General features: G+C 62.8%; 132 protein-coding genes and 1 tRNA gene (1 of these 133 only partly in view). 59 read left to right on the top strand and 74 right to left on the bottom strand.

What is annotated here, in order from left to right; genetic code table 11:
* Together D6B98_RS16180 and D6B98_RS16175 are read left to right on the top strand one after the other, a co-directional pair.
* Positions 1-429: the 3' portion of a tetratricopeptide repeat protein gene (locus tag D6B98_RS16180; RefSeq protein WP_126257973.1), read on the top strand. Its footprint begins 114 nt before the window's first position; 429 of the gene's 543 nt are visible here — the last part of the coding sequence; its start codon lies beyond the left edge, outside the window; its stop codon occupies positions 427-429.
* 211 nt (positions 430-640) lie between these two features.
* Positions 641-2,026 (top strand): serine hydrolase domain-containing protein, encoded by a 1,386-nt coding sequence (locus D6B98_RS16175; protein WP_126257972.1) that lies wholly within the window; start codon positions 641-643, stop codon positions 2,024-2,026.
* Here D6B98_RS16175 and D6B98_RS16170 read toward each other — a convergent pair.
* On the bottom strand, positions 2,016-3,581 hold the full coding sequence (locus tag D6B98_RS16170) for a S10 family peptidase (protein WP_126257971.1): 1,566 nt from the start codon (positions 3,579-3,581) through the stop codon (positions 2,016-2,018). The two genes, D6B98_RS16175 and D6B98_RS16170, sit on opposite strands and share 11 nt — an antisense overlap.
* A 241-nt stretch (positions 3,582-3,822) precedes the next feature.
* Here D6B98_RS16170 and D6B98_RS16165 point away from each other — a divergent pair, with 241 nt between their 5' ends.
* The 3 genes from D6B98_RS16165 to D6B98_RS16155 all read left to right on the top strand — a co-directional run bounded on the left by D6B98_RS16165 (position 3,823) and on the right by D6B98_RS16155 (position 5,854).
* A complete protein-coding gene (locus D6B98_RS16165; RefSeq protein WP_126257970.1) occupies positions 3,823-4,602 on the top strand; it encodes an NAD kinase in 780 nt (259 codons plus the stop codon).
* Positions 4,603-4,702: 100 nt separating this feature from the next.
* On the top strand, positions 4,703-5,248 hold the full coding sequence (locus tag D6B98_RS16160) for a response regulator (RefSeq protein ID WP_011088265.1): 546 nt from the start codon (positions 4,703-4,705) through the stop codon (positions 5,246-5,248).
* 27 nt (positions 5,249-5,275) lie between these two features.
* Entirely contained in the window at positions 5,276-5,854 is a 579-nt protein-coding gene (locus D6B98_RS16155) for an Hpt domain-containing protein (RefSeq protein WP_126257969.1), read from the top strand.
* 184 nt (positions 5,855-6,038) lie between these two features.
* Here the strand turns inward: D6B98_RS16155 and D6B98_RS16150 are convergent, their stop codons facing one another.
* From D6B98_RS16150 to folE, 4 genes are all read right to left on the bottom strand, one after another.
* A complete protein-coding gene (locus D6B98_RS16150) occupies positions 6,039-7,214 on the bottom strand; it encodes a DUF2336 domain-containing protein (protein WP_126257968.1) in 1,176 nt (391 codons plus the stop codon).
* A 288-nt stretch (positions 7,215-7,502) separates the two neighbouring features.
* A complete protein-coding gene (locus D6B98_RS16145) occupies positions 7,503-8,564 on the bottom strand; it encodes a lytic transglycosylase domain-containing protein (protein WP_164718657.1) in 1,062 nt (353 codons plus the stop codon).
* A gap of 182 nt (positions 8,565-8,746) precedes the next feature.
* The gene (gene hisI, locus D6B98_RS16140; protein WP_126257966.1) at positions 8,747-9,169 is read right to left on the bottom strand and encodes a phosphoribosyl-AMP cyclohydrolase; all 423 of its coding nucleotides are present in this window, start codon (positions 9,167-9,169) and stop codon (positions 8,747-8,749) included.
* A gap of 80 nt (positions 9,170-9,249) precedes the next feature.
* On the bottom strand, positions 9,250-9,939 hold the full coding sequence (gene folE / locus D6B98_RS16135; protein ID WP_028137199.1) for a GTP cyclohydrolase I FolE: 690 nt from the start codon (positions 9,937-9,939) through the stop codon (positions 9,250-9,252).
* Positions 9,940-10,192: 253 nt separating this feature from the next.
* Here folE and D6B98_RS16130 point away from each other — a divergent pair, with 253 nt between their 5' ends.
* Entirely contained in the window at positions 10,193-10,648 is a 456-nt protein-coding gene (locus D6B98_RS16130) for an iron-sulfur cluster assembly scaffold protein (protein ID WP_126257965.1), read from the top strand.
* A gap of 137 nt (positions 10,649-10,785) precedes the next feature.
* On the opposite strand, the gene D6B98_RS16125 is transcribed toward D6B98_RS16130, so the two are convergent.
* Positions 10,786-11,676, bottom strand: a complete 891-nt coding sequence (locus tag D6B98_RS16125; RefSeq protein ID WP_164718656.1) for a COG3904 family protein — start codon at positions 11,674-11,676, stop codon at positions 10,786-10,788.
* 246 nt (positions 11,677-11,922) lie between these two features.
* Between D6B98_RS16125 and yidD the strand changes: the two genes are divergently transcribed.
* Together yidD and D6B98_RS16115 are read left to right on the top strand one after the other, a co-directional pair.
* Positions 11,923-12,261, top strand: coding sequence for a membrane protein insertion efficiency factor YidD (gene yidD, locus D6B98_RS16120; RefSeq protein WP_126257964.1), 339 nt, complete (start codon positions 11,923-11,925; stop codon positions 12,259-12,261).
* Positions 12,262-12,345: 84 nt separating this feature from the next.
* Entirely contained in the window at positions 12,346-12,567 is a 222-nt protein-coding gene (locus D6B98_RS16115) for a hypothetical protein (protein WP_126257963.1), read from the top strand.
* Here the strand turns inward: D6B98_RS16115 and D6B98_RS16110 are convergent, their stop codons facing one another.
* Both D6B98_RS16110 and D6B98_RS16105 read right to left on the bottom strand, forming a co-directional pair.
* Positions 12,568-13,782 (bottom strand): hypothetical protein, encoded by a 1,215-nt coding sequence (locus tag D6B98_RS16110; RefSeq protein WP_126257962.1) that lies wholly within the window; start codon positions 13,780-13,782, stop codon positions 12,568-12,570.
* Positions 13,783-13,784: 2 nt separating this feature from the next.
* Positions 13,785-15,152, bottom strand: a complete 1,368-nt coding sequence (locus tag D6B98_RS16105) for an APC family permease (protein WP_126257961.1) — start codon at positions 15,150-15,152, stop codon at positions 13,785-13,787.
* A gap of 355 nt (positions 15,153-15,507) precedes the next feature.
* On the opposite strand from D6B98_RS16105, the gene D6B98_RS16100 reads away from it, so the two are divergent.
* Positions 15,508-16,776: an alpha/beta hydrolase gene (locus D6B98_RS16100; protein WP_245481400.1), complete on the top strand. Its 1,269-nt coding sequence runs from the start codon at positions 15,508-15,510 to the stop codon at positions 16,774-16,776.
* A gap of 149 nt (positions 16,777-16,925) precedes the next feature.
* On the opposite strand, the gene D6B98_RS16095 is transcribed toward D6B98_RS16100, so the two are convergent.
* Both D6B98_RS16095 and D6B98_RS16090 read right to left on the bottom strand, forming a co-directional pair.
* Positions 16,926-17,291: a hypothetical protein gene (locus tag D6B98_RS16095; RefSeq protein WP_126257959.1), complete on the bottom strand. Its 366-nt coding sequence runs from the start codon at positions 17,289-17,291 to the stop codon at positions 16,926-16,928.
* 90 nt (positions 17,292-17,381) lie between these two features.
* On the bottom strand, positions 17,382-18,554 hold the full coding sequence (locus D6B98_RS16090) for an MFS transporter (protein ID WP_126257958.1): 1,173 nt from the start codon (positions 18,552-18,554) through the stop codon (positions 17,382-17,384).
* Positions 18,555-18,739: 185 nt separating this feature from the next.
* Between D6B98_RS16090 and thrS the strand changes: the two genes are divergently transcribed.
* The 3 genes from thrS (at position 18,740) to D6B98_RS16075 (ending at position 22,771) form a co-directional block, all read left to right on the top strand.
* The gene (gene thrS, locus D6B98_RS16085) at positions 18,740-20,782 is read left to right on the top strand and encodes a threonine--tRNA ligase (RefSeq protein ID WP_164718655.1); all 2,043 of its coding nucleotides are present in this window, start codon (positions 18,740-18,742) and stop codon (positions 20,780-20,782) included.
* A gap of 93 nt (positions 20,783-20,875) precedes the next feature.
* On the top strand, positions 20,876-21,439 hold the full coding sequence (locus tag D6B98_RS16080) for a nitroreductase family protein (RefSeq protein WP_164718654.1): 564 nt from the start codon (positions 20,876-20,878) through the stop codon (positions 21,437-21,439).
* Positions 21,440-21,502: 63 nt separating this feature from the next.
* On the top strand, positions 21,503-22,771 hold the full coding sequence (locus D6B98_RS16075) for a serine hydrolase domain-containing protein (RefSeq protein WP_126257955.1): 1,269 nt from the start codon (positions 21,503-21,505) through the stop codon (positions 22,769-22,771).
* On the opposite strand, the gene D6B98_RS16070 is transcribed toward D6B98_RS16075, so the two are convergent.
* The 3 genes from D6B98_RS16070 to D6B98_RS16050 all read right to left on the bottom strand — a co-directional run bounded on the left by D6B98_RS16070 (position 22,757) and on the right by D6B98_RS16050 (position 28,116).
* Positions 22,757-25,219 carry a putative bifunctional diguanylate cyclase/phosphodiesterase gene (locus D6B98_RS16070; protein ID WP_164718653.1) on the bottom strand — a complete coding sequence of 821 codons (2,463 nt, stop codon included), beginning with the start codon at positions 25,217-25,219 and terminating at the stop codon, positions 22,757-22,759. The two genes, D6B98_RS16075 and D6B98_RS16070, sit on opposite strands and share 15 nt — an antisense overlap.
* Before the next feature lie 1,237 nt (positions 25,220-26,456).
* Positions 26,457-26,651, bottom strand: a complete 195-nt coding sequence (locus tag D6B98_RS39930) for a hypothetical protein (protein WP_028137218.1) — start codon at positions 26,649-26,651, stop codon at positions 26,457-26,459.
* A gap of 391 nt (positions 26,652-27,042) precedes the next feature.
* On the bottom strand, positions 27,043-28,116 hold the full coding sequence (locus D6B98_RS16050; protein ID WP_126257953.1) for an RgsD C-terminal domain-containing protein: 1,074 nt from the start codon (positions 28,114-28,116) through the stop codon (positions 27,043-27,045).
* A 245-nt stretch (positions 28,117-28,361) separates the two neighbouring features.
* Here D6B98_RS16050 and D6B98_RS16045 point away from each other — a divergent pair, with 245 nt between their 5' ends.
* Complete coding sequence (locus D6B98_RS16045; protein ID WP_126257952.1) at positions 28,362-29,396, top strand: patatin-like phospholipase family protein; 1,035 nt, start codon at positions 28,362-28,364, stop codon at positions 29,394-29,396.
* On the opposite strand, the gene D6B98_RS16040 is transcribed toward D6B98_RS16045, so the two are convergent.
* A complete protein-coding gene (locus D6B98_RS16040; protein ID WP_126257951.1) occupies positions 29,397-29,825 on the bottom strand; it encodes a CBS domain-containing protein in 429 nt (142 codons plus the stop codon). It lies immediately after the preceding gene.
* 230 nt (positions 29,826-30,055) lie between these two features.
* Positions 30,056-30,862: a rhomboid family intramembrane serine protease gene (locus D6B98_RS16035; protein WP_205680490.1), complete on the bottom strand. Its 807-nt coding sequence runs from the start codon at positions 30,860-30,862 to the stop codon at positions 30,056-30,058.
* A 151-nt stretch (positions 30,863-31,013) separates the two neighbouring features.
* Here D6B98_RS16035 and D6B98_RS16030 point away from each other — a divergent pair, with 151 nt between their 5' ends.
* The 8 genes from D6B98_RS16030 (at position 31,014) to D6B98_RS16010 (ending at position 34,124) form a co-directional block, all read left to right on the top strand.
* Positions 31,014-31,601, top strand: coding sequence for a hypothetical protein (locus tag D6B98_RS16030; protein WP_126257950.1), 588 nt, complete (start codon positions 31,014-31,016; stop codon positions 31,599-31,601).
* An 86-nt stretch (positions 31,602-31,687) separates the two neighbouring features.
* Positions 31,688-31,924, top strand: a complete 237-nt coding sequence (locus tag D6B98_RS16025) for a hypothetical protein (protein WP_245481399.1) — start codon at positions 31,688-31,690, stop codon at positions 31,922-31,924.
* 211 nt (positions 31,925-32,135) lie between these two features.
* A complete protein-coding gene (locus D6B98_RS16020) occupies positions 32,136-32,408 on the top strand; it encodes an NUMOD4 domain-containing protein (RefSeq protein ID WP_126257949.1) in 273 nt (90 codons plus the stop codon).
* Positions 32,409-32,662: 254 nt separating this feature from the next.
* Complete coding sequence (locus D6B98_RS16015; protein WP_126257948.1) at positions 32,663-32,851, top strand: hypothetical protein; 189 nt, start codon at positions 32,663-32,665, stop codon at positions 32,849-32,851.
* Between the two features lie 200 nt (positions 32,852-33,051).
* Positions 33,052-33,192 carry a hypothetical protein gene (locus D6B98_RS39925; RefSeq protein WP_164718652.1) on the top strand — a complete coding sequence of 47 codons (141 nt, stop codon included), beginning with the start codon at positions 33,052-33,054 and terminating at the stop codon, positions 33,190-33,192.
* An 87-nt stretch (positions 33,193-33,279) separates the two neighbouring features.
* Positions 33,280-33,432 carry a hypothetical protein gene (locus tag D6B98_RS39920; RefSeq protein ID WP_164718651.1) on the top strand — a complete coding sequence of 51 codons (153 nt, stop codon included), beginning with the start codon at positions 33,280-33,282 and terminating at the stop codon, positions 33,430-33,432.
* 207 nt (positions 33,433-33,639) lie between these two features.
* On the top strand, positions 33,640-33,807 hold the full coding sequence (locus D6B98_RS39915) for a hypothetical protein (protein WP_164718650.1): 168 nt from the start codon (positions 33,640-33,642) through the stop codon (positions 33,805-33,807).
* A 41-nt stretch (positions 33,808-33,848) separates the two neighbouring features.
* On the top strand, positions 33,849-34,124 hold the full coding sequence (locus D6B98_RS16010) for a hypothetical protein (RefSeq protein ID WP_126257947.1): 276 nt from the start codon (positions 33,849-33,851) through the stop codon (positions 34,122-34,124).
* Between the two features lie 63 nt (positions 34,125-34,187).
* Here the strand turns inward: D6B98_RS16010 and D6B98_RS16005 are convergent, their stop codons facing one another.
* The 12 genes from D6B98_RS16005 to D6B98_RS15960 form a co-directional block, all read right to left on the bottom strand.
* Positions 34,188-35,840, bottom strand: a complete 1,653-nt coding sequence (locus D6B98_RS16005) for a hypothetical protein (protein ID WP_126257946.1) — start codon at positions 35,838-35,840, stop codon at positions 34,188-34,190.
* A 72-nt stretch (positions 35,841-35,912) separates the two neighbouring features.
* Positions 35,913-36,731, bottom strand: a complete 819-nt coding sequence (locus tag D6B98_RS16000; RefSeq protein WP_126257945.1) for a hypothetical protein — start codon at positions 36,729-36,731, stop codon at positions 35,913-35,915.
* Positions 36,728-37,153, bottom strand: a complete 426-nt coding sequence (locus D6B98_RS15995; RefSeq protein ID WP_126257944.1) for an HNH endonuclease — start codon at positions 37,151-37,153, stop codon at positions 36,728-36,730. The genes D6B98_RS16000 and D6B98_RS15995 overlap by 4 nt, the downstream gene beginning before the upstream one ends.
* A gap of 133 nt (positions 37,154-37,286) precedes the next feature.
* Entirely contained in the window at positions 37,287-37,568 is a 282-nt protein-coding gene (locus tag D6B98_RS15990; RefSeq protein ID WP_126257943.1) for a DUF6378 domain-containing protein, read from the bottom strand.
* A gap of 195 nt (positions 37,569-37,763) precedes the next feature.
* A complete protein-coding gene (locus D6B98_RS15985) occupies positions 37,764-38,180 on the bottom strand; it encodes a GNAT family N-acetyltransferase (protein ID WP_126257942.1) in 417 nt (138 codons plus the stop codon).
* A complete protein-coding gene (locus D6B98_RS15980) occupies positions 38,173-39,129 on the bottom strand; it encodes a metallophosphoesterase (RefSeq protein WP_164718649.1) in 957 nt (318 codons plus the stop codon). Before D6B98_RS15980 ends, D6B98_RS15985 begins: the two co-directional genes overlap by 8 nt.
* A complete protein-coding gene (locus D6B98_RS39910) occupies positions 39,129-39,500 on the bottom strand; it encodes a hypothetical protein (RefSeq protein WP_164718648.1) in 372 nt (123 codons plus the stop codon). Before D6B98_RS39910 ends, D6B98_RS15980 begins: the two co-directional genes overlap by 1 nt.
* A complete protein-coding gene (locus D6B98_RS15975) occupies positions 39,497-39,727 on the bottom strand; it encodes a hypothetical protein (protein ID WP_126257940.1) in 231 nt (76 codons plus the stop codon). Before D6B98_RS15975 ends, D6B98_RS39910 begins: the two co-directional genes overlap by 4 nt.
* A 122-nt stretch (positions 39,728-39,849) precedes the next feature.
* Positions 39,850-40,200 (bottom strand): hypothetical protein, encoded by a 351-nt coding sequence (locus D6B98_RS15970; protein WP_126257939.1) that lies wholly within the window; start codon positions 40,198-40,200, stop codon positions 39,850-39,852.
* Positions 40,200-40,397 (bottom strand): hypothetical protein, encoded by a 198-nt coding sequence (locus D6B98_RS15965; protein WP_126257938.1) that lies wholly within the window; start codon positions 40,395-40,397, stop codon positions 40,200-40,202. The genes D6B98_RS15970 and D6B98_RS15965 overlap by 1 nt, the downstream gene beginning before the upstream one ends.
* Complete coding sequence (locus tag D6B98_RS39905; RefSeq protein WP_164718647.1) at positions 40,394-40,537, bottom strand: hypothetical protein; 144 nt, start codon at positions 40,535-40,537, stop codon at positions 40,394-40,396. Before D6B98_RS39905 ends, D6B98_RS15965 begins: the two co-directional genes overlap by 4 nt.
* Positions 40,538-41,209, bottom strand: a complete 672-nt coding sequence (locus tag D6B98_RS15960) for a hypothetical protein (protein ID WP_126257937.1) — start codon at positions 41,207-41,209, stop codon at positions 40,538-40,540.
* A gap of 38 nt (positions 41,210-41,247) precedes the next feature.
* Between D6B98_RS15960 and D6B98_RS15955 the strand changes: the two genes are divergently transcribed.
* Complete coding sequence (locus D6B98_RS15955) at positions 41,248-41,910, top strand: FkbM family methyltransferase (protein WP_126257936.1); 663 nt, start codon at positions 41,248-41,250, stop codon at positions 41,908-41,910.
* On the opposite strand, the gene D6B98_RS15950 is transcribed toward D6B98_RS15955, so the two are convergent.
* From D6B98_RS15950 to D6B98_RS15795, 31 genes are all read right to left on the bottom strand, one after another.
* Entirely contained in the window at positions 41,903-42,901 is a 999-nt protein-coding gene (locus tag D6B98_RS15950) for a tail fiber protein (RefSeq protein WP_126257935.1), read from the bottom strand. The genes D6B98_RS15955 and D6B98_RS15950 overlap by 8 nt on opposite strands.
* Positions 42,902-42,904: 3 nt before the next feature.
* Positions 42,905-43,609 (bottom strand): lysozyme, encoded by a 705-nt coding sequence (locus tag D6B98_RS15945; protein WP_245481398.1) that lies wholly within the window; start codon positions 43,607-43,609, stop codon positions 42,905-42,907.
* A gap of 109 nt (positions 43,610-43,718) precedes the next feature.
* Positions 43,719-45,275, bottom strand: coding sequence for a hypothetical protein (locus D6B98_RS15940; RefSeq protein WP_126257933.1), 1,557 nt, complete (start codon positions 45,273-45,275; stop codon positions 43,719-43,721).
* Entirely contained in the window at positions 45,275-46,564 is a 1,290-nt protein-coding gene (locus D6B98_RS15935) for a polyadenylate binding domain-containing protein (RefSeq protein WP_126257932.1), read from the bottom strand. Before D6B98_RS15935 ends, D6B98_RS15940 begins: the two co-directional genes overlap by 1 nt.
* A 7-nt stretch (positions 46,565-46,571) precedes the next feature.
* Positions 46,572-47,471, bottom strand: coding sequence for a tail fiber domain-containing protein (locus tag D6B98_RS15930; protein ID WP_205680489.1), 900 nt, complete (start codon positions 47,469-47,471; stop codon positions 46,572-46,574).
* Entirely contained in the window at positions 47,461-47,868 is a 408-nt protein-coding gene (locus D6B98_RS15925; protein WP_245481397.1) for a hypothetical protein, read from the bottom strand. The genes D6B98_RS15930 and D6B98_RS15925 overlap by 11 nt, the downstream gene beginning before the upstream one ends.
* Positions 47,865-48,743: a hypothetical protein gene (locus D6B98_RS15920; RefSeq protein ID WP_126257931.1), complete on the bottom strand. Its 879-nt coding sequence runs from the start codon at positions 48,741-48,743 to the stop codon at positions 47,865-47,867. Before D6B98_RS15920 ends, D6B98_RS15925 begins: the two co-directional genes overlap by 4 nt.
* Positions 48,743-50,446: a hypothetical protein gene (locus tag D6B98_RS15915; protein WP_245481396.1), complete on the bottom strand. Its 1,704-nt coding sequence runs from the start codon at positions 50,444-50,446 to the stop codon at positions 48,743-48,745. The genes D6B98_RS15920 and D6B98_RS15915 overlap by 1 nt, the downstream gene beginning before the upstream one ends.
* Positions 50,446-51,045 (bottom strand): phage adaptor protein, encoded by a 600-nt coding sequence (locus tag D6B98_RS15910; RefSeq protein WP_126257929.1) that lies wholly within the window; start codon positions 51,043-51,045, stop codon positions 50,446-50,448. Before D6B98_RS15910 ends, D6B98_RS15915 begins: the two co-directional genes overlap by 1 nt.
* Positions 51,045-51,362, bottom strand: coding sequence for a hypothetical protein (locus D6B98_RS15905; RefSeq protein ID WP_126257928.1), 318 nt, complete (start codon positions 51,360-51,362; stop codon positions 51,045-51,047). The genes D6B98_RS15910 and D6B98_RS15905 overlap by 1 nt, the downstream gene beginning before the upstream one ends.
* Positions 51,359-51,646 carry a hypothetical protein gene (locus tag D6B98_RS15900; protein WP_126257927.1) on the bottom strand — a complete coding sequence of 96 codons (288 nt, stop codon included), beginning with the start codon at positions 51,644-51,646 and terminating at the stop codon, positions 51,359-51,361. Before D6B98_RS15900 ends, D6B98_RS15905 begins: the two co-directional genes overlap by 4 nt.
* Before the next feature lie 5 nt (positions 51,647-51,651).
* The gene (locus tag D6B98_RS15895) at positions 51,652-52,017 is read right to left on the bottom strand and encodes a hypothetical protein (protein ID WP_126257926.1); all 366 of its coding nucleotides are present in this window, start codon (positions 52,015-52,017) and stop codon (positions 51,652-51,654) included.
* A complete protein-coding gene (locus tag D6B98_RS15890) occupies positions 52,001-52,690 on the bottom strand; it encodes a hypothetical protein (RefSeq protein WP_126257925.1) in 690 nt (229 codons plus the stop codon). Before D6B98_RS15890 ends, D6B98_RS15895 begins: the two co-directional genes overlap by 17 nt.
* 14 nt (positions 52,691-52,704) lie before the next feature.
* On the bottom strand, positions 52,705-53,268 hold the full coding sequence (locus tag D6B98_RS15885; RefSeq protein ID WP_126257924.1) for a hypothetical protein: 564 nt from the start codon (positions 53,266-53,268) through the stop codon (positions 52,705-52,707).
* 18 nt (positions 53,269-53,286) lie between these two features.
* A complete protein-coding gene (locus tag D6B98_RS15880) occupies positions 53,287-54,231 on the bottom strand; it encodes a DUF5309 domain-containing protein (RefSeq protein WP_126257923.1) in 945 nt (314 codons plus the stop codon).
* A gap of 12 nt (positions 54,232-54,243) precedes the next feature.
* Positions 54,244-55,281, bottom strand: coding sequence for a hypothetical protein (locus D6B98_RS15875; protein ID WP_126257922.1), 1,038 nt, complete (start codon positions 55,279-55,281; stop codon positions 54,244-54,246).
* A gap of 12 nt (positions 55,282-55,293) precedes the next feature.
* Positions 55,294-55,584, bottom strand: a complete 291-nt coding sequence (locus D6B98_RS15870; RefSeq protein ID WP_126257921.1) for a hypothetical protein — start codon at positions 55,582-55,584, stop codon at positions 55,294-55,296.
* Positions 55,581-57,287 (bottom strand): portal protein, encoded by a 1,707-nt coding sequence (locus D6B98_RS15865; protein WP_126257920.1) that lies wholly within the window; start codon positions 57,285-57,287, stop codon positions 55,581-55,583. The genes D6B98_RS15870 and D6B98_RS15865 overlap by 4 nt, the downstream gene beginning before the upstream one ends.
* Positions 57,287-57,841 carry a portal protein gene (locus D6B98_RS15860; RefSeq protein ID WP_245481395.1) on the bottom strand — a complete coding sequence of 185 codons (555 nt, stop codon included), beginning with the start codon at positions 57,839-57,841 and terminating at the stop codon, positions 57,287-57,289. The genes D6B98_RS15865 and D6B98_RS15860 overlap by 1 nt, the downstream gene beginning before the upstream one ends.
* Complete coding sequence (locus D6B98_RS15855; protein ID WP_126257919.1) at positions 57,834-59,147, bottom strand: PBSX family phage terminase large subunit; 1,314 nt, start codon at positions 59,145-59,147, stop codon at positions 57,834-57,836. Before D6B98_RS15855 ends, D6B98_RS15860 begins: the two co-directional genes overlap by 8 nt.
* 312 nt (positions 59,148-59,459) lie before the next feature.
* On the bottom strand, positions 59,460-59,660 hold the full coding sequence (locus tag D6B98_RS15845) for a hypothetical protein (RefSeq protein ID WP_126257917.1): 201 nt from the start codon (positions 59,658-59,660) through the stop codon (positions 59,460-59,462).
* A gap of 88 nt (positions 59,661-59,748) precedes the next feature.
* The gene (locus D6B98_RS15840) at positions 59,749-59,949 is read right to left on the bottom strand and encodes a hypothetical protein (protein ID WP_126257916.1); all 201 of its coding nucleotides are present in this window, start codon (positions 59,947-59,949) and stop codon (positions 59,749-59,751) included.
* 230 nt (positions 59,950-60,179) lie between these two features.
* Positions 60,180-60,260, bottom strand: a tRNA-Thr gene (locus D6B98_RS15835).
* Positions 60,261-60,507: 247 nt separating this feature from the next.
* On the bottom strand, positions 60,508-61,086 hold the full coding sequence (locus D6B98_RS15830; protein ID WP_126257915.1) for a hypothetical protein: 579 nt from the start codon (positions 61,084-61,086) through the stop codon (positions 60,508-60,510).
* A 4-nt stretch (positions 61,087-61,090) separates the two neighbouring features.
* Positions 61,091-62,596: a DnaB-like helicase C-terminal domain-containing protein gene (locus D6B98_RS15825; RefSeq protein ID WP_126257914.1), complete on the bottom strand. Its 1,506-nt coding sequence runs from the start codon at positions 62,594-62,596 to the stop codon at positions 61,091-61,093.
* A gap of 123 nt (positions 62,597-62,719) precedes the next feature.
* A complete protein-coding gene (locus D6B98_RS15820; RefSeq protein WP_126257913.1) occupies positions 62,720-63,415 on the bottom strand; it encodes a hypothetical protein in 696 nt (231 codons plus the stop codon).
* A complete protein-coding gene (locus tag D6B98_RS15815; protein ID WP_126257912.1) occupies positions 63,412-63,603 on the bottom strand; it encodes a hypothetical protein in 192 nt (63 codons plus the stop codon). Before D6B98_RS15815 ends, D6B98_RS15820 begins: the two co-directional genes overlap by 4 nt.
* Positions 63,600-63,995, bottom strand: coding sequence for a RusA family crossover junction endodeoxyribonuclease (locus D6B98_RS15810; RefSeq protein ID WP_164718646.1), 396 nt, complete (start codon positions 63,993-63,995; stop codon positions 63,600-63,602). Before D6B98_RS15810 ends, D6B98_RS15815 begins: the two co-directional genes overlap by 4 nt.
* Positions 63,992-64,201 (bottom strand): LexA family protein, encoded by a 210-nt coding sequence (locus D6B98_RS15805; RefSeq protein ID WP_126257910.1) that lies wholly within the window; start codon positions 64,199-64,201, stop codon positions 63,992-63,994. Before D6B98_RS15805 ends, D6B98_RS15810 begins: the two co-directional genes overlap by 4 nt.
* Positions 64,198-64,692, bottom strand: coding sequence for a helix-turn-helix domain-containing protein (locus D6B98_RS15800; protein WP_164718645.1), 495 nt, complete (start codon positions 64,690-64,692; stop codon positions 64,198-64,200). Before D6B98_RS15800 ends, D6B98_RS15805 begins: the two co-directional genes overlap by 4 nt.
* A gap of 54 nt (positions 64,693-64,746) precedes the next feature.
* Positions 64,747-65,136 carry a hypothetical protein gene (locus D6B98_RS15795; RefSeq protein ID WP_245481394.1) on the bottom strand — a complete coding sequence of 130 codons (390 nt, stop codon included), beginning with the start codon at positions 65,134-65,136 and terminating at the stop codon, positions 64,747-64,749.
* 35 nt (positions 65,137-65,171) lie between these two features.
* On the opposite strand from D6B98_RS15795, the gene D6B98_RS15790 reads away from it, so the two are divergent.
* Positions 65,172-65,621: a hypothetical protein gene (locus D6B98_RS15790; RefSeq protein ID WP_126257908.1), complete on the top strand. Its 450-nt coding sequence runs from the start codon at positions 65,172-65,174 to the stop codon at positions 65,619-65,621.
* 107 nt (positions 65,622-65,728) lie between these two features.
* Here the strand turns inward: D6B98_RS15790 and D6B98_RS41945 are convergent, their stop codons facing one another.
* Together D6B98_RS41945 and D6B98_RS15780 are read right to left on the bottom strand one after the other, a co-directional pair.
* On the bottom strand, positions 65,729-65,920 hold the full coding sequence (locus D6B98_RS41945; protein WP_126257907.1) for a ClpX C4-type zinc finger protein: 192 nt from the start codon (positions 65,918-65,920) through the stop codon (positions 65,729-65,731).
* Entirely contained in the window at positions 65,913-66,137 is a 225-nt protein-coding gene (locus D6B98_RS15780) for a hypothetical protein (protein WP_126257906.1), read from the bottom strand. The genes D6B98_RS41945 and D6B98_RS15780 overlap by 8 nt, the downstream gene beginning before the upstream one ends.
* Here D6B98_RS15780 and D6B98_RS15775 point away from each other — a divergent pair.
* The 20 genes from D6B98_RS15775 (at position 66,130) to D6B98_RS15685 (ending at position 78,288) form a co-directional block, all read left to right on the top strand.
* A complete protein-coding gene (locus tag D6B98_RS15775; RefSeq protein ID WP_126257905.1) occupies positions 66,130-66,573 on the top strand; it encodes a hypothetical protein in 444 nt (147 codons plus the stop codon). The two genes, D6B98_RS15780 and D6B98_RS15775, sit on opposite strands and share 8 nt — an antisense overlap.
* Before the next feature lie 411 nt (positions 66,574-66,984).
* Positions 66,985-67,344: a hypothetical protein gene (locus tag D6B98_RS15770; protein WP_126257904.1), complete on the top strand. Its 360-nt coding sequence runs from the start codon at positions 66,985-66,987 to the stop codon at positions 67,342-67,344.
* Positions 67,344-67,553, top strand: coding sequence for a hypothetical protein (locus tag D6B98_RS15765; protein WP_126257903.1), 210 nt, complete (start codon positions 67,344-67,346; stop codon positions 67,551-67,553). The genes D6B98_RS15770 and D6B98_RS15765 overlap by 1 nt, the downstream gene beginning before the upstream one ends.
* Complete coding sequence (locus D6B98_RS39900; protein ID WP_164718643.1) at positions 67,553-67,723, top strand: hypothetical protein; 171 nt, start codon at positions 67,553-67,555, stop codon at positions 67,721-67,723. Before D6B98_RS15765 ends, D6B98_RS39900 begins: the two co-directional genes overlap by 1 nt.
* Positions 67,724-67,805: 82 nt before the next feature.
* Positions 67,806-68,084, top strand: a complete 279-nt coding sequence (locus D6B98_RS15760; RefSeq protein WP_126257902.1) for a hypothetical protein — start codon at positions 67,806-67,808, stop codon at positions 68,082-68,084.
* Positions 68,077-68,733, top strand: coding sequence for a hypothetical protein (locus D6B98_RS40855; protein WP_245481393.1), 657 nt, complete (start codon positions 68,077-68,079; stop codon positions 68,731-68,733). Before D6B98_RS15760 ends, D6B98_RS40855 begins: the two co-directional genes overlap by 8 nt.
* Entirely contained in the window at positions 68,733-69,038 is a 306-nt protein-coding gene (locus tag D6B98_RS15750) for a hypothetical protein (RefSeq protein WP_126257901.1), read from the top strand. The genes D6B98_RS40855 and D6B98_RS15750 overlap by 1 nt, the downstream gene beginning before the upstream one ends.
* A 24-nt stretch (positions 69,039-69,062) precedes the next feature.
* Positions 69,063-69,455, top strand: a complete 393-nt coding sequence (locus tag D6B98_RS15745; RefSeq protein WP_126257900.1) for a recombination protein NinB — start codon at positions 69,063-69,065, stop codon at positions 69,453-69,455.
* Positions 69,452-69,802, top strand: a complete 351-nt coding sequence (locus tag D6B98_RS15740) for a DUF968 domain-containing protein (RefSeq protein ID WP_126257899.1) — start codon at positions 69,452-69,454, stop codon at positions 69,800-69,802. The genes D6B98_RS15745 and D6B98_RS15740 overlap by 4 nt, the downstream gene beginning before the upstream one ends.
* A gap of 228 nt (positions 69,803-70,030) precedes the next feature.
* Complete coding sequence (locus D6B98_RS15735) at positions 70,031-70,789, top strand: DNA-methyltransferase (RefSeq protein WP_164718642.1); 759 nt, start codon at positions 70,031-70,033, stop codon at positions 70,787-70,789.
* A 169-nt stretch (positions 70,790-70,958) separates the two neighbouring features.
* Positions 70,959-71,189, top strand: coding sequence for a hypothetical protein (locus tag D6B98_RS15730; protein ID WP_126257897.1), 231 nt, complete (start codon positions 70,959-70,961; stop codon positions 71,187-71,189).
* A gap of 25 nt (positions 71,190-71,214) precedes the next feature.
* Entirely contained in the window at positions 71,215-71,793 is a 579-nt protein-coding gene (locus D6B98_RS15725; protein WP_126257896.1) for a hypothetical protein, read from the top strand.
* Between the two features lie 39 nt (positions 71,794-71,832).
* The gene (locus tag D6B98_RS15720; RefSeq protein ID WP_126257895.1) at positions 71,833-72,081 is read left to right on the top strand and encodes a hypothetical protein; all 249 of its coding nucleotides are present in this window, start codon (positions 71,833-71,835) and stop codon (positions 72,079-72,081) included.
* Positions 72,078-72,227 (top strand): hypothetical protein, encoded by a 150-nt coding sequence (locus D6B98_RS39895; protein WP_164718641.1) that lies wholly within the window; start codon positions 72,078-72,080, stop codon positions 72,225-72,227. The genes D6B98_RS15720 and D6B98_RS39895 overlap by 4 nt, the downstream gene beginning before the upstream one ends.
* Positions 72,228-72,236: 9 nt before the next feature.
* A complete protein-coding gene (locus tag D6B98_RS15715) occupies positions 72,237-72,989 on the top strand; it encodes a hypothetical protein (RefSeq protein WP_126257894.1) in 753 nt (250 codons plus the stop codon).
* A gap of 198 nt (positions 72,990-73,187) precedes the next feature.
* Entirely contained in the window at positions 73,188-73,799 is a 612-nt protein-coding gene (locus tag D6B98_RS15710; RefSeq protein ID WP_126257893.1) for a hypothetical protein, read from the top strand.
* Positions 73,800-74,091: 292 nt separating this feature from the next.
* A complete protein-coding gene (locus D6B98_RS15705; protein WP_126257892.1) occupies positions 74,092-74,304 on the top strand; it encodes a hypothetical protein in 213 nt (70 codons plus the stop codon).
* Positions 74,305-74,969: 665 nt separating this feature from the next.
* Positions 74,970-76,106, top strand: a complete 1,137-nt coding sequence (locus tag D6B98_RS15695) for a tyrosine-type recombinase/integrase (protein WP_126257890.1) — start codon at positions 74,970-74,972, stop codon at positions 76,104-76,106.
* 364 nt (positions 76,107-76,470) lie between these two features.
* Positions 76,471-77,025: a PAS domain-containing protein gene (locus D6B98_RS15690; RefSeq protein WP_126257889.1), complete on the top strand. Its 555-nt coding sequence runs from the start codon at positions 76,471-76,473 to the stop codon at positions 77,023-77,025.
* 129 nt (positions 77,026-77,154) lie between these two features.
* The gene (locus D6B98_RS15685; RefSeq protein WP_126257888.1) at positions 77,155-78,288 is read left to right on the top strand and encodes a DJ-1/PfpI family protein; all 1,134 of its coding nucleotides are present in this window, start codon (positions 77,155-77,157) and stop codon (positions 78,286-78,288) included.
* A gap of 52 nt (positions 78,289-78,340) precedes the next feature.
* Here D6B98_RS15685 and D6B98_RS15680 read toward each other — a convergent pair whose 3' ends face one another.
* A complete protein-coding gene (locus tag D6B98_RS15680) occupies positions 78,341-78,727 on the bottom strand; it encodes a COG4315 family predicted lipoprotein (protein WP_205680488.1) in 387 nt (128 codons plus the stop codon).
* A 145-nt stretch (positions 78,728-78,872) separates the two neighbouring features.
* Here D6B98_RS15680 and D6B98_RS15675 point away from each other — a divergent pair, with 145 nt between their 5' ends.
* A complete protein-coding gene (locus D6B98_RS15675; RefSeq protein WP_126257887.1) occupies positions 78,873-79,376 on the top strand; it encodes a GNAT family N-acetyltransferase in 504 nt (167 codons plus the stop codon).
* A 129-nt stretch (positions 79,377-79,505) separates the two neighbouring features.
* Positions 79,506-79,799, top strand: coding sequence for a hypothetical protein (locus D6B98_RS15670; protein WP_126257886.1), 294 nt, complete (start codon positions 79,506-79,508; stop codon positions 79,797-79,799).
* 78 nt (positions 79,800-79,877) lie between these two features.
* On the opposite strand, the gene D6B98_RS15665 is transcribed toward D6B98_RS15670, so the two are convergent.
* Positions 79,878-81,827: a DEAD/DEAH box helicase gene (locus D6B98_RS15665; RefSeq protein WP_126257885.1), complete on the bottom strand. Its 1,950-nt coding sequence runs from the start codon at positions 81,825-81,827 to the stop codon at positions 79,878-79,880.
* 142 nt (positions 81,828-81,969) lie between these two features.
* Positions 81,970-82,122, bottom strand: a complete 153-nt coding sequence (locus tag D6B98_RS39890; protein ID WP_164718635.1) for a hypothetical protein — start codon at positions 82,120-82,122, stop codon at positions 81,970-81,972.
* Here D6B98_RS39890 and D6B98_RS15660 point away from each other — a divergent pair.
* Together D6B98_RS15660 and D6B98_RS15655 are read left to right on the top strand one after the other, a co-directional pair.
* The gene (locus tag D6B98_RS15660; RefSeq protein WP_126258290.1) at positions 82,106-82,846 is read left to right on the top strand and encodes a metallophosphoesterase family protein; all 741 of its coding nucleotides are present in this window, start codon (positions 82,106-82,108) and stop codon (positions 82,844-82,846) included. The two genes, D6B98_RS39890 and D6B98_RS15660, sit on opposite strands and share 17 nt — an antisense overlap.
* Positions 82,847-82,963: 117 nt before the next feature.
* Entirely contained in the window at positions 82,964-83,317 is a 354-nt protein-coding gene (locus D6B98_RS15655) for a cupin domain-containing protein (protein ID WP_126257884.1), read from the top strand.
* Positions 83,318-83,407: 90 nt separating this feature from the next.
* On the opposite strand, the gene D6B98_RS15650 is transcribed toward D6B98_RS15655, so the two are convergent.
* The 3 genes from D6B98_RS15650 to D6B98_RS15640 all read right to left on the bottom strand — a co-directional run bounded on the left by D6B98_RS15650 (position 83,408) and on the right by D6B98_RS15640 (position 86,050).
* Positions 83,408-83,830: a VOC family protein gene (locus D6B98_RS15650; protein ID WP_126257883.1), complete on the bottom strand. Its 423-nt coding sequence runs from the start codon at positions 83,828-83,830 to the stop codon at positions 83,408-83,410.
* A 109-nt stretch (positions 83,831-83,939) separates the two neighbouring features.
* Positions 83,940-85,091, bottom strand: a complete 1,152-nt coding sequence (locus D6B98_RS15645; protein WP_126257882.1) for a zinc-binding dehydrogenase — start codon at positions 85,089-85,091, stop codon at positions 83,940-83,942.
* A 173-nt stretch (positions 85,092-85,264) separates the two neighbouring features.
* A complete protein-coding gene (locus D6B98_RS15640) occupies positions 85,265-86,050 on the bottom strand; it encodes a class I SAM-dependent methyltransferase (protein WP_126257881.1) in 786 nt (261 codons plus the stop codon).
* A 417-nt stretch (positions 86,051-86,467) separates the two neighbouring features.
* Here D6B98_RS15640 and D6B98_RS15635 point away from each other — a divergent pair, with 417 nt between their 5' ends.
* The 3 genes from D6B98_RS15635 (at position 86,468) to D6B98_RS15625 (ending at position 89,357) form a co-directional block, all read left to right on the top strand.
* Positions 86,468-87,658 carry an MFS transporter gene (locus D6B98_RS15635; RefSeq protein ID WP_164718690.1) on the top strand — a complete coding sequence of 397 codons (1,191 nt, stop codon included), beginning with the start codon at positions 86,468-86,470 and terminating at the stop codon, positions 87,656-87,658.
* Positions 87,659-87,791: 133 nt separating this feature from the next.
* Positions 87,792-88,403, top strand: coding sequence for a PilZ domain-containing protein (locus D6B98_RS15630; protein WP_061882830.1), 612 nt, complete (start codon positions 87,792-87,794; stop codon positions 88,401-88,403).
* A 330-nt stretch (positions 88,404-88,733) separates the two neighbouring features.
* The gene (locus tag D6B98_RS15625) at positions 88,734-89,357 is read left to right on the top strand and encodes a transglutaminase-like cysteine peptidase (RefSeq protein ID WP_164718640.1); all 624 of its coding nucleotides are present in this window, start codon (positions 88,734-88,736) and stop codon (positions 89,355-89,357) included.
* Positions 89,358-89,477: 120 nt separating this feature from the next.
* Here D6B98_RS15625 and D6B98_RS15620 read toward each other — a convergent pair whose 3' ends face one another.
* The 3 genes from D6B98_RS15620 to D6B98_RS15610 form a co-directional block, all read right to left on the bottom strand.
* On the bottom strand, positions 89,478-92,540 hold the full coding sequence (locus D6B98_RS15620) for an efflux RND transporter permease subunit (RefSeq protein WP_126257879.1): 3,063 nt from the start codon (positions 92,538-92,540) through the stop codon (positions 89,478-89,480).
* A gap of 78 nt (positions 92,541-92,618) precedes the next feature.
* Positions 92,619-93,734 carry an efflux RND transporter periplasmic adaptor subunit gene (locus tag D6B98_RS15615; protein ID WP_245481392.1) on the bottom strand — a complete coding sequence of 372 codons (1,116 nt, stop codon included), beginning with the start codon at positions 93,732-93,734 and terminating at the stop codon, positions 92,619-92,621.
* Positions 93,731-95,251 (bottom strand): efflux transporter outer membrane subunit, encoded by a 1,521-nt coding sequence (locus D6B98_RS15610; RefSeq protein ID WP_164718639.1) that lies wholly within the window; start codon positions 95,249-95,251, stop codon positions 93,731-93,733. Before D6B98_RS15610 ends, D6B98_RS15615 begins: the two co-directional genes overlap by 4 nt.
* A gap of 167 nt (positions 95,252-95,418) precedes the next feature.
* Here D6B98_RS15610 and D6B98_RS15605 point away from each other — a divergent pair, with 167 nt between their 5' ends.
* The 3 genes from D6B98_RS15605 to D6B98_RS15595 all read left to right on the top strand — a co-directional run bounded on the left by D6B98_RS15605 (position 95,419) and on the right by D6B98_RS15595 (position 98,254).
* Positions 95,419-96,126, top strand: coding sequence for a TetR/AcrR family transcriptional regulator (locus D6B98_RS15605; protein ID WP_245481391.1), 708 nt, complete (start codon positions 95,419-95,421; stop codon positions 96,124-96,126).
* Positions 96,127-96,346: 220 nt separating this feature from the next.
* Entirely contained in the window at positions 96,347-97,162 is an 816-nt protein-coding gene (locus D6B98_RS15600; RefSeq protein WP_126257877.1) for a helix-turn-helix domain-containing protein, read from the top strand.
* A gap of 114 nt (positions 97,163-97,276) precedes the next feature.
* Positions 97,277-98,254 carry a Bug family tripartite tricarboxylate transporter substrate binding protein gene (locus tag D6B98_RS15595; protein WP_126257876.1) on the top strand — a complete coding sequence of 326 codons (978 nt, stop codon included), beginning with the start codon at positions 97,277-97,279 and terminating at the stop codon, positions 98,252-98,254.
* Between the two features lie 40 nt (positions 98,255-98,294).
* Here D6B98_RS15595 and D6B98_RS15590 read toward each other — a convergent pair whose 3' ends face one another.
* The gene (locus D6B98_RS15590) at positions 98,295-99,002 is read right to left on the bottom strand and encodes a GntR family transcriptional regulator (RefSeq protein ID WP_126257875.1); all 708 of its coding nucleotides are present in this window, start codon (positions 99,000-99,002) and stop codon (positions 98,295-98,297) included.
* A 267-nt stretch (positions 99,003-99,269) separates the two neighbouring features.
* Between D6B98_RS15590 and D6B98_RS15585 the strand changes: the two genes are divergently transcribed.
* The 6 genes from D6B98_RS15585 to D6B98_RS15560 all read left to right on the top strand — a co-directional run bounded on the left by D6B98_RS15585 (position 99,270) and on the right by D6B98_RS15560 (position 104,872).
* The gene (locus tag D6B98_RS15585) at positions 99,270-100,256 is read left to right on the top strand and encodes an ABC transporter ATP-binding protein (protein ID WP_126257874.1); all 987 of its coding nucleotides are present in this window, start codon (positions 99,270-99,272) and stop codon (positions 100,254-100,256) included.
* Positions 100,257-100,301: 45 nt separating this feature from the next.
* A complete protein-coding gene (locus D6B98_RS15580; RefSeq protein ID WP_126257873.1) occupies positions 100,302-101,591 on the top strand; it encodes an ABC transporter substrate-binding protein in 1,290 nt (429 codons plus the stop codon).
* 5 nt (positions 101,592-101,596) lie between these two features.
* The gene (locus tag D6B98_RS15575; protein ID WP_126257872.1) at positions 101,597-102,550 is read left to right on the top strand and encodes an ABC transporter permease; all 954 of its coding nucleotides are present in this window, start codon (positions 101,597-101,599) and stop codon (positions 102,548-102,550) included.
* A 2-nt stretch (positions 102,551-102,552) separates the two neighbouring features.
* Complete coding sequence (locus tag D6B98_RS15570; protein ID WP_126257871.1) at positions 102,553-103,431, top strand: ABC transporter permease; 879 nt, start codon at positions 102,553-102,555, stop codon at positions 103,429-103,431.
* A 36-nt stretch (positions 103,432-103,467) separates the two neighbouring features.
* Positions 103,468-104,199 carry an aspartate/glutamate racemase family protein gene (locus D6B98_RS15565; protein ID WP_126258286.1) on the top strand — a complete coding sequence of 244 codons (732 nt, stop codon included), beginning with the start codon at positions 103,468-103,470 and terminating at the stop codon, positions 104,197-104,199.
* A 178-nt stretch (positions 104,200-104,377) separates the two neighbouring features.
* Positions 104,378-104,872 carry a hypothetical protein gene (locus D6B98_RS15560; RefSeq protein WP_126257870.1) on the top strand — a complete coding sequence of 165 codons (495 nt, stop codon included), beginning with the start codon at positions 104,378-104,380 and terminating at the stop codon, positions 104,870-104,872.
* A gap of 186 nt (positions 104,873-105,058) precedes the next feature.
* Here D6B98_RS15560 and D6B98_RS15555 read toward each other — a convergent pair whose 3' ends face one another.
* The 4 genes from D6B98_RS15555 to D6B98_RS15540 form a co-directional block, all read right to left on the bottom strand.
* Positions 105,059-105,397, bottom strand: coding sequence for a hypothetical protein (locus tag D6B98_RS15555; protein ID WP_126257869.1), 339 nt, complete (start codon positions 105,395-105,397; stop codon positions 105,059-105,061).
* Between the two features lie 104 nt (positions 105,398-105,501).
* On the bottom strand, positions 105,502-105,819 hold the full coding sequence (locus D6B98_RS15550; RefSeq protein ID WP_126257868.1) for a hypothetical protein: 318 nt from the start codon (positions 105,817-105,819) through the stop codon (positions 105,502-105,504).
* Between the two features lie 140 nt (positions 105,820-105,959).
* Positions 105,960-107,651 (bottom strand): PAS-domain containing protein, encoded by a 1,692-nt coding sequence (locus D6B98_RS40545; RefSeq protein WP_126257867.1) that lies wholly within the window; start codon positions 107,649-107,651, stop codon positions 105,960-105,962.
* A 113-nt stretch (positions 107,652-107,764) separates the two neighbouring features.
* Positions 107,765-108,295 (bottom strand): gamma carbonic anhydrase family protein, encoded by a 531-nt coding sequence (locus D6B98_RS15540; RefSeq protein ID WP_126257866.1) that lies wholly within the window; start codon positions 108,293-108,295, stop codon positions 107,765-107,767.
* Positions 108,296-108,297 lie beyond the last annotated feature (2 nt).

Raw genomic sequence — 108,297 nt, 5'->3', positions numbered from 1 at the left:
AGCTCGGACTCATCGACCAAGAAGGGCAAGAAGAAGAGCTCTTCCGTCAACGATCCCAAGTTCCTCGCCGCCTATCGCACCGCCTACACCGCGATCTACGACAACCACGACTACACCGGCGCGATCGGCCAGCTGAAGTCACTGAAGCGCGATGACGTCGCCGACGTCGCCAATCTGATCGGCTATTCCTATCGCAAGCTCGGCGACTACCAGTCGTCGAAGGTCTATTACGAGCTGGCGCTGAAGGACGATCCGAACCACGTCCGCACCTGGCAGTATTACGGCCTCTGGCAGCTCGAGCAGGGCAACCGCGAACAGGCGCAATATCATCTGAACAAGATCGCTTCGCTCGCCGGCACCGACAGCTCCGAATATCGCTCGCTTGCCGCCGCACTCGACAAGCCGACCGGCGCGACGCTCGTGTACTGAAGACATCGCATCTTCATGAAGCGAACGGGCACAACCTTTACGGGTTGTGCCCGTTCCGCTTTCTCGGCTAAAGCATGATCCGGAAAAGTGCGCAGCGGTTTTCCGGAAAGATCATGCTCAAACAACAACCTAAAGCGCGATGACGATTTATCCTAATCGCATCGCGCTTTAGCCTCCAGCACCAACCTCCCCCTCGCAAATTGGTAGCGCAATGGACCCGTGGCTGCGATCCGCGATCGACTACATCGGCTCCTGGATCGAATTCCAGCTGACGACAATCCAGCAGCCCGGCGTCATCGTCGCCTTCGCCCATCGCGGCGAGATCGTCGCCGAGCATGCATTCGGCCTTTCCAATCTCGACACCGGCGAGAAGCTCACCCCGCGCCACCGCTTCCGCATCGCCTCCCATTCCAAGAGCTTCACCGCGGCCGGCATCATGAAGCTGCGCGAGCAGCGCAAGCTCCGGCTCGACGACACGATCGGCCAATATGTCGGCGGCCTGCATCCGCGCGTCGCCGAGACGACGATCGCGCAGGTGCTGTCGCACAGCGCGGGGTTGACGCGCGACGGTGTCGATTCCGGCCAGTTCATCGACCGCCGGCCCTATCTCGATGCGAAGGAGCTGCTCGCGGAATTGAAGCTGCCGACCGCGATCGAGCCCGGCAGCCGCTTCAAATATTCCAATCACGGCTTTGGCCTGCTCGGTCTCGTCATCGAAGCCGTGACGACCGAGCCTTACTCGGTCTGGATCAAGCGCGAGGTCATCAAGGCCGCGGGCCTGCGCGAGACCGAGCCGGACGCGCCGCTTCCCAAGGGCGCGCCGTTCGCGCGCGGCCACACGCGAAAGGTTCCGCTGGGCGAACGCTGCGTGATTCCCGGAGACAATCCGGCGCAGGCGATGGCTGCGGCCGCAGGCTTCGTTGCCACCGCCGGCGATACCGCCCGCTTCTTTGCGCAGCTCGCGCCCAATGCCAAAAAGAGCATGCTGTCAGCCGCAAGCCGCCGCGAGATGACGCGGCATCATTGGCGCATCCCGCAGAGCTTCGAGGGCTATTACGGCTTGGGCGTCAATGCCGGCAAGACCGACGGCTGGGACTGGTTCGGCCATGGCGGCGGCTTCCAGGGCTACATCTCGCGGACCTGCGCAATCCCGGCTTGCGAGCTTTCGATCAGCATCCTCAGTAATTCGATCGACGGTGCCGCGCCGTTCTGGATGGACGGCGCAATGCAGATCCTGCGAGTCTTCCAGACCCGCGGCGCGCCTGACCGCCGCCTGCGCGACTGGACCGGGCGCTGGTGGACGATCTGGGGCGCGAGCGACCTCGTTCCCGCCGGCAACCGCGTGCTGGTCGCCAATCCGCAGTTCAACAATCCGTTCATGGACGCCGCCGAGATCGAGGTCACCGGCCGCGACGTCGGCAAGCTGGCCTGGGCCGCCGGCTATTCCAGCCATGGCGAGCCGGTGCGCCGGATCCGCGACAAGCGCGGCAAGGTCAGCGACATCTGGATCGCCGGCGCGAATGTGAAGCCGGAGCGCGTCGTGGCGAAGGAAATCGCCCGCCGATATCCGCCGCGCAAACGGCGGCCTACTCCCTGATCAATCGCTCGACCTCGCTGCGCAACGCCTGCCGCGAGCCGCCCTGCGAATAGAACATGTGGCCGCCGGGATAGACCACGAACTTGACGCGCTGCGTCACGAAGGCGGGCAGTTGATCGAGCACCCGCTTGGTGCCGAAATAGGGCGTGGCAAGGTCGAACAGGCCGTGCGCGACCAGCACGTTCAGCTTCGCGTCGGTAGCGAGGATCTGGCGCAGCTCGGACACCGATTGCGGCGGGTTGATGCCGCGGCCGAAATCCCAGTGACCTTCCACAGTGCCGTTCAGAACCTCATAGGAGCCGTCGGGCTTCCAGTTGAGCTTGCGTGAGAGCACGTCGACCGCGGCGCTCGTCAGCGGCGCCTGGAGCGCATCGCCGGAGGGGTCGCCGAAGCGCGAGCTGCTCGAATCCGGATAGGGATCGAAGCCGCGCACGGAGCCGTCGTAGCGTCCCGTCACCTTGCCGTTCTTGCGGTCGAATTCGCGGCGAAACTCGCCGACGTCGAAGCGCCCGGCAAGGCGGCGGCTCACCGCCTGGTCGATGCCGGTGAGCTCGGCGACCTTGTCGGCCAGACGATTGGTGGCCTCCTTGTCCGCTTCGCCCTTGACGAGGTCGGCCAGGAATTCGCCGCGCGCGTAAGCCTCGACGTCGGCGAGGTCGGCGCGCTTGACCGGCCCTTTGGCTTCGCGCGCCACCGCCACATAGCTCGGCAGCGTCGCGACATATTGCAGGAGGCTGGTGCCAGTGAACTCGCGGAAATCCAGGAGCGGCGACACCAGGATCAAGCCCCGGACGCCGACGCCGTGCTGGAGCTGCAACTGGCGCACGACCTTGGGCCCGCGAATACCGCCATAGCTCTCGCCCGCGACGTATTTCGGCGAGGTCAGCCGGTCGTGCTTCTCGAGCCAGCGGCGGATCACGAGCGCGATCGCGTTGGCGTCGCCATCGACGGAATAGAACGACTTGCGTGCGTCCTCGCCGCTCGCAATGAAGCGACTGTAGCCGGTGCTGACGGGATCGATGAAGACGAGGTCGGTGAAGTCGAGCCAGGTCTCGGCGTTCGGCTTCACCTCGGGCGAGGCCGACGGCGACAGCGCATCGCCATCCAACGGCAGCCGCCATGGACCGGCCGCGCCGAACTGGAGCCACGCCGAGGATGCCCCGGGTCCGCCGTTGAACAGGAACGTGACCGGGCGCGTGGCGCGGTCGGCGCCGTCGAGCTGGTAGGAGGTATAGGCGATGTCGGCCAGCGGCTCGCCCTTGCCGTCGAACACGCGGATGGAGCCGGCGGTCGCGGCGAAGTTGAGGGTACGGCCGGGCAGCGCCAGGGTCTGCTTCGTGGTCGAATCCGGCGGGAGACGGTGCGGCTCGGCCGAGGACGAACTCTGCGGCCCGCTCTGCGCGCCGCTCCCGCGCCCGCCCTTCTGTCCGGTTGGCGCCGCCGTCTCGGCGCGCGGCTGCGGCGGATCCTCCGCGCGCGCAACACTTGCAAATGCGACCAGGGCCATGGCCAGTACGACCCCGGTTCGTCGCAGCGTCGGCAAGATCGTGGGCATGATCGTTCTCCCTGCCCGGCTGTCATAGCCGAGACGCAGCGAAGCTAGCGAGGAATTGCGACCGTTTGCGGGATCACCCGTCGATGGCGCATCCCTGCCGGGCTCAAATCAACCCGTTTTGTTCTCTGGATCGACAATGGCCCATTTGTCTCGAAAGGCGGTCATCCTCGACAATGGAGCCAAACCTCGTATAGACGAGCCCGGCGGAACTTCCTCCAGCAGCGGCCGTGCCCGACAAGCCATGACCAAGCCCCAGCGATACGACCGGATCGCCTTCGTCGCCAGCTCGAGCAACGAGGCGCAGGTCGCCTTTGACCAGCTCACCAGGGACTATGGCAATTGCGACCCCAAGGAGGCCGATATCGTGGTCGCGCTCGGGGGCGACGGGCTGATGCTGCAGACGCTGCACCAGAACATGCGCACGGGAAAGCCGATCTACGGCATGCATCGCGGCACCGTTGGCTTCCTGATGAACGAATACTCGACCCACGACCTGCGCGCGCGGCTCGAGGCCGCGCATGAATCCGAGATCAATCCGCTCCTGATGCGCGCGACCGACGTCAACGATTGCGTCCACCTGCACCACGCCATCAACGAGGTCGCCCTGTTCCGGCAGACCTACCAGGCCGCGCGCCTGCGGATCATGATCGACGAGCGCGAGCGCATGCCCGAGCTGATCGCCGACGGCATCATGGTGGCAACGCCGGCCGGCTCCACCGCCTATAATCTGTCCGCTCAGGGACCGATCCTGCCGATCAACGCGGCGCTGCTGGCGCTGACCCCGATCAGCGCCTTCCGCCCGCGGCGCTGGCGCGGCGCCCTGCTGCCCAACACGGCCTATGTCGTCATCGAGGTGCTGGAGGGCGACAAGCGACCGGTGGCAGCGGTCGCCGACCACGACGAAGTGCGCGACGTTCGCCGGGTCGAGGTCTTGTCCGACAAGACCATCTCGATGCGCATGCTGTTCGACCCCGGCCACAGCCTGGAAGAGCGCATCCTGCGCGAGCAGTTCGGCTACTAGCACCATCTCGCGGCCCGCCGCCGCAGCTTCGGTCGCAACCCTTCGTTAACCTCCGCCGCGATATGGTTAACGAAGGTTGACCGCTTTTGGCCCGGGCGTCATGTTCCGTATCGACTTCAACAAGCTGCGCTTCCTCGTCTGCGACGACAATCCGCACATGCGTCGCATCCTGCGGACGCTGCTGCATTCGTTCGGCGCGCGCGAAGTCTATGAAGCCGAGGACGGCGCCACGGCGCTCGAGATGTACAGCCATTACGTGCCCGACATCGTCATCACCGACTGGGCGATGCCGATCTTCGACGGGCTCGAACTCGCGCAAATGATCCGGCAGCCGGAATCCAAGGGCAACCCTTACGCGCCGATCATCATGCTGACCGGCCATTCCGAGAAGCGCCGCGTCACCGTCGCGCGCGATGCCGGCGTCACCGAATTCCTGGCCAAGCCGATCTCGGCCAAGGGGCTCTATCAGCGCATCCTCAACGTCGTCGCCAATCCCCGCCCCTTCATCAAGACCAAGACCTATTTCGGGCCGGACCGGCGCCGCAACACCAATTCCGCCTATATGGGTCCCGAGCGCCGCGTCGGCGAAAAGCACGAGGTGCTCCAGCAGCCCTCGCTGCTCGACAAGGCACGCTCCACCATCTAGCGCAACGTCTTCAGGCGAGGCAGCATCATGGCGAAGAACAGCGCAAAGGACATCGAGGTCAAGGCCTTCGCCACGCATCAGATCATCACGCAGCCGAACCCGCTGCGCAAGGTGCTGCGCCGCGTCGACGACAAGGACCTGGACGATCCGATCGGCCGCGCCGAACAGGCGCTCGCCGGCCTTTCCGGCGAGTTCAAGCACTGGATGACGACCGAGGTCAACCGTCTGTCGGCCGCCTATGTCGCCATCCGCAATGACGGCTTCACCAAGGAAAGGCGCGACGAGCTGTTTCACGCCGCTCACGACATCAAGGGCGACGCCGTGACGTTCGGCTATCCGGCCGCGGCCGGAATCGCCGAGAGCCTGTGCCGCGTCATCGAGCACGCGCCCGATCTGGAAAAGGTCCCGGCCGAACTGTTCACGCATCACATCAACGCCATCCTCGCCATCGTGCACGAGAATACCAGGCTCGACAGCATCAGCGTCTCCACCGAGCTCAACCGCCGCCTGCGCAAGATCGCCGACGACTATCTCGCGCACGTCAACCGTGACCGCCCCGAACATCTCGAGGTGATCCTGGCGCCGAGCATCGCGCCCGGGGAGTAAGGTCCAGCTCTCTCCTCGTCATTGCGAGCGGCACTTGCGACGAAGCAATGACGGAATGTGAGCCCGCTCCATCCACGCGGCAGTATCGTGGGCAAAGCGAAGCGTGCCCACCAATCGATTTTGAGCTGCGCGGATAGATGGTAGGCACGGCGCTTCGCGCCTTTGCCCACCCTACGGCATCTTGCTACGCCGCGATCAGGTCGTCGTAGAGCGGATCGATTGCATCGTCCGCGACCAGCTCGTCGCAGAACAGTCTTGCCTCTTCCCGTGCCGATTCCGTGGCGAAGCGGCGCAGCAGGACCATCAGCGGCTCGGTGGCGCCGCGGTCGGTCTCGCAATGGGTGAGCACGCGCTCGACCATGCGGCGGCGCAGCCGTGCCGCACCGTCGTCGCTGCCGACAAAGCCCTGCTCATGGCAGGCATCGAGCGCGACCTGGAACGCCGCAAACGTCGCCTCGGGCAGCCCGGCGCGCCGGAGCAGCGCATGCAGGCTGTTGCCGCCGCGATCGTGCAGCAGCGAAGTGACGCGCGCCAGCGGCAGATCGGCAAGCTCGGCCAGTGCCGCGTCGAACAGATCGAGATTGCTCGATAACAGCGCGCGCAGGATCAGGCCGGCGGTCAGCTGGCCCGTGACGCGCAGATGATGCACCAGGCCCTGCATGTCCTCGCCGCGCGAGCGCGCCGCGATGTTGATGGTGGAGCGGTCGCGCGCCTCGATCGTGATGCGATCGGCACGATCGGCGCTCAGCCAGTTCCGCGCCACGACGAATTGCGCCAGCGTCTCGGAGAGTTTTGCCACCAGCGCGGCGCGGGTTGCTGACGGCAGGTCATCCAGCACCAGCATCGCCTCGCGGATCGCCGCGAGATGGCCGTGGCGCTCGACGATGCGATTCCACGAGAACGGCGCAAGCTCGGCATGGGGATTTTCGATCAGCTCGAGCGCGGCCGCCGCGCAGCCGACTTCGGCGATGGCGGCGCAGACCGAGACCGGCAGCGCGATGCGGCGGGCGACCGCGCATTGCACCTCGTCATTGCCGGTCGCAACGATGTCGACGAGGTCGGCGTCGATCAGCAGCGGGGAATGTTCGAGCACCGGCAGCGCGACCGTCGGCTGGTCCGCCGACAGCGCCCGCACGATCGATGCCGGCGCGTCCGGGCTGCGCGCAAAGGCCTCGGCCATCGCCTGCCGCACCAAGGGCGAGGGATCGTCGAGCTGCATCAACAGCGCGCCTTCGGCGGCGACGCGGTCCTCTGTCGAAAGGTCTGAGATCAGCCAGGCCCGGGCCAACGCCCGTGTTGCCTCGGCCCGCTCGCCGGCGGACGCCGTCCTGATCCAATTAATGAACTGCCGAACAATCATCCTGCTTCCGGCTTACACAAACAAACGAAAAGAGTGACGGCTCGTCACCTGCAACACAAAATAAACCATGACGCTTAACAAAGCGTTCACCATAACTGACTGGTTTTATTGACGTTTTGTTAATGGAACAAAAGCGCTACCCACACGTGCACCCACAGCAACGCACGCCTTCAGCGAATGCGCTGCTGAGCCGGGGCCCAGAAATTTTCGAGAGGAATTCGCAGCACTGGGTCCCGGCTCAGCGCAGCAGCGTTTCACGCTGCAGCACGTCCGGGACACGAGACAGCGCTAGCTCGAGAACGTGCCGCTGCGATCGCTGAACAGATCGAGCGGTTGCGGCGGACGCACGTCAGGCGTAGCTGACGCGACGGACGTCAGCGAGGCGTTGTTGCCCCACAATTTCTGCACCGTGGTCGAGACCGGCTGAGTGGTGTCGCCGGGCTGGTAGATCGAACGGAAGGCCGGTGTGGTCGGCGCATTGTCCGCGACCGTCGTCGGCGATGTCGCACTGACGGGCGTCGCCGCGCGTGTATTCGGGAAAGTCTGGAGATAGCTGGCGTTGTCGATGACCGGCACGGTCGGCTGCACGCCATTCGCGCTCGCGACCTCCGCGGTCGACGGCGTGCCACCATACATAGCCATTGCGCTGCGGGTCACTTTCGAATTGGCCGCGCTGGCATAGCGCGCGTCCAGCACCGAATAGACCTCGGAGACGCTGCGGGCGCGGCCGTCCCTCGTGTAGAAGATCGAACGATTGGCGGACGCTGCGTTCGGAAACAGCCGCGCACCGACCGCCTGCGGATTGTCCTCGGCATTGGCGATCAGTTTCGCGGCGCCTCCGACGCCCATGAAATGCGCCATGTAGAGCTCGCTGTCGCTCGGCCTGCGCCCGAGCAGGCCGGTCAGCTTGAAGCTGTTCGACTGCGTCAGCGCCGCCGCCATGCTGGAAGCGGCTTGCGGATCGTCGCGCAACTTCATGATCGACCGCTTCATCACGGGATCATCGACGGCGTAGCTGCCCGACGACGTCCTGGAGATGGCATCGGAATAAGTGCCGTAGCCGAGCTGGGTGCCGGCCTCCTTCACGGTGCCGAGCCAGGTCTGGTCGATGAACTGGTAGAGCCCATGCGCGGACGAGGTGGTGGCCCCTGCCGCGGGATCGAAATCCGATTCCATCTTGGCGGTGGTCAGCATGTACTGAAAGCTGACGCCGCTGATGTTCGAGGCCTGTTTGATCGCACCGGCGACGCGCGCCCGCGCCGGATCGAGACCGGCCGTCTGCGTGGCGCTGGAATTGTCGACCGACATGATGAAGTGCCCGCCCCGCGCGGCGTTGAGCGGCGCCGGCAATTCGGACGCCTGTCGTCTCACCGTGGGACAGGTATGGTTAATGCGGGGTTAATCCTGGTGTCGCCGCCCCACTTCAAGTCATTCCGGGGCGCACCGCAGGTGCGAGCCCGGAATCCATTTTGCCGCGCGTGATGCCGTGCGATGGATTCCGGGTTCGCGCTTCGCGCGCCCCGGAATGACAGTTACTTCTTGTAGACCGCGTCCGGATCAAACAGCCGCGCCGCATCGGCGAAGACCAGCTTGGCTCCTCCGCCCTCACCCTCGACCTTGCGATAGAAGCACGACCGCCGCCCGGTGTGGCAGGCAGCCCCGATCTGCTCGACCCGGATCCAGACTGCGTCCTGGTCGCAATCGGTGCGCATCTCGACCACGCGCTGGGTCTGACCCGAAGTCTCACCTTTTCGCCACAAGGCATTGCGCGAGCGGCTGAAGTACCAGGCTTCGCCGGTCGCGATCGTCTTGCGCAGCGCCTCCTCGTTCATGTGCGCGACCATGAGCACGTCGCCGGTGGCGGCGTCGGTCGCGACGCACGTCACGAGCCCGGCCGCGTCGAACCGCGGCTGGAAGGACAGGCCTTCCTCGATCTCATGGGAGTGAGCGGACACAACGACCTCGCAAGAGCATGACCCGGAAAAGTGCGCAGCGGTTTTCCGACAAGGTCATGCCCAACATGACCATCGCGAGGTCAGCGCGTGCCTCGCACCAGGGACAGGAAGCGGGCCTGCTCCGCAGGATTGTCGCGGAACATGCCGGTGAAGCGGCTGGTGAAGGTGGAGGCGCCATGCTTGGCGACACCCCGCACCGACATGCAGGTATGCTCGGCCTCGATCAGCACGGCAACGCCGCGGGGCTTCAGGACCTCGTCGATCGCTGCCGCGATCTGCGCCGTCAGGTGCTCCTGGGTCTGGAGCCGGCGGGCGAAGATGTCGGTGAGGCGAGCGAGCTTGGACAGGCCGACGACGCGCTCCACCGGCGTATAGGCGATATGCGCCTTGCCGTAGAACGGCATCATGTGATGCTCGCACTGCGACGTGAACTCGATGTCGCGCACCAGCACGAAATCGTCATAGCCGGCGGTCTCGCCGAAGGTGCGGTCGAGCACCTCGGCCGGACATTGGTGATAGCCCTGATACAGCTCGTCGAAGGCCTCGACGACGCGGCGCGGCGTGTCGAGCAGGCCCTCGCGCTCGGTGTTTTCGCCGATATAGGCGAGCAGTGTCTTCACCGCCGCTTCCGCCTCGGCGCGCGCCGGGCGCGGCTGGTCGGCGCGGACGGCGGCCGCGAGGAATTCAGCGGGATCAAGCTCGGCCGGCCGGCTCTCGGGCTGCCGGTCAGAGGGCTTGCCCGGGCGGATGGATTTGATTGCAGCGTCCATATCGACTCCGTTCGACGGCCTCGCGGCCGGAGTGTCACCGGCAGACGGGGCGACCAAGCCGCCGGACGCCTGAACAGAACAGTTTCGGCGGAAAGGGTCCTGAGCTCAAAACGCTGACGGCATAGATCCGGATCGCCGCCCCGTACCGCTGGACTGTATTTCCACCAGTTCCGACCCTATATAGGACCCTGGACGACGCCCGCCAAGGCCGATCGGGCGCCGAAGTGGGCATGGACGCGCTGGACTCCATCACATGCTGAACGACATTTATAACAAGCGGATCATCGAGTTGGCCGGGAATATTCCGCGCCTCGGACGGCTGCCGGACCCCGATGCCTCCGCCACCGCCCACTCCAAGCTGTGCGGCTCGACCGTCAAGGTCGATCTCAAGATGACCGGGGACACCGTCACCGACTTCGCCCATGACGTGAAGGCGTGCGCGCTCGGACAAGCTTCTTCATCCATCATGGCAAGTCGGGTTGTCGGCTCGACTGCGAGCGAACTCCGTGAGTTACGCGAGACTGTTCGCAAGATGCTGAAGGAGAACGGTGCGCCTCCGGAAGGCAAATGGGAGGAGATCAAGTTCCTCGAGCCCGTCCGCGACTACAAGGCGCGCCATGCCTCGACGCTGCTAACCTTCGATGCCGTGGTTGACGCGATCGGCCAGATCGAGGCCAAAGCCAAGCAGCCGGCTGCGGCACAGGGCTGAGCCCAATATTGTATTGTCGTTCCGGGCGCGCCAGCGCGAACGCCGGTGCGCAATTGCGCACCTGAGAATCTCACGCTTCAATTTCTGGATTCCGGGTTCGTCGCTTTGCGACACCCCGGAATGACAACGGGTGGAGCTTACTTCGGCGTCGGTGCAGCCGGCGCGGCCACACCGCCCGTCGCCACGGCTTCCGCCGTCTTGGTCGACTTCGCAGGGTGCTCCGGTTCCACGCCGAACTTTGCCTGCGTCTTCGGGGTAAGCTCCGCCATCGCCGGTGCGGAAATGTCCACATGCGGCAGCACGTCGGTAACGAGATCGGTCGTCACGAGATTGGTGAGCTTGAGCTCGCCGGCGTCCAGCTCGTGCAGATCTTCCCAGGGCGGAACGCTGAGCGCGAGCGACAGCAGATCGCCGGCGCCGCCCATGTCGAAGGTGTATTTGGCAAGCCGGCCGATGTCCCGCTCCACGATCATCAGATCCTGCGCGCTGTAGCTCGCCGCCTTGGCATTATCGGCGCGGTCGCCCATCCAGATCTGGTGGACGCGGACATGGGCGGCTTCCGGCACGTAGCGCTTCTTGCCGGCCAGCAGCAGGAACACGCACATGGATTCGCAATAGGCCTCAGGCGCGACCGTCGGGCGGGCCGACTGCCCGCCGCGCAGGCTCATGCCGACCGTGGTCAGCAGGCCGAGATTGCGGAAACGTCGGCCAAGCGTGATTGCGTCATTGACGGAACCACCGCTGGAATCGAGCACCACGGTGGCGCCACCAAGCTGGCGTCCGCGAGAAAATTCTTCGAAATCCTTCGGTGTGTCGGCGGTGATGACGCCGACCGCGCTGACCCAGCCGCGGCAATTCGGCTCGCAGGCGACCCAGCTGAACTTCATCGGCAGCTTGCGCTCTTCGAGCGCGCTCCCCGCTCGGGCCGACGACCCGAGTGTCGCGACGGCGCCAGCCAGCACGATTCCGCACGCGGCGGTTCCCACCAGCAACCAACCGCGAAGATTAAGGGAGTTCAGAAGTCTCAATCTGGTTCCTTCCCCAAGCCCCTAAGGTCCCCAACAATCCTCGGTAGCGCCCGCTGAGTCCATCATACAGGCGTATGTTTCTCACATGGACGTCACAAAAATGGTATCCGTGGGAATACAGATCGTCCACAGGTACTTGCTGCACTGCTCCCAAAAAGCATGCAAAATATGGCGCATAAACAACAGCTTACAGTTCCCTGCGCGGGAACCGTGCAATACCTCGCTTAACATCGCAGCACAGCGCACATGAAGCATTCAGCCTGCGGGCATTGTTCCAGTTCGCTCGATGGGGCGCTTCGGCTCCCGCGCAGATTCGGCCGTGCGCTGATCTGGCTCTACCGGCACACGCTGTCGCCCCTGGTCGGTTACAATTGCCGGCATCTGCCGACTTGCTCCGTCTATGGCGACGAGGCGATCGAACGGTTCGGGCTGTGGGCCGGCGGCTGGATGACGCTGGCGCGGCTGCTGCGCTGCAATCCCTTCGGCACGTCAGGCATCGACAACGTGCCGCTTGCCGCACCGAAAGGCGCGCGCTGGTATCTGCCATGGCGCTATGGCCGATGGCGTGGTGTCAACGCATCCTGAGCCGTGCGATGCTCCTGAGCCTCAGTGGAACCTTGGACTTTGCTCCCGCGTTGTTTTGATGCTCCCCTTCGGGAGGAAACAACAATGCGCTGGAAAATCAGCCCTCACCTGCACACCAGGCTTGTTCACAGGCTTGGCCCCGCCCCCGGCTCCAGGCGGCACCACGACCCCCGCACCATGGACCTGCTCGCGATCGTCGCCTTGCTGGCGCTCGTGCTCGGCTCGGGCTGGTACCTGGCGTCGAGCCTGGCGACCCCACCAGGCACGACGGCGTTCATCGTACCGAGTCAGAGCGTGCACTGGTAATCAGCGGAACCAGTAGAAGCGCCCGTGCGACGGCGGGATCGACTCGGGCGGTCGCAGCCGTTTGGGACGCGGCGGCTTTGGCGTCGGATCGGTTGACGAGGTCGCCTCCCCGCTTGGCGGGGTTTCGCTGCCGGGCACCTTCACCGCCAGCAGCAAATTCGACTCGTGCATGCGCCAGCGGTAGCCGACGCCAAAGTCAATCGGCTGGGCGCGTGTGAACAACTCGGCGTAGCGCTCCTGGTAGCGGCCGGGGAATTCGTCGATCGGCCCGAGATAGCGGCCGAACGGGAAGAACCGCCACTGCCGTGCGCCGTAATTCGCAAGCGGAATGCCGGAATCGTCCTGGATGATGGTGGCGCTGTTGGCCAGCAGCCAGTTGCGGACGACGGTGAAATTTCCGGAGTGCATGAGATAGGACGCACTCTTGAGCAGGCTGTTGCCGGGCGCCAGCGTCTCGCAGAATTTCAGGAATCCGGTGTTGCGCGCACCGGCATTGGAAAGGTCGGTGGAAAAATAATACAGCGTGCGCGCCTCGCCGTCGCTGCCGGCGAAGGTGATGCGGACGCCGTGGGTGGCGTTCGGTCCCGGATTGTCGCCTGCGGCATGCATCCCCCCCTTGGCATCGAGCGCGACCATCTCGACGTTGCGGATGGTCTTGCCGGAGCGGGCGAGGAAGACGTAGAGGATCGGCAACGTGCCGTTGACCTGATTGGCGTGCAGGTCGACCTTCATCTGCTTGGTGATGAAGAACGAGAAGCTCAGGATCGAGCCGAGCGAACGTTCGATATTGTAGAGCGCGGCACCGATCGAGCCGCGCGGCAGCCGCGTCAAATCGGGCACGGCACCGACCGGCTCCAGCGCACCGAGCACGTAGGTGCTGGCCTTGGAATAGAAGGCGTTGGCGTAGATGAAATCCGGGCCGCTGAACATGTAGAACATGGTCGGCCGGGGCGCGGCGAGATTGACGTCGGCCCAATCGCGGATCTTCGAAAGCTGGCGCTGCTCGAGCTGGGCGAAGGCGCCGTCGAAGAACTTGGCATGGCGCTGCCAGCCCGGCTCCCTTGTGAGCGGCAGCAGCGGTGAATCCGCCGAGGGCTGCATGCCCGCAAGGAAGCGCGCGGTGTCATCGAAGGTGACTTCGGCGGCGCGGGCGGACGAGACGGCCGCGGCCAGCAGGGCAAGAGCGGCGGCCGCGATTCTGAGGGATCGAAACATATCTATTCGCGATTGTGTGAGTTGCCGACGGCGACCGGCCGCCTGCGGAAAACGGCATAAATCAACAGGCCCGACAGCATGACGAGCATCCCCGAGAGCGACTGCACCGGCCGCTCGGTCAAGAGGTAGTACATCATGAACGCAGTCACGAGCAGGAAAACCAGGGGCGTGAACGGGTATCCCCAGGCGCGATAGGGCCGGGGCAAATCGGGGTCGGTGATGCGCAGCTTGATGACGCCGGCGACCGTGAAAAACGAGCAGAACAACAGCGCGAACTGGATGAAGTCGAGCACCGCCTCGAAGCTGCGCGTGAACAGCAGCAGCGTCGCGACCGCGAGCTGGAACAGGATGGCATAGGCCGGCGCGCCGCGCCCCGATCGCTTCGAGAACACGCGCAGGGCCGGAATGTCCTCCCCCATCGTCATCATGACGCGTGGACCGATCCACATCATTGCAGAGATCGAGGAGATCAGGCCGACGCAGATCATCGCGGCGACGATCCGGCCGCCGAGACTGCCGAAGATCGCGCTGCCGGCAACGCTGGCGACATCGAGCTGGCCGGCAAGCGCACTCACCGGCGTGGTGTAGAGAAACACCGCGTTCAGCGCGACATACAGCACGAGCACGATCAGCGTGCCCGTCAGCAGCGCGCGCGGCAGGTTCCGCTGCGGCATGTTCATCTCGCCGATGATGTAGGTCGCGGCATTCCAGCCCGAGAACGAATACATCACGAAGACGAGCCCGATCGCGAACGGCGCGCTGACGATGTGGGCGAGATCGCCCGGCTGCGGCGTGAAGGCGATCGGCTGCGGCACGCCAATGACGAAGCCGGCGACCAGGAAGGCGACGATCAGCGCGACCTTGATGATGGTCGAGATCAGCTGGAAGGTCGAGGAGTGCCTGACGCCGGTCAGCTGCACGAGCGAGACCAGCCACACCACGGCGATGGCGAGCGGGATCGGCGGCAGACCGGGCACGACCGATTTGGCATATTCGCCGAACGCCATCGCGGCAAGCGCGACCGGCGCTGCGAAGCCCACCGTCGCCGACACCCAGCCGGCGAGAAAGCCGAAAGCCGGATGATAGGCGCGGCCGAGGAAATTGTACTCGCCGCTCGAGCGCGGAAACATCGCCCCAAGCTCGCTGTAGGCGAACACCCCGCAGAGCGCGACGATGCCGCCGACGGTCCACAGCAGCAGGATCGAGAAGCCGGACGGGATATCCTTGACCTGGAAGCCGAGGCTGGTGAAGACGCCGACCCCGATCATGTCGGCCACGACGATGGCCGTCGCGACCAGAACCGAGACCCCTGTCCCGCTTCCGGTCAGCCGGCCAGTCCAGGGTTCGGTTCCCGCATCTGATGCCGTCATCGGGGTCCTTAACCTGAGGCGTGGTGCCTCGCGGGGCGCATCGTGCAGTTTGCCCCAGTGAATTCAAGCAGGGTTAACAAGGGTTAAATGAGGCAACGGAAACGGGGTACTTGGGCACCACTATTCCCGTTGCCGAGAGAAAAAGCGGCATAAGCCCCGGGAAGTCCCGTCCCCCGTCCCCACAATCAGGACACGATTGCATGGTCCTTTTGAGCGTTCCGGATGTGGGGAAGTTTCTCCGGACGCTTAACGTCGCCTAAACGTCGGTCGGCTCAATTGCCTAGAGATTGCCGATTGGACGTGACTTTGGGGTCATGGGTGGATGGTCGGGGCCGTTCCGAAACCGAGAGCTGACATGCGTGCCGATCGGACACCTTCCGATGCGCGCGGCCGTGTGCTCCGGCGCGCCCTGATCTCAGCCTTGGTGCCGCTGTCGCTGACGCTGGTTCAATGCGGCAAGGCGCCAAGCCCGGCGGCGCTCGCGGCGAACTCGCAGGCGAACGTCCAGGTCGTTGCGAAGACAAACCAGAAAGTGGCGAGCGGCGACACGTTCGAGGATCGCTTTCCGGCCCCGCAGTTCAAGGAGCGCTTCCCGTCGGCGAGCGAGAGCCTTCTGCAGCGGCAGATGTCGGACTTCTCGCCCAAGCGCGCTGTGCAGCAGCAGCCGGAGCAGGCACCTTACAAGGTCGCCTCGCTCGAGCCGCAGGTCCCCTACAAGCGCCCCGCCCGCGAGGACCTGACGACCCTCGTCAGCATGAAGTCGTCGGCCTTTCCCTATTTCGGCAACAACCCCGCCTCCGACGCACCGTTCCTCAACATTGCCAAGGGCGACCGTCGCGGCCACCGCAGCTATTCCGGTCGCGTGTTCTGGCAGGACGAGACCTATAATGACAGCCGCGTATTGGTGCACGTGCCCGAGCATTTCGACGTGCGCAAGCCGGGCGTGATCGTGGTGTTCTTCCACGGCAACGGCGCAACGCTCGAACGCGACGTGCGCGATCGCCAGCTGGTGCCCAAGCAGATCACCGATTCCGGCGTCAACGCCGTGCTGCTCGCCCCGCAGATGGCGGTCAATGCCGCCGATTCCAGCGCCGGCAAGTTCTGGCAACCGGGCGGCTTCAAGCGCTTCATGGCGGAATCGGCCGAGCACCTCGCCCGCGTCACCGGCGATCCCAACAGCGCGCGCGCCTTCGCCTCGATGCCGATCGTGATCGTCGGCTATAGCGGCGGCTTCCTGCCGACGGCCTGGAGCCTGGAGGTCGGCGGCATCAGCGACCGCGTCCGCGGCGTCGTGCTGCTCGATGCCGTCTATGGCGAACTGGACAAGTTCGCGTCCTGGATCGAAAGCCACCGCTCCGGCTTCTTCGTCAGCGCCTACACCCGCCACACCGCGCGGCGCGACCGCGAGCTGATGAGCATGCTCCGCCAGAAGGGCATCAGCGTCGCCGAGGACATGGATCAGCCGCTCCGTCCAGGCAGCGTGGTGTTCGTCGAGACCGCCGACGGCATCACCCATCGCGACTATGTCACCCGCGCCTGGACGCAGGATCCGCTCAAGGACGTACTGGTGAAGATGGCGGCGACGCCGTCGCTGGCGCTGACGCGCGTGGCCTCGAGCCGCTAAAGCGCGACGCGATTGGGATGAATCGTCATCGCGCGTTAGGTTGCTGTTTAAGCATGATCTTTTCGGAAAACAGCTGCGCACTGTTCCGGATCATGCTTTAGCCGTGCGGCGCTCAGCCGGATCAGCAGCTGAGCATGTCCCGCACAGCATCAGTTCTTGGGCAGCTTCGGAATGCTCTCGGCAAAGCCGTTGAAGCAGGTCAGGCGCTCGTCCTCTTCCTTGAAGAACCGGCAATCGGCGTAGCCCTTCGCCTTCGCAGGCTTCGGCTTCGGGGCCGGCGGGATCACGGCGTCGTAGCAGTTGAGGCGGTCCTTGGTGCCGTCGTCGATCTCGAGACAGGCCTGGAGCCGCACGGCGATCGATTGCGGCTTGCCCTTCGGCGCCGCGGCCGCCTCCTTGGTTCCTTTGGGCTTGACCTGCACCAAGGGCTTGTCCCCGACCATCGGTGGCTTGTCGGCTTGCGCGAACGCGGAGGCTGAATAGAGCACCGCGGCAACCGCCAGAATCATCCTCATTTCAGTCAACTCTCTTTGGTCCCCATGACCGGCCTTCTAGCGCTCCGGCGCGCTGTTTGCCAAGCACCTTGCGCACGCCAGACGCGGGAGTCAGGCCAGGGCAGCGGCCTGACGGGGCCGGGTCAGGACCACCAGGATCAGCGCCAGCACGACGAAACCGACCGCGACGAAGCCGAGCGTGTGCAGGAGCTCGCGGGCGAACAACAATCCGCCGATGGCGGAGCCGACCGCCTGGCCGATATAGAGGACCGAGGTGTTGAGCGCGACGGTCGCCGATGCCAACGACGGCGCGGCGGCGACCAGCCGGACCTGCTGCATCGAATTGGTCGAGGCAAAGCCGAGGCCCCAGATCGCGACCCCGCATGTCATGAAAGCAAGCGTACCGGCGCCGAGCGCCCAGCCCGTGATCCCCGCCAGCAGCAGGCAGGTGAACAGCAGCGAGGTCCGATAGGGCCCCGAGGTGTCGACGATGCGGGTGGCGATGACGACGCCGAGGAAGCCGCAAACGCCATAAAGCGCGAACACCATGCCGATCGCATCGGGGCCGGCGCCCGTGAGCCTGTTGAGCAGCGGCCCCATGTAGGTGAACACGACGAACTGTCCCGACATTTGCAACATGGTGATCGCAAGCAGCAGCAGGATCGTCCTGCTCCGGCCGACGGCGGCCCATGTCTTCAAATCCACCGGCGCCCCCTGCAAGCCCGCCGGCAATCGCAGCAGCAACAGCACGAAGCTGAGACAACCGAGCACGCCGATCTCGCCATAGGCTGCCCGCCAGCCATAGCGGCTGGCGATGAAGGTGATCAGCGGAAGACCGACGGCGGCGGCCAGCGACCAGCCGAGGAAGATATACGCAATGGTGCTGCCCCGCCGCTCGGCCGGCACGATCAGCGCCGCCGTGCCGGCGGCCTGCGGCGTGTAGAGCGCACCGACCGCGAGCATGACGAGGCGGATGACGAGGAGGCTGGTGTAGTCAGGCGCAAAGGCCGAGGCGATATTGCCCAAGGCGAGCACGGCGAGCGTGGCGGTGAGGAGCGTCCGCCGTTCGATGCGACTGGTGAGCCAGGCCGTCAGCGGCGAGCCGATGCACAGCGTCACCGCGCCGAAGGTGATCAGCAGCCCGGCGGCATGAATGCTGACGTCGAGGCCCCTCGCCAACTCCGGCAGCATGCCCGCCGGGGCCAGCACCGAGCAGCCGGTGACGAGGTTGCCAAGCATCAGGGCGGTTGGCGCGAAACGGCCGGAGGCAGGGGATTTTTCCATGCAAATGCATGTAGAGCGTGCCCGCCACCCGTTAAAGGCCCAGCTCGAAATAGTTGGTGCAAGGTCCCGGCTTTTGCGCGCCACTTTCTTGGAATTGCCGGATTGCGCAGGCCGAATCGCCTGTTATATCGCTCGTTCCCGCTTACCTGCGCTCGTTCGCAGGAGTGAGCCTCAGGAGAAAAGCAATGACCGATCAGCCCAAATCCGAGTCCGGCTTCCAGTACAGCCTGTCCAATCTCAAGCCTGTGACCCCCGCCGCCAAAGTCACCCTCACCTTCCCCGACGGCGCCCGGCGCGAATACGACAAGAGCATCACCGGCCTCGACATCGCCAAGGGCATCTCGCCGTCGCTGGCCAAGCGCACGGTAGCGATGGCGCTCGACGGCGTGCTCACCGACCTCAACGATCCCATCGAGGACGACGCCAAGATCGAGCTCGTCAATCGTGACGATCCGCGCGCGCTCGAGTTGATCCGCCACGATTGCGCCCACGTGCTGGCCGAAGCCGTGCAGACGCTGTGGCCGGGCACGCAGGTCACCATCGGTCCCGTGATCGAGAACGGCTTCTACTACGACTTCTTCCGCAACGAGCCGTTCACGCCGGAAGACTTTGCCGCGATCGAGAAGAAGATGCGCGAGATCATCGCGCGCGACAAACCTTTCACCAAGGAAGTCTGGGACCGCGAGAAGACCAAGCAGGTGTTTCGCGACAAGGGCGAGGCGTTCAAGGTCGAGCTGGTCGACGCCATTCCCGGCACCGAGCCGATCAAGATCTACTATCAGGGCGACTGGTTCGACCTGTGCCGCGGCCCGCACATGACCTCGACCGGCAAGGTCGGCAACGCCTTCAAATTGATGAAGGTGGCCGGCGCCTATTGGCGCGGCGACAGCAACAACCCGATGCTGACCCGCATCTACGGCACCGCCTTCGCCAAGCAGGAGGACCTCGACGCTTACCTCAAGCAGATCGAGGAGGCCGAAAAGCGCGACCATCGCAAGCTCGGGCGCGAGCTCGACCTCTTCCATTTCCAGGAGGAAGGTCCGGGCGTCGTGTTCTGGCACCCCAAGGGCTGGACCATCTTCCAACAGCTGATCGCCTATATGCGCCGCCGCCTGACCGGCGATTACAGCGAGGTCAACGCGCCGCAGATCCTCGACAAGGTCTTGTGGGAGACCTCGGGCCATTGGGGCTGGTATCGCGAGAACATGTTCGCGGCGCAATCGGCCGGCGACGAGGCCGAGGACAAGCGCTGGTTTGCGCTGAAGCCGATGAACTGCCCGGGTCACGTGCAGATCTTCAAGCACGGCCTGAAGAGCTACCGCGACCTGCCCTTGCGCCTCGCCGAGTTCGGCGTGGTGCATCGCTATGAGCCGTCCGGCGCCATGCACGGGTTGATGCGCGTGCGCGGCTTCACCCAGGACGATGCGCACATCTTCTGCACCGAGGACCAGCTCGCCGAGGAGTGCCTGAAGATCAACGATCTGATCCTGTCGACCTATGCCGATTTCGGCTTCACCGGCGATCTCACCGTGAAGCTGTCGACCCGGCCGGAGAAACGCGTCGGCACGGACGAGATGTGGGATCACGCTGAACGCGTGATGGCGACGGTGCTGCGCGAGATCCAGTCGCAGAGCAACCACATCAAGACCGAGATCAACCCGGGCGAAGGCGCCTTCTACGGACCGAAGTTCGAATATGTGCTGCGCGACGCCATCGGCCGCGATTGGCAGTGCGGCACCACGCAGGTCGACTTCAACCTGCCGGAGCGGTTCGGCGCGTTCTACATCGACCATGACGGCGGCAAGAAGCCGCCGGTGATGGTGCACCGCGCGATCTGCGGCTCGATGGAGCGCTATATCGGCATCCTGATCGAGCACTATGCCGGCAATTTCCCGCTCTGGCTGGCTCCGGTGCAGGCGGTGGTCACCACCATCACCTCGGAAGGCGACGAGTACGCCAAGCAGGTGCTGGAGCAGGCACGGCGTGCCGGGCTGCGGGTCGAGATCGACCTGCGCAACGAAAAGATCAACTACAAGGTCCGCGAGCACTCGCTGGCCAAGATCCCGGCGCTGCTCGTGGTCGGCAAGAAAGAGGCCGAGACGCATTCGGTCTCGGTCCGCCGGCTCGGCAGCGACGGCCAGAAGGTGATGACGACCGCCGAGGCGATCGCCGCGCTGGTCGACGAGGCAACCCCGCCGGATGTCCGGCGGGCGCGTGGCGCCTTCTGATCCCTGAAATCGATCTAAACTCGCTTCCGGTTGCGGGCGTGCATGCTTATCTCGGCATGGCACGCCCGCAGACCCGTTGAAGAGGATATCGCAGTGCCCGACGCCATCGAACTCCTGAAGACCCGCCGCTCGGTCAAGCCGCGCGAGATGACCGGGCCCGGCCCCTCTCCGGCCGAGCTCGAGACGATCCTCACCATCGGAGCGCGCGTGCCCGACCACGGCAAGCTGGTCCCCTGGCGCTTCATCGTCTTCGAGGGCGAGGCCCGCCAGCGCGCCGGCGAGGTGATCGCAAAGGTCTTTGCGCGGAAGAATCCCGGCGCGTCGGCGGCCGACGTCGAGACCGAGCGCAAGCGCCTGATGGATGCGCCGCTGGTGATCGGCATCGTCAGCTTCACGAGGCCGCATCCGAAGGTGCCGGCGTTCGAGCAGGAATTGTCGGCGGGCGCCAGCGCCATGAACATCGTCACGGCCGCGACCGCGCTCGGCTACGGCGCCTGCTGGCTGACCAGCTGGTTCTCGTTCGATCGCGACGTGCTCGATGGCCTCGGCCTCAAGCCGGATGAGAAGCTCGCCGGCTTCATCCATATCGGCACGCCGACCAAGCCGAGCGAAGACCGTCCGCGACCGTTCCTTTCGGAAATCGTGACACGTTTTTAATCGATGGCGTGTTGACCCCTCCGGCGTCTTGCGGCTTTGATCCCGCCGAGGGAGGAAGGTCGAATGAGACGCCGTGAATTTCTGGTCGGGGCCGCGATGCTCGCCGGCACGGTGGCGCAAGGCCGCGCCGCCGACATCCCCGCCCCGTCGCCGGACGGGCTCGACCGCATCACGGCATTCTTCGACGACGAGGTGACGAGCGGCCGCCTGCCGGGCGCCGTGATCCTGGTGCAGCAGCACGGCAAGCCGGTCTATCTCAAGACCTTCGGCGTGCGCGACACCAGGACGGGCCTTGCCATGACGCCCGATACGATCTTCGCCATCCACTCCATGACCAAGCCGATCACATGCCTCGGCGCGATGATGCTGATCGACGAGGGCAAGCTTGCGCTGACCGACCCCGTGTCGAAATACGTCCCGCTGTTCGCCGGGACCAAGGTGGGCCGCGAGGTGACCCTGCCCGGCGGCATGGTCGAGCTGGACCTCGACCCACCGGACCGCCCCGTCAACATCGAGGATCTGCTGCGGCATACTTCGGGCATCAGTTACGATTACATCGGCAGCCAGTGGGTCGAGCACGCCTACAAGATGGCCAACATTTTCAAGGGTCACTTCAACAACAGGCAGTTCGCCGATCGCATCGCCGAACTGCCGCTGGCGCGTCAGCCTGGAACGCTGTGGCGCTACGGCCATTCCACCGACGTGCTCGGCAGCGTCATCGAGATCGTCTCGGGCCAGACGCTGTACGAGTTCCTGAAAGCACGCCTCTTCGATCCGCTTGGCATGAACAGCACCAAATTCGTGCTCGCGACGGAGGACGAGCTGAGGCGGATGGCCCGGCCGCTGCCGAACGACTTCATCCTGCTCGCCGGCGAGCGCGAGCGTCTCGACCATCCCGAATGGCAGTCCGGCGGCGGCGGCCTGCTCTCGACTATCACCGACTATCAGCGCTTCGCGCAGATGCTGCTCAACGGCGGCGAGTTCGATGGCAAGCGCTACCTGAGCCCTGCCGCCTTCGAGGCGATGACGACGGATCACATCGGACCCGGCTCCGGCGTCGGACGCGATTACTTCTATTTTCCGGGCGACGGCTTCGGCTATGGCTATGGCCTTGCGGTACGGACCGATCCCGGCAACGCAAAACCGCCGCCGCCAGGCTCGCTCGGCGAGCTGAAATGGGACTCAGGAAGCGGCACCTATTTCGGCGTCGATCCCAAGCTCGACATGGTCTACCTCATGATGCAGCAGACCCAGACCGAGCGCGGCCGCATCACGCCCGCGTTCAAGGCGCTGGTCTACGACTGCTATCCCGAGCGGCTACGCCGCCCGTGAGGCGCGCTGACCGAAATCGGCAAGCAGCTTTGCGATCTCGGCCGCAGGCCGCGCCGCGCTGAACAGAAAGCCCTGCACCTCGTTGCAGCCTTCCGCGCGCAGCCAGTCGAGCTGGTCCTCGGTCTCGACGCCCTCCGCAGTCGTGGTGATGTTGAGGCTGCGGCCGAGGCCCGAGATCGCGCGCACGATTGCGCCGCAATCGGGTCGCTGCGCCAGATCCTTCACGAACGAACGGTCGATCTTGATCTTGTCGAACGGGAAGCTGCGCAAATAGCTGAGGCTGGAATAGCCGGTGCCGAAATCGTCCATGGAGATGCCGACGCCGAGCTCGCGCAACTGATGCAGGATGGCGAGATTGGCATCGGTCTCGGCCAGGAAGATCGACTCGGTGATTTCAAGCTCCAGCCGTCGCGGCGACAGGCCGGACTGCGCCAGAGCCGAGATCACGACCTGCACCAGGTTGCGGCTGCGGAATTGCGCCGGCGACAGATTGACCGCGACCTTGATATCGCCAGGCCATTTGACGGCCTCGGCGCAGGCTTCGCGCAGCACCCACTCCCCCAACTGGGTGATGAGGCCGATGTCCTCGGCGACAGGAATGAACTCCGCCGGAGAGATCATGCCCTTGTCCGGATGACGCCAGCGCAAGAGCGACTCGAAGCCGGAGATGCGGTCGGATGCGATCGTCACCAGCGGCTGGTAGTGCAGCTCGAACTCGCCATTGGCGAACGCACGACGCAGATCGAGCTCCATGTCGCGGCGCCTCTGCGCCTGCAGGTCCATCTCACGCTCGAAGAAATGGTGCACGCCGCCGCCGTCGGACTTCGCCCGGTACAGCGCCATGTCGGCATTTCGCATCAGCTCCTCCGGCGTGGTGCCGTCGCCGGGCGACATCGCGATGCCGATGCTGGCGCCGATCACCATCTCCTGACCGTCGAGATCATAAGGCGCCCTCAGCATCTCTATCAGCAAGGTCGCGCAGGCGCTGGCCTCGTTCGGCGAGACATCGGCGCCGAGGATCACCGCGAATTCGTCGCCGCCGAGCCGAGCCGCCAGATTGGCGCCGCGGACCGCCTTGGTCAGGCGTCCGGCGACGTCCTTGAGCAGGCGATCGCCCACGGGATGGCCGAAGGAATCGTTGATGTTCTTGAACAGGTCGAGATCGATGTAGAGCACGCCGACGCGCTTGTCGCCGGCCTGATCCAGCGCCTGCTTCAGGCGCTCCCGGAAATATTCGCGGTTCGGCAGGTCGGTGAGCCCATCATGGTGGGCCATGTGCGCGATGCGCGCCTCGGCTTTGCGCCGTTCGGTGATGTCGACCACCGCGACCAGATAACCGTCGCGATCGTCGAAGGCGACGCGACGGCCGAAGGTGAGCACCTCGATCTCGCTGCCGTCGGCGCGCAGGTGCCGCCAGTTGCGCGAGGAATGGTAGGCTTCGCCGAGGCGTTCGAGCGCCTCGGCGTGGCTGTCCCACTCGTCCTCCGGCCAGATCTCGTGCAGCTTCATGCGCAGGAAGGTGGCGCGGCTGTAGCCGTAATGCTGCACCGCGGCGTCGTTGACGCCCAGGAATTGCTTGGTCTGCGCATCGAACACCCACATCGGCATCGGGTTGTTGTCGAACAGCAGGCGGAAGGAGGCGTCGCGCCGCTTCAGCGCGGTGACATCGGAGATCGTCAGCGAGACCACGTCGGCGAAGGCCGTGGCGCTGAGACGGAGGTGCCGGCCCTCGCTCTCGATCTCGAGCTGCTCGCCGCGGCCACCCGCGACGGCCTTGAGCAGAAAGTCCATGATCTCGGGCAGGGCCAGCAGCGTCGCTCCCTCGCCGATCCGCCGCCACAACAGGCTGCCGGTCGCGACTTTCAGCAGCGTGCTCGCGCTGTTGTTGTGATGCACGATCTGGAGATCGAACGGCTTGCCGCCGGCATTGCGCAAGGTGACCAGCGAGATCACCGCGTCGTCGGTCGAGGCGAAGATCGCGTCCAGCAGATTGTACTGCGCGCCGCGCTCGTTGACATAGGCACCGACCAGCGTGGCGCCCCAACGCGAGGCTGTCGGCAGCGCCAGCACGTCGTAGGTCCGCACCATGCCGTCGCGCACGCAATGCGCGCTGGCATGGTGCGGCCGTCCGTTGGCAAGCGCGCTCGTCGCTGCTTCCGACAGCGCAGTGGCGCAATCCGGCGACAATTCGGCGACGGGAATGTCCCAGCGCTCCTCGCCGAGCCATTTCTGCACGTAACGTCCGCTGCGGGACAGTTCGAGCACACCGTCGTTCTTCAAGAGCGCGATGTGATCGGCGAGCCGCCCAAGGCTGCCGAGCATGACGTCCTCGTAGCGCGGCAGCCGGTCGCCCGGCTTCAACGCCGCACGCCATTTGCGCTGAAGCACCGGGATGTCGTCGAACATTTCGGCGGCCGGTTTTCCCGACACTTTCTTGGCAGCATTCATGGCAGTCCCCAACGCACTTTCCCGACGCATCCAATGCAGGCGCACTTAACGACCTGTAAAAAGTGGGCAGGCAGGGGTTCCGTTCGACGATTATGACAGTTTTAAGTCAGGCATTGGTTAGTGCGTGTTAGCGACTATGACAGTGGTGCGAACGCGGTGCTCGCGTGTCCCGGACGCGCTGCGACGCGCAAGCGTTGCTGCGCAGAGCCGGGACCCAGGGGCCGCAGCACTCGCTGCTGCATGGGCCCCGGCTCGTAGCTCGCGCTGCGTCCGGGGCACGAGAGCGGAGTCCTCGCGCATACTGCGCCAACATCGCCAAAATCTCTCCACCGCGACAATAATCGATCCGTCATCCTGAGGTGCGAGGCATGCGATGCGGATGCATCGCATGCGGAGCCTCGAAGGATGTGCGGCCGAGCTGGTGCAGCGGGGCCGTCGCCCTTCGAGGCTTGCGCTGCGACGCTATCGCGCCGCAGCGCGCGCACCTCAGGGTGACGGTGATGCACAGGGTTTGCAACGTACTCGCCTTCATGCTGACACAGCATCGCATCCTCGCGGCGCACTTCGCCCGAGCTTTGCTTGTCGCCTCACCCTCATCAATTGAAAGAGGGCGCAGGGAAGACCGGGTGCCAGCCGGGCACCCACGGTCCACTGTGCGAAAGCGTGTGCTTAAGAAAAGCTGCACAGCGGCATACAGGTGGAGCCAAACATCCGGCCTTCCCTGCGCAGTGGTTTGACGGCTTATGTCGTGCTCTCCCCGGGGAGCGTTGCACTATTGCCCCCGTCGCCTTGCGGCTGATCGATGCGCGTGCCCGGTCGGGCCGCCACATCACCGCAAGACTTGACGCCAGACCCCGGGCGTCAGGACCACACGATTTTGCCGTACGCCGATCGCACCGGTCGTGTGCGCGAGACGTTTCGCTCACGGCTCTCCGCCCTGCGAAACCCTTCGCGCCGATGCCATCAGCGTCCACCGCCGCCCGACCCGCGTTCGTGACGATCGCGATACGCCCCTCTTTCCTGGGCCGGGTTGCGCGACACATACGCCATTTCCGAATTTCGGTAAAGTGGAATATTTTCGACGGCGCGCGTTGACCCACGGCTGGCGTGCTTTGCCCGTCGGGCAACGCAAGGCCTTGTAGGGTTGTAGCGCGGATGAGCGCAGCGGCATCCGGGATTCTCGGCGCGAGCTGTCCCGGGTATCGCTTCGCTCACCCGGGCTACGACTACGACCCCGCTAGTCCTCGCTGGACGCCGCCGAGCGGTTGCGCAAATAGGCCTGCGACAGCAGGAAGAACAACGCGCGCTCGCCATGATATTTCGCCGACGGCCGGGTGCGCTCGAAACCGTCGGCAAAGATCTTGCCGGACTGGTCGCACACGCGCCATCGCCAGCCGAACCGCTTGCGCCTGGTGAGGATCACTTCGAACATGCCGACGAGCTTGGTCCCCTGCTCCCCTGCCGGTCTCGCAGGCGCACTAACCTGCTCCGGCCTTCTCCGTTCGACGGAGGCCCGACATATAACGCAGCGGGATGGAAAGAGAACAAGATTGATGATCGGAAATCGGTATCTTCCACCGGCCGTGGTGAACGCGCGAGGCGTCAGGAATAAGCCAATGGTGCCGGTGTTAATAACTCCCGACGCAGCCCGGGGCGCTGACGGGTATTCAAAGCCCACTACTGGACTTGCTGCCGACGAGCCTCCGTGCATCCGCGCGCCGGGCGAGTGGTAATAGGAGATGGATCGATTGTGCACGGCATGAGAAGCGCTGTGCGAGGGGCATTGGTCCGGTGTCCCGCCGGGCGGCATCACCGCCCAAGCCCTACCGCGCGACGACCTCGACCTCGCCGTCGACGCCGTTCACGACGTTGAAGCCGCGCTCGTAGACCTTGCCTTCGTTCTTGGCGATGGCGCGGTATTCGCCCTCGGAGAGCACCACGCGCGGAAAGGCGCCGATCGATTCCTTGATGACGTCGCCGCCCGGGGTCAGCACCGACCAGGCGGTGTTGGCGAGCGCCTCGCCGCCCCTGTCGCTGACCAGCTTGAGCGTGATCACGGCGGCGCGGTGGGTGATGGTGACGTCGGTGAGCTTGCCGGCCTGGACGCGAATGTCCGAGCGCACCACCGAGTTGGCGTCGCCGTAATTGGAGATGATGTAATAGGTGCCTTCCGGGATCAGCACGACGTCGCCGGCGGCGACGTTCGGCACCAGCGAGGCGCGCTCGCCGGATTCGAACTGGCTGCCCTTGTAGATCGCGAACGAGATCTGGTTCTGCGGAATGCGGCTGGTGCCGACCCGGCCCTCGATGCGCAGGCCGCCGGCCGGCAGCACGAAGGATTCGCGGTCGGTCTCGGCCTTCAGGCTGACGGTCCGCACCGCGCTGACCAGGCCGAAGGCGACGTGCACGACGTAATTGCCCGGCGGCAGCACGATGTTGGGCGAGGCGTTGCGGTCCTCGCGGATCAGCTTGAAGGTGCCGTTCTCGTCGGGACGGTCGGCAAACACACGCCAGACCAGCCCGCTGGTGATCGCCGGCGTGTCCTTGCCGTATTTCGCGCTCAGCGACAGCACGCCTTGTCCGGGCGCGGCCGCATTGAGCGGCGCGGCCGGCGGCACGGTGGTGACCGCGGGCGGCGGCATGCTCGGCGTGACCGGCTGCATCAGGGTCGGCGGCAGGCTCAGGGGCCCGGCGCCTGGCCCGGAGGGTGGCGCAAGACTGACGGCGCCGCCGGGGTCGGGCACCGAAGCCGGCGGGACCGGCGGCGGACGATCAGAGAAAAGCTGCGCCTGCGCAGTGTTTTGGCCTGAGGTAACGAGGGCCGCGACGAGCATCAGCGCCGGCAGCAGCCCAAAGCTGCGCCGCCATCCGATGATGCCGTCACCCCCGCGTGTCATGCCTCCTGCTTTTCACCGAAAACGCGGCAAATTCAAGCCTCTGAAACCCCAGGAAATACGGTCCGGACGGTTCAGTGGAACCCGGTTGACGCCTGCGTGATTATCCCGGAGCAACGCTCCTCGCCATACTCCTGCCCCGTGCCCTCTCCAAAGCGGCATAAACCATGCTTCGCCCTGGTTCTGGCGGAGCGCGAGTGCAGTGCCTAGTCTGAGCTAGGGGCTGGCCCCGGCGTAGGAGAGTTTCGGTGCTGGACAGATTGAAAGGTCGGGGCGCGAACGGCTCGAATGGCGAGAAGGTCGGTCTCGGCAGTATCCGCAAGCCGGTCATTGGCCTTGCCCTGGGCGGCGGCGCGGCGCGCGGCTTTGCCCATCTCGGAATCCTGAGGACCCTGCTTGCCAACGGGATTGTGCCCGATGTCGTGGTCGGCACCTCCATCGGCGCCGTGGTCGGCGGCCTCCACGCGGCCGGCCGGCTCGATACATTCGAGGAATGGGGGCGCAGCCTGCAAGGGATGCGCAACATCCTCGGCTATCTCGACATCCGCCTCAACGGCTCCGGCCTGCTCGGCGGCGAGAAGCTGGCGACCCGGCTCGAGGAGGCGATCGGACAGGTCCTGATCGAGGACCTCCCGATCAAGTTCGCGAGCGTCGCGACCGAAGTCCGCACCGGCCACGAGATCTGGCTGACGCGCGGCCGCGTGGTCGATGCGATGCGCGCCTCCTACGCCCTGCCCGGCATCTTCGCGCCCGTCCTGATCGGCGACCGCTGGCTGGTCGACGGCGCGCTGGTCAATCCGGTGCCGGTCTCGGCCGCCCGCGCGCTCGGCGCCGAAATCGTCATCGCGGCAAACCTTTCCAGCGACATCTTCACCCATTCCACGACGATCTATTCGCACGGCGCACAGCCCACCCCGGTCGCGCCGGAGCCGGAGGAACGGACGGCCAAGCGGCGCTTCCCGCGGCTGTTCTCGCCGGAGAAGACGGTGAAGCGCGAGTTTTTCGGCGGCAACGGCCGGCCCGGCATCTCCTCGGTGATGGTCGACGCCTTCAACATCATGCAGGATCGCATCACCCGCGCCCGTCTCGCCGGCGATCCGCCGGACCTTCTGATCACGCCGCGGGTCGGCCAGTTCGGCTGGTTCGACTTCCACCGCTCCGAAGACCTGATCGCACATGGCACGCGCGCCGCCGAGCGCGCGCTGGAGTCGATCCAGGAGGCGATCCATGTGCTCGCGCCGGCGCCCGCGGGCACCGCGCCGAAAGCGGTCGATCAGGCCTGATCAGGCGGTCTTGATATAGTCGCGCAGGGCTTCCTGCTCGGACTCGTATTCCTGGACCCGGCGCTTGACGATGTCGCCGATCGAGATCAGGCCGACCACCTTGCCGTTGTCGATGACCGGCAGATGGCGGAACTTGCCCGATGTCATAATCTCCATGAGCTCGGAGACCGTGTCGGTCTCCTTGCAGGTGACGACCTTGCGGGTCATGACCTGAGCCACCGGCTCTTCCAATACGCCGGCGCCGCGCTCGCCGAGCACGCGGACGATGTCGCGCTCCGACAGGATGCCTTCGAGCCGGCTCTGGTCCATCACCAGCACCGCACCGATCTTCTTCTCTCCGAGCAGCCTGACCGCGGCAGCCAGCTTGGCGTCAGGCTCGACGCTTACGATCTGGTGCCCTTTGGTGTTGAGAATGGAACGTACCGTCATTGTCGCCTCCTGAATCCGAGCCGCCCGCCTCTCGGCGGTCCGGACCTGTTCTTCGAGTCTTCAACTAACAGTTTTGCTTGGCGCGGGTTTCACGCTCGCGCGCTTTGCGAGTCGCGACCAGGTTCTATTTTGAGCATGATCTTTTCCGGATCATGCTCGAGCGGCCTGTCGCTTCGAAGCATTCTTCGCGGGAATGATGGATGAATTCGGGCCGCGCCGCAAGCGCCGCTTCAAATACGGTCTGAAACGTCCTGTGATGACGCATCCGCAGCATCGTTTCGCACGCGCGGCACGGGATCGAACAGGGTGAACAGCAGCAGGCCGGCGAAAAAACCGCCGATATGCGCCTGCCAGGCGACGCTCGTGGTTTCGGCATCGATGCCGATCGCGCCGACGCCGAAGATGATGTTGACGCCGAACCACACCGCGAGGAAGCCGATCACGCGCCCGTCGCGCAACGCGCGCGACAGCGGCAGCGCCGAGACCCTTGCTGCGGTATCGGCGTCCGAACGGTTGAACGACAGGAAGCTGCCACGGACGAACGCGAAGCGGATCGCGGCTGCCATCGCGCCCGACACCGAGGCCGAGGCGCCGATCATCGGCGCCACCGCGTGCTCATGGGTGAGGAGATGGGCGAGCGCGCCGGCGGCCGCCGTCACCGCCAGAAACAGGAAGAACCTGACGGCGCCAAAGCGCCGCGCCAGCGCGCTGCCGAACGGCAGCAGCCACAGCACGTTGAAGCCGAGATGGGTCAGATTGGCGTGCAGCAGCGAATAGGTGACGAAGGTCCAGACCTTGGCCCCGGTGCCGCCGGGAATCTGCAGATTGAGCAGGGATGAATCGTAGCGTTTCGGGATGAAGCCGAAGACGTCGATGGTCCAGTTCTCGAGCTCCGGCGGCAGCAGCACCCGCAGATGGATCACCGCCAAAAGCAGGATATAGGCGGTCAGCGCCGCGGGCAGCGTCAGGATCGGCTCCCGCGGAGCCTCCTCGACGACGGCAGGCACGTCCGGTGACGAATCTTGCGGGGAATCCAAGGCAGCTTCGCTTTCAGGCGCGATCGGAGCGGTAGGCTTGGAGATAGTCGCCTTTACCGTCCCTGCGCAAGTGCACAAACGGAAAAGGCAGGGCCCTGGGAAATCTATCACACCAAGCCTAACCACTTGAAATTATTAAGGATGCTTTCCAATGGACGGCCTCGCCAACCCCATCAAACATCGTGGACAAAAAGAGATTTGGAAAACCAAATTCCCGTCCCTTAAGCGCGTGACATCGCGCGGCAAAAAATACGTGTACCTGCGCCGTACTGGCGCGGCGCTCGTTCGCGGATTCATGGGGACGGATGAGGAGCTAGAGGAACTGCTTGAAAGCCAAGATATCGCCAATTTGGCCGGCGCACCCGTCGTCCCTATTCGCGGCAGGCTGCATCTCTGGCGCATCGGGGCTGCGCGCGGCATCCATAAGACGACCAAGAACCGGGCCGCCACCAAGGGGCGGACTTACAGCCTCTCCGTCGAGACCATCGCTCAAATGCTCAAGGATGCCGGCGATCGATGCCAAGTAACGGGGCTTCAGTTCGACTACTACAACAACGCCAATCCAGACTGGCGCACGAACCCGCTCGGGCCGTCACTGGATAGGGTCAGCAATAAGGGCGGCTACGACGCCGAGAACGTTCGTCTCGTGTGCACCAGCGTCAATTACGCCATCAACGAATTCGGCCTTGATCACTTCGACAAGATTTGCCGAGCCTATGTGGAAAGGAACCCAAAATGACTGACGCCAAGGACCGCCGGCAGACGCTGGACTACCAGATCGAGAAGTCGCTGGCGCGCCTAGGCCGTGCGATGTGAGGAGCGAGCATGCCCCGCCGAAGAGACACCATCCCGCCCGGCCCGTGGATTGACCTAGACGGCGTCGTATTGCGGCTGCGCAAGTCCTGCAATGCAGCCGGGGGCCAGAAGGCTTGGGCGGCCAAGCACGAGATATCGGCCGCCTATGTGAACGACGTACTCAACAGCCGGCGGCTGCCAGGCGAGAAGATCACGCGAGCGCTGGGGCTGGAAGGCGCCCTCCTCTGGCGCACGCCGGCGCACTGACGAGGTCACTGAGGAAGCCATGAGCAGGAACCCTGACTACCCGCCAAATCCAACGTGGGACAATTGTGATCACGAATGGGCGGAAGAAGTTGACAGCATGTCCGAACGCGACATGCGCTGCACCAAGTGCAATTGCTGTGGCGAGCGCCAGCGTGACGGCTCTGTTTACTGGCCAACCACTTAACCACTCTGGCGGGGAGAGCATCGTAGCATGGAAACCGAATTTCGACCAGTGCCGGGATATGAGGGCCTTTACGAGCTATCCCGCGATGGTCGCTTGTTCGCCGTTGAACGTAAGATATTGCAAGTCGATACAGTCGGGCGCAAGTTTTTCAAGACGATCAAGCGGCACGAAAAGGCCGCTACAGTCAATGGCCGCGGCTATCGAGGTTTCAACCTCCACAAAAACAACAAGCAGACCTGCCGACTAATTTCCACACTCCTCCGCGAGACGTTCGGAGAAAACATCGGGAGCGTGACGTGAGCGATCCAACTGTGACAATTCCAGCTTCTGATTACAGGCGCTTGCTCGAACTGATCGGCTTTGATGACATGATCGTCATCTGCCAAGTTTGCGGAGCTTGGTTGGATCGTGACGATCCAGCGTGCGCGACTACGGACGATTTCGCGGGGTGTTGGAAAGTCGCATCAAATCGGCAGCGAGACCAAGAACTTTGCCGGTCCTACCGGGCAACGGTCTTGGAGGGGCTTCCACGGTGAGGCAAGGAGAATGAGGCAATGACATCAGAAGAGCGCGCTGAGATCAGAAGGCTTGTGGCGGACTACATGCGCAGCGAGGGTTGCACATGCTGCCGCGACGTCGAGGCCCACGAGAAGCACGCCGCAGAGCTGGCCAAAGTACTCAAGGTCCGGAAGTACGAGGACGGCAGCGGATACGACTTCGCCCACTACAGAACTGATCAGTAGGGACCACCGATGCCAGAATATTTCGTAGAGACAGAACATATCCGCGGTGAGCGGCGCGTCTATTGGGTGGCGAAAAAAGCCGAGACCGGACTTTATAGGGCCGCCCGGCCGATCCAGGTGACAGAAGTCACCACAAGCAAACGGAAAGCTGAGCGTGATTGCGATGCACTCAATAGCTCAGTGACGAATGGAGATCGAGCATGAGCCGCAACCGAATGTCCGAAAAGGAAAAGGTGTATTTCTTCTGCATCCTTTTCCCGGTCCTGTGGATCTTCCTGCCGGCGTTGATCGCATGCGATATCGCAGAGGCGATCAAGGCTTGGTGGCAGCGCCGCACCTGACCGAACAACTCTGGAGCTCCCATGAGCACGGACTGGTTTCTTCTTTCGCCAAGCCATCGCAAGAGCGCTATGGTTGGATCTGATGGCATGAGCGGCCCGAAGGTCTGGCCGACCGAGTACAACGGCCACAAGTTCTTGCGCTGGGCAATCGAGAACCGCGTCTTGGACGTCGTCCTTGTCAACGAGCACGATCCGCGGCTCGAGCTCGCCGAAGACGACCCTAGGCATCAGCGTTTCTGAGCAGGGAGTTCTGATGTGGCCTATTTACTTGTCGTGATGAGCTTCATGCAGGGGTACAATCGAGACGATTGGCGCACAGCCAACGTCATCCCAGTACCAAGTTTTGCGGCATGCGAGGCCGCTGGGAAGGCGATGGTGGAGATGGAGAAGCGCACGCTATATCGCTGCGTCGCGGTCCCGCAGTCGTAAGCGACACATGAGGATGCCATGAACAAGATTTTGGAAGGCGCCAAGGAAGCAGTTAAGGTCGCTGAATGCGACCACGACCTTGTGGTGCAGCCGCGAACCACGGCGAATCCGGTCCTAGAGCGGTTCTACTGCACCAAGTGCAAGGCGACGTTCTACGAGATGATACCGCTATGGCGCAGGCAGTAACCGCAGTCGTGGGCAATCACCGAGCAAGTGAGGGACACGTCATGTCGATGTGGCTGAGAGAACAGTACAATACGGCTTTAGCCGAATTAAACGAGCACCGGCGCACCGCCAAGCTCCGCGAACTGCTGCACCGTTTCGTAGTTGAGACGGGAAAGCAGAAGGAGTTCTTGGCTTGGCTGGCGAAGGACATGGGACTAGATAAGCCCGTGCCATTCTCAAACGCCCGCTATATGACTGCCGAAGAGATGGCCGAAATGGAGAAGTCCACCTTGGCACTCGACGAAGAAATCAAGACGGCGCTAAGGCATCCCCGGTGACCCTGAGGCACTACCGATCCGGTCCCCTGAAGGCAGTGCGCCGCTACCTTGAAGGGAGTGGACTCAGTTGTAATACGGTAGCTTGTAAGGCGCCCCATTGATCATCACCGACAGATAGCCAGCCGGAGCTGCGGGCGGAGCAGAGGCGGCTCCCGCCGCACCAACTGTCGTCCCTACAGCAGCGCTCGTCAGCTCAATATCGGCACAATCAAGCGTGTATTTCGGCGTCGAGAGGGTATACCCGGATTGTCCTGCATTTGGGGTTGAGGCGACCGTTTCGATGGTCGGCGAGCTTTGCCCGAAATTCCGAACGAACGTGCCGTTGACGGTCCAATATTGTGTTTCTGGCCAACTGTAGAAAACCGGAAGATAGTTTGGGTTCGATACGCGAGTTCCAAGCGTCGTATCCGCCACCGACCATTGTGAGAAGCGGGCGCTGCGCTGATAGCCGCCACTCTGGTTGAAATGCGCGCCGCTGAACCGCGTGCCGAAAGTGTAGCTCTGGCCGCCCGTCTTGGTCTGGATGCCCTGGAAACTGAGAAGGCAGTCTTGGAAGTGCACGCCAACGGCCTGATGGGTGGCGTCGCTGTTAAAGTAGATGTGGCCGAACGATCCGATGTAGCAGTTCCGAAACGAGGCATTCGAGATTAGGACCGGGAAAGACGCTACATCCGAGAACTGCGCTTGTGTCGGGTCTATGATGACGTGATTTGAGAACGCAGCCGGCGGATTGCCGTCAACGTTGGTCACGCTGTGATTTTGCAGGTTATACTCGAAATAGACGTTCTCGAATGTCGGGCTGTCCGCGCTGCGGATCAGGAGCGCTGCGATTTCGTTAAGCTTCCACGACCCGCCTGCGAACAACGGGCATTGTGAGAAGTTGATTTCGACCGCCCCCATAGACAGGGCGTTTCCGCCGCTCCAGCCGACGCCCTTCCCGCAGCTATAGACGTTCAGGTTATAGAAGCGGTTTTCGTTGGCGTGGCTGTTCTCGCGGGTATCCGTGGCTTGGTTTTTCCCGAGTGAGATGGCCTGCCGGCACTCGCCGATATTGACGTCAACGAAGGCATTGCGCTCGCTGCTCCACAGCGTCATCGGCCAGCCATTCAGATAAGAGAAATTGACCTTCTCCCATAGGCTGTAGAGCATGCCATAGGCGGCGATGCCGTGCCGCGTCGTGGTGAAGTCGGCGCCCTCGATCGACAGCCCGCGTATGTTGAGCGTGAAATATTTGCTGGTGGCGAACAGGTAGGAGTTGGCATCGCCGGCATGAACCAAGGTGGCGCCTGGCTCGCCAACGATGTTGATGCCCGCCAGAGCCGGAGAGTTGGCGCCGAGACTGCCGGGGGCCTCGTTGCGGCTAATCCAAGTCCCTGCGGTTCCGTCGCCCTTCTGGAAGCAATAGAGAGCCTTCGCCGCTGCATTGGCGAACGGATCTTGTTTCGCTTGCCCTCGCTCGAACGCGAGGCTGTATCGTCCGGCGGGAATCAGCAGCGTCGGAGGCGCCAGATGAGTGTTGTTGAGGGCGCGGCAGGATTCGAGCGCCAAGAGGAACGCAGGCGCATCGTTTATTACTCCATCCCCTATCGCGCCAAAATCCTTGACGTTTACAGCCGGGCGAATGCTGGAGACGGGGGCCTTACCGAAATTGCCTCCCGAATCCTCACCATAGATTTCCGTGAGTGTTCTGGACGGGTATGAATTTGCCTTGCCCATCTACTGCACTAAGATTTCGGAGCCGTTTTCATCCAGGATCGACGTACCGCCCTCGTCAAGTAAGGGCTCCATCTAACTGGCACCTATGGCCTGCATGTACGTCAAAACAGCGTTGTAAAAGGACGATTCGAGACCTGATAGGGAAGCGCCCCAGGCTGCGACGCTGATCTGACGTGTGCCGAATGACGTGGCATTCGCCGCGCAAACCCACTGCTCGACGCTCGGAACCGAAGTCGACACCACACCGCTTGCCGTCCCGACCTGAGCACCGTTCAGGAATAGGCGACGATCGGCAGAGCCTCGACGCTGGACACCATAAAAGCCGATCGAATTTGTATTTGCGGTCGAGATGGACGAGGCTGCGGCATTGTTCATGTCGCCCTGCAACTGGTCGCTTCCGTTCCTGCCAGTCAGGAAGGCTCGCGGCGCCGTCGCATTACCGAGATCGGCGCCGGCTGAGGCTAAGTTGGTTCGACTCCACGCCCACGCCGAGGCGCTATTCAGCGTAAAATTTACCCCGTTGGTGCTGGGCGTATATTGTGTCCGCAAATAGGACGAGGAACCGTTTCCTGTGTAGCCCTGATCGGCGGCAAACGTCGGGCTACTCACCTCGATCAGGTCGAACGTTCCTGGGTTCTTCCAATTGACGCGCCCGTTCTGACTGGCGGCTGCCGCCGTCACATAGAACAGGTCAAGCGCAGACCAGATTCCGGCAGATTTCAAGCCCCCCACCAAATTGTCGATCAGCGCCTTGCGAGCGTTGGTTGGAGCCGGGCTGAACGCAGCAGCAATGGCAGCGGCCTCTGGGTTTACGAAGCGGTAGCCCACTGACCCAAGGGAACCGAGGTGCCCCATCCCACGGCCCATTGCGCCGAGTTTTCCGAAACTCATTGATTTTTCTCTCTTAAGATGCGGCCATTCCTATGGCCCGATCGAATGCGCGAGATGTGAGATTGATCAACACCGTACTGTTTGGCCAAAGCATGCTGTGGAATGCCCTTGGCCGATCTGATAGCCAAGACATCTTCATCTGATAGCTTGCGCGATTGTCGCCCCTTGCTGACCTTATCGGCCATATTGTCAGCGTTCGTGCCAATAAACAGGTGGCCAGGGTTTACGCACCGCCTGTTGTCGCACTCATGCAAAACATGCATCCCCAATGGGATGCTTCCGTTCGAAAGCTGATAAGAAAGGCGGTGCACGCGATGCGATTTTTTGTCCATCGTCAGCAGCCCATATCCCTTGGGATGGATTGCCCCAATCCAATTCCAACAACCGTCCGTCTTCTCAACCTTGCTCCAAAATCGGTCCATGGATTATCTCCGCTGCAAATCAGCGCATTTTACCATCTTCGGATTCGCAGAGGAAACTCCGGCAACAGTTCATGCGACGTATCCACGGAAAAGCCGCCCGAAGGCGGCTGCGTTGGTCAGATTGTAGGGTGGGTTAGCGACGGTATTCTTTGGTGGAGACCTCGCCGGCACAGGCCAGATAGCCGGCGCCGTCGATCCAGTCGTCTACGTTGATGCTCCCGCTCTTGGTGCGGGCGATCTTGAGCAGCGCCATCATGTGCGGCACGTCTGCGACACTCATCGGTTGCTCGAGCTTGAGATAGGCGCTCCATAGAGCTGCCACATGAGCGAAGTGCTGATGCATGTCGCCGTGCGACTCTGCCCGGTCCCCGCCGACGAGTTCGGCTGCCTTGTTGGCGATCTCTGGAGCGTTCATCCAATGGCCTCGCAGATCATGCTAGCCGCGCGTTGCGCCCGAACCGAGTCCGAGAACTTCATGCGCTTATGCTTTGCACAGCGCTGGTCCTTCCACGGCTTGCACATGAGGCAACCGGAGCGGGTCGATTTGGGGCGCTTGCGTTTAAAGTTTGCCATTCTTCACCATAACACGAAAACCCGAATCCGCCTAGAACTAAAGGTGTTTTCGCCAATACAAAGAGTGCGGGAAGGCCCACTTTGCTTCCGGCTCGAACAGCCGATATCCGGCGCGGATGAAGTTGTTGGCAGAGCGGACGTTGTCCGTCGTGTCCGACACGATCATGCCCCAGCCATTCGATCGAGCCCGCCGCTCAAGAGCGCGCATGAACCGCAACTGGAGACCGTGGCCGGAGTGCTCGGGTACGACACCGACGCGGGTAAAATACCCGGCTTTCGGGAAGACCGACGGCACCAAGCCTGCGAATGCGACCGGCTTCCGATCTCTATAGCAGAGCCACCAGTGCCCCTCTTCGAAGCTCGGCACCTTGGCCTCGTCAAGGAATGTCAGGCCATGCAATTCCGCGAGCGTGTCCTCCTCTTCGACCCCGTCCACTTCACGGATTCTATACACGGATCAGCTCCCCACGGAATGATACGCGCTTGTCGTCCCACTTGGTCACAAGCTCTGGCTGAAGCAGCACGCCATCTCGATAGGTCAAGACCGTGAACCCAGATCTCCAGTCCAGCGGCGCATCCTGCGTGTAGCTGAACGCACGATGGTCCTTGTCAGCCACCATGCCAGCGTCAACGCCAAAAACGTCATAACGGCGATAGTTAGAAATACATCGCAGGCCCTGCCGATGAAGATGCCCGTGGACCGTGTGGACGCCCGCGTTGAGCGTGAAGTTTCGCGTTGCATTCACGCCGCCGCCTTGCGGGATGTGCTTGACCATCGTCGCCCCGCCCTCAACGCCCTCGTTGATGAAGCAGGACATTGCCTTCTGCCAGAGCGGGAAATGGTCGCTCAAGTGTACGCCCTTGACCCCGCGATATTGCGGGATCGAGTTGGCAATCATAGATTCAAACCGGGCGTCGTGATTACCTAAACACCAGAATTTCTGCGTGCCGCGCTTGCAGGCCTTCACGATGTCGTTGAGGTGGTCTTGAACAGCCTCGATTTCCTCCTGCGGATCTGGCGCGCTCTCCCAGCTCTGGGGGTGTCGGCTGATCCTCGGGAAGTCCATCACGTCGCCGTTGAGGATGACGGCGGCAGGTTTCAGGTCCGCAACGAACTTCTTGAATGCGCGGAGGCAAGTCGATTCCGCGCCTGGCCAGATATGGAAGTCCGACCCTATGATGACGACGCCGCTCTTGATGTCGTAAGGGACGCGGCCGGGGGCCGTAGGTCTTCCCCTGGTCGGGGCGTCGATCGAGCCGTAGCGCTTTTCCAAACGCTCGCGTCGGCCGTAGACATTGCGCTCGGTTATACCCAGAGCCTGGGCTGTGCGTTGCGCTCCGATTGAATTGAACAGTGAAATAAACTCGTTGTCCGAACAGCTTTTGATGCCTGGACTACCCATCAGGTCAGCGCCCCTGGAAGGAAGCAGCGCACCACAGGATTCCCATCGGAATGATATAGCCACACCAGAGCGCGGCCATCCTTGTTCGGGACAGGAACTATTGCGGCCGGCGGCACCTCGAGCCATTGCCCCTCAACAAACACCTCGTAGCCGTTGTCTTTTGACCGCCATTGAAGCTCGTCAAGGTGTGTGGCGTCTTCAGAAGGCCCGCCGCAACACGGCCCCCTGCCGCTCCGTAGCGAGCTATACCAATCGTCGAGTCCTGGCTTGTTGCGGTCGTGAGCCGGGCTGATATTCACGCTGAACAGGAGGACGATGATCCCGAGAACGACAGCGGCAGCCAGAGCGAAAGAGCGGTTTTCTGTGCTCAATGCTTCACCCAATGGTCGAGGCCGTATTTGATTCCTTCCCAGAGGAAGAACAGCACGCCGGAAACGATCGAGCCGCCGAGCCAGATGTATGAGGAAACGCGCCCCTCAAAGCTCTCCAGGCTGGCAATGCGTTTTTCGTGGTCGGCGCCGGCTTTGAGTGTGGTTTCGATCGCGCCAAGCCGCTCGTAGATATCCAGAAGGATCGTCGTCTCTGTCTTGTCTGCCACCGGGTATTCCTGAGGTTCCTGTTAAGACATTCCCGGTAGGGATATTCCTAGCCGGAGCCCGGTTCAGCGATCGGGCATCGGTTAGGGTCGTTGCCGCGGTGCCACCCGCCGGCAGCGGCCCGCTATCGTTTGATGATGTTGGCGATGCCGCTAAAGAACATGCCGGAGATGACAATCATCGCAATCTCGGCAGTCCCGCCCGTGAGCGGATCGGTTGACCATTCATAGCCGAATGCTGGCCCGATCACCTTGTCGCAGGCGGTCGCCTTGAAGAACCAGATGGCAACGCCGTAGCAGCAGATTGACGGCGGCGAGAGCGGATGCCCGATCCACGCCGTCATGGCCTGCGCTTGCGCCGACGCGATGCTGCCTGCCGATTGAATGGCAGTGATCGAGACATCCTTCGACTTGTTGTAGGCCGTGACTGCCGCAGTCGCGAGCGAGGTCAAGCCGCCGAAGATGATGCTGAGCATCAGCGCTCCCAACCCCTCTTGCGAGCCAACGCATACCAACCCTCGCAAATGACGGAGCAGAGCAGGCCAACTCCAAGCTCGGCAACGGTCATCACGTCAGGGTCGGTCACGTCGATGGACAGGCCGGCCTTGGTGATCAGGGCGGCGCCGACGTAGCGCAGCAGAACGCGCGTCAGCGGCCCCGCAAGCTCGCTCACAGCCTGGCCTTCAGCTTCTGGATCTTGTCGTTGAGCGCGCCGACGTAGTCCTCAGCACCCTTGAACCAGACGGTAACAGGCTCACGCGCGAACCAGATGAGGGCGCCACCAGCAACGAAACCAGCGATGAATTCGATCATTTACTTTCTCCTGAAGATGTTGAGGATTGCAGAGAAGAAGGCGCCCAAAGCCGATGACGTTGAGGTGGGTTTCGGACCAGCCTTTGGCGTGATGGGGACGATCTTAGCGCCCGTGAAGGTGATGGTCGGGTCAAGCGCCATCATCGACAGCAGCATGGCGACACAGCCGAGCTGCTGATCCACGTGGTTCGGATCGTACTTGCCGTCAGCGACGTATTTGCCGGACTTGTACTGGTTGGTGCCGGCCCAGAGGTACGGGCTTGGAACGCCTTTGTTGGCGTAGCCCATGCCGTTGTAGAGCTCGAGCGCGATCAGAACGCCGGCCAGCGACCAGTCCTTGCGCTTGGCGAGGTGCGGGTGGCAGTTGAGCAGCGCGTCGATCGCCGCCTCTTCCCAGGAGCTGAACGGACCGCGGCCGGCGGGGACATGGATCGAAACCCTATTCCAAGGATCGCCCTGGGCCAGCGACCGGCCCCAGTTCTGGGATGATTCCCGTTCATGGATGACGGCGATCACCGCCCACGGGACGCCGGTCTTGGCTTCAACCGCCTGATACCGTTTCTTGGCCGCCACAAGCGATGTAGCGACCTTGTCGCTCAGGGTCTTCCGGGTCAGTTTGGCATTTTGCCAGCGGGTTAGGCTCGCCCGCGTGAGGGCGTCGAAGTCTACCATGGGTTGACTCACTGTTGAGGTGGAGTAGCTTCAAGCGCATGCTTGAAGACGTTCATTTCCTGGCGCGATGCCTGCGATACAGATTCCGCACCGAGCGGCAGCAGTTGCGGTCGCTGCTCTGTCTCGACTTGACCGGCGCCACCGTCCTCGACATCGGCGCCAACAAGGGCATTTATTCTTATTGGCTGTCCCGTGCGGTTGGCCCGTCCGGCCGCGTGATCGCCTTCGAGCCTCAGCCTGAAATGGCCGACTACATCAGCCGGAGGCGCTTGCGCAATGTCGATGTTGTCAATGTTGCGCTATCGGATCACGCCGGACTGGCTGCCCTGTCCCGTAAGCGTGTGGGCGATGGCAGCGCGTCTCTTGGCCGGAACATTGGGGACACGATCGACGTTAAACTCGCACGGCTTGATGACTTCAGCCCCCTTCAGAACCTGAAGTTCATCAAATGCGATGTTGAGGGACACGAACTCAGTGTTTTCCGGGGCGGCGAGAAGCTATTACGAAGCGCACGCCCCATTATTCAATTCGAAAGCACGCCGGACGAGATTGAGCCCATCCAGTCGTTTCTTCGGGGCCTCGGCTATTCTGGCGTGATGTTTGGCGAGAACGAATATCTTGCGGTCGAGGACATTAAGAAAGTGCCGCACCGCAAGTTTGGCTTCGGCGGGCACCGTGATTTTCTGTTCAGCCCTAGATAATTCTTAAAAGCTTGTTGGCAACGATCGTAGGCTGGACGGTCACGATCGGAGTGCTCGTGCCTCCCTGCGCAGTGCCGGTGAAGGAATACTGGCTCCCGTTGACCGACACACTGCTGTTGGTGACGAGAGGGATAGTATTCGCACCGCCCGTCGAGACGGTGATAGTGCTTGTGTTCTTCTGGAAGTTAGAATCGCTGCTTAAGCCTGTTCCGCTGATGGAGCCGGACGGCGTATAGGCCGGCAGGTTTGCCGTGACGAGCGTCCGCGATTGAGCACCGCCGGCATCGCCGAGAGTATCAATACCCGCAACGGCATCCGTCAGGCGTCCGGCTGCGACGCCGCCCATTGAATCTGACCCGGCCACTACGCGCCCGCGAAGATCTGGAACGTTGAACGTGGTCGAACCATCTCCTGCCCCGTAGGTCGTGCTGAACATTGCGAACAGCGTCGAGTAGGTCGTCCGGGAGATTGCTTGCCCATAGGCAAGAACAAACGAGCTGTTCGGGGCAGTCGAACCCCAGAAATCGACGCTGGCACCGATCGGGATAGAATAGGGATTGGTGAAGAACCCATGAAGGTAAAATGCTGCATCGCTCGAATTGTATAGCACTGCGTAAGGCGTGCCCTGTACCAGAACACCCGCCGGGAGTTCGACCGATGGGGCCGAGCGAAGGGGCTTCGCACCCAACCCATCCACATTAAGCGTTACGGTCGCGCCGTTGGTCGTGTGGGGCGTAAAAGCGATGACTTGGCCGTTAAGGTGGGCAAGCGAGTCGAACACCTGGTAGCTGGTTACTGTGTAGGCCGTCGAGGTGCCGCCAGTGGCAATCGCACCTGCGATATCGTCTCGGTATGCCGCCGTCGAGGCCATCATGGCACGGGCCGAGTCGTTGACCGCGCTCGGCGCCATTCCTTCTGCCCAATTTATAGTTGAGTCGGCCGTGGCGTTGCTGGCCGCGGTGCGCGACCAGTTGTAGAACGGAAGAGCCATCGATTAGACCTTTGCGAAGATCGGAGCGCGCTGCTGCAAGGCGTTGCGCAAGCCAGTCAGGTTGACGGGGCGGCGTTGGGCGAAGTGGATCTGAGGGGCCTGCATGGCCTGCTCGGCGGGGATCTGTGCGAAGAAGCCGGGATCGGCCTGGGCGGCCTGCTGGGGTGCCTGTTGGGGGAAGATCGGAGGCTGAAGAAGCCCGCCGGGGATGGATGGGGCGGACTTCCCTGGAGCGGGCGCCGGGGCTTGCGCTAGAGGGCCGCTTGCTGGGGCTGCGGGGGCCGCCTGTGCGGACTGGGGCTGGCCGGCAAACCATGCCGCCTCTTTCTGGCGACGCGCTACAAGGCCCGGATTAACCTCCCCGCCGGCCTTGTTGTACTGAAGGAAGATCTCCCTCGCCTTGTCGTAGTCGCCGGCCTTGATCGCCTGTCCGAGGCCGGATTGCTGCCAACCCGGACCTGCGTTATAAGTCAGGGATGTAAGGGCGGCTCGAACGCCAGGCGGCAGATTTGGATTGAAGGCATCGACGCTGGCTGCGGCTTTGCTGGTTTCCTCTAGGAAGCGTTGCTCATGGACCGCCTTCAACTGATCCGGCGGAATGTTCTCGTCGCCAGGCTGAGCCTTGGTACCGTAGCCGGAGCTGCTCTGCTTGTAGTCCCAAGCCGGGGCGGCCGAGTAACCCTCGAAGCCCTTGATGGCATCAAGCAAGGATTGGTCTAGCGCCATGTGGTGGTATTGCCTTCAAGGTCTGATCATGTTTGCGGTCATGGCTTCGAACATCCACTATCAATGGACGCCGAACGGACTAATTCCGGCCCTATTGGGCTACGGGCTGGCCTACGGGCTGACCTATCTGCTGTCGCAGGGGTGGCGCCGAGAGGGCTAGGGTCTGCAAGATGGCCTGCGTCTTCGTCGGCAATTGAGCGACAAGCTGGGGCGGCAGTTGAGCGGCCACCTGCTGGGCCAGCGGCGACCTCGACCGGACGAGCGAATCCAGCGTCTTGATCGCGCTCTTGGTCGACATATCGCCGATCTTCTTGGCGAGATAACCGGCAGCAGGAAGCGCAACCGCGCCGAACGGGCCAGCGGCGCCGTAGCCAGCGCCAGCGCTCATTGCACCAGACACGCTGCCCGTAGGAGCGAGCTTGCCGAGATAGCGAGCCGCATTGCCAGCCGGCGTTCCTCGAGCAACCTGGTTCATCGCGTCGATCTCGGTCTGATTGAAGCCGAGACGCTGAGCCTTCGGAACGATGTCGTTATTGACCGGCCGCACAAGCTGCTTGATGGCTTGACGGAGGGCGTTGTCCTCGTTCGCGCCAGAGCCGGCCGTCGCGGCATTCAGATCGCCCAAGGCTGCCTTGCCCATGACCGTATTGGAGCGCTTGCTGGCGGCGTAGTTGCCAACCGCGTCCTGCATGGTCTTGCTGTAGGCCGCGGCATCGCCAGCGATCACGTCCGCCGCGGTCAAGCTCTTCTGCGTGCTCACCAACGTATCGAGGGCTTTGCGGGCGGCCTCACGGGTCGGCGCATCCGGGCTCATCTTCAGGTTCGTGAGCTGCTTACGAATGAGCTCTACCTCATTCATAGGAACGGCGGTCGGCGGCAGCCCAGGAGCCGATTGACCTAGAGCTTCAAGCCGATCGACGGCCTTGAACACGGGGGCCTGCCCCTCTGGGTCGAAACCCCTCAGTGCAGCGCGCATGTCGGCCGCAGCCGCGCTGGTGAAATCAGGCTTTACGACAAGGTTCATGTCCTCGGCTGACTTGAATTGCCCTCTTGCCGTAGAGAGCAGATCTTGTGCGGTTGGGATGGTACTTGCCGTTGAGCGAGCCGTGCCCATCTGCTGGAATTTGCGAGCCGCAGCAGACGCACCGCCCGCACCGAGCAAGGCGCCGGCAACCTCACCATAAGGCCCCGCAACCGCCCCGCCCGCCTCGCTCGCAACCGCTGGAATGGCAACCCGAGTTGCTGCCTTGAGCGCCAGCCCCTCAGGACCGCCGATCAGCGCAGGAGCGAAATCTGCGGCCTTCTGGAGAAGCCGCCCCGGCTCGTGCTGGGCCTGATAGTCAGAGCCAAGCGACTGACGGATAGCCTCTGAGCCGTATTCCGATCGCGGCGTCAGGTTGTCGCCAAGCGCGCGAAGACCAAGATGATAGAGATCGCCGGGCAGGCCAAGAGCGCTTGCAGCAATACGGCCCGGAACGGTCTTGGCCGAACTCGCAAGGTCCTCGCCCATGCCAACTGACGGGGCGGGAGCGGCCTTCGGCAGCGACTTGGCGATCTCCTCGACGGTCGCGTTCTGCTGTTCGGGGGCCAGCTTGAGAAAGCTGTCGTCAACCGATACGCGCGTGCCGCCGATATCGAGAACGGGCATTATTGCACGATGCTCCAGCTCACGCCTGATTGAGTGGTGTTGCCCCCGGGGGATTTGTAGCCGGGGCCGGCCGTCTTCTTCATCGCTTCCATGGCGACGCGCCGGGCTTCTGCCTTTTGGGCGACCACGCCGGGACCGTCTCCGGGCTGAGGGAAGAATTGGCGGTCATATTGCGTGTATTCATCCTTGCCGATCGCAGCGCCAGATTCCTTGCGGAGCAGAGCCGTCACCCACTCACGCTTGGACTGTTCCATCTTCTGGAAATTCTCTGTTTTCAGGAAGTTGCCGACGCCTGGGATAGCGCCTGTGGCGCTCTGCGTTGCACCTGAAAGCCCAAGACCCTCGTTGCTCACCTTGCCGAAACTCTTTTCTGCATTCTCCATGCGGTTTCCGAACTGCTCGGCAGCGCCCTGCACTTCGGTTTTTTTACCGCCGGCAGCGTCCGCGTTGATCTTTGCAATTTCGTTCGCAAAAACCTTGCGTCCAGCAGCATCGAGACCGGCGGGATACGGAATGATCTTGCCGTCAGGGCCGGCTACCCCCTGGCTATTGGTCTCCCCACCGCCAAAGGCAGTCTCGACCTTGCCCGTTTGCGGATCTGTCCGAACGAGCGTGCCATCATCTAGCTTTGTGAACCCGTAATTCTTCTTCTCGAGCGCCTGCGCAAGAATGGTCTTACCGGCCTCCGGGTTCAGAACGGCAAGCATTGCCTTCTGACGCCCCACCAACGGGACAAGAGCCTCATATTGCGCAGTAAGGTTTTGTTGCGCCTGAGATCGCGTATCATTCCCAGTCAGTTTCGCAATCAGACCGTTCGGATTGAATATGCGGCTGAGTGGTGACGGCTGCGTCAGAGCGGGTGGAAGCGTGGACTGTTGGGGGGTGTCAGCCGGCATTTGTCCTTGCGCTGGCACCGCATTCGACGGCGTCATTGCCTGCTGCGGAACGAACTGATCCGGGTTGCCGATGCGAGGCATCTGATAATTGCCAACCGCGATCGAGTTCTCGGGCTGCGGAGAAGGCTGTTGCGGTTGAGGCGCCGGCCGAGCCATCGGCCAGCTAGGCGTCTGCATGATCGGAGACGCGCCAGTAGTGAAGACGGACGGTGGCGCCTGGGGTTCCTGAGGCGCAATGTTGATGCCAGTGAACGAGCCCATCGCATCATACTGCGGGCCGCCGGCACTCGCCTGCGGCTGCGGCATATTGCGGTAATAGTTCGCAATATCGCCCAAAAGGCCCGCTCCAACCGTGCCGATTGGATTTGTGATGTAGTCGAGAAGACCAGCCATTGATGTCCTATAGGAAGTTCAAGAGGCCCATGACGCCACTACCGGAAGAGCCGCCCTGACCATTGTTCGCGAAGCTTCCAATGCCGCTCATGATCTTGGAGAACTGATCGACACCGGACATCTGGTTTTCCGTCGAGCTCTTGCCGCTCGAGGTGCCGCCTAGACCCGCAATGGGAACGCCGATCTGGGCCAGCAAGCCGAGATTCTGAAGCGGGATGCCGAGGCGCTGAGCTTCTGCGGCCAGGTTCGATTTGGCGCCCTCGTTCATGGCATCAAGGCCAGTTCCGACCGAAGACACGCCAGTGCCACGGTTCGAGTTGTAAAGGCTCTGCAACCCGGTATTGAGGCCCGCCGTGGTGTTGCCGGCGTTGTAGAGGTTGCCGGCCGCTCCCTGCTGGTTCTGGACGTTCTGGTTGTACTGAGCCGCGATCGTCGGCGCGATGCCCTGCATAATGCCACGGCCAAGGGTCTGTGAATTGGCGCCGCTGAAGTCCCGACCCGCCGCCGCAAACGTGCCATTGGTGGCGTTCGTAATGTCGGAAACCGCCGTGTTAATCGCGTCCTTGAACCCCGCCGTGTCATACGGATTATAGTTGGTGTTCGATGCCAGAGGGTTAGTCTGGTTATAATACTGCTGATAGGCGTTGTTGATCGCGCCCTGCTGGTTCAGCGCTCCACCACCGTTGAGCATGTCGGTGGTGTAATTCTGGATTGCGGGCTTATATGCGTCCGCCGTGGCGTTGTTCTGCTCGATCGTGTTGAGCGCCTGGCTCTGCGTGCTGGTCAAGCCGGTTTGCGGCAGGTAGCCATTGAGTTGCCCAAGGATGCCCTTGAGCGTGTCCTGTGCCGGCGCCCAAGGGTTGGTCTCGGACGACTGTGTGGTGGTGCTCGTGCTCTTACCGCCCAAGGCGCTTCTCCAGGATGACGTGTTCGGCTCGATAGCCGCTTAACACCCGCTCCCAACCCTTGCGGCCATAGATCCGCATGGAGGAGCAGCCTTCGTTTTCCGCGTATTTCTCAATCTGTTCGAACAGTGGCAGCCATTGCGCCCGGTCGTAACCGGAGCAAGCCGTTAACACGCAAACCTTATGGAACGGCCTCACAAGCTGCGTGGTCGCAGCCGCCATGATCTCGCTGCCGTTCCAGGCGATCCAGACAAGCTGCATTCCCGTCAGAACATCGCTCTCGATGTCCGCGAAGCTGCTCAATCCTGTCCGTTCGACCGCCGCCCTGATCTTGTCCCGCACATGCGGCCACATCTCATCGACCAGAGATGGATCGACGCAGATAAGCTCAGCGCTCAAACGTCACGCCCACGGCGGTCAATCCAGCCGATCGTGTTGAGGTACATCGACCCGTTTGAGCCACTCGATGTTGCTCTCACCTGCGCTGAGGTGTTGGTCCTGACATATGCTCCGGTCACGCCAGGATGCGTGCTATCGACGCTGTAGAGCGTGGAATCTGTCGCGGTCGTTACCGAGGGGGCCGTGATATCCGGCGAGGACACGAACAGATAGTTGCTTGCGCTGACGTTGAACCAAAGAATGGACAATTGCGCCGAAACCTGAACGCCGGTCGGAACTGTAAGAGTGTAGAGCGTCCCCGACGTTCCAGGGTTCTGCGCGTTCGCGTCGTTGACGATCGTATCCCACAGGAACTCATCGCCAAGCTGAATGAACTTGGTCCACTGCGCCGAACCATTGGTCTTCATGGCGCCAATGCGGCGCTTGAGCGTATAGCTCGTCGGCATCGTTGGAGACGATGCAGAAGTCGAAACAAGGACGTCCACAACGCCAGTATCAGTCCGCTTGATCAGAAAGACATGATACCAGGTGCTATTCGCGATCGACCCTGTGTCGAGGCCGCCGTTTCCTGTACCAACAGCCCAGGCACTCGTGGTCTTGCTGATGGCTGAGGCCAGGCTCATAAGGGACGAGCCGGCGCTGTCGGCAGCGCCACCGGCAGCAACCGAGAAGGTTGCGCTTGATCCCGCTGTCGATAGGGTCAGCCCAAACAGATGCCCTGGGGTCAGCACCAAAATATTCGCAGTATTTGCGGAGATTGATGCCGTATTCGTCGCAATGTCTGTCGTTGCAGTAGCAATCGCGCTGGCCTGCTGCTGCAAGGCCATGTTCTGCTTCTTCTGGTCGGTCTCGAGCGTACCGGGCGCGTAGACCATCAGGTCAGGCCCTCGGTCCTGACGTCAGGTTCAACTCCGGCCGCGAACGACCACGAGGTTGAGGCGGGGATGCGGATCTTGAACCTGGAATACCGTGTCGAGCGCCGCATGTCGCAACGGCCAGTCCGCGAGTTGCGCGCGACCTCCACCGTCGAAGTGGGCGTGTCCTGCTGCGTCTCGCGGTAGGAACAAGTGCCGTAGAACGTTGGAGCATCAGTCACGGGCCTGAACCCGTTCACGAAGATGCGCCTCCCATCCGTACCCTGCTCTGCGCTCTCGAGCGTTGCTTCCAGGTTTGCCCCAGAGAAAAAGCCCATCTTGTGAGCGCTAGAGAATTGAGCGATCAGGGGCTGAGTAGCCACCGCGAAGCTGTCAAGCGAGGCGGCGAGCGCGTCGATCGACGACGAGATGGAGTCCAAGCCCTCCAGCGTAATGCCGGGCTGCGAAAGACCGAGCAGATATTCCCCGCTCATATCGATCGGGAAAAATCGGTCCAGAACGTAGTCGTACCCAATGATTTTGTCGTAAAGCCCCGTCAGTCCGGAGGTGGACTTGTAGGCCCAGAACACGCGCGTAGACCTTGGGTCAGATGCTCCGATGAACATCCGCAGCTCGGTCTTGTCGAGATCGGTAAAGAACGTGCGGTCAACCTTCTCTCGCCCGATCGGCTCTGGAAGCCCGCCGGGAGCGATCTTGAAGAAGCCCTGCGCAGAGTGGAAGAACGTATAGATGCCTGCCCTGACGATGCTGTATGGCGCGAACAGGCCCTGATCCTGCGCGATGCGCTCGATCTGGAAGATCAGGTCGGAGCCGGGGATGTAGGACATCCGCCTGATAGCCTGATCCTGAAACACGGTCCCGAACTCGCCGCCGGCCACGCCGCGGACAACGCCGCCGTCCGGAAAGTCCTGATAGTCCGACTGATCGACGCCCGACGTCCATCCAGTCGTGTCGTTCAGCGCGGACCACTGGATGCGGAACGGGTTGGACAACAGCCCGGATAGCACCAAAAAGCGGCCCACCACAGAGATATAGGACGCCTGGGGAGGAGAGCCGGCGTTGTCCGCAAAAGCCGAGGATGTGCCGAGCGTGTAGGTTTGCAGAACGGCGTTTTTTTGCGTCGCCTTGACGAGATTGCCGAACTGCACGAACTGCCACTGCGCGTCGCTCGACAGTTCAGAATAGAGATGCGTAACCGAATGCGTTCCGGTACCAGTCGTCGCCGTGTTGATCGCAGCTCCACCTGGCGTTGCCGAGATCGTGTAGGTATCAACGGACAGAACCGTCTTGACGTAGTAGACCGTTCCTGCCGTGATCGCCGCAGGAAGCGCGCCGCCAGAGTTCGAGAACACCTTCGGCTCGTTGGCCAGCGAGTCGTGGGCGACTTCCGTAATGACGCCGGGAGACGCCGCCGATATCGTGCAGGTCGTGGTCTTAGAGACCGGAATCCACGAATAATCGGTGTTGTTGGCGAGATAGAGACGCTTGGATGTGCCCGCGAAGACAGCGACCGAGCCGTCAGATTTCAGCGCGTAGAAGCCGCCTCGGCAGGTATCGGGAAGCGCCTGCGAGAGAATGGCGAAGTCAGGAAACGGGCCATAGCCGTCCGCCCGCGGCAGCACGTTGTTGATGTCGTGCGCGTTGGTCTGGCTCTCGTAGTCGCTGGCGTCCGGATGCCATGCGCCGAAAGGCAGAAGCGGCATTAGGGTGTTTGACCAAAGACGCGAACAGCCATGCCGCCGCGCTCGTTGAAGTCAGCCATGAGGATTTCGCTGAACACCTCGTCGCGCCGCGCCTTCCAAAGGCCAGCAGGGTCAACGTCCTTGTTGAAGGCGTTGGCTTCCGCCAATGAACCAAACAGATAGGCGTCGAAATGGCTGGTATAGAGCCAGTTCAGCGCACTCTCGACGGCGGCGGTACGTTGATTATAGAGAAGATTGACCGCCGTATCGTCAGAGGGGCGGACTTTAAGAGACGTGCCCTCGATCGTGTAGAATGATGGCGTCCCACTCGGAACGGTCGGGAATAGACCTTCCAAATAGGTCGGATGGGCATAGCTCAGCTCAACGCGCGGGTCTCCCGTCCAGGTCGCACGCACGACGCCAAAGAAGTCGGTTGGAAGCGTGGCCGTGCCCGACGACGGTGTGAGCGTGGTGCTTGTCTGCGTCGGCCGCACCTTGAGCCTGCGCGCCGCGGAGCATTCGAACAGCCGAATGAAGTCAGGAATGTAGTTGGTCAGGTCGTCCCGTGCCAGCCAATTGGCAATCTGGCTTTGAAGATCGGCATAGGTTGAGAATGACATTAGCTACCAAACCCCAAGACGCCGTTAAAGGACGCATCCGTTCGAAACGCCCGATACTGAGGATCTTGCAGCTTGCGCTCCACCATCTGGAAGAACTCGTCGGAGCCGAACTGCATGTTGATGTTGCCTCGGTCCCATTCCTCGTTGAGCCATTTCTCGAGGATCACGTTCGGGACGCTGGCGACGTGCCGGCCCCAATCGCTGCGCTGCTCGAGCGTTTGCAAGGTCTTGTTGTGCTCAAGGATCGGCTCAACGTCCTGCACGCGCTCGATGACGATCTTGCTGCCGTCTGCGTGGTAAAGCGTGCTGACTGTCACGAGACCTCTGTCACATGCAGGGTGCCGCCGGCGGAGACCTGGATCGCGGAAACCTTCTCGCCGGAACGAATGGTGAAGTATTCCGGAGCGTCAGCAGCCATATAGACGTCAGAGGTCGTAGCGGTCGGGCTGCTACCGATCTTGATATAGGCGGCGCTCGTGACGACAACACGCACCTTCTGAACGCCCGTTGAGATCGCGTTATCGATCGTTCCAGCCGTTCCGGTATACGCCTTGCTTTGGTGCGTCCCGAGATAGCCCGTGCCCCAATACTGCGTAGCCATGCGGCTTAATCCCTGTCGATCACAATTTCAAAATGCGTAATGCAAGTCGTGTCGCAGGCGCCGGTCGTGACGATGCCGATATAATCGCCCTCGTTGACGTAGTTCGCGCCGGTCGGAATGGCGCTGTCCACGTCACCAGCGGCAGAACCGGATTGCGTTACGGTGATGGTGCTGCCGGTGACCGCTGTTCCGTTGATGGTCAGAGAGACCGAGCCATCCGCAGTCGTAATTGCGTTATCGATAGCCGAGTAGTAACGGACGATACGACCACGCCAGGGGCTCGGGATGTAAACCGTGTCCGACGTGGAAAGGTCGGGCATGGTCGCATGAATGGAAACCTCATTCAGGGGTCGGTTAGCCGGAAGTGCCATTTGAATCATCTCCAATAGGCCTCAGCATATCCGATATCGAGGCCGTGTAGGTTTTCGAGCCGATATGGCCCAGGGTTACGTTCGGGTCTAAGAACGTCTCAAACCCGAGGTCTTTCACATCGGCAAAAAACGCCATGTCCTCGCCGCGAGCGAAACCGTCGATCTCATCGCAGCGGAACATGTGAGCGATCGGCTCGTCAGAGCCGTTGAACTTGAGCTTTGGCGATTTAGCCGCCATCGCCTCGATGACGCGGCGGTTCATGACGGTAAAGCCAATGCCCCAGCCGCCGATTTTCAGGCAGCCGTATTCATTGCTTTCAATCTCTCCGCCTATTGAGGGATCGAGAAAGAAGACAATCGGGTCACGCTTTGCAGGATAAGCCCCGCCAACCACGTCCATCTTTGTCGCAAGCGCGCAAAGCCGCAGAAAGTCCTTGGCCTCCCACTCAATGTCGGAATCGACCCAGAACAGGAGCGACTTGTCCGACTTCAGGAAGGTATGGGCGATCTTTGATCTGGCGTGGGTGACGAGAGAATTCCCGACCTGCAACTGCACCTCGAACGGGATACGCTGCGCCGTGAGAAGGTCTTGCGTAGCCAGAAGCGAGGCAACAGTGCCGGCCGGGATATCCCGATGCGTGGGCATGGCGAGCATAACGCTGACGCCCGCCATGTCCATTTTCATGTTTAGCTGACCGTCGCGCTGAACGGGGTTGCTTCGGTGCCGGTCGGAGCCGTGAACAGCTTGACCGAGAAAATCCCGGTCTTGACGTCCTCGATCTCCACGATGTCACCCACAACGCCGCCAAGCGTGGTGCCGTTGAGCGTGATCGTGTCCGAAGTGGCCGAGGTCTTGAAGCCCTCCGCGTTGTCCGAGGTCGTAGTAACACAGAAGGCATAGCCCGCCATCACGTCAGTCGCGTTCGCGACCTTGATGGTGTGGCCGGTGGCCGTTGCAGCAACACCGATCCAGAAGCGGTACTTGTTGCCAGTGCCGGTCGCCTGCGGCAGCGTCACCGCGATTGGCGCCGCCGAGTTGACCACAACCGTACGGTTGGCGTGGGCCGCCGCAGTAACCGTCAGAGACGTTGCCGTGGTCGCGACCGGAGCCGAGACGGCGCCGCCCAGATAGTCTGCGGTGATCGTCTTGGTGCGGCCGGCGCTGGTGTCGTAAACCAGCAGGACGTCAGTTGCAGCCGGAGCCTCCGCAAGCGCGGGGCATTCAGCCTGGAAGGTATAGATCGTGCTCATGTGCTGATGCTCCTTGTCTTACGAGGTGGTCAGGTCGAAGATACCGCCCGAGGACTTCTCGTTGCGGGCCTCAAGCGAGTACTCGGTCAGGATCTGAACGCGCTTGCTGTCGCCGGTGACGGCCAAGTCCTTCATCTTCATGTTGCGGACGGTCGCCATCGCCCACATGTCCATCTGGAGAACCAGACAGTCACGAGCACGCATGTTGCGGCAGGCCATGACCTTCTGCTTGCCGAAGTCGGAATCGTAGAAGTCGACAGAAGCGACGATCTTCTTGGAAGAAGCCTCTTCCATCGGAGTCGCGCGGCCCGTGAAGGTCGAGAACGACTGCTTGTTAAAGCCGCCCAGAGCGATCGTTCCGGGCTTGCCGCCGTTGGTCCAGATCGACTGAAGAACGGTCTTGAGCTGAGACTCGGTGAAGGCGCGCTGGGTGCCGTCAGTGCGGGTGCCCGTGCCGTCAGCCGCCGCCGGGTCAGAACCGGACTTGCTGGTGTTGGTCTTGATCCAGGAGAGGACCGAGGCCACCTTGCGCGCAGTCGCCGCGGCGCCAGCGTTGCGGGCCTGGTTGGTGCCGAACAGGATCGCCTCGAGGTCGATCTTCAGCTCCTGGGTCTTGAGCGCGATCTGGTAGTCCATTTCGCTGCCACGGCCGGCGTGCTCAACGGCTTCCTGCGTGCCCGAGACGCGCGGCACCTTGTCCGAGATCTGGCAATAATTGCCGAGACGAACGGTCGGGGTCGCGGCGTCCGTCACAGCGTCGTCGCCTTCGAGGACGGCGTTCGCGGTGTCGGCGGCGGCCAGGGCCTGGGTCTGCCATTCGTGATAGACGGCAGTGGCCTTGACGCGCTCGATGGCCGAGATCAGGGGGGTGTCAGTCGGCGAGGTCTTGTAGATCTTGTCGATCAAATCCTCGCGGTTGCCGATAGCGTCGTAAGCGCTAAACGTGTTGGTCGGAAGTGCCATGTGTCTTGATCCTTATGCCCGGCGCATGGCCCCGATGAGGGCGCCAAGGTCCTTTGGACTGCCTGAGCGTTCGAGTTTTGCTGAGAGGTTTTGGATGGTTTCCGACTGTGCAGAGCCCGGAGGCTTCGCGGCGCCGGGGCGCAGGACGGGGGGAGCCGGCTTGGCGACAACAGCAATCTTGGCCTTCTGGATATCCCGGAGCTTCAGCCCATCGGCGAGCAGACGCTGAATGCGATGGTCGTAAATCGAGAGCTTCGATTTTCCGGCCGCCAGGTCTGCGAGCTCGTCTGACTTGAAACCAAGTTCGGGAAGCAGTTCTTCAGCCACACGCTTGACCAGCGCGGGGCCCTTCTCCTTGTCTGCAAGCTCAGGGATGAACTCGGCAGCCTTGGCGTTTTCCTCCTGGACGCTCTGCGCCCATTTGGTCTGCGTCTCGGTCGCCTTCCGCTGCTCTGCCTGCTGAAGCTCGGCCTGGACGCCCTGCATCTTCCACTGGTAGACTTGGAACTGCTGGAAGCGGAACGGGTCCTCCGCCTGAAGCTTTTCCACGTCGGCCATGTTCTGGATGTCGGCGAACGGGCTGGTTTCGTGCAGGGCCTGCATCAAGGCCGGAAGTTTGGCCTCATACTCTTGCCTTGCCTTCTCCGCTGCTTCGGCTTGGGCCTGTGCGGCCTTTCGCGTTTCAGCGGCTTCCTGCTGGCTTCGGAGAGTGCCTTTGTCGCGCTCCAATTCGCGCGCAACGATCTTCTGTTGCATGGCGCGGGGAAGGGATTGCCACTCGGCGTCTTCGTCCTTAGACCAAGACTTCGGTCGCTCGATGGGCGGCTCAGCCGCTTCGGCTTCCTTCGTCTCGCCGGGGTCCGTTGCCGGATCGGCGTTGGCTTCATCAGCCAATTTCGGTGCTGCGGTCGCGTCATCCGCGCTCTCGGCAGCTTGTTCTTGTTCCTGCGGCTCCTCACGAGCCTGAGTAAAAAGGGCGCTCAGGTCGCGGGCGTTTAGATCAGGCGCAGATGCGCCCTCGCTCACCGGAGCGATTGCTTGATCAGACATGCATATCCTTGGTTAGACGATGCCGAACCGCTTTTTGGGCTCGGACAGTGTTGCAAGCTCTGCCTTAGCGAGCTTACCGTTTTGAACAACTGAATTCAGATGATCGCGGACCTTGCCGACGACGTTGATGGCAACGAACAGCTTTTCCCGATCGGCCGTGGCGTGGATCGTGGTAGCCCGCCAGGCGTCAATGTAGCTTTTTTCGAGCGTTTCGAATGCTTCCTTGAGCAGATCGTCACCCAGAAGACGTTCTGCGCGAGAGGCGCGGTCAACGGCCTTGGCGAGCTTAACTTCGTCGCTCACTCTCCGCTCTCCGGCTTGCTACGCATCTGCTCCATCTTCTGGCCGTGGGCCTCGGCGCCGGCAACAACCTTGAATGCGCCCGCCGCCATAGCCTGCTGATGCTGCTCACGACGCATCTGCATCTCTTCGTCATGCATCTGCTTCTTGAGCTGGAAGTCCAGCAGCTTCAATTCCCGCTCTAGCTCGAACTTCTGCTGGGCCAGGGCCATTTCGGCCTCGGTCTTGCGATTCTGCGTCGCAATATCGGCCTGCGCCTGAACGCTCTCGATCTGAGCCTTGCGCTCGTCGGCCTGCTTGGCGATCTCGGCATTCGCCACGATCTCCTGGCCGCGCATCTGAAGCTCTTTGTCCTTCATCTGGGCGTCGGCCTGGACCTTGATCAACGCAGGATCAGGCGGCGGCGGAACGGGAGGATGAAGGGGCTGGCCGGTCTGCGGGTCCTTTGCGCTCGGGTCGTTCAGGAACTTGTCGGGGTTCTTATGCCCCATGATCTTCAGCAGCTCAGCGCCGGTATTATACAGGCCCTTGTCGTCAACCAGATTGGTCTTGCCTCCCATCAGCAATTCCTTCTGGAAGTTGGCAATTGCCATGGCTTGCGCGAACTGCTGAGCCTTGCCGCCGGAGCCGAGCCCGACGTTGATGGTCATGTCGTTGCGCGTTTTCCAGTTGCGCGGGTTGACCTCGACCCAGGTATTGCGCAGCCGAACCGTTTCGGCCTGTTGACCGTGCTTACGGATCGTCGCATGTAGCAGCGCGAACATGTCTCGCACGCCCTCAGCCAGGATGCGCGCAATCAGCTTAGTGCGCATCTGCGAGGCCGAGAACACCTGCGCAACCGCGGTCGCGCTCTGGTTCTGCAAGGCGTTGGCGTCGATGCCCTGCGACTGGTTGCTGACGCCCGTCCGCATCTCCCGCGTCGCGTCCATATACTGGAGCGCCGGATAGACGCTGCCGGTAATGTCCTGCACCTGAAGCGGGTTGAGACCGCCCGGAGTCTTGGTCCGAACAATGCCGCCCGGACGGCTCACAAGGAGGTCATCCAGCGTGTTCGGGCCTGCGTGACTCTCGGCGATCTCAGTACGAGCGTTGTTGTGCTGGTAAACGTTGTCCAGCAAGCCGCGGATCAGGGCGGTCTTGATGCGCTGAATATCCATCACAAGATCTGCGACAGACCGGCCAAAGAACCGATGCGACTGCGGGACCGGACTGGCAGCAGCAAACGGGTATTCGTCAACCCGCTCGATGTCTTCCTTGCCCTCGCGCTTGAGGATCATCCCGCCCTCGCCCGCGGTCGTCACCCGATAGATGCAGGGCTTGCCGTTGCCCTCGTAGTCCATGCGGATGTAATGCTCGGTCACGCGGACCAGGCGGGCCATTTCGTTGAGGCTATCGGCCTCGGGGCGCTCCTCGTCCACGCTATCGCGAGACAGATCTTCGGTAGTTGGAGCCGGCGAGCTCGAGGCGATTCCTTTGACCTGCTCGGCGTCATAGCCAAGCCCGATCAGGTCACCCACGGGACGGGACGATTCGTGGAAGCAATAGTTGCAGTCCTTGATCGTCCTGGCGCCGCGCTCAATCCCGAACTCCTCGGGAGGAACGCCCATCACCTTGACCTGGGCCTGCTTCTTGGTGTTGACGACGGTGATGTCGTGCAGCACCATGGGCAAAGCCGCAGGCATGGCTTGTGGCGCAAGAGCGTCCATTACGCCTGCGCTCCCATCGGCCTTGAGCTGTGCTCAACGATCTCCAGGGCCCCGCCAGAGGCTTCAACCTCGGCGACAACCCGCGCAAACTGTTCTTCGGTCAGGTCAAGATACGTCTCGCGCTCCTCGACCTCACGCTCCTCCCACCAGACCTTGACCACGCCGACCTTGGACAGCAGCGCGTCCTTGACGAAGGCGTAAAGCGTCATGAAGCCCGGATTCTGCTGCATGAACACATGGTTCACATAGTCGGTTTCCTGCTGGGCCGCCTCTTCGTCCTCAGGACCAACCGGCTCGAACCTGACAACCTCGTCAGACCCCGCGAAGATGTCCATAAGCTGCGGCATCAGCCCTTCGATCGTGTCGGCGACATCGGTTGAGACCGCGCGCGACCGGCCATCAGCCGCCGGCATGTCCTTGGACATATCGCCGAGGTAATAATCCATCGCGTCCGAGCGGTCAGACGAGAGCTTTGACGCCTCGATAGCCGCAAGCGCGTTGGTTCGCTCGGCCGCCAACATGGCCGTGAGCGCAGGCGTGTCAATCTTAGGCAACGCCCGCCCTCGGGTAGTTGATGACGCGGTTGAAGTTCGCAGCCCTGCCCGGCTCCTCGTAGCAAATAGCCATCAGGCCGAACGAGTCCGCAGCATGCGACGACCAATCATGATCAGGACCGAGACCAACATTGCGATTTTCGTCTTTCTTCTCGTGATAGAAGCCCAGCGCCTGGCGCCCCGACTCCGTGGTTTTTTCATTGAACCAGAGCTTGGGAGCGAGCCGGCGAACGGCCTCAATCCGCATTGCCGCAGCGCCCTTGCCCTGATTCTTGACTGGCGGCTCGACCTTGAAGCCCGCATCCCGAAGATGCTCTTCGTAGCGCTTGCCGGTGACGTTGTTCTCGTTCACGCCATCGTGCGGTAGGTACAGGATGGCGTTTTCGTAGCCATTCGACCGCAGCCATGCCACGTGAGACGCGAGCACCTGCCCGACCGCCTCGTAATAGTCGAGAACGCGAATTTCCTGCGCCACCCACTGGACAATCCAGATGGTGAAAGCGTCGGCATTGGCTCCTGAGCCGCCGATATCGATAAACGCACGGAGCGGCAGCAGAGGATCGGCTGTAACGACCCCTATCCGCCCCTGACGCTTGGCGTCCGCAAGAAGCCTGGCGAAGTAAGCGCCCTCAAAGGCCGCCGCATATCCGCCCTCGTAAGTGTGGTCATAGCGCTCGGGATAGCGCTCCAACTCAATCTGACGTTCAGCCTCGAGCTCGGCCGTCCAGAACGGGTTATCCCGCCAGTTGGCCTGCACGACCACAGCGCCCTTCGGCAGCCCCTGTGGGCCGCGGAAGAAATCATCCACCGCGTCGCTCTTGCGGGTCGGGTTCCAGCTCGCCCAGATCTCAGATCCTGGAGAGCGAATGGTCGGGCGAAGCAGCGATAGAGACCGCGCCGAGATCGACTGCGCCTCCTCCATCCAGGCCCGATGAAAGCCCTCCAGCGACTTCACCGAGTCCGCTGAGTAGTCCTTCATGCCCTTGAAGATCACCACCCCGTCCTTGGGTAGCTCAATCCGGTCATTCCATGGCCTGAAGCCATCCGCCTCGGTCAGACCCAGCCGCCTGATCTTGTCCTCGATCAGAAGTTTTGAGGACTGCGTTAGATCTTTCTGCACCTCTCGGATGCAGACCATCCGCAGGCCCTCGCCAAAGTCGCCAGGCGCTCTTAGTGCGTCCTCAACAGCGAGCTCGCCGAAGAAGTGCGACTTTCCAGAGCCGCGGCCTCCATGCGCCCCCTTGTACCTGGAGGGATGAAGTAGCGGCTCGAATACCCTAGCCGTCTGAATTTGAAGGCTGGACAATCACGCGCTCGATCTTGTGCAGAATGCTGACCGGGCCGCCCTCACCGTCCCCATCAACGGGCTGAGCAGGCTTACCCCACCCCCGATCCAGAAGGGCATTTGCCGCAGCTACGCGGGCTGCTGGTGCGGCCTCTTCCGAGTGCATGATGCTGGCAAGGGTAGCCAGTGCGCCCTCTGTGTGGCCTCGCGCCAAAGATCGGATATCGGTAGGAGTTTTAGCCATTTACTGAATTTGGGGTTAGATCAGCAACCAGGCTTGGGCTTGCCGGGCTTCATCGGTTTCTTCGGGGGCTTCTTTGCCATGGTGATCTCCTAGATCTTGATATCGCCGTAGAGTTCGTGGATCTTCTCGAATAGGCCGGAGTAGTCAGACCTCACCAGCGGCACCATCACGCCATAGAGCCCCGCATAGCTCGCTCGCTGCGCCTCTTCCTTCGCCTCGAACTCGGCTTTCTGGTCTTGACGGTCGAGCTTCTGCTTGATCGCCTTGAATTGGAAAACGGCTTCTGTCATCGGCCGCGCCCCTCGCCTAACCACCAGACTAGGTGGCGCAATTCATCATCCGGGATTGCCCGGAACATTCCCCAATGCGAACAACTGATCATGCTGGATCTTGCTCCGGCGCCTGATAGCTCGGCTGAACCGGCGGCATTTCGCACGGCGCGGTGTCGGCGTAATTCAACCCGCGCAGGCCAGCAGTGTAAGCCGAGCTATCGTGAGCCTGCTTGGCAAGCCTCACATCGGCCGCCTCGCGCTCCTCACGCCGCTTGTAGTCGCGGATGTAGCGAACGTTGTCGGTCATGCTCTCCACTCACATGCGGCACAGGCCAGCGCCTGAAGGCCAGCCACGATCAACGCTGCGTGCTCAAGGTTCCTCACCATCCAGTCAATCTCTTCGAAGGCTGGGCTGATTCCGAAGTTCACTTGGCACCTATGGGTTTCGCGCGGCGCTCAGCATGTCGGCGCTCTCGGCACGTAGTCGGCCGTGGCAGGGGGATGCAGCGCATCGGGTTGCTTGAGGCCGCGCGAACTTGGAGCCGCCTGCCGGAATCGAACCAGCAACCTGAGACTTACAAGGTCCCCGCTCTGCCTGAAACTTCGAGCTAAGGCGGCAAAATGAAAACCCGCCCATATGCGCATGTGGGGGAGCCCGTTAAGGCCGCATGACCACCTAGGCGGGGCGGGTGTATGCCGGAGATCAACCCGGCGGATAGTTAGCACGGGTCATGACCCCCGCCGCCCAGATCAATCTGGGTCTTAAGTGCAAAGAGGTTCGGCCTGATCTGGCTTAAAACTCTTGCGACAATGGCAATTTGCATGTTCTGAGCGTACGGTCAACTATTTTGTACCGATCCGCAAGTTATCCACAGACCTCAAGACGCTTCCGCCCAGTTCGCTCCTTCGCGAAGCCGTAGACGAACGCCAGCGTGTGCAGATGAAGAAACACAGTCGTTCCAAAATACCGCTCCCAGCGCTGTCCCGAGAAGCCACGCGATGCCGCGATCTGCTTGTAGCTCTGGCCGTGGATTAGAACGTCATGCATGAGGGCTGATCCGTCCGCCCCCAACTCCCTGTAGACAATGGCAAGCTGCAAGGCTGCCTTCTGCTGCGCCTCGGTGATGGGCTCTGGCATCATCCCGCCGTCAACGAACTCCTTGCCGGGATCTATCGCTCGAGGGCCGCGCTCTGCCGCCTCGAAATCCTTCTGGAAGGCAAGCCCGCCTCGGAATTGCGCCTCATCGATCTGCTTCCGGGCATGCATGTCAGCCAGAGGATCGTCCCGGCGAGACCGGGCTGCCAGGATCTTGGCGCCGGCCTCATACGGGTCTTCGATCTCAACGAAATAGACCTCTGCGCCGCGTCCGAGCTCTTGTGCTCTGCGATCGACCACCTTGGACGGATCGTACGGCGTCCGCTTCCGCCTGACGTGCTTGTTCATGCCCCTAGTACCCCATCTGATAGTCGGTTGAGACGTAACGCCCCTCACTCAACTTGAAATCCATCGCCAGCTTGCACGGATACCCCAACTCTTCGAAACGCGACTTCCGGTGATACAGGTGCGCTTCGGTCTTCCGGTTCGTGCCGTCGAACACCTCCGGCCGATGAACCACGAAACCCTGGTCCACCATGTTTTCCCAATTCTTGGATCCGCTGATGTCCTCAAGCCCAGGCGCTTGCCCCCGCCGTGCGCTGTCCATCTTGGCGGGATGCGCCAGAATCTGGACGTGGCAGTTCATGTCGTGGGCGAAAGCGTGAAGGGTGCGCAGGCAGCGCCCTATGTATTCCGTCTCGCTCTCGTCCCGCCCCCGTGACGCCTCAAGCCGATTCCAAGGATCTGCCTGGATGATCCTGGCGCCGTGGCGAACGACGGCGATCTCGGCCATGTCCAGGAACCATTCGAGCGTCGGACGCTGCTCGGGGTGGACAAGAAACAGATACCGATCGCGGATCCACGCATCGGCCCTGGTCTTGTCCTCCTGCGTCAAATCCTTTTCGAGCTTGCCAACCAGCAGCGTGCGGAGTTGCCGGCGAAGATGGGGCTTGGGGCGCGTCTCGAATGACGCCACGCAAGCCGGAACGCCGTACTGCTTCACCACCTGGAACCAGATTTGCGACCACATGGCCGTCTTGCCGTGGCCGGGATGGCCCGTCACCACGCTCAACGTTCGCGGCGCCAGCTTGATCTTGTTTTCCCACTCCGGGAATCCCGGATCCCAGAGCGTCAGCGGCGGCGGCTCAGGAAGCTCGTCAAGGCGATACAGGCCAGCCACGGGCCATTGCAGCGCCCCATCCGTAACAAGCTCGCTCAGAGCGTCCGCGCCGTCCTTGATGAGGTATTCGTTGGCGTCCTTGATGCCCTCCGGCCAGTCCACGAACCAGAACCTGGCAGCTCCGAGGATCCGAACCATGTCGGCCCGCAGGGCATGGCCGCTACCGTCAGCATCGCCACACCAAACGAACTTCTTGACCTTGGACAGACCGGCCGCGAGCGCTTCCTTCACGTAGTCATAGCCCCGCATGTCCTGCGGGTTGTCCGCCGCCTTTTGCTTCGCCCCGTTGGGGACGGACAGCACGCGATCGGGCGGGATCCCTGCCTCGACCAATGCACAGGCGTCCAGCTCACCCTCAACGATGAACACCTCGTTCGGCGCCGCCTTCAGAACCTGTTCAAGATTCCAAAATGAGAGCTTGAACCCGCCGCCGGCCACGAAGCCCTTGTCTGGATACGAACGCGCCTTCCAGCCGTCCTTGAAGCGGAAGAAAACCGCCTCCGACTTCCGGGAAAGGTCAGGAAAGAATGCCGTACCGGATGCGACGGGCAGCAGCGCTAGAGTATCCGAGCTGATCCCACGGGTCTTTTGCAGCCACTGGCCTGCGGCCGCGCTGATCCGCGAAGACGGCTCCGGACCAACCGCAGTGCCAACAGTGATATTTTCCCGCATCCCCATCAATATTCACCCCTAAGCAGCGATCGCGCTTCTTTTGCCTTGTCGGACTACAGCGAGGGCAAATCACCCTCTGCTCCCCTGGTTTGTTGCGCGCCCGGATCCCGAGCTTCTCGAGCTGATCAATCACCATGCCTCGCCCCTCGCTCGCAGGTCTTCGACCCCTCCCCCGCGCCCTCGGATGATTGCGCCGATGTATTCCCGAGGATCCGATTTGGTTGATGCAGTCAGCAGGGCTGAATGAGCCAGGGCGACGTTACGATCCTTCGCCTTGAGAAGCTGACCGGCCAGAGACCGCCCGCTGCCACCAAGGATCTGCGCCGCCTGATCGAAGAATGCTTTTTCAGGATTGACCAATTCGACAACCTGCGCGCCTTTTGGCGCGGCATCTTTCTTTTCTTCTCTATTCTCCTCTTTATCTTCTCTAGCGTTACATTGCGTTACATTGCGTTTCATTGCGTTACGATGAGCGCGAACACGCTCAGTCGAGTTGTCCTCACGCTTCGGCTGCCTTTTTTCCCAAGCCGACAAACACCCTGAAACAATTATGCTTTTCTGCTTAAGCTCCTCAACGATTGCGCTGACGGCGGCTTCCGAGAAGCCAGAAAACATCGAGTACGTTTCGATGTCGAAACCCTCAACGTTGCCCCTCTGTTCTGCCTGACTGGCACAGTCAAAGAGAGCCCAGACCACGGCGGAAACCATGCCTGGCGTGATCTGTGTTTCATGCGTTTCATTGCGTTTCATTGCGTTACGAGCAATGAGAAGCCATTTTGGATCGGTGGGCGCGCCGTGCCATGACCTGAACCAATCGACGCTCATGCTGCGTCTCCCAGGTAGGAGCGCACGGCTTCGGCCGCCAACGTCTCCGGCTTAATGCCGGATTTCATCGCCTCGGCGTAGAGAGCGACGGCGATGGGGCCGGCGAGCTCTACGTTGATAACGACCGGCGCGAGCCGATCAGTGATGCGCTGGGTAATGTCCCCCAGCTTCTGCCAGTTGTCGGTCACGCGGCCTCCGCGTTATCCTTCGTGTTGTCAGGAACGCGGTTGAAGATTGACGCAACAGTTACTCGGACGCCTTCGACATCGGGCGCCCACTTCAGCTTGATCTCACGAACGACCGTATTGTCGTCGGCCTGGATGATGCCATGGCTAACGAGCAAGTCGGTCAACGCCTTTTCACGATTTCCGAGATCGAACTTACGTTTGCCAGATGGCTCCTGAACTTCATACAGGAGGATTACGGGGCCAACGTGTTTCTTAGGGCGTTGACGCATGATCTCTGCGCCGGCCTCGTAAATCCAGCTATCGTATCGCTGGGTCCGAAACCTTCCACCGTTTCTACTGTTGGCCCACAGGCCATTGACAGACGGCGGCATCGGGAGAATGAAACTGCTCACTGCAACACCTCGATCGACCGAGGTGAGCCATATCGGCGGGAGATAAGTCCCTTGCGCTGCATGTTGTCGAGCATCCGGCAGACGAAGCCTCGAGAGTCCGTCTTCAGGTGCGCGGCGATCTGCCATTGAAACGGTGCGTAACCGAATTCACTCACATGACGCCGGATATAATCCATAGCCTGCTGCTCGCGTTGGGAGGGCTTCATACCAGCAACTCCGCGTGCGCGATGTCGTAGGCGACGGTCCAGTCCGTCTTCATCGCCTGTTCGATCTTGCGGTAGCCGTGCAGGACCGTGGTGTGGTCGCGGCCGCCGAATCTCTCGCCAATGTGCGGAAATGATTTCTTCGTCAGCTCTCGCGAGAGATAGAACCCGATCTGCCGCGCATAGGCCAGCGCCGCCACGCGGCTGGAGCTTTTCAGATCCTGAGTCGAAATATTGAAGTGCTGAGCGACCGCAAAGATGACCTTGCCGATCGTTGCGCAGTTCTGGTCAAACTCCTCGACAAGAGAGAACGATGGCTCGCGATGAGCCGGCAGAGGAATGGCCCTCTGCCGCTTGATCCAGGCCTCGATTGTGTCGAACTCAGTAACCGGGGCCGGTATCGGCTCCGGCTTCACCTCAACCTTCTGCCTCGGTTGAGACATGCGAATGAGGCGCTCTTTGCGAGCGCGGTGCAGTTCTTCTTGCAGTGACATCCCCTGCTCCATCAATGGCCCGCATGTTGTGATGCTGGCGGGCCTATTCAGCGTCTACGGATCTTTGCCCAGATGCGGGCCAACCACAGCCTTAGCCGCGCAAACAGCATTGCTGTCAGCCCCGGCGATTTCCTCTGTTTTTTTAAGGTCATTTTCCAGCTTTCGCAGTTGCCGTTCGCATTCCGCGCGATAAGCCGCCCTGATGGTCTCGTAGACCGAGACACTGATTATCCGCAGGCGCTCCCGGCGATATCGGAGCGACCAGAGGAAGCCGTAATCGATGCCGTATTCGCGCTCGATCTGGCGCATGGCATTTTCGGTGTCGCCAGGCCCGCGCGCCCTCATGCGCGTTAGGTCTTTCGACCACATCGCGGCCTGATCCAGATACGCGGCGTCAGACACTGGCAAACCCCTCTTGCTACTCTGCAAAAACTTCTTGGACACTTGAAAACTCCTCACGGTGTATATTGCCCACACCCATGAAGAACTCACCCAACGATAACGAAGAACTCAGTTTCATTACGCTGGCCGCTGTAACGGCCAACGTCGTGAAATATCTAATAACCAAGACGCTGCCGACGCAGGATCTTGTTGCGCCGGCGGAGACGGTGAGACTCCGTAATGACAACGATGTCAGCGACGGTGGTCACAACGGGGCGCTGGTTCTCGCGAACCACACTGGCCCAAATCTCAAACGGCAAGAACACCATCTCGAAGATGTTGAACATGAACTACTCCCAATAGATCAGAGTTGCTGCGACGAACCATGCGACGAAAAGGGCAAGACCGCCGGCCGCGACACAACCCCACACGAAACAGGCTGTGGCAAATTCTCGGATGTCAGTCATGCCGTGAAGAAAGGGCCCAGAGCCGAAGCTCCGGGCAGTCTGCCGGAAGCGCCGGGAGGCAGCGCGCGGCGTAATAGTTAAGGTCTCGGCACCATGTAAAGCGTATGTGCCGCGAGAGCCCGCGTGTTTGTCGGATCCCCCCGTCGCGACAACACGCGGGCTACTTTTTTCGAAATGCCAGTGAATGGTCATGCTGCATCCCCACCGTTATCGTCTTGATCCGGGAACTGGATTTCGCGGGCGACCTTCTTCAACTCTTCCGCGATAATGTTTGCGCAGCGCCCTACGCATTCGTTGCAAATCTTCACGCCATCAGTCGTGATGAGCCGAAAGACTTGGCTGCTGTCCTTGCCGCAGAATGAGCAATTCCCATTAGACATTTTCGGCCTCCGGGACGCCCCACAATTTGGAGGGCGCTGACTTGCCGCGCGCCTTCAAAGCTGCCCGCATGATCAGCAATGTGCTGCTCGGGAACGAATTGCGGTTTTTCCACATCGAGACAGCGTGCAGGCTTCTGCGGCCCGTCAACGCGGCAACCTCCCGGTTGCCTCCGAGGGCCTCGATAACCTCTTCAATGGAATTGAGCCGCGTGATCATGAAACCCTTCTACCTCACGAAACGTGAGGTCGTCAAGTCTCAAGAATTAGAAATAGGAATCTTCCCAAATTTGAATAGGATTGGTTCCATGTACGAGCGTAGAGAAACCGGGGGCAAGGCCGCTCCGATCGCCAGGAGGTTTAGGGCGATCATGCGGGCGACCGCAAAGCCCAACGAGAACGCCACCCAATGGGCCTATCGTATGGGCCTCGGACCTACCGCCGTGAGCAACTTCCGCAACGGTATTCCGGTATCATCGCGTGCGGCCGATCTCATCGCGACGAAGACCGGCATCGGGAGCGACTATATCCGGCGAGGGGACGAGAGGTTCCTTACCGTTGATATGCGCCAGCGCCTGGAAGAGGCAATGGAAGCGCTGGATCGCGAGGAAGGGCCTGACGCCCTACCCGGTAAACGGCAGAACGTTGGTACCTAGCCGACGCGGCTCTGTGTGAGGGACGTCGTTCGCCACGAGAAAGCTGTCCACCAGCTCCTTTAGCGCCTGCACTACCATCAAAGCGTCTGCCGAATTTTCGGGCAGTTGACTCGCCAGCACGATCGCCTGGCGGCGGTGCCATTGCAGCGGCATTTCCATTCCCAGCCCCCTAAATCAGGTCCGGCATCAGAACAGAACGCGAACCTGTTAAGGGTTGGTGTTCTTTTTATGTCGGGACGGCGGCTAAGGTTTCATAACCCCAGATAGTTGTAAACTAAACTTTCGCGCCCCGTTGCCTCACGCCGTAGTAGTACGGATATTCACATTCCGTGAAAAAAATATCCTGGACAGGCTTGCATACTCACAAAACGTGAGGTATGTTCTCCCCATCAGCACGGGGAGCCGCACACCATGAACCAGCATCTTCCGCCTTCCAACCTCCGCGAAGTTACCTTCGCCAAGCCGGCCGTTACCGAGCAGTTCATTGTCATCCGCGGAACGCGCCGGGGCAACGTGTCCTACGTCGAAGACACCCTCATGGGCCGTGCCGACGTGATTGCTCATGTCTCTGAGGACATCGAGCAGCTTCATCAGGTCATCGCCTTCGATCTCGGCAACGGCACCTCCCGCGACGCTACCAGCGAGATTACCAGCATCATCTTCGAGCGCTGGGCGCAGGATAGCAAGGAGCTGACCCGCTCGCAGCGTGACGCCGTCGCTTCGTTCAGGGGCGAGGCGTTCGCCAACTGCTTCCGTGTGGAGGCTGCGTGATGACCACCCACATCATCAACGGCGTGAAGATCCACACCAATCACGATTACCCGCCAATCCCGGTTCGCAACATGGACTGGTCCGCAGTCACGGATGACTACGACTGTGATTGCGATCAGGACGGCTTCTTTTCCACGCATCCGGTCGGGCGCGGCGCCACTGAGCAGGAAGCCATCGCTGACCTCCTTGAGCAGTTGGAGGAAGCGTGATGCGCTTCAAGATCGATTTCGCCCGCAGCTCATATCACCCGTTCGTCTTGTTCTGGCGCAGGCCGGGACTGCTTGGCGGATCATGGGTGAAGATCGATGACTTCCGAACGATGGAAGAGGCGAAGGCGCATTACGAGCTGATCAAGGACTTGCCGGAGTACCTGCCATGATCCCCGAGAACCGCATCGATCTTTTCTGCGCATGCCTGATCGCCGGCATGGGCGCCTTCGCAATCGCAAAGTGGATGCTGTGATGGAAACCGTAGATCTCGATCGCTTGGATGAAGTTGTTCGCAGGGCGATGGATGAACCGCCCCTCTCTGCCGAAGAGCAGATCGAAAGGCGCATGGATTACGTCCTCCGCGAGATGGACGAGTTCATGGCGATGGCAGCCAACCCCGAGACGGTTGACCTGATCGACCACAACCGCGTGCTGATGGGCCAGATCATGACCCGCGCACAACTGATCGGCGCGTTCCTGATGGCGCGCAACACGAAACCCGGCCTCCGCGTGGTGCAGAACAATGGCTAACCGTCTCCCCAAGGAAATCTCCGACTTCATGGAGAAGTACGGCGTCCGGTCGGATGAGGTCTGGCCGGTGCCGGGCGGCAAGGCTTACGCCGTCAAGCACAAGGCGCTGGAGCGTATTGCTGTTGCGCAGAAGATCACGTTCGAGCGGCCGGCCGTCATCGGCTGCGACTTGTCCGAGAAGTCCATGGTTGTCTGCGTGTTCGGCAAGATGGGCGACCGCGAAGAGTGGACGTTCGGCGAAGCCAATCCGGCCAACAACAAGAACCAGTATTTCGCGGCGATGACGGAGAAAAGGGCGAAAGACCGCGTGATCCTGAAGCTGCTGTCTGCTCACGGCGATCTCTATTCCGAGGACGAGGCCGAGGACTTCAAGCGCGCCCCTGCGGCAGATGATGAAGGCATTCCGAGGGCGTCCGGAGTCCAGGTTCTCACCGTTGACGCGCAGCGCCCGATCTTCTCCGAGCTTGAGCGCGAAATGCTCAACAGCGGCACCGTCGAAGAACTGAAGCGATGGAAGCTGATGGCGAAGGAGCGCGCGTCACGCCTCTCCGACAGTTGGCGCAAGGTGCTCAGCGACAGATACCTCGAATATCTCCGCACGCTCGAAAAGCGCGAGGCAGACGAATACATTGAAAGGATGACAGGCTAATGGCTTACGAACAGCGCGACAATTCCGGGGTTCTCTTCAAGAACGACCGCAAGGAGAAGGACACCCACCCGGACTACACGGGCAACGGCATGATTGACGGCCGAGAGTACTGGATCTCGGCGTGGCTCAAGGACGGCGCAAAAGGCAAGTTCTTCTCGTTCGCCTTCAAGCCGAAGGAGGCTGCGCCGAAGGAACAGTTCGTTGGCGGCAATGGTCGGGCAGCTCGCCAAGATCCGGTCTCAACGGGGCGTCCTCGCAACGCCGACATGGACGACGATATCCCGTTCGCTCCGGAGTTCCGCTGACGACTAAACGCTTCGGGGGAAGCAATGACACGCGCAGTTATCGTTCTGACACAAGAGGCCGAGCGCCAGAAGGCGGCTCGCTGGGCTGCCAAGCTGCCGCCCGGTACTCGCATCGAGTTCAAGGCTCCCAAGCGCTCGATTCCTCAGAACGATCGCATGTGGGCCATGCTGACCGATATCTCTTCGCAGTTGAAGTGGCACGGGCTGCGGCTGACCGCTGACGACTGGAAGCTGATCTTCCTGGACGCCTTGAAGCGCGAGGTCCGCATGGTGCCGAACCTCGATGGCAACGGCTTTGTCAGCCTCGGCCGATCGTCCTCCGATCTGTCCAAGGCCGAGATGACGGATTTGATCGACCTCATCAGTGCATTCGGCGCCAACCATGGCGTGGTGTTTCATGATCGGATGCCGGAATGAGACAGCGTCAACCCCGCGTCCACGACGAAGCTCACCTGGCCTTCATTAGAAGTTTGCCGTGCGTGATGTGCGGCGACGATACCTCAACCGAGGCCGCGCATCTCCGCACTGGAAGCCTGCGCTACGGCAAGAAGCCGACCGGGATGGGCGAGAAGCCGCACGATAGATGGTGTTTGCCGTTGTGTGGCCGCTGTCACCGCCGGCAGCACCAGGGGAACGAGCTCGAGTTCTGGCTGAACCAGAACATCAACCCGTTCGTCCTTTCGATGTCGCTGCATGCGGCTACGGGAGACCATGAGGCCGCAATGGAAGTCCTGAAAGAGCAAACGCATCAAGTGTTCGCATGACCATCATCGCCATCATTCTAGGACTCGCCGCCCTGCTTCTCGTTTCAGGCTGGGCCTATCGCGCGCTGCTGCGCATGTATCGATCGTGAGGTTTGAACATGGGTCCGGTCAGTCAGATCTCAATCTGGATTTTCATCGCGACGAGCGGCGCCGGTCTGCTGATGGCGCTGATCGTCAATGGCCTGATGGCGCTTGCTCGGTGACGCTACGACAACGGGGATAGCTAATTTGAGCCGAATTGAGACCATAGCTGAAGGCGTCACCCTATACCTCGGGGATTGCAGGGAAATCCTGCCGACGTTGGACGGCATCAAGCACATCATCTCGGACCCGCCGTATGAGGACGAGCTGCATGCTGCAACTGACAAAATTCGCCGCAACGACGGCCGCGTCAGCGTGCTTGGCCTCAATTTTGAGGGCATCAACGCCAGCCGTGACGAGGTGGCCGCCGCGCTGGTGAAGGCGTCTAACGGATGGCTCATCGTCTTCACCCTTGCCGAGGGTGTCCGCGCATGGCGCGACCCGATCCAGGCTGCCGGCGGCAAGTGGGACACCACCCTTGCGTGGATTAAGCCGGATGCCAGCCCTCGTTTTAACGGCCAAGGCGCAGCCCGCGGTTTTGAGTGCGCCGTCACGGCATGGTGCGGCAAGGGCTATCGCAGTTGGAACGCTGGCGGAAAGCGCGGAATCTACACCCACTGCGTCAACGTAGGACGGCAGGGAGAGCATCCAACCGAAAAACCCCTTTCCCTGATGGCCGAGATTGTCCGGGACTACACACAGCTCGGAGAACTGATTTGCGACCCCTTCTGCGGCTCCGGGACAACCGGCGTTGCTGCCGTCAAGGCCGGGCGCCAGTTCATCGGCATCGAGCGCGACGAAAAGTGGTTTGACCTGTCGCGCCGCCGCATCACCGAGGCGCTGCGCCAGCCCGACATGTTCGTGCAGGCGCCCAAGCCCGCGAAGCAGGAGGCATTCGAGCTATGACCTTCCACCGCTGGGTCATTCACGCGCGCGTGCCGGACTACCTGCTTTGCGGGTGGATGGCGCTGCCGACGCTGGAAGGCACGGGCCACGGCATCTACTCGGCGCATTGCGTTTGGCTCTGCGGCTGCAGGTTGGTCGAACCATATTTCGCATCATAGGGGGCTAAGGCATGAAGAATTTCACTAACGGAGCAATTGTCTTCCGCGTTTGGCCTGATGGTTCAGGCGAGATCATCGCCAAGTTTCAATATTTCTCACATGCGAAAGACTTCGCCGCAATGAGGTCCAACCAAGACCTGGGCGAGAGGTCGGACTGCACTCACTTCTACCTCGCAGTCTGCGAGGCAGAAAACGAGATGCAAGCCTACCGCCCCTCCGCGCTCTCATCGCCAGTGCTCTGAACCACTACAAACAAAGGGGAATTTTATGCGCGACTATGACGAATATGAACCCGAAGCGGAGGAAATGATGGACAGCGCCAAGCCGACCGGAGACGGCATAAAGGTCGAGATCAACCAATACGCCATGGAACGTATCGAGGCCGCCTGTATGGCGGGTGTCAGGCAGGAGATTTCTCGAAAGATCGAGACGATCATCGAGGAAAACATTCGCGAGATCGTGGAAGAGCGCCTGCAATCGGTCGTCGGTAAACTCGCGGAAGAGTCGATCCTGAAGTACCTGACCGAGCCGCGCCCGCGAACCAATTCTTGGGGCGAGAAGGTCAGTGGCACCCCAATGACGATTTCGGATCAGATCCCAGACAAGGTGGCTGGCTATCTTGCTGAGCACGTTGACCGTGATGGCCGCCCGGATCGCTCCTACGGCAAGGTTACGCGCCTCGATTGGATCATCAGCAAGTTCGTTACGACTGAGCTGGAGGTCGCGACCAAGACCGCCGCAAATCAGGTCTCGGAACAGGCCAAGAAGGTGGTGGCTGCGCACGTCGGCCGATTTGTTGCCGAGCAAATGATTCCGCAAATCGATGTGAGCAAGACGGCGGCCTAGGCCCCGTCCCACGTTCTCCTCTCCTGAACGGGCCACTCCATGAGCGAACCGAAAATGACACGGAAGGAAGCCGAGGCGATCAGTGGCCGGAGCGAAAGCTGGCTCAAGAGCCACACTTGCGCCTGGTGCGATCAAATCCTCTGGCGAGCCCTGCGCTACGGCTGCGGCGCGGTCTACGAGAAGTGCGACCCGTCCAAGAAGGACTTCTCTCCGGCTGGCAAGCCCAACACCGCCGGCCCGAGGAGCGGCACCGCAGAACTGTCTCTCCACAAACAGGCATCCACATGACACGCGACACGTTGATCAAATGCGGAATGAACGCCTTGGTGGTCGCGCTTGCCGCCAGCATCCCGTTCGGGATCGCGATGACGTTCTACATGGACGACGCGAAGTGGCTTTGGTTCTGCGCGCCGATCCTGATCTTTTTGAGCTAGGGGCAAACGATGACTGAGCATCAGAACTGTTCCGCTGCCACCACCGACGACAATACGATGCGCGATGACCCGATGTTCAACCGGGGCGTCCAGCACGTCGTTGACCTACTTTCAAAAACCATCGGCGCCGAAGGCTGGGTGGCTGGCGATGGATCTGAGGACTACGACTGCGATCTAGAGCAGACTTTGCTCAACATCCTTGCGGCTAAAGGGCTTTACGACAAGGACGAGGGCGAGTTCGCCACGCTTGCTCGCTCCTCTGCCGAGACCACCAATGTGTCGCCGGTCGAAATCGAACGTGCCGATGCGATGAACGCCGGCCTAAACGAGGAGGCTTTTCGCAAGGCGTGGCTGGCCTTCCAAAATACACCAATCGATTTGGTTGCGGATAGCGACGACGAGACCTGCAAGTGTCTGTCCAATGCGATCAGGACCTTCGTGCGAGCTGCCCACAATGCCAAGGAACCTCAAACCAACGAATACCTCAGGGGCTATGCAATCGGCCTTCATGACGGAAAGGTCGGCTCTTGCGCCGCTGCCGCGCTGGATGAGGAGGAGTCATATCTTCATAGCCTGATACCGGATACCGGCTCCATCACATCGAGCGATATCGAAGGCGCGTTTCACCGGCTCAGGGAGCGCATGAGCGCTCAACCGCAGAAAGCGCCCGCCGCCACGTTCCACGGGGCTCGGTGCTCGTCATATCCCAACTGCAATGGCGGATGCGGTCTCGGCTGCGCTCACGATATCGAACATTCATAGGGGAGCGGAGGAGATGGGAAGACTAGTTTTGGTTTGCGCAGTGATGGGCCTGTTCGCCGTTGGCGCAGTGATGCTTGGAGATGATGGCAACGGGTCTCTGCGTATTTGGGGGTGCTGCCGATGAACTCCGGTCGCGCGAGCCCTTTGAAGGAGAAGACGCTTTTGGGATGCCCATTCTGTGGCGAGAGCCGGATCTCGTTGAACAAGCCGAACGAGTTTTATCGATACGGTTCGATCAATTGCCCGGCGTGCTTGGTCACCATGCCAGGGGCCTGCAGAGACGAAGAAGAACTCATCGAGGGCTGGAACACCCGCGAAGGAGAATCAACAACAGGGATTAAGAGAGTGACACACGAACAGATTGTCGAAGCTGTAGGAGCGATCCGCACACGAGAAGATGCTCTGCGTCTTATAGAGAGGATCTTCGATCTTAGCCAAGCCAACGAACGGTCATCCACTGGAAGTGTGCGTGACTACATTGCGAACTATCGCTTCGAGATGGACGGCGGCGGTTCCTACCGCCCGACCGCGCATGAAGAAGCGATGATCGAAGACGCGATCGAGGGTTATATCGCCAGCTTACCGCAGACAGTCCCGATGCCGGCGAAAACGCGCCCGGCCGATTGCCTAGACCCTATGGGCTGTCTCTGGAAGCACGTTCCGACATCGCCTGAAATTGGTTTGCATCTATGCAGCCGGTTCGGCTGTCCTCACACGACCTCGGCCGGTTCGGCGGTGCCGCGCCCGCAGCTCGAGGCCGGGGATGGCCCACATCCTTCGCACAACCACCGGAGCCCGTCCGATGTTTAAGAGCCTATGGTGCGCAATTTTTCATCGCCGCAATCGATATCGAGTTTGGGCGTCGATGGATTGGGAGCACATGCGATGCGACAAATGCCGGCTGACTTGGCCTGAGCCTCGCAAGCCGCCTAAATCTCTTCGCAAACCAGCGGCGTCCACCTGGATGGACAAGCTGTGATGGCTCCCTTTCAGAAATCAGCCCCGGTTTTTAAAGCTGCTCAGCAAGCTGAGAGTGAGCCGTCGGTGACGCCGGCTTGTGCCGGGGCTGATACCCACACTCCCCAGGTCACGGAGCCACCCCATGAGTGAACTGCAAATCGCAGTCGTTGCGATGTGCTTGATGGGCATCGCATTCGCCTGGTGCGTCAAATGTCTGTTCGACGCCTTTGTGGTGCATCTGCAAAATCAGTCAGCATTGACCGACAGGGCCGTCAAACAGGCGGGCGAGGCCGTCGCGCTGAACGGGCGAATCCTGGAGGCGTTCAACCGTGCTGTCAAAGGAGCATCGAAGTGATCCTTTCCGCCGCCGAAAAGAAGGTGCTGACAATGCTCAGAAGCTGCGACGGCCCTATGCCAGTTGATTGGCTGAAGCCTCATTATCGCACCGCGATCCCACGGCTGCGTGAATTAGGGATACTTCGCAAGCGAGACCCAGAGTGGGCGCACCTCACGAAGCTGGGCCACACGGTTGATGTGGGATCACCGCGGGAGGGGCGATAGATGAAATTAAACTGCGGGAAATCTTGGGAAACTCGGCATCGAGAGAAGCAGGATTGGCACAGGTATTTCGCTTGGTGGCCAACGCGCGTCTCGGATTTCGATTGCCGCTGGCTTGAATACGTGGAGCGGAAAGGACGTTACATTTCCGGCCCTGGATACGGCCTATGGAATTGGACGTATCGCGCCCTCCCTCCGGCAGACCGACAAGTCACTAAGGATACTGAGGCAAGTCAGTCATGAACGAGAGATGGCCGGCGGCATTGAACCTTGCGGAGGCGGCCGAGTATTGCGGGCTGTCCGTCGTGACGTTCAAGAACGCCTGTCCGGTTAAGCCTATCAGCCTCACGGAATCCACACGCGGGAACCGATGGTTGAGATCCAGCCTCGACGGCTGGCTTTCTGCCCTCGACCCGAATAAGCAATCTTCCCCATCAGGACGACGGTTCGGGGAGAGACTAGGTGGTCAAGGTGCGGCTAGAGGGGCTTAAGATCGCCCGCGCTCGCGGCAAATATTACGTCTATGTCCGGGCGACAGGACACGCGCTGTTGCGCGGCTTCGAAGGCTCGCCCGAGGCGCTGCGGAAGCGCCTGGCGCAGCCGGACATGATTGGCGCCTACAATGTGCGCCGCCGCAAGCGGACCTATCCAGAGCAGAGCCTGGGCTGGCTGGTGGAATGGTTCCTGAAGTCGAACGAGTTCAAGGATCTTAGCAAGACCACGCAGGACGAATACAGCGACCGGCTCAAGTACCTGGAGCCCGAGTATGATTTCCCGCTTGAGGACCTGACGACCGCCGACATCTACGGGGTACGCGACAAGTGCGTCCGCGAGAAGTGGCCGGCCTTTGCCGACAAGATGGTGACGGCGCTGTCGTCCATGTTCGCGCTCGCGGTGCAGCGAGGCTGGATGAAGATCAACCCGGCGCTCGGCATCAAGCGCGCGTCCAAGTCCAACCCGGAAGCCAACCGCGAGTGGCGGCCGGAGGAGTGGCAGACGGTGATGGCGAAGGCCCGCCTCGAGCTGAAGACCGCTTATATGCTGGCGCGGCATCTCGGCTATCGCAGCCAAAGCATCGTAGCCGTGACTTGGGAGAACTACCAGCCGGACAAGCGGTTCGGCATGTGCTTCCGGATGCGCCACAAGAAGAACTCGGAGCCGCACTGGCTGCCGGCCTCGCCCGAGCTGCAAGCCTATCTGGAATCGATCCGGCCGGTGAAGGCGACTGGCCCGATCGCGCTGCGCAAGGGCAAGCCGTGGGCGACGCCGTACAAGCTCCAGAAGGCGTCGAGCAACTTCCTGCGCAAGCTGGCGGCTGATGGACTGGTTGAGCCCGGACTCACCGAGCACGGCCTGCGCGTCACCTTCGCGGCTGAGATCAAGCGGCTGACCGGCGCCAATGACGACCAGGTGGCAGCGGCTCTCGGCGACCGCGACACCCGCATGGGAGCGCACTACACGCGGCACGTGGACCAGGAAAACAAGATCATTTTCCTGTGGGCACAGCGGGCGAGAACAGATCAAGATTTGGAAAACAGCAACAAAGATGTTTTCCAAATCGAGAAATCTGATAGTATCGATAACGACTTAGAAGAATAAGAAAGGCCCTGGGAAAGCCCTGCCTGTCCGTGTCGGCCTTCCGATGCCCGGAATGAAGGTGTATCCCCACCCCTCCCCGGCCCGTGGCCAAACTGTTTGACGCCCTGTGTACAGACCTCGCCGAGAACCTGGAGAAAGCGGCGGGGCTTGCGACTGGGATCACCATAACAGCGCCGATGCCGACGCAAAGCGCATAGTTAACTTAACGTTAACGACGCAAAGGCGGGCGTAAGGCAGGCGAAAACGCGCCTGCGGCATGGACGCTGCAAATCCCCTCCTGCACAACAACACAAGGGATCGCGGGTGCACTGAAGCGGGACAGGTCTGTCCCTTCGAGGTTGCACCCCGGGGTAAGCGTTCAGACATGAAACATCCGTCGAGCCGCGCGTTCTTCGCGTATTGGGACGACAAGCGCGGCGCCGCACGGGCCCCTGACCGGGCCGACATCGATCCGGCCGCGGTCCGCGGCCTGCTCGGCGACATCTTCGTGCTCTCGTGCGAGCCGAACCTCGGCTTCCCGTTCCGCGTCGCCGGCACGCGCGTCTGCGCGCTGGCGGGGCGCGACCTCAAGGACACGAGCTTTGCGGCGCTGTTCGACGATGCGAGCCGCGGCGAGATCGAGGAGATCACGACCATCGTCGCCGACGAGGCGTTGGGTGCGATCGCCGGCGTCACGGCCGCGCGCGCGGACGGCAGCAAGGCCTATCTCGAGCTGTTGCTGCTGCCCTTCAACGCCCGCCCGCATACGCCAGTGAGCGTGACCGGCGTGCTCGCGCCGTTCGACGACGAATGCGGCGCGCTTTCAGCCTTCACCCTCACCTCCTGGCGCTATCTGCACCAGCCGGAGAAACTGTTGCCGCGCGCGATCCGGAAGCTGCAGATCGCACGCGGGCTGATGGTGTATGAAGGGCTGAGATAGCCCCACTCGGTGACAATTGATTGCGCTGGTACACCGCGACCGTTTTTGCGGGATCTGCGTCATTCCTGATCGTGCTGCGAACGGATAATTTCCGCCTCGCGTGAGGTAACGATCGTCGGGTGACATCGCATGAGCTGGCGAATTCTGGCATGGAGCGCGCTCGGCTTCGTGGCGCTGCTGGCGGCGATCGGCGTGACCTGGCTGGTCCTGCTGCCCGGCTCGCCGGCTCCGGGAACCGCGCCCGCGATATCCAGGGACGAGACCGAGGCCACGCTTGCGGCGTTGAAACCGCCGAAGCGCAAACGCCCGCTGATCGCCATCGTCGGCATCAACGACATGACCGAGACGACCGACTATCTGATGCCATACGGCATTCTCGCGCGCGCCGACGTCGCCGACGTGCTCACATTGGCGACGCAGCCCGGCCCCGTCGCGCTCTATCCCGCGCTGAAAGTGCAGCCGCATGCGACCATCGCCGAGTTCGATGCCGCGCATCCCGACGGCGCCGATTACGTCATCGTGCCCGCGTTGAGCCGCGAAGACGATGCGCTGGCCTTGCAGTGGATCAGAAGCCAGGCCGGCAAAGGCGCGACCATCATCGGCGTCTGCGTCGGTGCCAAGGTCGTCGCCAACACCGGGCTGCTCGACGGCCGGAAGGCCACCACGCACTGGTATTCCGTGCGCGATCTGCAAAAGCATGCCGCGATCCGCTACGTCGCGGACCGCCGGCTGGTGGTCGACCGCGGCGTTGCGACGACGACCGGCATCACCGCATCGATGCCGATGGCCCTGACCCTGGTCGAGGCCATCGCCGGCCGCGCCAAGGCGGAGGCGGTCGCCCGCGAGGTCGGTCTCGCGGGGTGGGATGCGCGCCACCGCAGCGAGGCGTTCCAGTTCACCCGCCCGTTCGCGCTGACGGCGATCGCCAACACGCTCGCATTCTGGAACCGCGAGCAACTCGGCATCGCCCTGACGCCTGATATCGACGAGGTGTCGCTCGCGCTTGTCGCCGATGCGTGGTCGCGCACCTATCGCTCGCGTGCCCTCACATTCGCGGCGACGGCAGAGGCGCAGACGAGTCGCGGCGGTGTCCGCATCCTGCCCGACACGGCCGTGGCCGACTGGCCGGCACGGCAGACGGCGCCGGCCGCCGTCGAGCTGCCGCCGGCGCGAGCGCTGGACCAGACCTTGCGCGCCATCGACGCTCGCTACGGGTCACGCACCGCCGACTTCGTCGCGATGCAGCTGGAATATCCGAGATAGCCGCACGGCACGCATCGACCGTCGCCTGCGACAGCCGATGCACAGAGCGCCGTTACGGCATCGCCAGGTGCCAGGCGCCGTTCAGGAAGCCGTCGCCGGTGATGTCGCCGGGCTTCTGGTCCTTGGCGAAAGTGTAGAGCGGCTTGCCCTTGTAGGCCCACTGCTTCGAGCCGTCGTCGCGGGTGATGATGGTGTAGCCGTCGCCGGCGGCATCGCTGGCCTCGGCCTTCAACACCGGCCAGTTGGTCGCGCACGGACCGTTGCAGGCCGACTTGCCGTCCGCATCCTTGTCGAAGGTGTAGAGCGTCATGCCCTTGGCATCGGTCAGCACGTTGCCCTTGTCGGTCTTGCCGGTCTTGGTCGGCGGTGCGGCGAAGGCGGCGGGAACGATCGCGAGCGATAGTGCGAGCGCGAGCGCAAGGCGGATCGAGGACGTCATGATGTCTCCTGTCATGCAATTGGCTTGCATGGGGTAGGACGCCGGACGCGGCCTCGTATTCCTCGGATGTCAGAAAGATATTTTTCGCTGCGCGCGTCAATGCAGCGGAATAAACTGGACCAACCGAGACAGAACGACGAAGAACATGAGCAAGCCGCACTGGCGTCCCGCACACACCTCCGATTTGCCCGCGATCAGCGCCATCGCGGCGCGGATCCATCCTGATTTTCCGGAACGCTCCGAGGTGTTCGCGGAGAAGATGCGGCTCTCTCCCGACGGATGCCGCGTGCTTGTCGCCGGCGATGAGATCGCCGGCTACGGGCTCGCGCATCCCTGGAAGCAGCATCAGATCCCGCCGCTCGATCGTTTCCTGGAACGACTCCCCGAAGATGCAGACTGTCTCTACGTGCACGATATTGCCGTGCTGCCGGATCAGCGCGGCGGCGTTACGCGCGCCTATGTGACCGGGATCGCGGAGCTGGCGCACGCAACCGGCATCGCGACGCTCGCACTGGTCTCGGTCTACGCAACGCGGCCGTTGTGGGAACGTCTCGGCTTCCGTGCCGTGGCGGCGGATGCGCTGCACGCGAAGCTGGCCTCCTACGGAGAAGGCGCGACCTATATGTTGCGCGACCTCGCTGCGACGTAACATCCCTCCCCGACCGTCCCGGGCTCACGCGGGCGTGAAACTGCCTCCTCGAACCGAGTCAGGTCAGCCGCCGTCGAAGGTGTGTGTGCGAGCCCTTCGGTCTCGCCGAACCGAGGCTGGAGAATATCCATGAAGCTCACATTGACGAAAGTCGCTTTGCTTGCATGCGTTGGGATTGCCGCGCTCACCGCGACCAGCGCCACCGCGAAGCAGTACCGGACCTATGGCTGCGACACCGCCTTCTTTGAAGGCTGCGGCTTCCTGATCGAGACGCCGAACGTGGGCAGAAAACCCACCACCGTCATCCATCGCGACACCTCACCCATCTACATGAAGCAGATCGATCCCCGCTACAGCTCGTCGATGCGCGACGCCGGCGGTGGTGGCGGAGGAGGTGGTGGTGGTGGCGGCGGAGGCCGCTGAGCCCGCGCCTGCCTTTTCAGATGATGTCGCCGGTGCAATCCGGCGGCATCATCGTCGTCTGTCGTGAACGGCGGCGATTCAGCCGCGCTGCTTTTTCTTCTTCGTCTTCTTTCCCGGTGCGCCCTTCACCGACCAGGGCGTCACCGACGGCTCCGCGCGGGCCTGCTTGTCGCGATGCTTCTTCTTTCCAAAAGGCGGCGCATCGTCGAATCTCGGTCCGCGCTCGCCGGACGGTTTGCCGCGCGGCTTGAATTCACGTGCCTCACGCGGTCGCTCGTCGCGGCGTTCGCGATGATCGCCATCGGCTCTCTCGCGAGCCGGCGCGTGTGACCGTTCCTCCGGCGGTGCCTGTCGTTGAGGCGCGTCCGCCATCGGCTCGATACGGATGCTGTCTTCCTTGTCCGGACGCTTGATCTTGGCCGCGAAGGACTCCGCGGCCCGCGCCGAGATCTCGAACTCGGTCGTGGTGTCCATGATCTTGATGGCGCCGATGTCGCGCTTGTCGATGCCGCCGCGGCGGCAGATCATCGGCAGCAGCCAGCGCGCTTCCGCGTTCTTGCGCCGCCCGATCGCGGCGCGGAACCAGACGCTGCCGTCGGCCATGCCGTGCTTCGACGACGCTTTTCCGGACTTCGCTCGCGGCCTGGCGGCACGATCGTCCCCGCCTTCGCCTTGAAATCTGTCGCGGCCGCGCTCGTCACGCGGCCGACCGCTCCGCTCGCCGGGATCGATGATGTCCTCGGGCGACGGCAGCCGCGCGCGATAGAGCCGCGCCAGTGCGGCGGCGATATCCTCGGCCGACCGCTCGGCCAACAACGCCTGCGCCAGCGCCAGATCGTCAGCCGTCGTTTCCTCGGTGAACAACACGTCCTTCATGCGCTCGTGATCGAGCTTGCGGATTTCGTCCGCCTGCGGCGCCGTGCCCCAGACCGCGTCCACCCCTGCGAGATTGAGCAGCAGCTCCGCGCGCCGCCGGCGGGCGGGCGGCACCAGCAGGACGCTCGTCCCCTTTCGGCCGGCGCGCCCGGTGCGGCCCGAGCGATGCTGCATCACCTCGGCATCGTTGGGCAGGTCGGCGTGAATGACGAGGTCGAGGCTCGGCAGATCGATGCCGCGGGCGGCGACGTCGGTCGCGACGCAAACGCGGGCGCGTCCGTCGCGCAGCGACTGCAGCGCCAGGGTCCGCTCGTTCTGGGTCAATTCGCCCGAGAGGGCGACGACGGAAAAGCCGCGCTCCAGCAGCGCCGCCTGCAAATGCCTGACCGCATCGCGCGTGCTGCAAAACACCAGCGCGCTCGGCGCCTCGAAGAAGCGCAGCACGTTGACGACGGCATGCTCGACGTCGGCAGGCGCGATCCGGATCGCGCGGTACTCGATGTCGGCATGGCCGCCTTCGTCGCCGGCGACCTCGATCCGGAACGCCTGGTGCTGGTATTGCTTGGCCAGCGCGACGATGCCGCGCGGGAACGTCGCCGAGAACATCAGGGTGCGGCGCGTATCCGGCGTGGTCTCGAGGATGAATTCCATGTCCTCGCGAAAGCCGAGATTGAGCATCTCATCGGCCTCGTCGAGGACGACCGCCTTCAATTCGGAGATATCGAGACGCCCGCGGCGCAAATGGTCGCAGAGCCGGCCCGGCGTGCCGACGACGATATGGGCGCCGGCCGCAAGCTCGCGCTGCTCGCGGCGCGGATCCATGCCGCCGACGCAGGAGACCACGCGCCCGCCCGTATGCCCATAGAGCCAGGCGAGCTCGCGCTGAACCTGCATCGCGAGCTCGCGGGTCGGCGCCACGATCAGGGCGAGCGGTGCGGCCGCGGATCCGAACTGCTCGGCATCGCCGAGCAGGTCCCTGGCCATGGCGAGGCCATAAGCGAGGGTCTTGCCGGAGCCGGTCTGGGCCGAAACCAGGAGGTCGCGATCGGCGGCTTCGTCCGCGAGCACGGCGAGCTGGACGGGGGTCGGAGAATCATAGTTCCGCTCGGCCAAAGCGCGGGCGAGCGGCGGGGTCAGGGCCGGAAAAGACACGGGATGGAGAACCTTGGTTAATTCAGGCGCGCAAACGGTGAACCGGCGGGCCTGAGCTCGCGTGCGCGGCAAACGGCCCGGCCGCACGCTGGATTTGATCTGGGCGCTCTTTACGCCAAGCGCGCGGGAATCACCATGCCTATCATGCATGGCTTGGCGGAGAGAGCCGCGCCTGAAGGTTGCAGCGGATTTTTGCGGCGACCTTGATTAACATCGGCGCAACCGGATCTGGCGGCGACTGGGCCGAGGTCGGACCCAAAGCGGTGGAGAGCACAACGATGCGATTGGCGGTCATTTCCGATATCCACGGCAACCTTGCGGCGCTGGAGGCGGTGCTGGCCGACATCAAGGCGCGTGGCGCCGATCGTATCGTGAACCTCGGCGATTGCGTCACCAGCCCGTTGTGGCCGAAAGAGACGTTCGAAGCCCTGCAATCGCTGTCGTTGCCGACCGTGCGCGGAAACCATGACCGCTGGATCGAGGAGTTTCCGGACGACAAGCTCTCGCCGGCAGGCCTGTTCGCCCGCAACGCATTGACCGCGGAGCAGCGTCGTGCGCTGCACAGCCTGCCCTCCCAGCTACGGCTGGACGACGGAATCCTGGCCTGCCATGGCACGCCCGAGAACGACACGACGTGCCTGCTGGAGGAATCGCTCGACGACGGCCGCTTTGTGCCGGCGCGCCGGGACGTCCTGGAGGCACGCCTCGCGAGCGAACCGGCGGCACGCGTGGTGCTGTGCGGTCATAGCCACCGCCAGGCGGTCGTTCAGGGTCCCGGGGAGCGTCTGGTCCTCAATCCGGGAAGCGTTGGCTGCCCGGTCTTCGCGGACCTTCCCATCGCCGCAAACCTCGAGCACCGCTCGCCTCATGCCCGCTACGCGATACTCACGAAGAGAGACAAACGCTGGCAGGTCGAGCTCCTGGCCCTCGAATATGATTGGGACGCCGCATCGGCGCGCGCGCTCGCCAACAACCGCCCCGATTGGGCGCAGGCCATGCTAACCGGGAGCGTCAAATAGCCGGTTGCGCCGAGATCTCCGAATACGCGGCGGCAGCAAGATCGACCGGCAATGACGGTGTTGTCGCGCCCGCCTCGCAATCCAAATCGTGCCCCACCAGAGAGCAACGGGTGAAACATGACAGGTAGCATATCGCTTGCCGACAAGCTCGCGACCTTCCAGGACTATTGGTCGCCGCGCACGGTCACGACCTTCAACGATTGCGACGTGATGGTGGTGAAGTTGAAGGGCGAGTTCACCTGGCACAAGCATGACGACACCGACGATTTCTTTCTGGTCCTGAAAGGCCGGCTCGATATCGAGTTGCGGGACCGCACCGTGACGCTCGGTCCGGGCGAGCTCTATGTCGTGCCCAAAGGCGTCGAGCATCGCCCGGTGGCGCGCGAGGAGGTTCACCTGATGCTGATCGAGCCGACCGGCACCCCGAACACGGGCGACAAGGCAACCGCTGCAGCGCGCAAGCTCGCGTAGCCTCTCCCGCAAAGTGAAAGCCGGAACTGGGCCTAAGTTTCACCTCGGCGTGAAGACTTCGCGGAATCCACGTGGAACTTTTCGGACCGCTCAGATCTCCGCATAGATCTCGAGCAGATTGCCATCGGGATCGCGGAAGAACAGCGTGCGGTGGCCGAAGGACTGGTTCGTCGGCGGCGATAGCAGCGCAACGCCCTGCCGCACCAGCTCGTCGGCGCATGCATCGACCTCGGCTGCGGACACCCTGAACGCCAGTTGCAGCGAGGCGCTGCCCGCCGGGATCGGCGCATCGGCAGAAGTGCGGCCCGGCCGTGCCAGCGCCAGCGTGTTGCTGCCGATGCCGTACTCGATCCAGTTCGGCGACAGCTCGCGCAGCAGCGGGAAGGCAAGAACGTCCTCATAGAAGCGCCGCATCGCCGCCATGTCGCGCACGAAGATGACGGTGTAATCGATCGCGCGGATGGCATGGAAAGGGGATTGTCGGTTTGGGTCGTCAGTCTCTTCGTTTGTCATTTCATCGTGCAATCCAAACTCTGACGCGTAGCCCGCATGAGCGAAGCGAGATGCGGGGAGTCATCAGCAAGGCCCTGGATAGCGCTCCGCTCATCCGGGCTACACGTCCTCATTCCACCAGCTCCGGCCACGGTACGATGGTCGACTTCACCGTCTTCATCGCCATCGCGTCCCTCACCGCCTGCGCGACGCCCTCTTCCGTGAACGGATAGATCGTCTGCATCTTCAGCCACGGGTATTTGTCGCGCGTCCGGTAGAGCATGTCCACGCCGAGTGGCAGGTCGTTGCCGGTAAAGCCCCAGGAGCCCAGCACGTTCAGGTCCTTGGTGCAGATGCGGTGCCAGGAGGTGTCGATCGAGCCGGCGTCGGTGAACTGGCCCATCTCGACATAGGTGCCGCCGTCGCGCAGCATCTCGATGCCCTCGGGGCCTGCGGTCGGATGGCCCGAGCAGTCCATCACGAGATCGGCCCCAAAGCCGCCGACGATCTCGCGGACGCGCGCGATGCGCTGCTGCGGCGACTTCAGCTCCTCGATGTTGACGGTCGCCTCCGCACCGAACTCGCGCGCGAGCTTGAGCCGCGGCTCCTCCGGCGCGCCGACGCAGATCACGCGCCCTGCCCCCATCTCCTTGGCGGCCGCGACCGCCAAGATACCGATCGGGCCGGAGCCCTGGATCACCACCGTATCGCCCCAGGAAAAACCGCCGGCCCGGCTGGCGCGGTTGAAGGCACGGATGCAGGAGGTCAGCGGCTCGGACAGCGCCCCGAGCCGCAGCGACATGTCGTCGGGCAGCTTGTAGATCTTGGTGCCCGGCAGCATGTCGAGATCGACATAGACATATTCGGCCCAGCCGCCCCACATGTGCGGCGCCTTGTCGAAGCCGAGATAGCGGCCGTAATAGACCGGCGTCAGGCACTTGTTCGCAGTCTGCGGATAGTGGATGCAGTAATAGCAATGGCCGCAGGGCATCAGCGGCGGGATCATCACTTTCGAGCCGACGGTCAGCGGCTTGCTCATGAAGTCCTCGGTGAACTCCTCCCCGCATTCGACGATGACGCCGCCAAGTTCATGCCCGAGCGTGAACGGCCAGGGCAGCGGCTTCGGCCAATGTCCCTTCAGAATGTGCAAATCGGTGCCGCAGACGCCGCAGGCGCCGACCTTGATCAGCGCGGCCTTCTTGCCGACCTTCGGCCACGGCACGGTGCGGATGACCGGCTCCGAGCCGGGACCTGCGTGAGTGCAAACGCGGATCTGTTGCATGGCGTTTCCTCGTTGCCCGTCTGTTATGATTGGTTGGTGCGGGCCTAAGGTGAAGCGTATGTGAGATGGGGGCTTGTGCCAAGCTGCGCCTTGTGGTCCGCATGGAGCGACCCTTCCGCCTTCGCTCGTCGCGCTACTGCGGACAAGTCGCTCCATCCGGGCTACGCGCCGGTCTAGAGACCGCAGACGCATATCTGCCGCATGCTTCCCGCCGTCAGCGGGCGGCGATCGAAATCACCAAAGCGCTCGATGAGGCTCAGGCCGCCGGAAGCGATTAGCAGCGGCATCTCCTGCGGGAAGACGCAGCGCATTGGCAACGGCACCTTCCAGAAGTCCTTCTCGGTCTCGCTCGACCAGTACCAGTTCACATGCTTGACCTGCGTCAGCGGGTCGTAGCTCGCGGTCTCCTCGACAATGATCGTACCGAGTGCAGCGTGAACCACGGTGCCGATCGCCTCGCGCTTGCCGGGATCGGCGTTGAGCATGGCGATATTGGGCAGGAACGCATCGAACACGAGCCGGCCGTTCGGCGATAGGTGTCTGCCGACAGATTTGAAGAAGCCTGCGAAGTCGTCGAGGCTGTGCAGGTGCAGGACCGAATTCATCGCAACGATAATGGTGTCGAAGGTCCTCTCGTCGAGATCGAAGTCGCGCATGTCCAACTGAATGAACCTCGGTTCAACCGCGTGCGATCGGGCGTAAGTCCCCGCGCGCTCAAGCATGACGGAAGACAGATCGGCTCCGACGACCTCGAGCCCGGCTTGCGCCAGCGGAATGGTCAGGCGGCCGCTGCCGCATGCAAGGTCGAGAACGCGGCCGCCGCGCTCGCACGCCGTCTCGACATAGAAACGTTCGAGGATTGGGTCTCGCAGCGCCATCAAGTCGTACAGATCGGGGCGGTCGTAGAGGCTGTTCTGTTCCATGAGCGCAATGTTAGCGGATAATTTCGTGACCTGCATGAGGTGACTTGTCCGCCGCAGTCAGCGAAGGCCGAAGAGGCAGCCCGCAGCCCCGGATTGCGCTTCCGCCTTCGCTCGTCGAGCTACGGCGGACAAGTCGCTCCATCCTGGCTACAGCGAGGCTATAACCACCGCCGTCATCCTGAGGTGCTCGCCTTGCGATGCGTCAGCATTGCAAGGCGAGCCTCGAAGGATGAGCCACGAGCGCTTGAGGCTCATCCTTCGAGGCGCGCAAGAGCGCGCACCTCAGGATGACGGCGGTGGTTATGGCGACAGTGCATGGCAGATGCCCACGCACGTCCAATTGTCTTGAGCGCTCAGTAACGAGCGTGTATGGCCCGATGAAATCTCACCTCAGGTCATCGCTTGAACCCCCTGCCCCAAAATCCCGTGGCCGCGTCCGGCTCGTTCGCGGCCATGAAATCGGTGCCGTACCGTCTCCAGTTCGGCTCTTACGTGCTGGCGATGATGGCCGACAATATCGAGCACGTGATCAGCTATTGGGTGGTGTTCCAGAAATTCCACTCGCCGGCGCTGGCCGGCTTTGCGGTGCTGTCGCACTGGCTGCCGTTCCTCTTGTTCTCGGTCGCGGTCGGCGGGCTCGCCGACCGGTTCGATCCGCGCCGCATCATTCAGTGCGGCATGCTGCTGTTCATCGTCGCGTCGAGCGGATGGGGCTTCTTCTTCCTCACCGACACGATCCAGATGTGGCATGCGATGCTGCTGCTGGTGATCCACGGCTGCGCCGGCGTGCTCTGGCAGACGCCGAACCAGCTGCTGCTCTACGACCTCGTTGCGCCTGCGGACCTTCCGAGCGCGGTGCGGCTGAACGCGATGGCGCGCTATCTCGGCATCCTGGTCGGGCCTGCGGTGGGCGGCGTGATCATGCTGACGCTCGGCACCTCGCACGGCATCATCTTCAACACGCTGTTCTACCTGCCGATGCTGCTCTGGCTGTTCCGGGCACCGGTGCGCGACAAGAGCGTGGCGGTGCGGCGCTTCGCCGTGCGCGGCCTTGCCGACATCGTGCTGACCGTCCGCGCCATCGGCACCCAGCCGGTGCTGACGGCGATGACGTGGCTGGCCGGCCTCACCTCCTTCATGATCGGCAATGCCTACCACGCCCAGATGCCGGGCTTTGCCGGCGATCTCGGCCATGGCGATCCCGGCGTCTCGTACAGCGTGCTGCTCGCGGCCGACGCCGCCGGCGCGGTGCTCGCCGCTATCGCGCTGGAATCCTGGGGCCGCCTCAAGGGCACGCCGCGCACGGCGATCATGCTCGCGATGCTCTGGAGCCTGGCGCTGATCGGCTTCGCACTGGTGCCGGTCTATCCCGTCGCGATCGCGCTCTTGTTCTGCGCCGGCTTCTTCGAGCTGTCGTTCAACACCATGGCGCAGGCGCTGGTGCAGCTGAATGCGCCGCACGACATTCGCGGCCGCGTCGTCGGTCTTTATAATATGGCCGGCCTCGGCATGCGCGCCTTCAGCGGCATCACGGTCGGGCTGTTTGGCGCGGCGATCGGCATTCACTGGTCGCTCGGCCTGTCGGCCGCGCTGCTGCTGGCAATGCTGGTCGTGCTGCAGCGGCGGGCGACGAAGCCGGCTTGAGCGGCTTTGGGTGTGGTCTTTCGGACGCATTGTGTCTGTCCGTGACCGCCTCATCCAATCCTAACGCGACATTAACCCTATGCACCTTAGGGTCGTCCCGGACTCCGCCCGGGCGGGGGGTCGGGTGTTGAAAATGGCGTTGGCGAACAAAAAATTTCTTCCGGCCGCCGAGGAGCGTCGGCGCTTCCAGCGGGTGAAGGTGCACCTGCTCGGCCGCTACATGCTGCCGGACCGCCGCGAATTCCCCTGCCAGGTGATCAACATGTCGCCGGGCGGCCTCGCGTTGCTCGCCCCCGGCATCGGCAATGTCGGCGACCGCGTGGTCGCCTATCTCGATCATATCGGCCGCGTCGAGGGCAAGATCACCCGCATCATCGACAACGGCTTCGCCATGACGATCGGGGCGACGCCCCGGAAGCGCGACAAGCTCGCCGCGCAGCTGACCTGGCTCGCCAACCGCGACATCCTCAACCTGCCGGAGGACCGCCGTCACGACCGTATCGTGCCGCGCAACCCGATCGCGGTGCTGACGCTCGAGGACGGCACCAAGATGACCTGCCGCATCATCGACCTCTCGCTGTCAGGCGCTGCCATCGCCGCGGAGAACCGGCCGCCGCTGAAATCGACCGTCCTGCTCGGCCGGGTCCAGGGCCGCGTGGTCCGAAACATCGAAGACGGCTTCGCGCTGGAGTTCCTGCACGAGCAGCCGATCGAGACACTCGAAGAGAGCGTTACCGCGCGGTAAAGCGCGCGGGCGGCAAAACCCCTGTATTTCCAGCCCTGAAGGCGGCCTCCGCGATGCGGACGCCGCCTTTTTCATGCGACCTGACGGCGTTAGGGCGGGTTAACGCGCGCCCGTTTCGACGTGGAAATGGCCGTTCCGTCAGCGTTTCCGCGTTAATCGATAAAGTTTGAATCAATTGCAGTCGTTTCAAATTTTACGAGAATTCGATTCAAGTATAGATCGAATTCGGCGCAGGTTTTACTTGCATTCGTCTCGACTTGACTTGGTCGACTTAGCGGCAACGCAAAAGCTCCGTGCGAATTGTGGTCCCAACAAGAAACGGGGGCCGCAATGTTTGATTTCAGGGGACAGGGGAAAGGGCTGGCGCTGGCCGCCATGCTCTTCGGGATCGGCGCGACAGCGCAGGCCGGCGAAAGCCGTCTGCTCTACGCGAGCCTCGGTGACGCCACGCGTGCACCGATCGGCTGGGTCGAATTCTGTGCGGACAACGCCGCGCAGTGCCAGGGCGCACCGGCGCAGCCGCGCGACATCGTGATGTCGCAGGGCGCATGGCGCGACCTCGTCAAGGTCAATCGCTGGGTCAACGAGACCGTCAAGCCTTTGACCGACCAGGAGCACTGGGGCGTGATCGAGAAATGGTCGCTGCCATCAGACGGTTACGGCGACTGTGAAGACTACGTGCTGTTGAAGCGCAAGATGCTGATCGATGCCGGATGGCCGCGCCAGGCCCTGCTCATCACCGTCGTGCGCGACAAGAAGGGCGAAGGACACGCGGTGCTGACGGTGAAGACCGACAAGGGCGAGTTCGTTCTCGACAATCAGAACGAGAACGTCGTTGCCTGGACCGAGACAGGCTACCGCTTCGTCAAGCGCCAGTCGCAGAGCGATCCCAACGTCTGGGTCTCGCTCGGCGATACCAAGCCGGCGGTCTCCACCGCCAGCGCCAGAGACTAGGCAAGAGATCAGGAACGAGACAACAGGTTACGCGACCCGGTCACATCCCCACCCCTCCCCGTCCCAGACCGGTTCGCGCGCGGCCAGCCATCCCCCAATGGCTGGCCGCAACTTTTTGGGCTATGCCGGCGCGGCCTCGGCGGCAGCCGGAGCCGCAGCCGACCGCGCGATCAGGGCGTAAGCAACGGGCACCACGAACAGCGTGAACAGCGTGCCGATCGACAAGCCGGTCGCGATGACGAGCCCCATGTTGTAGCGCGACACCGCGCCCGCCCCGCTCGCGGTGATCAGCGGAACGACGCCCAGCACCATCGCCGCGGTGGTCATCAGGATCGGCCGCAGCCGGATCGTCGCGGCCTCGATGATCGCGTCCGTCGCCGGCTTGCCCTCCAGGCGCAATTCGTTGGCCACCTCGACCATCAGAATGCCGTGCTTGCTGACGAGGCCCATCAGGGTGAGCAGCCCGACCTGGGTGTAGATGTTGAGGCTGGCACCGCCGATGCCGAGGCTGATGAAGATCAGGGCGCCGGCCAGCGACATCGGCACCGAGATCAGGATGACGATGGGATCGAGGAAGCTGTTGAACAGCGCGGCGAGCGCCAGGAAGATGATGATGACGGCGAAAGCGAACGTCGTGACGAAGCCGCCCGATTCCTGTTCGAGCTGGCGCGAGGCGCCGCCGTAGTCGATCGTATAGCCGACCGGCAGGGACTTCGCGATATCCTTGAGCGTGGCGAGCGCGCTGCCCATCGACACCGTCGGCATCGCGACGCCCGAGATCGTCGCCGCATTGATCTGCTGGAAGTGGTTGCGCGACTGCGGAACGGTCCTGTTCTCGAGATGCGCGACGGTCGACAGCGGCACCATCGAATTGTCGCTCGCCTTGATGTAATAGCCGAGCAGCTGATCGGCGTTGAGCCGCTCGTTCTGGCGGACTTGCGGAATCACCTTGTAGGAGCGGCCGTCCAGGCTGAAATAGTCGAGATAATTGCCGCCCAGCATGGTGGCGAGCGACCCGCCGAGGTCGCTCATCTTGAGGCCGAGGTCGCCGGCCTTGTCGCGGTCGAAGGTGACCATTGTCTGCGGCTTGTCGACCTTGAGATCGGTATCGAGGAAGATGAACTGGCCGCTCTTCAGCGCCTGCAACATGAAATTGCGCGAGACTGTGTCCAGTTCGTCGTAGGAGCCGGTGGTGCCGATCACGAACTGGATCGGAAGGCCGTTGCTGCCGGGCAGCGGCGACGGCTGGAAAGCGACCGTGCGCGTGCCGGCGATGGTGTTGAGCAGGTTCTGGAAGTCGGGCTGAAGCGTCTTCGTCGTCAGCGCGCGCTGCTCCCACGGCTTCAGCACCCAGCCGCTGATCACCTGCGTCGAGGTGTCTATCTGGAACACGGTGGCGGTCTCCGGCCGCTTGGCGATGAGGTCGAAAAGCTGCCGGCCATAGAACTGCCGTTGCTCCAGCGTCGCCGACGGCGCTGCGGTCGTCAGGGAGAGGATGACGCCCTGATCCTCGTCCGGTGCGAGCTCGCTGGTCGAGGTCGCATAGAGCCAGGGAATGCCGGCGAGCAGCAGCAGCGCGAACACGGCCACGACCGGCTTCATCGCGAACACGGCCTCCAGCCGACGCCGATAGGCGCTGGAGAGCCACTCCAGCACGTGATCGATCCGTCGCACCAGGCGCGCTTCCCAATGGGTCGCGTCGCGCTCGGTCCGGCGCAACAGCCAGGCGCAGTTCATCGGCGACAGCGTCAGCGCGATCACCGCGGATACGGTGACGGCACCGGCGAGCGTGAAGGCGAATTCGGTGAACAGCGCACCGGTAAGGCCGCCCTGAAAGCCCACGGGCACGTAGACCGCGATCAGCACGATGGTCATGGCGATGATCGGGCTCGCCAGCGCGCGGGCGGACTGGATCGCCGCCTCGACCGGCGACACGCCTTCGTCGATCAGCCGGTGCACGCTCTCCACCACGATGATGGCGTCGTCGACGACGAGACCGATCGCCAGCACCAACGCCAGCAAAGTCAAGAGGTTGATGGAGAAGCCCATCAGCAGCATCAGGCCGAACGTGCCGATCAGCGACAACGGGATGGCGATGACGGGGATCAGCACGGAGCGCCACGAGCCCAGAAACAGGAAGACCACGGCGATCACGATCACCACCGCTTCCAGCAGGGAGTGGATGACTTCGCTGATCGAGGAATTGACGAAGTCGGTGGAGTCGTAGAGCACCTCGCCGACCAGGCCGTTCGGCAGCTGCGCCTTGATATCGGGCAGGATCGCCTTCACACCGTTGATGACGTCGAGCAGATTGGCGGTCGGGGCCGCCTGGATGCCGATATAGACCGCGGTCTTGCCGTTGAAGCGCGTCTCGCTGTCGTAATCGTCGTTTCCGAGCGTGACGTTGGCGACGTCGCGCAGCCGGATGATCGCGCCGTTGACGGTCTTGACCACGAGGTTGCGGTACTGCTCCAGCGAATGCAGGTTGGTCGAGGCGGCGAGATCGACCTGCACCAGCCGACCCTTGGTGGCGCCGAGGCCGGAGATGTAATCGTTGCCGGACAGCGCGGTTGAGACGTCGCTCGCGGTGAGGCCATAGGCGGCCAGCTTGTCGGGATCGAGCCAGGCGCGGAGCGCGAACTTCTTGGCGCCGAGGAGCTCGGCGGTCTGCACGCCGGTGACGGCCTGGAGCCGCGGCTGCACCACGCGCGTCAGATAGTCGGTGATCTGGTTCGGCGCCAGCACGTCGCTGGCGAAGCCGATATACATCGCATCGATGGTCTGGCCGACCTTGAGCGTCAGCGTGGGCTGCTGCGTGCCGGTCGGGAACTGGTTCAGCACCGAGTTGACCTTGGCGTTGATCTCCGTCATCGCCTTGCCGGAATCGTAGTTCAGGCGCAGATTGACCGTGATGGTGCTGGAGCCCGTGACGCTATTCGACGTCATGTAGTCGATGCCGTTGGCCTGGGCGATGGCATTTTCCAGCGGCGTCGTGATGAAGCCGGCGATGATGTCGGAATCGGCGCCGGCATAGGTCGTCGACACCGTGACGATGGCGTTCTGGGTACGCGGATATTGCAGGATCGACAGCGTCGTCATCGAGCGCAGGCCGAGCACCAGAATGAGGGCGCTGACGACCAGCGCCAGGACCGGCCGGCGGATGAAGATATCGGTGAAGCGCATCTTGTCCTGAACTCGTTTCTCGCCACTCGTTGTTGCGGTATCGGCCGCGCCGTCGCCAAGCCTACTGATCGACCAAGTCTACTGATCGACGATGTTCGGCGCGGCTTCCGCCTGAGGCACGTGTGAATTGTCGATCTTCACCGGACTGCCGTTGCGCAGCTTCAGCTGGCCGGCGATGACCACGGTCTCGCCCGGCTTGATCCCATCGTTGACCGCGACGCGATCGCCCTTCGCGGGCCTCGTCTTGACGAACATCTGCCGCGCGGTGCCCTGCCCGTCATGGAGTTCGTCGACGAGGTAGACCAGATCGCCGTAGGAATTGCTGACGATCGCCGTCAGCGGCACGGTGACGACCTGCTCGGGCTTGCCGACCGCGATCTCGACCTTTGCGAACATGCCCGGCAGCAGCCGGGCCTCGCCGTTGCGCAAGGTGGCGCGAACCTGGACGTTGCGGCTGGCTGAATCCACCTTGGCATTGATCGCGGTGATCTGCCCGGTGAAGCGCTCGGCCGGAAAGGCATCGACTGCGACCGACACGTCTTGCCCGATGCGGATCGAGGCCAGCGCCTGCTGCGGCAGGTAGAAGTCGACATAGATCGGATCGAGACTCTGCAGCGTGACGATGCTGGTGCCGGCGGAGAGATACTGGCCGAGATCGACGGCGCGGATACCGAGGCGTCCCGAGAACGGCGCCTTCAGCGACTTCTGCTCGAGGAGAGCCTTCTGCTGCTCCACCAGGGCCTGGGCGTTCTTCAGGTTCGCCTTGTCGCTGTCGACCGTCGCCTGGCTCACCGCATTGAACTTGATCTGCTCCTCGTCGCGCTTGAGCACGATGGCGTAGTTCTCGGCCGTGGCCTGCAACGAGCGGAGCTTGGCGACGTCGTCGGTCGCCACCAGCGACAACAGGGTCTGTCCCGCCGCGACGCTGTCGCCGGAGGTGAATTCGATGCTCTGCACGATACCGGCGACCTGCAGCGCGAGATCGGCGCCGTTCACCGCGCGCAGCGAGCCGACCGCGCTCTGGCTCGACTGCCAGGGCGCGTTGGCGGCCATCACGGTGGAGACGGTCTGCGGCGGATTGGCCATCGCGCCGATCGCCTTCCTGATCATGATCTCCTTGAAGGTCTGGAATCCGTACAGGCCGCCGAACAGGATCGCCATCCCGCACAGCATGATTGTCATCCGCTTCATCATCGCAACGCGTCCTCGGTCTTCTTGTCGGTGCCGGCGAAGTACCCGGCATTGGCGCGCGGCAGCGCGTCCGGTGTCTCGTCCATGCGATTCCACCATCCGCCGCCGAGCGCCTGGAACAGCGCGGCGGTGTCGGTGAAGCGGGTGGCCTGCGCCTTGATGCGCGACACCCGCGAATTCAGGTAGGATTGCTGAGCGTTGATGACGTTGGCGTAGGGCACCGCCCCGGTCTTGAACTGCTCGACCGCCATCGCCAGGCTGTCCGCCGTCGCCTTCTCGGCCGCGGCCTGCGCCTTCAGCGTCGCCGCGTCGTACTGGATGGCGCGCAGCGAATCCGCGACGTTCTGGAACGCGGTCACGACCGTGCTCTTGTACAGCGCGAGATCCTGCTCGAACGCCGCCACATCGGCCTCCTTGGTGTGGTACAGCGTGCCGCCGTCGAAAATCTTCTGGCTGACGCTGGAGGCGGCGCTCCAGACGATCGTGTCGGGCGAGAACAGCCGCTCGGGGCCGCTGGCGCCGTAGCTGCCGGAGAGCGTGAGCTGCGGCAGCAGGTTGGCGATGCCGACGCCGACTGTCGCCGTCGCCTGATGCAAGGTCGCCTCGGCCTGGCGGATGTCGGGGCGCTGCCGCACCAGCGCCGAGGGCAGCGACACCGGAAGCCGCTGCGGCAGGCGCAGCTCGGCGAGCCTGAGATGCTCGCCACGATCCTGGCTCGGCAGCCGCCCGAGATAGGCCATCAGCTGATTGCGTTGCTGCGCCAGCTGCTTCTGGAGCGGCGCCAGCGTCGCCCTCGACTGTGCCAGCGTGGCTTCCTGCGACAGCACGTCGGACTTCGAGATCGCGCCGATTTCGAACTGGTGCTGGATGCGTGCGAGCTGGTCCGACTCCGCCTTGATGATCTCCTCGGTCGCGAGGATTTGATCGCGTAGCGAGGCATCCGTGATCGCGGCCGTCACCACGTTGGCGGTCAGCGCCAGATACGTCGCTTCGAGCTTGAACCCCTGATAGTCGGCCTGGGCTTGCAGCGCCTCGACCTGCCGTCGCGTGCCGCCCCAGAGGTCGAGCGCGTAAGACACGCTTACGGACGCGTTGTACAGCGTATAGGTCGAGCCTTGCGCGGGCCATTGTCCCGACTGCGCCGTCGTCACCCGGTCGCGCTCCGCCGAGGCGCTGCCGCTGACCTGGGGAAACAGGCCGCCCTGCTGCGCCAACGCGTTTTCCCGTGCGTAGCGCAACGCGAACTGCGCCGCCTGCACGTCGGGATGGTTGCGGATGGCCTCTTCGACGAAGGCGTTGAGCTGCCGCGAGCGGAATAGCGCCCACCAGGCGCCGGGAATGTCCCTGCCTGTTTCGAAGCCCTGAGAATTGCCGCCGGGCACCGGCGCACTCGTGGTGGCGGCGGGACGCTGCTCGCGCGTGTAGCCGTGCACCAGGGGGCCGGCCGGCGACCCGAAGTCCGGGCCGACGGCGCAGGACGCCAGCAGAACGCCGCAGAGCCAGACGCCGGTCCAGGCCACGGCCCGCGCCGGGCGCCGCCCTCCCGCGATGAAGGGGACGAGTCCGGATCTGCCAGAAAGAGGAGCTGCCAAAGAACTAAACCGTTTAGTTTTTTCCCGAATGGCTGTATGCTGCGCGTTGGAACCAAAAGTCAAGTCGTAGAGTTACCGGGTTCATGACAACAACAGTGCATAAGACGCAGACGCGAGAGACCAGAGAGCCGGCCGATGCAAGTCAGAAGCCGCGCGCTCTCGCGAAGCACCGCCAGATTCTCGACAGCGCCCGCGTCCTCTTTCTCGATCAGGGCTTCGACGCCACCAGCATGGACGCGATCGCACGCGAGGCCGGCGTGTCGAAGGCGACGCTCTACGTCCATTTCGACGACAAGGACGATCTGCTGCTGGCGCTGGTGAGCGAGGAGTGCAAGCGCTTCGGGCCGAAGACGCTATGGCGCGACCACGGCGGCAGGATCGATCTCCGGGCGGAGCTCCACGCCATTGGCACGACGTTCCTCGAAGCCTTTCTCGACCAGCGCGGGCTTGCCGTGCACAGACTCGTGATGTCCTGCGCCTCGCGCCATCCGCGCGTGGCGGAAGTTTTCATGAAGTCGGGACCGGAGCGCTGCGACACCGAAATGGCCGCCTTCCTGCGTGCAGCGCAGGCCCAGGGCCTTCTCGACATTCCCGACATCGGCATGGCCGCGACGCAATTTCTCAGCCTGATTCAGGGCAAGGAGATCCTGAAATGGACGCTGTCGATGAAGGCGCCGAGCCCGGCCCGCCATCGTGCGCTGATCGAGAATGGTATCAACGTGTTTCTCGCGGCCTATGAGCGACGTCCCACCGCCGTGAAGCAGACGCGGCGAAAGCCGGCGAAGGCACCTGCACGCCGCTAGGAACGAGACAACAGGTTTACGCGACCCGGTCACATCCGCACCCCTCCCCGTCCCAGACCGGTTCGCGCGCGACCAGCCATCCCCCAAAGCCAGGCCGCAACTTCTTTGGCGCCTTGTCACGCAGGATAGGAGTGGCCGCCTCGCCAGCCGGAACAGCGCTGTTGACTAGTCCGCCGGTTGCTTCATTGGGTAATGGCACAGGCAATCACGAGGAACTGCCATGACGTCGTTCCGCCCCGTCATCGCGTTGTCCAGGGGTCTCGAAGTCCTGCGGGTGATCAACCAGGAACGGCAGTCGACCGTCGGCTCGCTGCACAAGGCGACAGGGCTGAACAAGGCAACGATCGTCCGCATGCTCGAGACGCTGGAGCATGAAGGCTATGTGATGCGTCGTACCGAGCCGGCCAGCTACGCGCCCACGGGACGGGCGCTGCTGCTCAGCGCGGGCTATGACGAGCCCACCTGGATCGGCGGCATCGCCGAACCCATCCTCAACAAATTCCGCAAGCAGATCCACTGGCCCTCAGACATTGCCGTGCTCGATCAGGAATCCATGGTCATCGCCCACACGACGCGGGTGGACGGGTCGCTGCTGTTCAGCCGGCCGCCGGGTTTCCGCTTTCCTGTTCTGGGCACCTCGATGGGGCGCGCCTATCTCGCCTTCTGCGAGCCAGCCGAGCAGGAACGCATCGCCGCACGTCTTGCCCTCAGCCCAGAGCCCTGGAACGATCTGGCGCGCAACCCCGACAAGCTCGCCAAGACGCTGCGCACGATCCGCAAAGCCGGATTTGCGGTCATGGACGACAGCTACAGCCGCAGCATCTTCGGCGGCGCGGTCTGGGCGCTTGGCGTTCCCGTTGCGCTTCCGAACCGGCTGTTCGGCAGCATGAACGTGATGATGCTGCGCGAAGCGGTCACTCCCGAGGACGGCATACGCCGCTTCGTGCCTCAAATGAAGAAAGTCGCCTCCGCACTGGCGGAGGCGCTCGGCGCCAAGCTCGCCGCACCAGGCACGTCATCCCTCCGCCGCAAGTAGCCATTTCATACAGTGAAACGATATTTTGATTTCTTGACGCACTCTCCACCCCATGTGACACCTCGGTCCGGCGGCTGCGCTGCCCAATGACACAGGGAAAAGGGGGAAGCCGAAGTGTGGACATCCACGAGAATTCTGGCGGCCGCAATTGCATGCCTGACGCTGGCTGCCACTGAGACGGCTTGGGCCGACGCCTGGCCGACCCGGGCGATCAGGATCGTCGTCTCCACGCCGCCAGGCGGCATCACCGATGCCTTCGCCCGCGCCTACGGCGATTACATCTCGCAGAAGCTTGGGCAGCCCGTGATCGTCGAGAACAAGACCGGGGCCAGCGGCGCGCTGGCGGCGCAATTGGTGAAGGACTCGCCACCGGACGGCTACACGCTGATGTACACGATCTCGTCCACCCTGCTCGGTAACCGGTTGCTGCTGAAATCGCTGGCCTATGATCCCGACAAGGATTTCACCATCGTCGCGCTCACGCCTTCGGGCCATCTGCCGCTGGTGGTCCATTCTGCCACCAATGCAAAGACGATCGAAGAGTTCGTCGCTTATGCGCGGCACAACAAGGTCACGGCCGGCTCATACGGGATCGGCTCGTTCGCGCACATTGCGATCGCCGAACTCAACCGCCAATTCGGTCTCGACATTTCCATCGTGCATTACCGCGGCGAAGCGCCGATGTGGCAGGATTTTGCCGCCGGGGTGATCCAGGCGGCCGTCGGGAGCTATCAGGCCGCGCTTCCGGTGCTCGATACCGGCGTCGGCCGCCCGATCGCCGTGCCGACACCGGTGCGCATGAAGAAGCTGCCCGAGACCCGGACGTTCGCCGAGCAAGGCGTCACTGGGAATGTCTTCCAGCTCACGAGCTTTACCGCGCTGGTGGCGCCTGCGGCGATGCCAGCAGACCGGATCGACCTGCTCGCCAAGCTGATGGTCGAAGGCGGCAAGACGGAGCGCGTGCAGAAGCTGCTCGATGCCTTCGGGGTCGACTCCCCGGCAATGGATCGCGCATCTTCGATTGCGCTCTACCAAAAGGAAGGGCCGGTCTGGCTCGAATCGATCAAGACTCTCGGGTTGGAGCCGCAATAGATTCCCGCACCGTCACTCCCGCGGCCTGCGCCGTTGTCGCTCACGCACCGAGCACGTCCGCGAGCCGCAGCTCGTCGGGCACGGGGTCCTTCAGAAACAGCTCGGCTTCGATCTCGTCCAGATGCGACAGCATCTGCGCGCGCGCGGCCTGCTTGTCGCGTTTGCGAATCGCGGCGACGATGCCGGCGTGATGCTCGGTGCCGCAGGCCGGCGTGTCGTGGCGGCGGTAGAGCAGGATGATGAGCGAGGAGCGCGCGATCAGCTCCTTCAGGAAGCCGAGATAGATGCTGTGGCCGCTCATCTCCGCGACCAGACGGTGAAACTCTCCGGAGAGCCGGACCGAGGCTCGGGCATCGCCGCGCAGCTCGGCCTCGCGTTCCTCGGCAAGATGCTGCTGGAGGCGATCGATCCAGTCCGGCGTCACCGCATCGATGGCGTGATCGACGATGGTGGGCTCGATCAGGCGGCGCGCCTCGAACACTTCACGGGCATCGGCCGGCGTCGGCCGCGCGACGAAGGCGCCACGGTTCTTCTCGATGTTGACGATGCCCTCATGCGCGAGCTGCTGAAGCGCGGTGCGGACCAGCGTGCGGCTTGCGCCGTAGATCTCGCCGATCTCGTCCTCGCCGAGCTTGGTGCCCGGCAGCAGACGATGCTCGAGGATCGCGGCGGTCACACCCTCCCGGATGCGGCTGACGCGATCGTTCGCATCGGGCGCGTCGGATTTGCGGCGGGGCTTGGCGGCCATGAGTCCGAGATTGGGCTTGAGTGCTCGATCGACGACATTCGCTTTCGAATGTTAGTCGACGAGCTGTATGCAATCACAGGCGAAAGTTTATACAATCCTCGCCCGTTTTGTGTGCAGACGGCTGCACACAGGGCGGGCGGGACCGAGGCGCCGGATTCGATCTAACGATCTGACTCCGCTGCACAGTTTCGCAATTCGACCGGCAAGGCGGCGGTTGGCACGGACCTTGCGGAGAGAGCGGCAGCACCGCCCCTCCTTGGACACGCCATGGCCACTCCCGCCGCTCTCGAACTGGTCGCCGTCACCAAGCGCTATGACACGACGCTGGCGGTCGACACCGTCAATTTGAAGATCCCGGCCGGCACCTATTGCTGCCTGCTCGGTCCGTCCGGCTGCGGCAAGACCTCGACCTTGCGCATGATCGCGGGCCACGAGGCCGTTAGCGAGGGCGACATCATCCTGGGTAGCCAGAACGTCACCGACCTGCCGCCGGCCGAGCGCGGCACCGCGATGATGTTTCAGTCCTACGCGCTGTTTCCGCATCTCTCCGTGCTCGACAACGTCGCCTTCGCCCTGAAGATGCGCGGCATCGACAAGACGACGCGCCACAGGCGCGCCGGCGAATTGCTGGAGCTGGTGGCGATGAGCCAATATGCGGGCCGGCTGCCGGCGCAGCTCTCCGGCGGCCAGCAGCAGCGCGTCGCGCTGGCCCGCGCGCTGATCACCGAGCCGCAGATTCTCTTGCTCGACGAGCCGCTCTCCGCCCTCGATCCGTTCCTGAGGGTCAGGATGCGCGGCGAGCTGAAGCGATTGCAGCGCGAGCTCGGCATCAGCTTCATCCAGGTCACCCACGGCCAGGAAGAGGCGATGGCGCTGGCCGACCACATCGTGGTGATGAACCACGGCCGGATCGAGCAGCAGGGCACGGCCCGCGACATCTTCCACCATCCCCGCACCGAATTCGTGGCGCGCTTCATCGGCGGCCACAACGTGCTCAGCGACGCCGGCAAGCTCATCGCCGTGCGCGCCGATCAGCTCGGCATCGCGCCGTTTGCTGACGGCGCCTTCGGCGCGCCGGCGCTGCTGACCCAGACCGAGTACCAGGGCTCCTACATCGCCGTCTCGCTCACGCTCGACGACGGCACCGCCCTGTTCTCCCACGTTCCCGAAGCCACTTTCGACGTCCACCCGTTCCGTCCGGGCGATCGCGTGCTGGCGACCTGGGATCCCGCCAAGGCGCAACGCCTGCAATAGCGCCCTTCATCTTGGAACATGTGCAACACTAGAGGAGTGAGGGAAATGACCGAGACGACCAGGAAGACCGGCCTCAACCGCCGTACGCTGCTCAAGGGCACCGCAAGTCTTGCCGGCCTCGCCGCCGGCTCCGGCGCCATCACCGGCTTTCCCTATGTGAAGTCGGCCGATGCCAAGGTGCTGCGCTATCTCGGCACCGCCGTGAACGAGGGCGACGACATCGCCAAGCAGTGCCTGAAGGACACCGGAATCAAGATCGAATACATCACCGCGACCACCGACGACGTCACCAAGCGCGTGATGACCCAGCCGAACTCCTTCGACGTGCTGGACACCGAATATTTCTCGCTGAAGAAGATCGTGCCGTCGGGCAACATCCTTGCGCTCGACGCCAGGAAGATCAAACAGTTCGACAACATCACGCCTGTCTTCACCAAGGGCGAGACGCCCGGCGGCAAGAAGATCGGCGGCCAGGGCACGGCACCCTGGAAGGTGCTTTACCTCGAAGGCAAGGACTCCAAGAAGTTCGCGACGTCGGCGACCGAATTCGTGACGCTGATCCCGACCGTCTACAATGCCGACACGCTCGGCATCCGCCCCGACCTGATCAAGCGGCCGATCAGCTCCTGGTCCGAGCTGCTCAATCCCGAATTCAAGGGCAAGGCCTCGATTCTCAACATCCCCTCGATCGGCATCATGGATGCCGCGATGGTCGTGGAAGCCTCCGGCAAGTACAAATATGCCGACAAGGGCAACATGACCAAGGAAGAGATCGATCTCACCATGAAGGTGATGACCGAAGCCAAGAAGGCCGGCCAGTTCCGCGCCTTCTGGAAAGACTTCAACGAGAGCGTCAACCTGATGGCATCGGGTGAGACCGTGATCCAGTCGATGTGGTCGCCGGCGGTCACCAAGGTGCGCTCGATGGGAATTCCCTGCACGTTCCAGCCGCTCAAGGAAGGCTATCGCTCCTGGGCCTCCGGCTTCTGCGTCTCCAAGGGCGTCTCGGGTCCCAAGCTCGAATGGGCCTATGAGTTCGTGAACTGGTTCCTGTCCGGCTATGCCGGCGCCTATCTCAATCGCCAGGGTTACTACTCCGCCGTGCTCTCCACCGCGAAGGCGCATATGGAGCCCTACGAGTGGGCCTATTGGATGGAGGGCAAGCCGGCCGAGAAGGACATCAAGGCGCCCGACGGCTCGCTGCTCGAGAAGGCAGGCGCGGTGCGCGACGGCGGCTCCTACGAGGACCGCATGGGCGGCGTCGCCTGCTGGAACGCCGTGATGGACGAGAACGACTACATGGTCCGCAAGTGGAACGAGTTCATCGCGGCGTAACTGACATGTCGGAAGAAGTCCTGCAACAGGCAGCCCCGGGCTTGATCCCGGGGTCAGGCACAGCGCGCGCCGCCAAGCCGACGCGCCTGTCGCCGTCCTTCATCTCCTGGCTTCAGGCCGGGCCGATGATGCTGGTGTTTCTCGCCTTCTTCCTCATTCCGCTCGTCTTCGTCGTCATCGTCTCGTTCTGGGACTACAACGAGTACCAGCTGCTGCCGGCTTTCTCCGGCCGCGGCTACACCGACACGTTCGAGGGCTGCATTGCGCAGCTGCCCGATCTCTGCACCATCGGCAAGACCTATCTGAAGACGCTGAAGCTCTGCTTCATGGTGTGGGCGATCACGCTGTTCATCGGCTTCTGGGTTGCCTATTTCCTCGCCTTCCACGTCAAGTCCAAGACCTGGCAGATGGGCTTGTCGCTGCTCTGCACGATCCCGTTCTGGACCTCCAACGTGATCCGCATGATCGCCTGGATTCCGCTGCTCGGGCGCAACGGCCTCGTCAACTCAGGCCTGATGAAGACGGGCCTGATCAACCATCCGATCGAGTGGCTGCTGTTCTCCGAATTCTCCGTGGTGCTGGCGCTGGTGCACCTCTTCACCTTCTTCATGGTGGTGCCGATCTTCAACTCCATGGTGCGCATCGACAAGTCGCTGATCGAGGCGGCCTATGACGCCGGCGCCACCGGCTTCCAGACCCTCGTCAACGTCATCATTCCACTCGCAAAGCCCGGCATCGTGATCGGCTCGATCTTCGTCATCACCATCGTGATGGGCGACTTCATCACCATCGGCGTGATGGGCGGCCAGCAGATCGCCGCGGCCGGCAAGATCATCGAGACGCGGGTCAACGCACTGCAGTTCCCGGCCGCCGCCGCCAATGCCGTGATCCTGCTCGCGATCACCTTCCTGATCATCACCATGATGTCGCGCATCGTCGACATCAAGAAGGAGCTCTGAGCATGAGGGAAGGACGTCCGCGCTCTTTCTACGTGCTCGCGATCTTCTTCGCGGCCTATGTGCTGTTCCTCTACGGCCCGATGATCGCGATCTACGTGCTGTCGTTCCAGGGGCCGCAGGGCGGCCTCACCTTCCCGATGAACGGCGTGTCGACCTTCTGGATCGCAAAGCTGTTCCAGGGCACCGGCATCGTCGATCTCGGCGCGGCCTTCCGCCGCTCGCTGCTGCTCGGCATCATCGTGATGATCGTCACCGTCGTGCTGTCGGTCGCCGCCGGCATGGCCTTCCGCAGGAAGTTCAGGGCGCAGAGCATCCTGTTCTACTCGGCGATCGCGAGCCTGATCGTTCCCTCGATCATCACCTCGCTCGGCATCTCGCTCGAATTCCGCATCATCGACGACCTGATCAAGGCGCACTGGAACGAGAATTTCGAAACCTCGATGGGCCTGCTCACCTCCGGGCTCGGCGCGCACCTGACCTGGACGCTGCCGTTCGGCCTGCTCATCATGTTCGCGATCTTCAACCGCTTCGACCCGCGCCTCGAGGAAGCCGCGCGCGATCTCGGCGCCACGCCATGGCAGACGTTCCGCCATGTCGTGCTGCCGATCATCCTGCCGTCCGTGATCGGCATCGGCCTGTTCGGCTTCACCCTGTCCTGGGACGAGCTCGCGCGCTCCAGCCAGGCGATCGGGGCGGTGAACACGTTGCCGCTCGATCTCCAGGGCCTCACCACCACGGTGACGAACCCCGACATCTATGCGCTCGGCACCGTGATTTCGGCCGTCTCGTTCACGGTGATCACCCTTGCGCTCGGCACCATCCACATGCTCAACAAGCGGCAGGCGGCCAAGGGCTCGGACGCCGGCCAAGGACTCGTCTAACAACGCGCTCGTCTGACAAAGGACTTGTCTGATCCGATGCGGCTGCACGTCGTCAATCCCAACACCACCGCGTCGATGACGGCGAAGATCGCCGCTGCGGCGCGCAGCGTCGCCCTGCCCGGCACGGTGATCGACGCGCGGCAGCCGACGATGGGCCCGGTCTCGATCGAGGGATTTTACGACGAAGCCTTCGCCGTGCCCGGCATGCTCGGCTGCATCCGTGAGGCCGACCGCGACGGCGCGGACGCACACGTCATCGCTTGCTTCGACGACACCGGCCTCGATGCCGCCCGCGCCGTCGCCAAGGCGCCGGTGATCGGCATCGGCGAGGCCGGCTTCCACATGGCGAGCCTGATCGCGGCGCGCTTTGCCGTGGTGACGACGCTCGGTGTCTCCATCGTGCCGATCGAGCACAATTTGCGGAAATACGGCCTCGCCGATCGCTGCGCCCGCGTCCGCGCCGCCGAGGTGCCGGTGCTGGCGCTCGAGGCGCGCAACACGGACGCGCTCGCGAAGATCTCCGCGGAGATCGCGGCCGCGGTCCGTGACGACCGCGCTGACGCCATCGTGCTCGGCTGCGCCGGCATGGCCGATCTCGCCGCCGAGCTTGCCGCCACCCACGGCCTGCCCGTGATCGACGGCGTCGCGGCGGCGGTGACGCTGGCGGAATCACTGGTGCGGCTTGGCCTGAAGACCTCCCGCCTCGGCCCCTACGCGGCACCGCGGCCGAAGACCTATTCCGGACCGTTTTCGCCGTTTCAGCCTTGATTCCCAAGCCGGAGCGAAGCCTCCGAGGCCCCAAGGCCTGCTGATTGCTGGTTTTTTGGCCTTTAGCCTCTTTTTGGACCCATTCCTTGCCGACACGTAACGTTTTCGGGACGCCCCGGCCGCCTCAGCGCTGCCGGTCTTCGCCACTCACCAAGTTTCAATTTGGGTTTTGTCAGCGATGATCGATCTCGCCCAGGACACACCGTCCAATCCGCTTTTTCGTCTCGGCGCCCAGCCCATCGCGCTGACCGCCGCCGCGCTCCTGCTCCTGATCGCCGGCGTCACCTCGATCGCGATCTGGCGTGCCTATACCGGCGCCGCACCTGAGACCGACCGGGTGGTGGCATCGCGGCAGCTTCAGGCGCGGACCGCCCAGGCCTCCGAGCAGCTGGTCGAGAAGACCAAGGGGCTGGAGGCGACCCAGCAGGAATCGATCGACCAGCTCCAGGTGGTGCAGGATCAGCTCCAGACGATGAAGCGGCTGATGGCGGCGCAGCAGGCCGACACCAAGCGTCTGTCCGAGCAGGTGGCATCGCTGAACGAGTCCATCGACGGCCTGCGGCAGTCATTCGCCAGCGCGCGAGCCACCGACGTCGAAGCGCCCGCGGTTACCCGCAGGAAACCGGCGCGGCACCGCGTCCAAGCCAGCGCGCGCAAGCGCTCGCGCGGCTGAGCCGCCACAACGCGACTAATTTTCTCGACTTGTGAACTGGATCACATTCGCCGGTATGATTCCGCGCGATGCTCCCGGCTACCGGATGGCGTGAGCCGATTTCAATGTCCGGGGCTGGCAAGGTCGTTGACGGTATACTGCGTCAACGGCCTTGTTTTTTGGTCGGTCAGTCTCTCGTCGAGGACGCTATTCGCAGACATCCACACGGCGGATACGCCAGCCCGCGGGCGTCATGACGCGCTTCCGCGCGACGTAGCAGCCGCCATAACCATCGTTGTAGCCGTAGCCGGTACCATAATAGTAGGAATCGCCGTAATAGGGGTAGCCGTAGCCGTAATAGCCGCCGTAGAAACCGGCGCCGGCAATGCCCGCCCCGATTGCCACTCCAGGCCAGAAGCCGCCGCCGCGCCAATGGCCGCCATGGCCCCAGCCGCCATGTCCGAATCCCCGCGCCTGGGCCGCCTGCGGCACTGACAGCCCGACCGCCGCGACGGTCATCGCCGCCATCATCATCCTGCGTAACATCACTCGATCCTCCGCGTGGACACGCTCCACGCTTCAAAGCGGGATCAAGCTAACGTCACTTCGGCATTCCGGACAGCCACGCTGCCTCACTTCCGCGCGAGCCCTCAGCAGCCGCGGCAGATGCTCTTGAGCTTCTTGTCGAGCATCCGATTCTCGGCATTCACGGCTGCATCAGCCGCGCCGCTTGTACCGGAGCCGGTGGTTACTCCTGCGCCCGGCCCTGACGACTGAGCCGTGCCGAGGCTGTTGGTGCCGGGCGGCGGGGCCGGCGAATTGGCGACACCTCCGGCCGATCCTGCCGCGCCGCCGCTCGACCCGGCAGAGCCGCCGGTGGCCTGCGCGAAGGCCACGGCCGGCATCGCCGCGAGCGCGAAGATCAGGATCAGGGTTCTTGTCGAGACGGCTACAGGCGATGCTGCCATCGAGAATTCTCCTTTACCGGTCAACCGCCGCGGCGGAGTCCAGTTCCGGAACAAATGCCGTCACATCAGCTTGAGCGGGCATGATCGGGGCGCGCCAATCCGCGGACGCCATGCAGCGCTCCGGCGGGGTGCGCCGATGCTTATGCCGCCGCCGCCGTCTCGGTCCGGTCCTCGACCATGGTCACGAACATGTGGGACTCTTCGCTGGCGCTGCCCACCTGGATCCGGCGAGCGCAGATGACGCGGCGCCCTCGCGCGGGATTGTCGATGGTGTCGACGATCGGCTCGAGCTGCTGCTTCTGCGCGAGGAGCTGCTGGTCGCGCCGCTCGATCAGTTCAGCCGCCTCCGCGGAGAACAATTCCCGCGCGGTCTTGCCGATGATCTCGCCGCGCGTCATGCCGATCATCTTCTCGGCGGCCTTGTTGACGAAGACGTAGCGCAGATTGCGCGCGTCCTTGGCGATGATGCCCTCGGCCACGTTCTCGATGATGGTGGCGAGGAAGCGCTCCATCCGCTCCAGAATGCGCTCGCGCTGACGCTGTTCGGTGACGTCCTCCTGCACCGAAACCCAGCCGCCGCCGTCCATCGGACGCTCGTAAATCTTGATGGTGCGTCCGTCGTTGAGGGATATCTCGTAGACCGTCGGCTCGCGCCTGGCGATCCTGCCGAGAACCGCTGCGAGATATTTCGCGACGTCGCCATCGAACAGCCCGCTCTTGACCCGGTGCTGGAGGATTTCCTCGAGGGTGGATCCGGCCTGGATCGTCTCCGGCAGATTGTAGATCCGCCGGTAGTTCGAGTTCATCGCCACCACATTGGCCTTGCCGTCGAGCATGATCAGGCCCTGCGGCATGCTGTTGATCGCCGCCGAGAGCTGCCACTTCTTGGCCTGGTACTTGTCGTTGAACTTGTCGCGCTCGGTCATCGCGGCGTCGCGCGCCTGGGCGGTGCCGAGCTCGAGCTCCTCGAGCTCGAAGATGCGCGCGACGGCGTCGCGGAAGTTCTGCACGGCGCGCGCAAGACGTCCGATCTCGTCGTGACGGCCGAAATGCGGCACCTCGCTCTTGACGTCGCCTTGCGCGATCCGGTCGGTCGCCTGCGTGATCTCGGCCAGGGCGCCGACGACCGAACTGCGCATGACGACGACGTTGAGCGCGGCCAGCATCAGGGCGGCAAGTCCGAGCGCGAACAGATAGGCCGCCGCATAGCGGTTGTCGTCGGCGAGCTCGTCCGCCTCGCGGGCGCGCTGCTGGTAGATGCGCTCGAGCGCCTCGATATCGCTGTTGAGCTTGCTGCGCACGTTCCGGTTGGCGTCGTTGTCGCCCCATTCGCGCGCCGCTGCCGGGCTGATCTCCACGCCGCGCCGGACCAGCTCCTGGCGGAAGTCGATGAACTGGATGATGCGCTGGCGGAAGCCCGCGAACAGTTCGGCGTCGTCCTTGCCGACGTTCTTCTCCATGCTCTTCAGGGCCTCGGCGAGCTCGCGGTTGCGCCGGACCAGCCCATCGGCGAACTGCTTCGCCGCGCTGCGATCGGCCGACATGTAGATGCCGCGCGAATCCATCACGATGGCGTAGATCAGCGCATTGATCCGCCCGACGCCGATCGCCGCCGCGGCGGACGAGGCGTGCATGTGACGATAGGTCGTCTGCAACCGCACGGACTGGACCGACATCACCAGGAGGAAGGTGGTGACGATCGCAAGGAAGGCGGCAATGCTGTAGACCTTCTCGGCGACCGTCAGCGTGTCGGCTCCGCGCGCGAGTCTTACGAACTTCTTCAATAGATTGGTTCCGGCGCCAAAGCCGGATTCCAGCGCCGTCGCATCCATGGCGCCGCTCCTCCTGGTTGAAAACGCTGAACGATAAGCGTGATCGCGCTAGCGGAGGATTAAAGTCCCAGCCTGTATTTTTACGGTGCGGAACCGTGCCGCGCGGGCTTCTCTTAACCGATCCGCTTCAGGCCTTTCGTGAAGCGCGGACCGTTGGCCACGTAGAATTTCGCCGCGCCGCCCATCTTCTGCACCTGGGCGTCGTCGAGCGTGCGGAGCACGCGGGCCGGCGCGCCGATGATCAGGGAGCGTTCGGGAAATTCCTTGCCCTCGGTGATGACCGAACCGGCACCCACGATGCTGTTCCGGCCGATCCTGGCGCCGTTCATCACGATCGAGCCCATGCCGATAAGCGCGCCCTCCTCGATGGTGCAGCCATGCAGGATGACGTTGTGGCCGACCGTGCAGTTCCGGCCGACGACGAGCGGAAAGCCGAGATCGGTGTGGCAGGTCGAGCCGTCCTGCACATTGGCGCCCTCGCCGATCTCGATCCACTCATTGTCGCCGCGCAGCACGGCGCCGAACCAGACGCTCGCGCCCGGTTTCAGGCGCACCCGGCCGATCACGGTCGCGGTCTCCGCGATGAAATAATTGCCGTCGGCGGGAAGATCGGGCGCCTGCCCGTCGAGCTCGTAGATCGCCATGA

The organism is Bradyrhizobium sp. LVM 105, from assembly GCF_003957705.1.
Classification (GTDB): domain Bacteria; phylum Pseudomonadota; class Alphaproteobacteria; order Rhizobiales; family Xanthobacteraceae; genus Bradyrhizobium; species Bradyrhizobium frederickii.
Note: the sequence above shows the minus strand (reverse complement) of the source record. Positions and strands in the feature narration are given on the sequence as shown.

What these genes read in the sequence shown, in the direction of transcription:
- D6B98_RS16175 (WP_126257972.1), top strand. Translation starts at nt 641, where the DNA reads ATGGACCCGTGGCTGCGATCCGCGATCGACTACATCGGCTCCTGGATC.
- D6B98_RS16170 (WP_126257971.1), bottom strand. Translation starts at nt 3,581, where the DNA reads ATGCCCACGATCTTGCCGACGCTGCGACGAACCGGGGTCGTACTGGCC.
- D6B98_RS16165 (WP_126257970.1), top strand. Translation starts at nt 3,823, where the DNA reads ATGACCAAGCCCCAGCGATACGACCGGATCGCCTTCGTCGCCAGCTCG.
- D6B98_RS16160 (WP_011088265.1), top strand. Translation starts at nt 4,703, where the DNA reads ATGTTCCGTATCGACTTCAACAAGCTGCGCTTCCTCGTCTGCGACGAC.
- D6B98_RS16155 (WP_126257969.1), top strand. Translation starts at nt 5,276, where the DNA reads ATGGCGAAGAACAGCGCAAAGGACATCGAGGTCAAGGCCTTCGCCACG.
- D6B98_RS16150 (WP_126257968.1), bottom strand. Translation starts at nt 7,214, where the DNA reads ATGATTGTTCGGCAGTTCATTAATTGGATCAGGACGGCGTCCGCCGGC.
- folE (WP_028137199.1), bottom strand. Translation starts at nt 9,939, where the DNA reads ATGGACGCTGCAATCAAATCCATCCGCCCGGGCAAGCCCTCTGACCGG.
- D6B98_RS16130 (WP_126257965.1), top strand. Translation starts at nt 10,193, where the DNA reads ATGCTGAACGACATTTATAACAAGCGGATCATCGAGTTGGCCGGGAAT.
- yidD (WP_126257964.1), top strand. Translation starts at nt 11,923, where the DNA reads ATGAAGCATTCAGCCTGCGGGCATTGTTCCAGTTCGCTCGATGGGGCG.
- D6B98_RS16115 (WP_126257963.1), top strand. Translation starts at nt 12,346, where the DNA reads ATGCGCTGGAAAATCAGCCCTCACCTGCACACCAGGCTTGTTCACAGG.
- D6B98_RS16110 (WP_126257962.1), bottom strand. Translation starts at nt 13,782, where the DNA reads ATGTTTCGATCCCTCAGAATCGCGGCCGCCGCTCTTGCCCTGCTGGCC.
- D6B98_RS16105 (WP_126257961.1), bottom strand. Translation starts at nt 15,152, where the DNA reads ATGACGGCATCAGATGCGGGAACCGAACCCTGGACTGGCCGGCTGACC.
- D6B98_RS16100 (WP_245481400.1), top strand. Translation starts at nt 15,508, where the DNA reads ATGCGTGCCGATCGGACACCTTCCGATGCGCGCGGCCGTGTGCTCCGG.
- D6B98_RS16095 (WP_126257959.1), bottom strand. Translation starts at nt 17,291, where the DNA reads ATGAGGATGATTCTGGCGGTTGCCGCGGTGCTCTATTCAGCCTCCGCG.
- D6B98_RS16090 (WP_126257958.1), bottom strand. Translation starts at nt 18,554, where the DNA reads ATGGAAAAATCCCCTGCCTCCGGCCGTTTCGCGCCAACCGCCCTGATG.
- thrS (WP_164718655.1), top strand. Translation starts at nt 18,740, where the DNA reads ATGACCGATCAGCCCAAATCCGAGTCCGGCTTCCAGTACAGCCTGTCC.
- D6B98_RS16075 (WP_126257955.1), top strand. Translation starts at nt 21,503, where the DNA reads ATGAGACGCCGTGAATTTCTGGTCGGGGCCGCGATGCTCGCCGGCACG.
- D6B98_RS16070 (WP_164718653.1), bottom strand. Translation starts at nt 25,219, where the DNA reads ATGAATGCTGCCAAGAAAGTGTCGGGAAAACCGGCCGCCGAAATGTTC.
- D6B98_RS39930 (WP_028137218.1), bottom strand. Translation starts at nt 26,651, where the DNA reads ATGTTCGAAGTGATCCTCACCAGGCGCAAGCGGTTCGGCTGGCGATGG.
- D6B98_RS16050 (WP_126257953.1), bottom strand. Translation starts at nt 28,116, where the DNA reads ATGACACGCGGGGGTGACGGCATCATCGGATGGCGGCGCAGCTTTGGG.
- D6B98_RS16040 (WP_126257951.1), bottom strand. Translation starts at nt 29,825, where the DNA reads ATGACGGTACGTTCCATTCTCAACACCAAAGGGCACCAGATCGTAAGC.
- D6B98_RS16030 (WP_126257950.1), top strand. Translation starts at nt 31,014, where the DNA reads ATGGACGGCCTCGCCAACCCCATCAAACATCGTGGACAAAAAGAGATT.
- D6B98_RS16025 (WP_245481399.1), top strand. Translation starts at nt 31,688, where the DNA reads ATGCCCCGCCGAAGAGACACCATCCCGCCCGGCCCGTGGATTGACCTA.
- D6B98_RS16020 (WP_126257949.1), top strand. Translation starts at nt 32,136, where the DNA reads ATGGAAACCGAATTTCGACCAGTGCCGGGATATGAGGGCCTTTACGAG.
- D6B98_RS16015 (WP_126257948.1), top strand. Translation starts at nt 32,663, where the DNA reads ATGACATCAGAAGAGCGCGCTGAGATCAGAAGGCTTGTGGCGGACTAC.
- D6B98_RS39925 (WP_164718652.1), top strand. Translation starts at nt 33,052, where the DNA reads ATGAGCCGCAACCGAATGTCCGAAAAGGAAAAGGTGTATTTCTTCTGC.
- D6B98_RS39920 (WP_164718651.1), top strand. Translation starts at nt 33,280, where the DNA reads ATGAGCGGCCCGAAGGTCTGGCCGACCGAGTACAACGGCCACAAGTTC.
- D6B98_RS39915 (WP_164718650.1), top strand. Translation starts at nt 33,640, where the DNA reads ATGAACAAGATTTTGGAAGGCGCCAAGGAAGCAGTTAAGGTCGCTGAA.
- D6B98_RS16010 (WP_126257947.1), top strand. Translation starts at nt 33,849, where the DNA reads ATGTCGATGTGGCTGAGAGAACAGTACAATACGGCTTTAGCCGAATTA.
- D6B98_RS16005 (WP_126257946.1), bottom strand. Translation starts at nt 35,840, where the DNA reads ATGGGCAAGGCAAATTCATACCCGTCCAGAACACTCACGGAAATCTAT.
- D6B98_RS16000 (WP_126257945.1), bottom strand. Translation starts at nt 36,731, where the DNA reads ATGAGTTTCGGAAAACTCGGCGCAATGGGCCGTGGGATGGGGCACCTC.
- D6B98_RS15995 (WP_126257944.1), bottom strand. Translation starts at nt 37,153, where the DNA reads ATGGACCGATTTTGGAGCAAGGTTGAGAAGACGGACGGTTGTTGGAAT.
- D6B98_RS15990 (WP_126257943.1), bottom strand. Translation starts at nt 37,568, where the DNA reads ATGAACGCTCCAGAGATCGCCAACAAGGCAGCCGAACTCGTCGGCGGG.
- D6B98_RS15980 (WP_164718649.1), bottom strand. Translation starts at nt 39,129, where the DNA reads ATGGGTAGTCCAGGCATCAAAAGCTGTTCGGACAACGAGTTTATTTCA.
- D6B98_RS15970 (WP_126257939.1), bottom strand. Translation starts at nt 40,200, where the DNA reads ATGCTCAGCATCATCTTCGGCGGCTTGACCTCGCTCGCGACTGCGGCA.
- D6B98_RS39905 (WP_164718647.1), bottom strand. Translation starts at nt 40,537, where the DNA reads ATGATCGAATTCATCGCTGGTTTCGTTGCTGGTGGCGCCCTCATCTGG.
- D6B98_RS15960 (WP_126257937.1), bottom strand. Translation starts at nt 41,209, where the DNA reads ATGGTAGACTTCGACGCCCTCACGCGGGCGAGCCTAACCCGCTGGCAA.
- D6B98_RS15955 (WP_126257936.1), top strand. Translation starts at nt 41,248, where the DNA reads ATGCTTGAAGACGTTCATTTCCTGGCGCGATGCCTGCGATACAGATTC.
- D6B98_RS15950 (WP_126257935.1), bottom strand. Translation starts at nt 42,901, where the DNA reads ATGGCTCTTCCGTTCTACAACTGGTCGCGCACCGCGGCCAGCAACGCC.
- D6B98_RS15940 (WP_126257933.1), bottom strand. Translation starts at nt 45,275, where the DNA reads ATGCCCGTTCTCGATATCGGCGGCACGCGCGTATCGGTTGACGACAGC.
- D6B98_RS15935 (WP_126257932.1), bottom strand. Translation starts at nt 46,564, where the DNA reads ATGGCTGGTCTTCTCGACTACATCACAAATCCAATCGGCACGGTTGGA.
- D6B98_RS15920 (WP_126257931.1), bottom strand. Translation starts at nt 48,743, where the DNA reads ATGGTCTACGCGCCCGGTACGCTCGAGACCGACCAGAAGAAGCAGAAC.
- D6B98_RS15915 (WP_245481396.1), bottom strand. Translation starts at nt 50,446, where the DNA reads ATGCCGCTTCTGCCTTTCGGCGCATGGCATCCGGACGCCAGCGACTAC.
- D6B98_RS15910 (WP_126257929.1), bottom strand. Translation starts at nt 51,045, where the DNA reads ATGTCATTCTCAACCTATGCCGATCTTCAAAGCCAGATTGCCAATTGG.
- D6B98_RS15900 (WP_126257927.1), bottom strand. Translation starts at nt 51,646, where the DNA reads ATGGCTACGCAGTATTGGGGCACGGGCTATCTCGGGACGCACCAAAGC.
- D6B98_RS15895 (WP_126257926.1), bottom strand. Translation starts at nt 52,017, where the DNA reads ATGGCACTTCCGGCTAACCGACCCCTGAATGAGGTTTCCATTCATGCG.
- D6B98_RS15890 (WP_126257925.1), bottom strand. Translation starts at nt 52,690, where the DNA reads ATGGCGGGCGTCAGCGTTATGCTCGCCATGCCCACGCATCGGGATATC.
- D6B98_RS15885 (WP_126257924.1), bottom strand. Translation starts at nt 53,268, where the DNA reads ATGAGCACGATCTATACCTTCCAGGCTGAATGCCCCGCGCTTGCGGAG.
- D6B98_RS15880 (WP_126257923.1), bottom strand. Translation starts at nt 54,231, where the DNA reads ATGGCACTTCCGACCAACACGTTTAGCGCTTACGACGCTATCGGCAAC.
- D6B98_RS15875 (WP_126257922.1), bottom strand. Translation starts at nt 55,281, where the DNA reads ATGTCTGATCAAGCAATCGCTCCGGTGAGCGAGGGCGCATCTGCGCCT.
- D6B98_RS15865 (WP_126257920.1), bottom strand. Translation starts at nt 57,287, where the DNA reads ATGGACGCTCTTGCGCCACAAGCCATGCCTGCGGCTTTGCCCATGGTG.
- D6B98_RS15845 (WP_126257917.1), bottom strand. Translation starts at nt 59,660, where the DNA reads ATGACAGAAGCCGTTTTCCAATTCAAGGCGATCAAGCAGAAGCTCGAC.
- D6B98_RS15840 (WP_126257916.1), bottom strand. Translation starts at nt 59,949, where the DNA reads ATGACCGACAACGTTCGCTACATCCGCGACTACAAGCGGCGTGAGGAG.
- D6B98_RS15830 (WP_126257915.1), bottom strand. Translation starts at nt 61,086, where the DNA reads ATGAACAAGCACGTCAGGCGGAAGCGGACGCCGTACGATCCGTCCAAG.
- D6B98_RS15825 (WP_126257914.1), bottom strand. Translation starts at nt 62,596, where the DNA reads ATGGGGATGCGGGAAAATATCACTGTTGGCACTGCGGTTGGTCCGGAG.
- D6B98_RS15820 (WP_126257913.1), bottom strand. Translation starts at nt 63,415, where the DNA reads ATGAGCGTCGATTGGTTCAGGTCATGGCACGGCGCGCCCACCGATCCA.
- D6B98_RS15805 (WP_126257910.1), bottom strand. Translation starts at nt 64,201, where the DNA reads ATGAAGCCCTCCCAACGCGAGCAGCAGGCTATGGATTATATCCGGCGT.
- D6B98_RS15800 (WP_164718645.1), bottom strand. Translation starts at nt 64,692, where the DNA reads ATGTCACTGCAAGAAGAACTGCACCGCGCTCGCAAAGAGCGCCTCATT.
- D6B98_RS15790 (WP_126257908.1), top strand. Translation starts at nt 65,172, where the DNA reads ATGAAGAACTCACCCAACGATAACGAAGAACTCAGTTTCATTACGCTG.
- D6B98_RS41945 (WP_126257907.1), bottom strand. Translation starts at nt 65,920, where the DNA reads ATGTCTAATGGGAATTGCTCATTCTGCGGCAAGGACAGCAGCCAAGTC.
- D6B98_RS15780 (WP_126257906.1), bottom strand. Translation starts at nt 66,137, where the DNA reads ATGATCACGCGGCTCAATTCCATTGAAGAGGTTATCGAGGCCCTCGGA.
- D6B98_RS15770 (WP_126257904.1), top strand. Translation starts at nt 66,985, where the DNA reads ATGAACCAGCATCTTCCGCCTTCCAACCTCCGCGAAGTTACCTTCGCC.
- D6B98_RS15765 (WP_126257903.1), top strand. Translation starts at nt 67,344, where the DNA reads ATGACCACCCACATCATCAACGGCGTGAAGATCCACACCAATCACGAT.
- D6B98_RS39900 (WP_164718643.1), top strand. Translation starts at nt 67,553, where the DNA reads ATGCGCTTCAAGATCGATTTCGCCCGCAGCTCATATCACCCGTTCGTC.
- D6B98_RS15760 (WP_126257902.1), top strand. Translation starts at nt 67,806, where the DNA reads ATGGAAACCGTAGATCTCGATCGCTTGGATGAAGTTGTTCGCAGGGCG.
- D6B98_RS40855 (WP_245481393.1), top strand. Translation starts at nt 68,077, where the DNA reads ATGGCTAACCGTCTCCCCAAGGAAATCTCCGACTTCATGGAGAAGTAC.
- D6B98_RS15750 (WP_126257901.1), top strand. Translation starts at nt 68,733, where the DNA reads ATGGCTTACGAACAGCGCGACAATTCCGGGGTTCTCTTCAAGAACGAC.
- D6B98_RS15745 (WP_126257900.1), top strand. Translation starts at nt 69,063, where the DNA reads ATGACACGCGCAGTTATCGTTCTGACACAAGAGGCCGAGCGCCAGAAG.
- D6B98_RS15740 (WP_126257899.1), top strand. Translation starts at nt 69,452, where the DNA reads ATGAGACAGCGTCAACCCCGCGTCCACGACGAAGCTCACCTGGCCTTC.
- D6B98_RS15730 (WP_126257897.1), top strand. Translation starts at nt 70,959, where the DNA reads ATGAAGAATTTCACTAACGGAGCAATTGTCTTCCGCGTTTGGCCTGAT.
- D6B98_RS15725 (WP_126257896.1), top strand. Translation starts at nt 71,215, where the DNA reads ATGCGCGACTATGACGAATATGAACCCGAAGCGGAGGAAATGATGGAC.
- D6B98_RS15720 (WP_126257895.1), top strand. Translation starts at nt 71,833, where the DNA reads ATGAGCGAACCGAAAATGACACGGAAGGAAGCCGAGGCGATCAGTGGC.
- D6B98_RS39895 (WP_164718641.1), top strand. Translation starts at nt 72,078, where the DNA reads ATGACACGCGACACGTTGATCAAATGCGGAATGAACGCCTTGGTGGTC.
- D6B98_RS15715 (WP_126257894.1), top strand. Translation starts at nt 72,237, where the DNA reads ATGACTGAGCATCAGAACTGTTCCGCTGCCACCACCGACGACAATACG.
- D6B98_RS15705 (WP_126257892.1), top strand. Translation starts at nt 74,092, where the DNA reads ATGAGTGAACTGCAAATCGCAGTCGTTGCGATGTGCTTGATGGGCATC.
- D6B98_RS15690 (WP_126257889.1), top strand. Translation starts at nt 76,471, where the DNA reads ATGAAACATCCGTCGAGCCGCGCGTTCTTCGCGTATTGGGACGACAAG.
- D6B98_RS15685 (WP_126257888.1), top strand. Translation starts at nt 77,155, where the DNA reads ATGAGCTGGCGAATTCTGGCATGGAGCGCGCTCGGCTTCGTGGCGCTG.
- D6B98_RS15680 (WP_205680488.1), bottom strand. Translation starts at nt 78,727, where the DNA reads ATGACGTCCTCGATCCGCCTTGCGCTCGCGCTCGCACTATCGCTCGCG.
- D6B98_RS15675 (WP_126257887.1), top strand. Translation starts at nt 78,873, where the DNA reads ATGAGCAAGCCGCACTGGCGTCCCGCACACACCTCCGATTTGCCCGCG.
- D6B98_RS15670 (WP_126257886.1), top strand. Translation starts at nt 79,506, where the DNA reads ATGAAGCTCACATTGACGAAAGTCGCTTTGCTTGCATGCGTTGGGATT.
- D6B98_RS15660 (WP_126258290.1), top strand. Translation starts at nt 82,106, where the DNA reads ATGCGATTGGCGGTCATTTCCGATATCCACGGCAACCTTGCGGCGCTG.
- D6B98_RS39890 (WP_164718635.1), bottom strand. Translation starts at nt 82,122, where the DNA reads ATGACCGCCAATCGCATCGTTGTGCTCTCCACCGCTTTGGGTCCGACC.
- D6B98_RS15655 (WP_126257884.1), top strand. Translation starts at nt 82,964, where the DNA reads ATGACAGGTAGCATATCGCTTGCCGACAAGCTCGCGACCTTCCAGGAC.
- D6B98_RS15650 (WP_126257883.1), bottom strand. Translation starts at nt 83,830, where the DNA reads ATGACAAACGAAGAGACTGACGACCCAAACCGACAATCCCCTTTCCAT.
- D6B98_RS15645 (WP_126257882.1), bottom strand. Translation starts at nt 85,091, where the DNA reads ATGCAACAGATCCGCGTTTGCACTCACGCAGGTCCCGGCTCGGAGCCG.
- D6B98_RS15640 (WP_126257881.1), bottom strand. Translation starts at nt 86,050, where the DNA reads ATGCAGGTCACGAAATTATCCGCTAACATTGCGCTCATGGAACAGAAC.
- D6B98_RS15635 (WP_164718690.1), top strand. Translation starts at nt 86,468, where the DNA reads ATGAAATCGGTGCCGTACCGTCTCCAGTTCGGCTCTTACGTGCTGGCG.
- D6B98_RS15630 (WP_061882830.1), top strand. Translation starts at nt 87,792, where the DNA reads ATGGCGTTGGCGAACAAAAAATTTCTTCCGGCCGCCGAGGAGCGTCGG.
- D6B98_RS15625 (WP_164718640.1), top strand. Translation starts at nt 88,734, where the DNA reads ATGTTTGATTTCAGGGGACAGGGGAAAGGGCTGGCGCTGGCCGCCATG.
- D6B98_RS15620 (WP_126257879.1), bottom strand. Translation starts at nt 92,540, where the DNA reads ATGCGCTTCACCGATATCTTCATCCGCCGGCCGGTCCTGGCGCTGGTC.
- D6B98_RS15615 (WP_245481392.1), bottom strand. Translation starts at nt 93,734, where the DNA reads ATGATGAAGCGGATGACAATCATGCTGTGCGGGATGGCGATCCTGTTC.
- D6B98_RS15600 (WP_126257877.1), top strand. Translation starts at nt 96,347, where the DNA reads ATGACGTCGTTCCGCCCCGTCATCGCGTTGTCCAGGGGTCTCGAAGTC.
- D6B98_RS15590 (WP_126257875.1), bottom strand. Translation starts at nt 99,002, where the DNA reads ATGGCCGCCAAGCCCCGCCGCAAATCCGACGCGCCCGATGCGAACGAT.
- D6B98_RS15585 (WP_126257874.1), top strand. Translation starts at nt 99,270, where the DNA reads ATGGCCACTCCCGCCGCTCTCGAACTGGTCGCCGTCACCAAGCGCTAT.
- D6B98_RS15580 (WP_126257873.1), top strand. Translation starts at nt 100,302, where the DNA reads ATGACCGAGACGACCAGGAAGACCGGCCTCAACCGCCGTACGCTGCTC.
- D6B98_RS15575 (WP_126257872.1), top strand. Translation starts at nt 101,597, where the DNA reads ATGTCGGAAGAAGTCCTGCAACAGGCAGCCCCGGGCTTGATCCCGGGG.
- D6B98_RS15570 (WP_126257871.1), top strand. Translation starts at nt 102,553, where the DNA reads ATGAGGGAAGGACGTCCGCGCTCTTTCTACGTGCTCGCGATCTTCTTC.
- D6B98_RS15565 (WP_126258286.1), top strand. Translation starts at nt 103,468, where the DNA reads ATGCGGCTGCACGTCGTCAATCCCAACACCACCGCGTCGATGACGGCG.
- D6B98_RS15560 (WP_126257870.1), top strand. Translation starts at nt 104,378, where the DNA reads ATGATCGATCTCGCCCAGGACACACCGTCCAATCCGCTTTTTCGTCTC.
- D6B98_RS15555 (WP_126257869.1), bottom strand. Translation starts at nt 105,397, where the DNA reads ATGTTACGCAGGATGATGATGGCGGCGATGACCGTCGCGGCGGTCGGG.
- D6B98_RS15550 (WP_126257868.1), bottom strand. Translation starts at nt 105,819, where the DNA reads ATGGCAGCATCGCCTGTAGCCGTCTCGACAAGAACCCTGATCCTGATC.
- D6B98_RS40545 (WP_126257867.1), bottom strand. Translation starts at nt 107,651, where the DNA reads ATGGATGCGACGGCGCTGGAATCCGGCTTTGGCGCCGGAACCAATCTA.
- D6B98_RS15540 (WP_126257866.1), bottom strand. Translation starts at nt 108,295, where the DNA reads ATGGCGATCTACGAGCTCGACGGGCAGGCGCCCGATCTTCCCGCCGAC.